This window comes from Janthinobacterium sp. GW821-FHT03A03, assembly GCF_059421435.1.
In genome coordinates, this window is record NZ_JBWKUZ010000015.1 from 1 (window position 1) to 114,322 (window position 114,322).

Annotated in this window: 97 protein-coding genes, 3 tRNA genes and 2 pseudogenes (1 of these 102 cut by a window edge); 45 read left to right on the top strand and 57 right to left on the bottom strand. The window is 63.6% G+C overall.

All coding sequences use genetic code 11. From position 1 onward, the window contains the following. From AC07VI_RS21705 to AC07VI_RS21715, 3 genes and pseudogenes are all read left to right on the top strand, one after another. Positions 1–272 (top strand): annotated as a pseudogene (locus AC07VI_RS21705) (hydrolase 1, exosortase A system-associated); the annotation flags it as partial. Beyond that, entirely contained in the window at positions 266–1,540 is a 1,275-nt protein-coding gene (locus AC07VI_RS21710; protein WP_086148480.1) for a glycosyltransferase, read from the top strand. The pseudogene AC07VI_RS21705 and the gene AC07VI_RS21710, both read left to right, overlap by 7 nt. Beyond that, complete coding sequence (locus AC07VI_RS21715; protein WP_492994034.1) at positions 1,537–2,244, top strand: ABC transporter permease; 708 nt, start codon at positions 1,537–1,539, stop codon at positions 2,242–2,244. The genes AC07VI_RS21710 and AC07VI_RS21715 overlap by 4 nt, the downstream gene beginning before the upstream one ends. Here the strand turns inward: AC07VI_RS21715 and AC07VI_RS21720 are convergent. The 11 genes from AC07VI_RS21720 to AC07VI_RS21770 all read right to left on the bottom strand — a co-directional run bounded on the left by AC07VI_RS21720 (position 2,231) and on the right by AC07VI_RS21770 (position 15,987). Continuing rightward, the gene (locus AC07VI_RS21720; protein WP_099420525.1) at positions 2,231–2,968 is read right to left on the bottom strand and encodes a hypothetical protein; all 738 of its coding nucleotides are present in this window, start codon (positions 2,966–2,968) and stop codon (positions 2,231–2,233) included. The genes AC07VI_RS21715 and AC07VI_RS21720 overlap by 14 nt on opposite strands. A gap of 16 nt (positions 2,969–2,984) precedes the next feature. Next, on the bottom strand, positions 2,985–3,434 hold the full coding sequence (locus AC07VI_RS21725; RefSeq protein WP_492994032.1) for a DUF6678 family protein: 450 nt from the start codon (positions 3,432–3,434) through the stop codon (positions 2,985–2,987). Then, positions 3,431–4,138: a DUF6058 family natural product biosynthesis protein gene (locus tag AC07VI_RS21730; RefSeq protein WP_492994030.1), complete on the bottom strand. Its 708-nt coding sequence runs from the start codon at positions 4,136–4,138 to the stop codon at positions 3,431–3,433. Before AC07VI_RS21730 ends, AC07VI_RS21725 begins: the two co-directional genes overlap by 4 nt. A 42-nt stretch (positions 4,139–4,180) precedes the next feature. Then, positions 4,181–5,416, bottom strand: coding sequence for a formate-dependent phosphoribosylglycinamide formyltransferase (gene purT, locus AC07VI_RS21735; RefSeq protein ID WP_086148475.1), 1,236 nt, complete (start codon positions 5,414–5,416; stop codon positions 4,181–4,183). Positions 5,417–5,528: 112 nt separating this feature from the next. Beyond that, the gene (locus AC07VI_RS21740) at positions 5,529–6,026 is read right to left on the bottom strand and encodes a VOC family protein (RefSeq protein ID WP_086148474.1); all 498 of its coding nucleotides are present in this window, start codon (positions 6,024–6,026) and stop codon (positions 5,529–5,531) included. 67 nt (positions 6,027–6,093) lie between these two features. Continuing rightward, positions 6,094–7,563: a TolC family protein gene (locus AC07VI_RS21745; protein WP_492994027.1), complete on the bottom strand. Its 1,470-nt coding sequence runs from the start codon at positions 7,561–7,563 to the stop codon at positions 6,094–6,096. Then, positions 7,553–8,896, bottom strand: coding sequence for an HlyD family type I secretion periplasmic adaptor subunit (locus AC07VI_RS21750; RefSeq protein WP_099374520.1), 1,344 nt, complete (start codon positions 8,894–8,896; stop codon positions 7,553–7,555). Before AC07VI_RS21750 ends, AC07VI_RS21745 begins: the two co-directional genes overlap by 11 nt. Next, positions 8,893–11,079 carry a type I secretion system permease/ATPase gene (locus tag AC07VI_RS21755; protein ID WP_492994025.1) on the bottom strand — a complete coding sequence of 729 codons (2,187 nt, stop codon included), beginning with the start codon at positions 11,077–11,079 and terminating at the stop codon, positions 8,893–8,895. Before AC07VI_RS21755 ends, AC07VI_RS21750 begins: the two co-directional genes overlap by 4 nt. Before the next feature lie 90 nt (positions 11,080–11,169). Continuing rightward, on the bottom strand, positions 11,170–14,211 hold the full coding sequence (locus AC07VI_RS21760) for a calcium-binding protein (protein ID WP_492994024.1): 3,042 nt from the start codon (positions 14,209–14,211) through the stop codon (positions 11,170–11,172). Between the two features lie 241 nt (positions 14,212–14,452). Continuing rightward, complete coding sequence (locus AC07VI_RS21765; protein WP_086148437.1) at positions 14,453–15,097, bottom strand: DUF6000 family protein; 645 nt, start codon at positions 15,095–15,097, stop codon at positions 14,453–14,455. Continuing rightward, on the bottom strand, positions 15,094–15,987 hold the full coding sequence (locus AC07VI_RS21770) for a LysR family transcriptional regulator (RefSeq protein ID WP_086148436.1): 894 nt from the start codon (positions 15,985–15,987) through the stop codon (positions 15,094–15,096). Before AC07VI_RS21770 ends, AC07VI_RS21765 begins: the two co-directional genes overlap by 4 nt. 130 nt (positions 15,988–16,117) lie before the next feature. On the opposite strand from AC07VI_RS21770, the gene AC07VI_RS21775 reads away from it, so the two are divergent. Then, entirely contained in the window at positions 16,118–17,596 is a 1,479-nt protein-coding gene (locus AC07VI_RS21775; protein WP_226935633.1) for an MFS transporter, read from the top strand. A gap of 113 nt (positions 17,597–17,709) precedes the next feature. Here the strand turns inward: AC07VI_RS21775 and AC07VI_RS21780 are convergent, their stop codons facing one another. From AC07VI_RS21780 to AC07VI_RS21790, 3 genes are all read right to left on the bottom strand, one after another. Next, a complete protein-coding gene (locus AC07VI_RS21780; protein WP_086147913.1) occupies positions 17,710–18,249 on the bottom strand; it encodes a CPBP family intramembrane metalloprotease in 540 nt (179 codons plus the stop codon). A 114-nt stretch (positions 18,250–18,363) separates the two neighbouring features. Then, complete coding sequence (locus AC07VI_RS21785) at positions 18,364–19,944, bottom strand: methyl-accepting chemotaxis protein (RefSeq protein WP_492994021.1); 1,581 nt, start codon at positions 19,942–19,944, stop codon at positions 18,364–18,366. A gap of 276 nt (positions 19,945–20,220) precedes the next feature. Beyond that, complete coding sequence (locus tag AC07VI_RS21790; protein WP_086147915.1) at positions 20,221–20,670, bottom strand: hotdog fold thioesterase; 450 nt, start codon at positions 20,668–20,670, stop codon at positions 20,221–20,223. A gap of 144 nt (positions 20,671–20,814) precedes the next feature. Between AC07VI_RS21790 and lpxO the strand changes: the two genes are divergently transcribed. The 4 genes from lpxO to fdx all read left to right on the top strand — a co-directional run bounded on the left by lpxO (position 20,815) and on the right by fdx (position 23,292). After that, positions 20,815–21,714, top strand: a complete 900-nt coding sequence (gene lpxO / locus AC07VI_RS21795; RefSeq protein WP_086147916.1) for a lipid A hydroxylase LpxO — start codon at positions 20,815–20,817, stop codon at positions 21,712–21,714. A gap of 82 nt (positions 21,715–21,796) precedes the next feature. Beyond that, on the top strand, positions 21,797–22,207 hold the full coding sequence (locus AC07VI_RS21800) for a DUF6331 family protein (RefSeq protein ID WP_086147917.1): 411 nt from the start codon (positions 21,797–21,799) through the stop codon (positions 22,205–22,207). 30 nt (positions 22,208–22,237) lie between these two features. After that, positions 22,238–22,870: a carbonic anhydrase gene (locus tag AC07VI_RS21805; protein WP_086147918.1), complete on the top strand. Its 633-nt coding sequence runs from the start codon at positions 22,238–22,240 to the stop codon at positions 22,868–22,870. An 89-nt stretch (positions 22,871–22,959) separates the two neighbouring features. Further along, positions 22,960–23,292 carry an ISC system 2Fe-2S type ferredoxin gene (gene fdx, locus AC07VI_RS21810; RefSeq protein WP_086147919.1) on the top strand — a complete coding sequence of 111 codons (333 nt, stop codon included), beginning with the start codon at positions 22,960–22,962 and terminating at the stop codon, positions 23,290–23,292. 44 nt (positions 23,293–23,336) lie between these two features. Here the strand turns inward: fdx and AC07VI_RS21815 are convergent, their stop codons facing one another. Continuing rightward, positions 23,337–25,385 carry a M13 family metallopeptidase gene (locus tag AC07VI_RS21815; RefSeq protein WP_492994017.1) on the bottom strand — a complete coding sequence of 683 codons (2,049 nt, stop codon included), beginning with the start codon at positions 25,383–25,385 and terminating at the stop codon, positions 23,337–23,339. Between the two features lie 118 nt (positions 25,386–25,503). Continuing rightward, on the bottom strand, positions 25,504–26,271 hold the full coding sequence (locus AC07VI_RS21820; RefSeq protein WP_492994015.1) for a hypothetical protein: 768 nt from the start codon (positions 26,269–26,271) through the stop codon (positions 25,504–25,506). Positions 26,272–26,438: 167 nt separating this feature from the next. On the opposite strand from AC07VI_RS21820, the gene AC07VI_RS21825 reads away from it, so the two are divergent. Then, entirely contained in the window at positions 26,439–26,675 is a 237-nt protein-coding gene (locus AC07VI_RS21825) for a DUF7661 family protein (RefSeq protein WP_086147922.1), read from the top strand. A gap of 1 nt (position 26,676) precedes the next feature. On the opposite strand, the gene AC07VI_RS21830 is transcribed toward AC07VI_RS21825, so the two are convergent. The 6 genes from AC07VI_RS21830 to AC07VI_RS21855 all read right to left on the bottom strand — a co-directional run bounded on the left by AC07VI_RS21830 (position 26,677) and on the right by AC07VI_RS21855 (position 33,766). Further along, a complete protein-coding gene (locus AC07VI_RS21830; RefSeq protein WP_086147923.1) occupies positions 26,677–27,246 on the bottom strand; it encodes a DUF1439 domain-containing protein in 570 nt (189 codons plus the stop codon). 207 nt (positions 27,247–27,453) lie between these two features. Then, the gene (locus AC07VI_RS21835) at positions 27,454–28,374 is read right to left on the bottom strand and encodes a hypothetical protein (protein WP_086147924.1); all 921 of its coding nucleotides are present in this window, start codon (positions 28,372–28,374) and stop codon (positions 27,454–27,456) included. 35 nt (positions 28,375–28,409) lie between these two features. Next, the gene (locus AC07VI_RS21840; RefSeq protein WP_086147925.1) at positions 28,410–28,853 is read right to left on the bottom strand and encodes a hemerythrin domain-containing protein; all 444 of its coding nucleotides are present in this window, start codon (positions 28,851–28,853) and stop codon (positions 28,410–28,412) included. A gap of 105 nt (positions 28,854–28,958) precedes the next feature. Beyond that, positions 28,959–30,314, bottom strand: coding sequence for a PEP-CTERM-box response regulator transcription factor (gene prsR / locus AC07VI_RS21845; protein WP_099374528.1), 1,356 nt, complete (start codon positions 30,312–30,314; stop codon positions 28,959–28,961). Between the two features lie 15 nt (positions 30,315–30,329). Continuing rightward, positions 30,330–32,381: an XrtA/PEP-CTERM system histidine kinase PrsK gene (gene prsK, locus AC07VI_RS21850; RefSeq protein WP_099374529.1), complete on the bottom strand. Its 2,052-nt coding sequence runs from the start codon at positions 32,379–32,381 to the stop codon at positions 30,330–30,332. Beyond that, a complete protein-coding gene (locus AC07VI_RS21855; RefSeq protein WP_086147928.1) occupies positions 32,378–33,766 on the bottom strand; it encodes a TIGR03013 family XrtA/PEP-CTERM system glycosyltransferase in 1,389 nt (462 codons plus the stop codon). Before AC07VI_RS21855 ends, prsK begins: the two co-directional genes overlap by 4 nt. Before the next feature lie 214 nt (positions 33,767–33,980). Here AC07VI_RS21855 and nadB point away from each other — a divergent pair, with 214 nt between their 5' ends. From nadB to AC07VI_RS21875, 4 genes are all read left to right on the top strand, one after another. Continuing rightward, positions 33,981–35,594, top strand: coding sequence for an L-aspartate oxidase (nadB, locus tag AC07VI_RS21860; protein WP_086147929.1), 1,614 nt, complete (start codon positions 33,981–33,983; stop codon positions 35,592–35,594). Positions 35,595–35,699: 105 nt separating this feature from the next. Next, the gene (locus tag AC07VI_RS21865) at positions 35,700–36,107 is read left to right on the top strand and encodes a hypothetical protein (RefSeq protein ID WP_139842622.1); all 408 of its coding nucleotides are present in this window, start codon (positions 35,700–35,702) and stop codon (positions 36,105–36,107) included. 230 nt (positions 36,108–36,337) lie between these two features. Further along, the gene (locus tag AC07VI_RS21870) at positions 36,338–36,778 is read left to right on the top strand and encodes a hypothetical protein (protein ID WP_492994010.1); all 441 of its coding nucleotides are present in this window, start codon (positions 36,338–36,340) and stop codon (positions 36,776–36,778) included. A gap of 84 nt (positions 36,779–36,862) precedes the next feature. Further along, positions 36,863–37,225: a hypothetical protein gene (locus AC07VI_RS21875; RefSeq protein ID WP_086147932.1), complete on the top strand. Its 363-nt coding sequence runs from the start codon at positions 36,863–36,865 to the stop codon at positions 37,223–37,225. 102 nt (positions 37,226–37,327) lie between these two features. Here the strand turns inward: AC07VI_RS21875 and AC07VI_RS21880 are convergent, their stop codons facing one another. The 5 genes from AC07VI_RS21880 to AC07VI_RS21900 all read right to left on the bottom strand — a co-directional run bounded on the left by AC07VI_RS21880 (position 37,328) and on the right by AC07VI_RS21900 (position 43,801). Next, positions 37,328–38,692 carry a toxin-antitoxin system YwqK family antitoxin gene (locus AC07VI_RS21880; protein ID WP_492994008.1) on the bottom strand — a complete coding sequence of 455 codons (1,365 nt, stop codon included), beginning with the start codon at positions 38,690–38,692 and terminating at the stop codon, positions 37,328–37,330. Then, positions 38,677–40,023 carry a toxin-antitoxin system YwqK family antitoxin gene (locus AC07VI_RS21885; RefSeq protein WP_492994006.1) on the bottom strand — a complete coding sequence of 449 codons (1,347 nt, stop codon included), beginning with the start codon at positions 40,021–40,023 and terminating at the stop codon, positions 38,677–38,679. Before AC07VI_RS21885 ends, AC07VI_RS21880 begins: the two co-directional genes overlap by 16 nt. Before the next feature lie 9 nt (positions 40,024–40,032). Further along, complete coding sequence (locus AC07VI_RS21890; RefSeq protein WP_492994004.1) at positions 40,033–42,270, bottom strand: hypothetical protein; 2,238 nt, start codon at positions 42,268–42,270, stop codon at positions 40,033–40,035. Between the two features lie 74 nt (positions 42,271–42,344). Further along, a complete protein-coding gene (locus tag AC07VI_RS21895; protein WP_086147936.1) occupies positions 42,345–43,103 on the bottom strand; it encodes a PP2C family serine/threonine-protein phosphatase in 759 nt (252 codons plus the stop codon). Positions 43,104–43,117: 14 nt separating this feature from the next. Next, positions 43,118–43,801 carry a vWA domain-containing protein gene (locus AC07VI_RS21900; protein WP_086147937.1) on the bottom strand — a complete coding sequence of 228 codons (684 nt, stop codon included), beginning with the start codon at positions 43,799–43,801 and terminating at the stop codon, positions 43,118–43,120. A 259-nt stretch (positions 43,802–44,060) separates the two neighbouring features. Between AC07VI_RS21900 and AC07VI_RS21905 the strand changes: the two genes are divergently transcribed. Continuing rightward, complete coding sequence (locus tag AC07VI_RS21905) at positions 44,061–44,828, top strand: penicillin-binding transpeptidase domain-containing protein (RefSeq protein WP_086147943.1); 768 nt, start codon at positions 44,061–44,063, stop codon at positions 44,826–44,828. 43 nt (positions 44,829–44,871) lie between these two features. After that, positions 44,872–45,348, top strand: a complete 477-nt coding sequence (locus tag AC07VI_RS21910) for a hypothetical protein (protein WP_492994001.1) — start codon at positions 44,872–44,874, stop codon at positions 45,346–45,348. An 11-nt stretch (positions 45,349–45,359) separates the two neighbouring features. Here the strand turns inward: AC07VI_RS21910 and AC07VI_RS21915 are convergent. The 3 genes and pseudogenes from AC07VI_RS21915 to AC07VI_RS21925 form a co-directional block, all read right to left on the bottom strand. Next, a pseudogene (locus AC07VI_RS21915) lies at positions 45,360–45,719 on the bottom strand (DUF3304 domain-containing protein); the annotation flags it as partial. A 40-nt stretch (positions 45,720–45,759) separates the two neighbouring features. Further along, entirely contained in the window at positions 45,760–46,263 is a 504-nt protein-coding gene (locus AC07VI_RS21920) for a DUF3304 domain-containing protein (RefSeq protein ID WP_492993999.1), read from the bottom strand. A gap of 59 nt (positions 46,264–46,322) precedes the next feature. Then, entirely contained in the window at positions 46,323–46,850 is a 528-nt protein-coding gene (locus AC07VI_RS21925) for a hypothetical protein (protein ID WP_492993997.1), read from the bottom strand. 302 nt (positions 46,851–47,152) lie between these two features. Between AC07VI_RS21925 and AC07VI_RS21930 the strand changes: the two genes are divergently transcribed. The 4 genes from AC07VI_RS21930 to AC07VI_RS21945 all read left to right on the top strand — a co-directional run bounded on the left by AC07VI_RS21930 (position 47,153) and on the right by AC07VI_RS21945 (position 49,760). After that, positions 47,153–48,079 (top strand): helix-turn-helix transcriptional regulator, encoded by a 927-nt coding sequence (locus AC07VI_RS21930; RefSeq protein ID WP_099374540.1) that lies wholly within the window; start codon positions 47,153–47,155, stop codon positions 48,077–48,079. Between the two features lie 186 nt (positions 48,080–48,265). Continuing rightward, positions 48,266–48,715 carry a hypothetical protein gene (locus AC07VI_RS21935; RefSeq protein ID WP_086145509.1) on the top strand — a complete coding sequence of 150 codons (450 nt, stop codon included), beginning with the start codon at positions 48,266–48,268 and terminating at the stop codon, positions 48,713–48,715. Positions 48,716–48,797: 82 nt separating this feature from the next. Then, positions 48,798–49,172: a hypothetical protein gene (locus AC07VI_RS21940; protein WP_099374541.1), complete on the top strand. Its 375-nt coding sequence runs from the start codon at positions 48,798–48,800 to the stop codon at positions 49,170–49,172. Between the two features lie 63 nt (positions 49,173–49,235). Next, on the top strand, positions 49,236–49,760 hold the full coding sequence (locus AC07VI_RS21945) for a hypothetical protein (protein WP_492993994.1): 525 nt from the start codon (positions 49,236–49,238) through the stop codon (positions 49,758–49,760). 27 nt (positions 49,761–49,787) lie between these two features. Here AC07VI_RS21945 and AC07VI_RS21950 read toward each other — a convergent pair whose 3' ends face one another. The 3 genes from AC07VI_RS21950 to purL form a co-directional block, all read right to left on the bottom strand. Beyond that, complete coding sequence (locus tag AC07VI_RS21950) at positions 49,788–50,243, bottom strand: tellurite resistance TerB family protein (RefSeq protein WP_492993992.1); 456 nt, start codon at positions 50,241–50,243, stop codon at positions 49,788–49,790. A gap of 213 nt (positions 50,244–50,456) precedes the next feature. Next, a complete protein-coding gene (locus tag AC07VI_RS21955; RefSeq protein ID WP_494808819.1) occupies positions 50,457–52,049 on the bottom strand; it encodes an ATP-binding protein in 1,593 nt (530 codons plus the stop codon). 286 nt (positions 52,050–52,335) lie between these two features. After that, on the bottom strand, positions 52,336–56,373 hold the full coding sequence (gene purL / locus AC07VI_RS21960) for a phosphoribosylformylglycinamidine synthase (RefSeq protein WP_099374545.1): 4,038 nt from the start codon (positions 56,371–56,373) through the stop codon (positions 52,336–52,338). A 643-nt stretch (positions 56,374–57,016) separates the two neighbouring features. On the opposite strand from purL, the gene AC07VI_RS21965 reads away from it, so the two are divergent. From AC07VI_RS21965 to AC07VI_RS21985, 5 genes are all read left to right on the top strand, one after another. Beyond that, positions 57,017–58,642 carry a response regulator gene (locus AC07VI_RS21965; protein ID WP_492993989.1) on the top strand — a complete coding sequence of 542 codons (1,626 nt, stop codon included), beginning with the start codon at positions 57,017–57,019 and terminating at the stop codon, positions 58,640–58,642. A gap of 314 nt (positions 58,643–58,956) precedes the next feature. Further along, positions 58,957–59,154, top strand: coding sequence for a hypothetical protein (locus tag AC07VI_RS21970; RefSeq protein ID WP_139842466.1), 198 nt, complete (start codon positions 58,957–58,959; stop codon positions 59,152–59,154). A 158-nt stretch (positions 59,155–59,312) separates the two neighbouring features. After that, positions 59,313–59,798 carry a hypothetical protein gene (locus AC07VI_RS21975; RefSeq protein ID WP_086145503.1) on the top strand — a complete coding sequence of 162 codons (486 nt, stop codon included), beginning with the start codon at positions 59,313–59,315 and terminating at the stop codon, positions 59,796–59,798. Between the two features lie 348 nt (positions 59,799–60,146). Continuing rightward, a complete protein-coding gene (locus tag AC07VI_RS21980) occupies positions 60,147–60,461 on the top strand; it encodes a hypothetical protein (RefSeq protein ID WP_139842465.1) in 315 nt (104 codons plus the stop codon). A gap of 83 nt (positions 60,462–60,544) precedes the next feature. Beyond that, complete coding sequence (locus AC07VI_RS21985; RefSeq protein WP_086145501.1) at positions 60,545–60,973, top strand: DUF4279 domain-containing protein; 429 nt, start codon at positions 60,545–60,547, stop codon at positions 60,971–60,973. A 292-nt stretch (positions 60,974–61,265) separates the two neighbouring features. Here AC07VI_RS21985 and AC07VI_RS21990 read toward each other — a convergent pair whose 3' ends face one another. Beyond that, positions 61,266–62,276: a S41 family peptidase gene (locus tag AC07VI_RS21990; protein ID WP_492993986.1), complete on the bottom strand. Its 1,011-nt coding sequence runs from the start codon at positions 62,274–62,276 to the stop codon at positions 61,266–61,268. Positions 62,277–62,645: 369 nt separating this feature from the next. On the opposite strand from AC07VI_RS21990, the gene AC07VI_RS21995 reads away from it, so the two are divergent. Next, on the top strand, positions 62,646–63,050 hold the full coding sequence (locus tag AC07VI_RS21995) for a VOC family protein (RefSeq protein ID WP_492993984.1): 405 nt from the start codon (positions 62,646–62,648) through the stop codon (positions 63,048–63,050). Positions 63,051–63,263: 213 nt separating this feature from the next. Here the strand turns inward: AC07VI_RS21995 and AC07VI_RS22000 are convergent, their stop codons facing one another. Further along, on the bottom strand, positions 63,264–64,316 hold the full coding sequence (locus tag AC07VI_RS22000) for an NAD(P)-dependent alcohol dehydrogenase (protein WP_086145498.1): 1,053 nt from the start codon (positions 64,314–64,316) through the stop codon (positions 63,264–63,266). A gap of 175 nt (positions 64,317–64,491) precedes the next feature. On the opposite strand from AC07VI_RS22000, the gene AC07VI_RS22005 reads away from it, so the two are divergent. Continuing rightward, a complete protein-coding gene (locus tag AC07VI_RS22005; RefSeq protein ID WP_086145497.1) occupies positions 64,492–65,451 on the top strand; it encodes an AraC family transcriptional regulator in 960 nt (319 codons plus the stop codon). Here AC07VI_RS22005 and AC07VI_RS22010 read toward each other — a convergent pair. Then, positions 65,433–69,029, bottom strand: a complete 3,597-nt coding sequence (locus AC07VI_RS22010; RefSeq protein WP_492993981.1) for a hydantoinase B/oxoprolinase family protein — start codon at positions 69,027–69,029, stop codon at positions 65,433–65,435. The two genes, AC07VI_RS22005 and AC07VI_RS22010, sit on opposite strands and share 19 nt — an antisense overlap. A 131-nt stretch (positions 69,030–69,160) precedes the next feature. Here AC07VI_RS22010 and AC07VI_RS22015 point away from each other — a divergent pair, with 131 nt between their 5' ends. After that, on the top strand, positions 69,161–70,705 hold the full coding sequence (locus AC07VI_RS22015) for an NAD(P)H-hydrate dehydratase (RefSeq protein WP_099374593.1): 1,545 nt from the start codon (positions 69,161–69,163) through the stop codon (positions 70,703–70,705). An 8-nt stretch (positions 70,706–70,713) separates the two neighbouring features. On the opposite strand, the gene AC07VI_RS22020 is transcribed toward AC07VI_RS22015, so the two are convergent. Beyond that, entirely contained in the window at positions 70,714–71,361 is a 648-nt protein-coding gene (locus tag AC07VI_RS22020) for an ABC transporter ATP-binding protein (protein WP_216356343.1), read from the bottom strand. A gap of 124 nt (positions 71,362–71,485) precedes the next feature. Between AC07VI_RS22020 and AC07VI_RS22025 the strand changes: the two genes are divergently transcribed. Continuing rightward, positions 71,486–72,175 (top strand): arylesterase, encoded by a 690-nt coding sequence (locus AC07VI_RS22025; protein ID WP_086145495.1) that lies wholly within the window; start codon positions 71,486–71,488, stop codon positions 72,173–72,175. 206 nt (positions 72,176–72,381) lie between these two features. On the opposite strand, the gene AC07VI_RS22030 is transcribed toward AC07VI_RS22025, so the two are convergent. The 8 genes from AC07VI_RS22030 to tig form a co-directional block, all read right to left on the bottom strand. After that, positions 72,382–74,307: a SurA N-terminal domain-containing protein gene (locus AC07VI_RS22030; RefSeq protein WP_172404726.1), complete on the bottom strand. Its 1,926-nt coding sequence runs from the start codon at positions 74,305–74,307 to the stop codon at positions 72,382–72,384. Between the two features lie 442 nt (positions 74,308–74,749). Beyond that, a tRNA-Asp gene (locus tag AC07VI_RS22035) sits at positions 74,750–74,826 on the bottom strand. 18 nt (positions 74,827–74,844) lie between these two features. Beyond that, positions 74,845–74,921: transfer RNA gene (locus tag AC07VI_RS22040), tRNA-Asp, on the bottom strand. 125 nt (positions 74,922–75,046) lie between these two features. Beyond that, complete coding sequence (locus tag AC07VI_RS22045) at positions 75,047–75,319, bottom strand: HU family DNA-binding protein (RefSeq protein WP_010398442.1); 273 nt, start codon at positions 75,317–75,319, stop codon at positions 75,047–75,049. A gap of 204 nt (positions 75,320–75,523) precedes the next feature. Beyond that, entirely contained in the window at positions 75,524–77,935 is a 2,412-nt protein-coding gene (gene lon / locus AC07VI_RS22050; protein ID WP_071323759.1) for an endopeptidase La, read from the bottom strand. A gap of 273 nt (positions 77,936–78,208) precedes the next feature. Beyond that, a complete protein-coding gene (gene clpX, locus AC07VI_RS22055) occupies positions 78,209–79,477 on the bottom strand; it encodes an ATP-dependent Clp protease ATP-binding subunit ClpX (protein ID WP_010398446.1) in 1,269 nt (422 codons plus the stop codon). A 199-nt stretch (positions 79,478–79,676) separates the two neighbouring features. Further along, complete coding sequence (gene clpP / locus AC07VI_RS22060) at positions 79,677–80,294, bottom strand: ATP-dependent Clp endopeptidase proteolytic subunit ClpP (RefSeq protein ID WP_374106865.1); 618 nt, start codon at positions 80,292–80,294, stop codon at positions 79,677–79,679. A gap of 85 nt (positions 80,295–80,379) precedes the next feature. Then, positions 80,380–81,720, bottom strand: a complete 1,341-nt coding sequence (tig, locus tag AC07VI_RS22065) for a trigger factor (protein WP_086145519.1) — start codon at positions 81,718–81,720, stop codon at positions 80,380–80,382. Positions 81,721–82,321: 601 nt separating this feature from the next. Between tig and AC07VI_RS22070 the strand changes: the two genes are divergently transcribed. Both AC07VI_RS22070 and AC07VI_RS22075 read left to right on the top strand, forming a co-directional pair. Further along, positions 82,322–82,504, top strand: a complete 183-nt coding sequence (locus tag AC07VI_RS22070; protein WP_086145493.1) for a hypothetical protein — start codon at positions 82,322–82,324, stop codon at positions 82,502–82,504. Positions 82,505–82,518: 14 nt separating this feature from the next. Then, a complete protein-coding gene (locus AC07VI_RS22075; protein WP_492993977.1) occupies positions 82,519–84,060 on the top strand; it encodes a hypothetical protein in 1,542 nt (513 codons plus the stop codon). A gap of 68 nt (positions 84,061–84,128) precedes the next feature. On the opposite strand, the gene AC07VI_RS22080 is transcribed toward AC07VI_RS22075, so the two are convergent. The 3 genes from AC07VI_RS22080 to AC07VI_RS22090 all read right to left on the bottom strand — a co-directional run bounded on the left by AC07VI_RS22080 (position 84,129) and on the right by AC07VI_RS22090 (position 88,795). After that, positions 84,129–84,211 (bottom strand) — tRNA-Leu (locus AC07VI_RS22080). Positions 84,212–84,524: 313 nt separating this feature from the next. After that, positions 84,525–87,635, bottom strand: coding sequence for an efflux RND transporter permease subunit (locus AC07VI_RS22085; RefSeq protein WP_086145491.1), 3,111 nt, complete (start codon positions 87,633–87,635; stop codon positions 84,525–84,527). Next, positions 87,632–88,795: an efflux RND transporter periplasmic adaptor subunit gene (locus AC07VI_RS22090; protein WP_086145490.1), complete on the bottom strand. Its 1,164-nt coding sequence runs from the start codon at positions 88,793–88,795 to the stop codon at positions 87,632–87,634. Before AC07VI_RS22090 ends, AC07VI_RS22085 begins: the two co-directional genes overlap by 4 nt. A 253-nt stretch (positions 88,796–89,048) precedes the next feature. Between AC07VI_RS22090 and hpnC the strand changes: the two genes are divergently transcribed. The 6 genes from hpnC to AC07VI_RS22120 all read left to right on the top strand — a co-directional run bounded on the left by hpnC (position 89,049) and on the right by AC07VI_RS22120 (position 94,073). After that, positions 89,049–89,930, top strand: coding sequence for a squalene synthase HpnC (gene hpnC, locus AC07VI_RS22095; protein WP_086145489.1), 882 nt, complete (start codon positions 89,049–89,051; stop codon positions 89,928–89,930). Positions 89,931–89,976: 46 nt separating this feature from the next. Continuing rightward, positions 89,977–90,810, top strand: coding sequence for a presqualene diphosphate synthase HpnD (gene hpnD / locus AC07VI_RS22100; protein WP_086145488.1), 834 nt, complete (start codon positions 89,977–89,979; stop codon positions 90,808–90,810). Continuing rightward, positions 90,803–92,176: a hydroxysqualene dehydroxylase HpnE gene (gene hpnE / locus AC07VI_RS22105; protein WP_492993974.1), complete on the top strand. Its 1,374-nt coding sequence runs from the start codon at positions 90,803–90,805 to the stop codon at positions 92,174–92,176. Before hpnD ends, hpnE begins: the two co-directional genes overlap by 8 nt. A gap of 124 nt (positions 92,177–92,300) precedes the next feature. Beyond that, the gene (locus tag AC07VI_RS22110; RefSeq protein WP_157792394.1) at positions 92,301–92,456 is read left to right on the top strand and encodes a hypothetical protein; all 156 of its coding nucleotides are present in this window, start codon (positions 92,301–92,303) and stop codon (positions 92,454–92,456) included. Between the two features lie 29 nt (positions 92,457–92,485). Further along, on the top strand, positions 92,486–93,256 hold the full coding sequence (locus AC07VI_RS22115) for a DUF1700 domain-containing protein (protein ID WP_086145518.1): 771 nt from the start codon (positions 92,486–92,488) through the stop codon (positions 93,254–93,256). Positions 93,257–93,266: 10 nt separating this feature from the next. Further along, positions 93,267–94,073, top strand: coding sequence for a head GIN domain-containing protein (locus AC07VI_RS22120; RefSeq protein WP_086145486.1), 807 nt, complete (start codon positions 93,267–93,269; stop codon positions 94,071–94,073). Between the two features lie 168 nt (positions 94,074–94,241). Here AC07VI_RS22120 and AC07VI_RS22125 read toward each other — a convergent pair whose 3' ends face one another. Beyond that, positions 94,242–95,483, bottom strand: a complete 1,242-nt coding sequence (locus AC07VI_RS22125; protein ID WP_492993971.1) for a TIGR03862 family flavoprotein — start codon at positions 95,481–95,483, stop codon at positions 94,242–94,244. Positions 95,484–95,648: 165 nt separating this feature from the next. Between AC07VI_RS22125 and AC07VI_RS22130 the strand changes: the two genes are divergently transcribed. Then, on the top strand, positions 95,649–95,882 hold the full coding sequence (locus tag AC07VI_RS22130) for a hypothetical protein (protein WP_492993969.1): 234 nt from the start codon (positions 95,649–95,651) through the stop codon (positions 95,880–95,882). 47 nt (positions 95,883–95,929) lie between these two features. On the opposite strand, the gene moaD is transcribed toward AC07VI_RS22130, so the two are convergent. From moaD to thrC, 3 genes are read right to left on the bottom strand one after another with little or no spacing between them, the layout of a single operon-like run. Beyond that, entirely contained in the window at positions 95,930–96,184 is a 255-nt protein-coding gene (moaD, locus tag AC07VI_RS22135) for a molybdopterin converting factor subunit 1 (RefSeq protein WP_086145483.1), read from the bottom strand. A 10-nt stretch (positions 96,185–96,194) separates the two neighbouring features. After that, entirely contained in the window at positions 96,195–97,421 is a 1,227-nt protein-coding gene (locus tag AC07VI_RS22140; protein WP_492993967.1) for a molybdopterin molybdotransferase MoeA, read from the bottom strand. After that, entirely contained in the window at positions 97,421–98,902 is a 1,482-nt protein-coding gene (thrC, locus tag AC07VI_RS22145) for a threonine synthase (RefSeq protein WP_099420720.1), read from the bottom strand. Before thrC ends, AC07VI_RS22140 begins: the two co-directional genes overlap by 1 nt. A 298-nt stretch (positions 98,903–99,200) precedes the next feature. Between thrC and AC07VI_RS22150 the strand changes: the two genes are divergently transcribed. Further along, positions 99,201–99,941 (top strand): AAA family ATPase, encoded by a 741-nt coding sequence (locus AC07VI_RS22150; RefSeq protein WP_172404725.1) that lies wholly within the window; start codon positions 99,201–99,203, stop codon positions 99,939–99,941. Between the two features lie 226 nt (positions 99,942–100,167). Here the strand turns inward: AC07VI_RS22150 and AC07VI_RS22155 are convergent, their stop codons facing one another. Genes AC07VI_RS22155 through kbl form a run of 3 tightly spaced genes read right to left on the bottom strand, consistent with a single transcriptional unit; the run spans position 100,168 to position 103,860 of the window. Then, positions 100,168–101,580 carry an L-serine ammonia-lyase gene (locus AC07VI_RS22155; protein WP_086145480.1) on the bottom strand — a complete coding sequence of 471 codons (1,413 nt, stop codon included), beginning with the start codon at positions 101,578–101,580 and terminating at the stop codon, positions 100,168–100,170. A gap of 47 nt (positions 101,581–101,627) precedes the next feature. Beyond that, a complete protein-coding gene (locus tag AC07VI_RS22160; protein ID WP_086145479.1) occupies positions 101,628–102,593 on the bottom strand; it encodes an NAD-dependent epimerase/dehydratase family protein in 966 nt (321 codons plus the stop codon). A gap of 40 nt (positions 102,594–102,633) precedes the next feature. Then, positions 102,634–103,860, bottom strand: a complete 1,227-nt coding sequence (gene kbl / locus AC07VI_RS22165) for a glycine C-acetyltransferase (protein ID WP_492993964.1) — start codon at positions 103,858–103,860, stop codon at positions 102,634–102,636. A gap of 222 nt (positions 103,861–104,082) precedes the next feature. On the opposite strand from kbl, the gene AC07VI_RS22170 reads away from it, so the two are divergent. The 6 genes from AC07VI_RS22170 (at position 104,083) to AC07VI_RS22195 (ending at position 109,948) form a co-directional block, all read left to right on the top strand. Beyond that, entirely contained in the window at positions 104,083–104,658 is a 576-nt protein-coding gene (locus tag AC07VI_RS22170) for a helix-turn-helix domain-containing protein (RefSeq protein ID WP_076568821.1), read from the top strand. Between the two features lie 169 nt (positions 104,659–104,827). Further along, positions 104,828–105,754, top strand: a complete 927-nt coding sequence (locus AC07VI_RS22175; RefSeq protein WP_086145477.1) for an STM4015 family protein — start codon at positions 104,828–104,830, stop codon at positions 105,752–105,754. 13 nt (positions 105,755–105,767) lie between these two features. Further along, positions 105,768–106,856, top strand: coding sequence for an STM4014 family protein (locus AC07VI_RS22180; protein WP_492993961.1), 1,089 nt, complete (start codon positions 105,768–105,770; stop codon positions 106,854–106,856). Continuing rightward, positions 106,849–107,706: an STM4013/SEN3800 family hydrolase gene (locus AC07VI_RS22185; protein WP_086145475.1), complete on the top strand. Its 858-nt coding sequence runs from the start codon at positions 106,849–106,851 to the stop codon at positions 107,704–107,706. Before AC07VI_RS22180 ends, AC07VI_RS22185 begins: the two co-directional genes overlap by 8 nt. Then, on the top strand, positions 107,703–109,082 hold the full coding sequence (locus tag AC07VI_RS22190; RefSeq protein ID WP_216356341.1) for an STM4012 family radical SAM protein: 1,380 nt from the start codon (positions 107,703–107,705) through the stop codon (positions 109,080–109,082). The genes AC07VI_RS22185 and AC07VI_RS22190 overlap by 4 nt, the downstream gene beginning before the upstream one ends. Next, entirely contained in the window at positions 109,076–109,948 is an 873-nt protein-coding gene (locus tag AC07VI_RS22195) for an STM4011 family radical SAM protein (protein WP_086145474.1), read from the top strand. The genes AC07VI_RS22190 and AC07VI_RS22195 overlap by 7 nt, the downstream gene beginning before the upstream one ends. A 54-nt stretch (positions 109,949–110,002) precedes the next feature. Here the strand turns inward: AC07VI_RS22195 and AC07VI_RS22200 are convergent, their stop codons facing one another. Together AC07VI_RS22200 and AC07VI_RS22205 are read right to left on the bottom strand one after the other, a co-directional pair. After that, a complete protein-coding gene (locus AC07VI_RS22200; protein WP_086145515.1) occupies positions 110,003–111,007 on the bottom strand; it encodes a protein NO VEIN domain-containing protein in 1,005 nt (334 codons plus the stop codon). Between the two features lie 172 nt (positions 111,008–111,179). After that, complete coding sequence (locus AC07VI_RS22205; protein WP_216356340.1) at positions 111,180–113,363, bottom strand: prolyl oligopeptidase family serine peptidase; 2,184 nt, start codon at positions 113,361–113,363, stop codon at positions 111,180–111,182. A 336-nt stretch (positions 113,364–113,699) separates the two neighbouring features. On the opposite strand from AC07VI_RS22205, the gene AC07VI_RS22210 reads away from it, so the two are divergent. Beyond that, on the top strand, positions 113,700–114,322 hold the beginning of the coding sequence (locus AC07VI_RS22210; protein WP_226935626.1) for a GGDEF domain-containing protein. 1,231 nt of this gene lie beyond the right edge of the window; the window shows 623 of its 1,854 coding nt (coding positions 1–623); it begins with the start codon at positions 113,700–113,702; its stop codon lies beyond the right edge, outside the window.

Genomic DNA, 114,322 nt, shown 5'->3' on the forward strand with positions numbered 1-114,322 from the left:
GCCCCGCGCCGCAGCCGCCCGACGCGCCCGCGCCGGCCCTGCTGCGGGCGCTGGCGCAGTTCCAGGGCCAGGTGCTGCTGATCCTCAGCGGCGGCGACCTGGGCGCGCGCGAGTGGCAAGCCCTGCTCGACGGCGATCCTGCCTGGCGCGCCGTGGCCGCGCGCGCGCAATGGACGCAGGCGCAGGTGGCCGGCGCCAACCACACCTTCGCCAGCGCCGCCTGGCGCGGCGAAGTCGAGCGGCTGTGCGCGCACTGGATCGCCGCATGGTGACCGGTCCGCGCCGCGTGCTGATGGTGGCCTACCATTTCCCGCCGCTGGCCGGCGGCAGCGGCATCCTGCGCACCCTGGCCTTTGCGCGCCACCTGCCCGAATGCGGCTGGCAGCCGCTCGTGCTCAGCCCCCGTCCGTTCGCGTATGCGCAGCAGGACGACGCGCAGCTGGCGCAGCTCGGCGCGCAGGCCACCGTGCGGCGCACCCTGGCGCTCGACGCGGGGCGCCACCTGGCCATCGCCGGGCGCTATCCGCGCTGCCTGGCCCTGCCCGACCGCTGGAGTTCCTGGTGGCTGAGCGCCGTGCCGGCCGGCCTGCGGATGATACGCGCCTACCGGCCCGACGCCATCTGGTCGACGTATCCGATCGCCACGGCGCACCTGATCGCGCTGACCCTGCAAAAACTCAGCGGCCTGCCGTGGATCGCCGACCAGCGCGACCCGATGCTGGACGACAGCGATCCGCTGGCGCCGTATCCGCCCGAAGCGCGCCTGCACCGCATGCACGCATGGATCGAGCAGCGCATCGCGGCGCGCAGCGCGGCCATCGTCTGCACCACGCCGGGCGCCATCGAAGCGCACCGGCGGCGCCTGGCCCACCTGGCCGGCGAGCGCCTTGCGCTGATCGAAAACGGCTACGACGAAGACGGTTTCGGCGCGGCGGGCCTGGACGGGCCAAGCGGCCGCCGCCGGCGCTTCCTGCTGCTGCACAGCGGCGTGGTCTATCCGTCCGAGCGCGATCCGCAGCCGCTGTTCGAGGCGCTGGCCCGCCTGCGCCGCGACGGCGAGCTGTCCGCCGCCACGTTCCAGCTGGTGCTGCGCGCCACCGGCCACGATGCATGGCTGGCCGGCCTGCTGGCCAAATACGGCGTCGCCGACCTGGTCACCCTGGCGCCCCTGCAGCCGCACCACGCGGCGCTGCAGGAAATGCTGGCGGCCGACGGCCTGCTGCTGCTGCAGGCGGCCAACTGCAACGCGCAGATTCCCGCCAAGCTGTATGAATACCTGCGCTGCCGCCGCCCCGTGCTGGCCCTGACCGACCTGGCGGGCGACAGCGCGGCCAAGCTGCGCCACTGCGGCATCGACACCATCGGCCAGCTGGCGTCCAGCAGCGACTGCGCGCGCGCGCTGCTGCGCTTTCTGGAGCTGGCGCGCCAGGGCCGCGCGCCGCTGGCCAGCCAGGCTGCCATCGCCCTGCAATCGCGGCAAGCCCGCAGCAACGCCCTGGCCGACTTGCTGGACCAGGTCAGCCACAGGAGAACAGCATGAAACGCCTGATACTTGCCTGCACCCTTGCCGCCGGCTGCGGCAGCGCCGCGGCGGCGGCCGGCTGCCCGCCCTACGTCAAGCGCACGCCGGGCGGCGACTATACGAGCGCGGAAGACCGCGAGGGCCTGTCCGTGGTCGAGCAATTCCACTTTTCGCGGGCCGTGGAAACGCTCACGCAAGGCATGACGGGCAGCCTGGGCGCGGACATCAGCTACACGCTGGAACACTTCCCGAACCACCACCGGGCCCTGGCGTCGATGGCGAAACTGGGCTTGCGCCTGAAAAGCGCGCAGCCGCCCGGCGCCCGCTACACGGTCAGCTGCTTTTTCGAGCGCGCCATCGCCTTCGCGCCGCAGGACGTGACGGCGCGCATGGTGTTTGGCAACTACCTGCTGGCCACGGGCCAGGACGCGCCGGCGCTGGAACAGCTGGACGCGGCCAGCCGCATGGCGCCGGAGCAGGCCACCATCCAGTACAACCTGGGCCTGATGTACGTGAAAAAGAAGGAATACGAGAAGGCCAGCGCGCACGCGCAAAAAGCCTATGCGCTGGGCTTTCCCCTGCCGGGGCTGAAGAACAAGCTGAAGGCGGCGGGCAAGTGGCGCGAACCGCCGCCTTCGCCCGCGCCCGCTGCCGTTGACGCGGCGGCCGCCGAACCGGCAGCACCGGCCGTGCCGCCGGCCGAAAAACCTAGCGGGGAATGACGGCCGGCCGCCTGGCCACGCTCCAGTGCCCCGTCGGCGAGGCGGCCAGCGCGGCGGCCAGGTCGCGCCGCGACTGCGCCTTGTCGGCGGCCGCGCTGATGAACGCCAGTTCGGCCGGCTGCAGCACCGTCACCGTCAGCAGCATCACTGCGCCATATGGCGTATCGAACGATGGCGCAATGGTGCTTGCGCCCTGGGCCAGCAGCACGCCCACCTGTTCCTCCCCGTCTTCGAGGCCTGCCGGCGCATCGCGCACGTCCAGCACCATCGACACGCTGCCGTGGCGCTGCAGCAGCAAATCGATGGAGCCGTGGTCGGCCACGTTCTGGCTGACCTGGTAGATCACGTCAAACAGCCACGATGCCTGCACTGGCTGGCCGTCGAAGGCGGCCAGCGGCGCCTCGATGCACACTTCCAGCAGGTGGCCGCGCGGCACGAACACGTCGTCGTCATCCTCGAACGGATCGCTCAGGCCGTCGCTGGCGATGATGATGGTATCGGCGCGGCGGATCACGCGCCAGGCCTGGCGCAGCGATGGCCAGCGGGGGCCGCCCATGAAGGCCGGGTTGACCAGCGGCGCCAGCACGTCGGTGTCTACCGCGCCCAGGGTGGCATAAAAGGCGTCGCGCGCGGCGCAGGCCGCGGCCAGCATCTGCGCGCCCGCTTCCTTGCCGACGACGGCGTCGTCCGGCTGCGGTACTTGGGCAATGTCGTTATCAGGCATGAGATTGGTCGTTGAATTAGTCGGCGGGAGGAAAATCGTGATAATTGCGGGGCAGATAGCCCCAGAGGCGCGCCACCCGGTCCCGCACCTCGAAATCGAAGCCGATGCGTTCGAGTTCCGGCACGATCCACACGCCATGGTCGATGATTTTTTTGGGCAGCAGCATGGCCACGTGTTCTTCCGAATACAGGCTGATGTCGAACCATTCCACGCCCATGAACGGGAACGGCGGGTGGTAGTCCCATTCCGTGTCCCAGCGCGACACGTAGCCGGACACGGAGCCGTAGCGGTACGACGGCACCCAGTCGGTCCGCCCGCGCATGAAGGCCAGCAGCTCGTTCCACTTGCAGTCGTTGGCGGCGCCGGCCAGGTTGCGCCGCGCGATATGGCCGCGCAGCTTGCGCTTGTTCTCGTCGCCGCCCGCACCGGCAAGCGGCAGGCTGTGCTGCGTCGCTGCGGCAGTCATGCGGGGTCCGTTTCGGCCACGCGTATGTTGGCCCGCAAGTCCTCGACCAGGCGCTTGCGGCTGCTCAAGGCATATTCGACGGGCGAAAAAGGCATGGCCGCCGCGGCATAGGCATCGATCAGGGCAAGCATTTCCTGCGCCTGCCGCTGCGGCAGCAGCGTCTTGCTGCCGTTGCCGCTTTGCTGCGCGAGCTTTTCCTGCAGCACTTCTTTCCAGGCGATGTGGGCTTCCGACATGGGGTAGGCCACGCACAGGGAAAACGTGCCGTTCAAAAAATATGTCCAGGCGCTGTCGGTACGGGCCAGTAAACCGTCGGCGACCGGCGCACCGCTGTCGTCGAAACTGTCGCGCAGGCGCCAGGTCGTCAGGTTCAGGGTCGCCAGCGCGGCCGCATAGCGCGACGTAAATTGCGCCTTCAGGCGCGCTTGCGCCGTTTCCGCCCCTTCGGCGAGGGCGTGGCGCGCAATGGCGATCCACCCCAGCTGGGACGGCGGAAAATAGCGGCCGGCCCTGGACCCGGGCGCCGCCATGGCGCCAAAGACGAAGGAACACAGATTGCCGCCGCCATCGACCACGTATGCAGGCGCGGGTACCAGGCCAGCCCGGATCAGGGCATCGATTTCGTCCATGTCCAGGGCGGCGGCTGCCGCCAGCTGCGTCTCGTCCAGATAGTACTGCGCGAGATAAGTATCGAGTTCCGTCATGCGCCGGCTTCCATGTCGATGATGCTGTATCGGCAAACAGGCTTACTGCGCCACGGGTTTCACTTTGGAGGCGGCCAGCACGGCGCGCGCGCGGGCCGTGTCGATATCGTCGGCCGTGGCCAGCGCCACGCCCATGCGGCGGCGGGCGAACGATTCGGGCTTGCCGAACAGGCGCAAGTCGGCGCCCGGCACGCTCAGGGCGTTGGCCACGCCTTCGAAGGCGATGCCTGGCGCCTCCAGCTGGCCGTAGATGACGGCCGAGGCGCCGGGCGAGCGCAGCGCCACATTGACGGGCAAGCCCAGGATGGCTTTCGCGTGCAGCTCGAATTCGCTCTGCACCTGGCTGGCCATGGTGACCATGCCCGTGTCGTGCGGACGGGGGCTCACTTCCGAGAACCACACCATGTCGCCCTTGACGAACAGCTCCACGCCGAACAGGCCCAGGCCGCCCAGGTTGTCCGTCACCTTGCGCGCGATGTCGCGCGCGCGCTCAAGGGCCAGCGGCGCCATGCGCGCCGGCTGCCACGATTCGACGTAGTCGCCGTGCACCTGCAAGTGGCCGATCGGCTCGCAGAACTGCGTTTCGATCTGCCCCGAGGCGCCCACGGCACGCACCGTCAGCAAGGTGATTTCGTAATCGAAGTCGATGAAACCTTCGACGATGACCCTCCCCGTATCGACCCGGCCGCCGCTGGCCGCATACGCCCACGCCGTTTCCACGTCTGCGGCGCCATCCAGTTTGGACTGGCCCTTGCCCGACGACGACATCACGGGTTTCACGACGCAGGGAAAGCCGATTTCCTGGCAAGCAACTTGCAGCTCCTGCAGGCTGCTGGCGAAGCGGTACGGCGACGTGGCCACGCCCAGGGTCTCGGCCGCCAGGGTGCGGATGCCTTCGCGGTTCATCGTCAGCACGGCCGCGCGCGCGTTCGGGATGCAGGTAATCTGCCCCGCAGCCTCCAGCGCGGCCAGGGTGTCGGTGGCGATGGCCTCGATTTCCGGCACGATCAGGTCCGGCTTTTCCAGCGCGATCAGGGCGGCCAGGGCCACGCCGTCGCTCATGTCGATCACGTGCGAGCGGTGCGCCACCGGGTGGCCAGGCGCGTTCGGGTAGCGGTCGACGGCGATCACTTCCACGCCCAGGCGCTGCAGCGCGATGATGACTTCCTTGCCCAGCTCGCCCGAGCCGAGCAGCATGACCTTGATGGCGGTGGAAGACAGGGGCGTGCCGAAGGTGCGGGGCGCGATGGTGCCGGTAGTGCTGGTGCGGATAGTCATGGGCAGGGTCAGTCTGGCAATGGAAAGATGGCCGGAACTATAGCAAATGCCGGCCATCTTGGACAGGGCGCGCCGCTGCCGTGCGCCCCGCTCTCCCGCCCCGCGGCCCGGCCTAGCCCGCGTACGCCCGCTTGATCTCGGCGATGTCGATCTTCTTCATGCCCATCATGGCTTTCATCACGCGCTGCGCCTTGACGGGGTCGGGGTCGCCCAGCAGCTTGACCATGATGGTGGGCACGATTTGCCAGGACACGCCGAACTGGTCCTTGAGCCAGCTGCACTGCTGGGCTTCCGGCGGCCCGCCCCGGGACAGCAGGTTCCAGTAATGGTCCACCTCATCCTGGGTTTCGCAATTGACCTGGAACGAGATGGCTTCGGAAAAGCGGAATTGCGGCCCGCCGTTCAGGCCCGTGAACGTCTGGCCGTCCAGCTCGAACGCCACCGTCAGCACGCTGCCCGGCTCCTGGCCGTGGATTTCCTTGCCCTCTTCGCCGTAGCGCAGGATTTGTCCCACCCTGGAATTGGGGAAAACTTCCGTATAAAACCGGGCCGCCGCCTCGGCGTTGCCGTTGAACCATAAACATGGGGTAATCTTTTGGATGCTGTGCATGATGTCTCCCTTGGTCGACGTAGAAACACCTTCCCTGTGCGGGAAGGCCAGTGCTCCATCATAGTCACTATCGCATCGGCGGGGCGCCCGATTTGCCGCCGCTTGCGCCACCCTCTTGCGCCAAATCCCCGCGTCCCAGGATGCCGGCGCTGGCCAGCAGCAGCAGCCGGGCCGAACGCCATTCCGCCAGGCAACGGATGCGCTCCTGCCGCGCCTCGAGCAGCGCCGACTGCGTGTTCAGCATTTCCAGGATATCGGCCGCACCCAGGCCGAACTTGCGCTGCACGCTGGCTTGCGCCTCCTGCGCGGCGGCCAGCCAGTCCTGCGACGCGGCCAGGTTGCCCAGCGCCATCGACGCTTCCGCGTGCGTCCTGACGAGGTCAAGCAAGGTTTGCTGTTGCGTTTCCTGCGCCTCGGCTTCCTTCTGCCCGGCCTGCGCCAGCGCGCCGCGCACCTTGTAGCCGCGGGCAAAACCGTCGAACAGGGGGATGTTCAGCGAGATGCCGACCAGGGTTTCACGCGTGGACGCGGGCGACAAGCCCTGGTTCGGGCGGCCATTCTGGTAGATGTTCGCCGTCAGGTCGACGCTGGGGCGGCCCTCCGAGCGGGCCACGGCCACCCGCTCGCGCGCGGCGGCCAGCTGCGCCCGCGCCGCCAGGATGGCCGGATGCCGTTCCTGCGCCATGGCCAGCCAGGACCGCAAGTCCTCGCGCAGGTCGCCGTCCGCCTCGCCCGCGTCCTCTTCCAGGGTCACGTCCGTGCCGGCCGGCAAGCCCAAGGTGTAAATGAGCACCGCGCGCGCCTTGCGGTAGTCGCCGGCGGCGCGGCTGGCGCCCAGCGCCGCCTTGGCCAGGGCGCTTTGCGCCTGCAGGGTGTCGCTGTGCGCGCCGAGTCCGCGCCCGGCGCGGCGCTGCGTGGCCGCCACCGTTTCCTGCGCCAGCGCCTGGTGCTGTTCGCGCATGCGCAGGCTGGCCAGCGCCGTGTGCGCCTCGAAATACGCGCTGACCGTCGCCGCCAGGGTCGCTTGCAGCACGGCGTCGCGGTGTGCCAGCGCCGCGTCAAGCAGCGCCGTGGCCGAGCGCCGCCCCGCGTCGCGGCCGCCGAAATCGAACAGGCGCCAGGACAGGCTCAGCGAGCCAGTATTGCTGCCCAGGCTGCTGGAAGCCGTGGCGGCGCCGGGATAGGCGGTGCGGTCATGCACGCGGCTCAGGCCGGCATTCAAGGTCGGCAGGTAGGCGGCGCGGGCCTCGCCCAGGCCGGCCGCCTGCAGCTTGATGCCGGCCCAGGCGCCATGCACCTGCGCGTTATGGCACAGGGCCAGGTCGACGGCCGCCGGCAGGCTCAAGGGCACGGCCCCATCATGGGCGGGCGGGCACGGCGCGGCGCGGCTGTCGCCCGGCAGCAACCGCCCGGCGTCGGGCAAGCCGGCCTGCGTGGCCAGCGGGTCGTCCAGGCGCGGGAACACATCGCCGGCCTGCGCGGGCAGCGCGGCCAGCAGGCCGGCGGCCAAGGCCATGGCGCGGAGGCTAGCGTTCATGCAGGGCCTCCTTCTGGTGCTGCACCAGCGGCGAGAGCACGTATTCGATCACCCTGCGCGTTCCCGTGCGGATTTCCGCCCGCACGGCCATGCCGGCCGACAGCGGCACCAGTCTGCCGTCGATGACGATGGCCGGCTGCTGCACCGTGATTTTCACGGCATACACGAGTCCCTTCTTCTCGTCCTCGATGGCGTCGCGCGAGACGCTGCTGACGACGGCGGGCACGGTGCCGTATTTCGTGTAATCAAACGCGTCGATCTTGACGGCCACGGCCTGCCCCGCCTGCACGAAGCCGACGTCGCGGTTTTCCAGCATGGCGTCGATTTCCAGCCGGCCCTGGCGCGGCACGATCTGCATCAGCGCCTGCGCGGCCGGCACCACGCCGCCCACCGTGTGCAGTTTCAACTGCTGCACCGTGCCGTCGACGGGCGCCGTCAGGCGCAGCAGGCTGCCGCGGGCCAGCGCGCGGCGCGCATCCTGGCCGCTGGCCGCCGCCACTCTGGCCCCTTCCGCCAGCGCGTCATACGCGTCTTTCCTCGTCTGCGCCACCAGGGCCGCCCGTTCGCTGCGGGCCGACGCCAGCTGGCCGGCCAGGTCGATGCGCGCCTGCTCCTTTTCCAGCCACGCGTGTTCGGCCACGTCGCGCGTGTCCGCCAGCGCCCGGTAGTCGCCGGCGCGCTGCGCGGCCAGCGGCAGCGCCTGCGCATAGCGGGCGATTTCGCCGTCGAGATGCGCCAGCCGGGCGCGAAAGCTCGCGTACTGGCCGTCCACATGCGCCTGCGCGGCTGCGCGCTCGGCCACGGAAGCGTGCTCCGGCGCGGCCAGCTGCGGCGCCGCGAGCGTATCGACGGCGGCAATCAGCGCGCGCGCGCGGGCCGCCTGCAGCGCGGCCGCCACGGCGTCGCCGGCCGCCTTGTCGCGCTCGGCGTCCGGCCCCCGGCTGTCGAGCTCCACCAGCAGCTGGCCCGCCTGCACGGCCTGCCCCTCGCGCACGTGCACGGCGCGCACGGCGGCCACGTCGACGGAGGCGATGGTCTTGGTGTTGCCGGACGGAATGATCTTGCCGGCCGCATTGACGATGATGTCGACCTTGCCGAACACGGCCCACAGCACGACGCAGGCGACGAGCAGCATCAGCACACGCGCAGTGAGGCGCAGCGACGGCGACACGGGCCGCTCCTGCAGCGCCAGCGCGGCAGGCAGGAAGGCCGCCTCGTCTTCGCTGAGCACGGGGCCGCCCAGGCTGGCGCGGTTGCGCCAGCTGTGCCGCAGTACCTGGCCATAGCGTTGCAACAATTCGCCATACGCGGCGAGACGGTGGCCGGCGCTCATGTTGCGTCCCCTGTTGCGCTCCCGGCGCCGCCCTGCTGCAGGCTGTACAGGTGGGCGTAGATGCCGCCCGGCCGCTTCAGCAGCGCGTTGTGGCTGCCCAGTTCCGCCACTTGCCCCCGCTCCATGACGACGATGCGGTTCGCTTCGCGCACGGCCGACAGGCGGTGGGCGATAATCAGCACCGTGCGCCCCGCGCAGATGCCGCGCATATTGTCCTGGATAATCTTTTCCGATTCGTAATCGAGCGCGCTCGTCGCCTCGTCGAAGATCAGGATGCGCGGATTGCCGATCAGGGCGCGGGCGATGGCGATGCGCTGGCGCTGGCCGCCCGACAGGCCCGTGCCGTGTTCGCCCACCATGGTGTCGTATCCTTCTGGCAACTCGCAGATAAAATCATGGGCGCCCGCCAGTTTCGCCACGGCAATGACCGCATCGATGGGCAGCGCCGGGTCGCTCAGGGCGATATTGTCGCGCACGGAGCGGTTGAACAGGATGTTTTCCTGCAGCACTACGCCGATCTGGCGCCGCAGCGAAGCCGTGTCGATGACGGCGATGTCCTGCCCGTCGATCAGCACCCTGCCCCGCTCGGGAATGTAGAGGCGCTGCGCCAGCCGCGTCAGCGTGCTCTTGCCGGAGCCGGAACGCCCGACGATGCCGATCACCTCGCCGGGCGCGATGGCAATCGACACATCGCGCAAGACTTCGGCCGCGTCCGGGCGGTAGCGGAAACCCACCTGCTGGAAGTCGATGGCGCCGGCGATGCGCGGCAGGCGCGCCTTCTGGCTGCCCGCCTCGGCCCGCGCGTTGAGGATGTCGCCCAGGCGGCTCATGGAGATGCCCACCTGCTGGAAATCGTTCCACAGCTGCGCCAGGCGCAGGATGGGCGTGGCCACCTGCCCCGCCAGCATATTGAAGGCCACCAGTTCGCCCACCGTCATTTTCCCGTCGATGACGAGGGTGGCGCCCCACCACATGATGGCCGCCGTCACCAGTTTGCTTACCAATGTCACGCCGCCGCTGGCCAGCATGCCGATGTTGTTCGCCGACAAACCCGCCGACACATAGCCGGCCAGCTGCTTTTCCCACTGCTGCTGCCAGCGCGGCTCGACGGCCATGGACTTGAGCGTGTCGACCCCGCTGATAGTTTCAACCAAGAAAGACTGATTTTCCGCGCTGCGGTTGAATTTGTCGTTCAAGCGCCCCCGCAGCACGGGCGTGAGCAGCATCGACAGGGCCGCGTAGACGGGAATCGACGCGAGCACGACGACGCTGAGGGCGGCGCTGTACCACAGCATGGCGGCGATGAAGATGAAGGAAAACAGCACATCGAGCACCAGGGTCATGGCATTGCCGGTGAGAAAGGAGCGGATATTTTCCAGTTCATGGATGCGCGCCACGGAATCGCCCACGCGGCGCGCCTGGAAGTACGCCACCGGCAGGGCCAGCAGGTGGCGGAACAGGCGCGCGCCCAGCTCCACGTCGATCTTGCTGCTGGTGCGCGCAAAAACATAGGTGCGTATCATGCCCAGCACGGCTTCGAAGACGATGGCGCAGATCAGGCCGATGGCCACCACGTTCAAGGTCTGCATGGCGTGGTTGACCAGCACCTTGTCCATCACCACCTGGAAAAACAGGGGCGTGGCCAGGCCGATCAGCTGCAGCACGAAGGAAATGAGCAGCACCTCGCCCAGCAGCCTGCGGTATTTGACGATGGCGGGGATGAACCAGCTGAAGTCGAAGCGGGCCGTCTCGCCCGCGTAGCTGGCCTTGCTGGTGAAAAAGAGCAGTTCTCCCGTCCAGGCGGCGAGGAAATCGTCGCGGCCGAGGATTTGCGGCGGCTGTCCCGGATGCTGGACCAGCACCTTGCCCACGTTGCCGTCGCTGCTGTCGACCTTGCCCAGGATAAAGAAGCGCCCATCGTGGCCGATGGCGATGGCGGGCAGCGGCGCTTGCGCCAGCCGTTGCGGCGCCTGGCGCACCAGCCTGGCCGTCAAGCCCAGGTCTTTGGCTGCCAGCAGTATGGTCTGCCGCGTGAACACGGCCTGGCCGAACGCGTGCCTGAGCCGGGCGCCGTCGGCGGCGACGCCGTGCAGGCTGGCCATCAGCAGCAGCGACAGCAGGCCCGTGTCGGGCGATGTGGGTTCAAGGGGCGGCGGATCGTTGCGGTATGAGAAAGCTGTCATCGGGCGATATCAAGAAGTCAATGGCGCAGCCAGGCCGGGACATGCAGGGCCGGCCCGGCCGCGCGGGGGTGGAACTACGTGCTCAAGCGATTAATGCGCCGCCGCCAGCTGGATCTGCGTCGACGGGCTGCCGTGGCCGGACCACGGCGCCGATGCGGCTGCCGGCACGGCGAAACCGGCCATGGCCTGCACCAGCTGGCCCGGATCGGCTTGCCAAGCGCCGGAACCGTCCTGCATGGCCACGCCGAATTGCTGCGCAGCACGCCAGTTCTGCGCCAGCGCGGGCGCCAGGACGGCGGCCGTGCCGGCAGGCAAGGTCAGCTGGCCGGCCGGCGGCGGCGTCAGGCCCGCCATCGCCTGCACCAGGTTTTGCACGTTGCTACCCAACAAGACGCGGCCATCGGCCATGCGGAATTCCTCGATGCGCCGCGGCGCGCTTTCGTACCAGCCCGTGACCATGACCTTGTCACCGGTGCCGATGGTGCTCACTTCCAGGGCCGTGCCCACCTGGCGGAACCACAGCTGCTCGGCGCTGACGCCGGCCAGGAAGGACACCACGTCGCGGCTGCCCGCCTCGTCGGCCTCGGTAATGACGTCGACGCCGTCGCCGCGGGCAAAGATATAAGTATCGTTGCCCAGCGCGCCAGCCAGCGCGTCGTCGCCCTTGCCCCCTTGCAAGGTATCGTTGCCGAGGCCGCCAACGAGGGTATTCTTGGTCTCATTGCCGGTCAGCACGTCATCGAAGGTGCTGCCGATGACAATGCTGAAATTGGCCAGCACGTCGACGCCGGGACGCCCAATCACGGGGCCACCGACGGGCGCAAAGGCGGCCGTCACGCCCGCGCTGGCGCCGGTGTAATTGAGCATATTGCCGGCACCACCGCCGTCAAGCACGTTGCCGCCGGGCGTATCGACATAAAAGATGTTGCTGGTATAAGCGCTGCCCGTCACGGTCAGGCCGGCACCGTTCAGGCGGACGATTTCTACGTTGTCGGGCACCGTATAGTTGACCTTGGTGTACACCGTATCGTTGCCGCCGTTGCCCTCCTCGACGATGAAGTCGCCCGCGTGGTTGACAGAATAGGTGTCGTCGCCGCCCAGGCCCTGCATCAGGTCGGCGCCGGCCGTACCGTTGATGACGTCGGCGTTTGCCGTGCCGGTGAAGGTTGCTCCCGTCGGTTGCGTGGGGCCGTTGAAGTGCCAGGCCTGGGCCAGCACGGGCGCCAGGGCGCTGGCCGTGGCGGCAGGCAGGGTCAGCTGGCCCAGCGGCGGCGGCGCCAGGTTCGCCATCGCCTGCACCAGCAGCTGCACCTCGGCGCCGCGCAGCACGTGGCCGCTGGCCGTGCGGAATTGCTCGATGTTCGGCGTGGCCGCCGACCAGGCCCGGATGGTGATCTTGTCCGTCGTGCCGATGGTGCTCACCTCCAGGTCCGCGCCCGCCTGGCGGAACCACAGCTGGTCGATATTGACGCCGGCCAGGAAGGTGATGGCATCGTAATTGGCATCCGCCGAGGACTCGGCGATGATGTCGGCGCCATCGCCGCGGGCGAAGACATAGGTGTCGTCGCCCAGGCCGCCGACGAGAAGATCGTCGCCCTTGCCGCCTTGCAGGGTGTCGTTGCCCAGGCCGCCGGACAGGGTGTTGGCCAGTTCGTTGCCGGACAGCACGTCGTAATAGGCGCTGCCTGTCACGCTGGAAATATTGACCAGCACATCGCTGCCCGGGCGGGCCGTGGCAGCATCGTTGATGGAAATCATGGTGGCCGTCACGCCAGCCCTGGAGGCGGCATAGGTGGCCGAGGTGTTTGTCCCGATGCCGCGCAGCACATTGTCGCCGGCAGCATCGACGTGGAAGACGTTAGCGTTGCCGTTGCCCGTCACCGCCAAGCCGGCGGCGCTGACATGCACCTCTTCAACATTGGCGTCCAGCGTGTAATCGACCGTGGTGTAGACGGTGTCGCGTCCGCCGCCAGCCGGCTCGATCACCATATCGTAGCCATGGTTGACGTAATAGATATCGTCGCCTCCCAGACCCGCCATCACGTCGGCGCCGGCCGTGCCCTTGATGATGTCCGGGTTCGCCGTGCCGGCAAAAACGCCGTTGGTCGGCTGCTTCGGGCCTTCCGTGCGCCAGTTCTGCGCCAGCACGGGAGCGAGGACGGTGGCTTCGTAGATAGGCAAAGTCAGCTGGCCAGCCGGCGGCGGCTGCAGCGTGGCCATCGCCTGCACCAGTTTATCCACATCGCTGCCCAGCAGCACGCGGCCGTCGGCCGTGCGGAATTCATGGATGCGCGGCGCCGTGCCAACAAACCAGGCATTGATGGTGATCTTGTCGCCGGTACCGATGGTACTCACTTCCAGGGCCGAGCCCACCCGGCGGAACCACAGCTGGTCGGCGCTGACGCCGGCCAGGAAGGACACGACGTTGCGGCTGCCCGCCTCCTCCGTTTCCACGAGGGTATCGGCGCCGTCGCCCCGGGCAAAAATATAGGTATCGTCACCCTGCAAGCCGATCAGCAGGTCGTCCCCCTTGCCGCCGCGCAAGGTATCGTTGCCGAAACCGCCGGAGAGGGCATTCTTGAGCTCGTTACCGGTCAGGACATCGTCGAATTTGCTGCCGGCGATGCTCATCAGGTTAACCAGCACATCGCTGCCCGCTGGCGCCGTCTGAAGGTCATTCGGGCCCAGCAGCGTCGCCGTCACGCCCACGCTGGAATCGAAATAAACGACCGAGTTGCCCGCACTGCCGCCATCTATCCTGTTGCCACCGGCCCTGTCGACGTGAAACACATTATTGGTGTTGGCGCTGCCCGTCACGGTCAGCCCGGCGGCGGTCAGGTACACGTTCTCGACATGCTCGGCCACCGTGTAATTGACGCTGGTATACACCTTGTCGCTGCCGCCATTGGCCAGCTCGACGATCACGTCGCCGCTGTGGTTGACGTAATACGTGTCGTCGCCGGCCAGGCCTTCGAGCACGTCGGCGCCCGTGGTGCCGCTAAGCACATCGGCGCCGGCCGTGCCGATGAAGCGCTGCGGGGCCGCAAGGCTGTTCAGGCAGGCGTCGATGGCGGACACGCCGGCCGCTTCGGCCGACGGCGCGAAGGCGGCGGATTCAAATTTTTCAGTCATGTTGCAGTTTCCTGTCGTTAAACTTAAAAATCACGAGTGGACATGTCGGCGCAAGCCGGCATGGAGGGCAAAGTCGTGCCGCATCGAAAAGCAGGTTCAGCGTGCACCCTGCAGTGACAGCCCGGGCGGGGAAGCACTGCCATTTGTCACGCAAATGTCATGAAAGCGGGATGTGGGGAGGGAACGGCCGCGTGGGGCCGGGGGATGGCGCGGCGCCGTGTAGCCGCCGGCCAGAGCGATGCTAGCCGGCGCGCGCCAGGGCTTGCAGGGCGCGCAAGCGGTCCATGTCGGCCGCGAACGCCGCCAGCGACGCGTCGAGGGTCAGGCCCGGGCGGCTGGCGAGGAAGGCGCGCCAGGCCGGGGCGTGACGGGCCGCCTCGTCCCTGCCGTTCCTGCCGTCAAGCCAGGCGATGGCGGCCATGGCTTGCGCCTGCTCAAAGTGCAGCTTGGGCTGGCGCAAATAGTAGGCCAGATAGCGGTGCAGATAATCGCGGCTGTCCGGCGTGTCGAAGGCGGCCAGCGCCAGGCAGTATGCGCTGCCCGCATAGCACACTTCGCTGGCCAGCAGCAGGCCGCCCAGCTGCGCCGTAAAGTGGGGGCGCTGCATCCATGCGGCCAGGCTGGCGCCCGCCTTGCGGCTGCGCCAGTCGAATTGTCCCAGCAGGCGCGCGATGACGGCGTCGTCCGCCTGTGCCAGCCGCGCCACGCATGCGGCCGCCTGGGGCAGGTGCAAGCCCATGTACAGGGGCCGGACCCAGGCGTCGCGCAAGTCCGGCGTCAGCGGCTCCTGCGGCGGCTGCGGCGGCACGGGAAACGGATGGTCGTGGCTGACGGTGGCGCCCGCCACGTGGCGCTGCAACGCTGTCAGGGAAGAATCTGCCGTCATGGCGGTGCTCCATAAGTCTGGTCTTGCAGCTGTTGCAGCAGGAAATCAATGAAGGCGCGCAGGCGCGGCGGCAGGTGGCGGCTGGCCGGCCACAGCAGCCAGAACGCCGTGTGCGCCTGCGTGTGCTCGTCCAGCAGCGACACCAGCTGCCCCGCCGCCAGTTCGCGCTGCACGGCAAACGCGGGCAGGTAGGCGATGCCCTGCCCCTGCACGGCCAGGAAGACGCGCATTTCCACGCTGTTGCACACCATGCCGGGCGGCGGCTGGGCAGCCTCGTCCACCAGCGGCCACGGCTCCAGGCGGCCCGTGGCGGGAAAACGGTAGTGCAGGCGCTGGTGCCGCAGCAGTTCGGCGCCGTCGGCGGGCCGGCCATGGCGCGCCACGTAGGCGGGCGACGCCACCAGCAGGCGGCGGAACGTGCACAGTTTGCGCCGCATCAAGCCCGAGTCGGCCAGTTCGCCCGTGCGCACGGCCGCGTCATAGCCGTCGCTGACGAGATTGACCATGGCGTCGGAAAAATCGAGGTCGAGCCCGATGGCGGGATACGCCAGCATGAAGGCGGCGATGGCCGGCTCGAACAAGCCGCTGTAGCGCGGCAGGCTGATGCGCAGGCGTCCGCTGGGGCCGCTGCTCGACTCGCTCAATTCCCGCTCGGCCGCTTCCACCTCGGCCAGGATGCGCTTGCAGCGCTGCAAGAATTTTTCGCCCTCGTCCGTCAGCGCCAGGTGCCGCGTGCTGCGCTGGAACAAACGCGCGCCGAGGCGCGCCTCCATGCGCGCCACGCTCTTGCCCACGGCCGACGATGACAGGCCCAGCAGCCGCCCCGTGGCCGAAAAACTGCCGCTGTCGGCCACCTGCACGAACATGGCGATGCCGCCCAGGCTATCCATATGAACCCCATTGAAGACGTTTTTGTCCGATATGTTCGTCAGTTTAGCCCATTTTTCTTCAATGCCGGCCGCGCCATACTCGCCGCTCCTTCTTTCTGCTCCCCTACCCATGCCCTCCTCTTCACATTTCATGCTGACACTGCAAGTGCTGGCCGCCTGCCTGACGGGCTTGCTCATTCCCCTGTGCTTCACGGGTCCGGCCGTCGTGCTGCCCGCCCTGGCCGCCGAACTGCGCGGCAGCGCCACGGCCCTGAACTGGGTCATCAATGCGTATATCCTCAGCTATGGCAGCGCCATGATGGTGGCCGGCAGCCTGACGGACGTGCTGGGACGGCGCCGCGTCTGGCTGGCCGGGCTGGCGCTGTTTTGCGCGGCCACCCTGGCCATCGCCGTCGCGCCGTCCGTGGCGTGGATCGCCGCGCTGCGCCTGCTGCAAGGCCTGGGCGGCGCGGCCGCGTTTGCCGCCGCCATGTCCTCGCTGGCGCCCCTGTTCCGCGGCGCCGCCCGCAACCGCGTGATGAGCGTGCTGGGCACGACCTTCGGCCTGGGCCTGGCCTTCGGCCCGCTGGCGGCCGGCGCCATGCTGGAGCTGGCGCGCTGGCCGGCCGTCTTTTACGCCACGGCCGCGCTGGGCGGCGGCGGCATGCTGCTGGTATGGACCAGCGTGCCGGCCGATGCGCCGTGCGGCAAGGGCCGGCCGGACTGGCCTGGCGCCATCAGCTTCAGCGTCGCGCTGGCCCTGCTGACCCTGGCCATGCTGCTGGCGCCCGAACACGGCTGGCGCAGCGGGGGCGTGCTGCTGTCCATCACCGCGTCCGTGCTGCTGTTTTTCATTTTTATCAGGATCGAACGCAGGACGGCGCAGCCCATGCTGGACTTGACCCTGTTCCGCCAGCGCCGCTTTGTCGCCGTGCAAGTGCTGGCCGCCTCGCCCGCCTTCCTGTTCATCGTGCTCATCGTCATGCTGCCGGGGCGCTTCATCGGCATCGACCATATGTCCGCGCTGGCGGCGGGCCGGCTGATGACGGCGCTGGCCGCGCCGCTGCTGCTCGTGCCCATGCTGGCGGCGCTGCTGTTGCGCTGGTTCGAGCCCGCCACCCTGTGCGCGGCGGGCTTGCTGCTGGCCGCGGCGGGCCTGGCCTGGCTGGCGCAGGTGCCGGGCCATGGCGGCACCGCGGCGCTGGCCGGCCCCCTGCTGCTGGTCGGCGCCGGCATCGGCTTGCCGTGGGGCTTGATGGATGGCATGGCCTTGAGCGTGGTGGACACGGACCGGGCCGGCATGGCGACGGGCATCTTCAATACCGTGCGCATCAGCGCCGACGGCGTGGCGCTGGCCTTGGCGGGCGCCACGCTGGCCGGCTTGATCGGGGCGGCGCTGGCGCGGCAACTGCCCAGCGACTTGCCCCTGCTGGCCGCCGCCAGCCGCGCCGCGCTCGGTGATATGCAACAGGCAACACAGCTGCTGGGCGGCCAGGAAGCGCTGCTGCGCGCCAGCTACGACGCCGCCTTCCGCCAGTTGCTGCACGGCCTGGCGGGGCTGGCCGTGGCGCTGGCCGCGCTGGTGCCGTACCTGCTCAGGAAGAAAGAAAGGCGCCTAACAAAAGCGTAGCGAGCGGAAGGTAGAGGTGGTCGATAAGCGCAACCGTACTCGAGTACGGGGGCGCCGGGCTGGCGAGCGTCGCAGGCCGCCTGTACCGACGCGCAGCAGGTTTTGGAGGGTGTCTAGGTGTCGAGGCCGTAGAACACGGCAACCAGGACGGCGATATTGTTGCAGGCGCGGGAAAAGGTCGTTGTCGCATAGGCAGCAGCCACGCCCGGCTCGCGGTAGCGCAGGTAGACAAAGCTGAACATGGCGCCCGACCCCAGCGCGACGATGGCGTGCAGCAAGCCGCCGCTGATGAAGTGCACGATGCCCCACAGGACGGCGCCGATAAAGACGCTCAGCTGGCGCCTGGCGCCCAGGCGCTTGAGGATTTCCAGCGGCAGCAGCTGGCCGAGGAAGGTTTCCAGGATGGGGGAGTAGATGACGACCCAGAACACCAGCAGGGGCAGCGACATTTCGCGCTTGAACTTGGCCAGGCCCGTGTGCGCGCCCCAGTATTCGGGCGGCAGCAGCCATTTGGTGACGATGAGGATGGCAAAGCACAGCATGCAGGTGAGCAAGCCCCAGCCGAGGCCGGCCAAGGCCTGGTGCAGCACGGGCGGCGCCGGCTTGTCGGCGTCTTCCGGGTTGGAAACATCGTTGCTGCTATGCACTTGCATGAGATGTCCTGGCGGTGATCCAGCTCCCATTGTAGCGCGGAATACGACTATTGGCGCATGGCTGTTGGCGCGCGGCGCGGCGCGTGGCACGCCGCGCCATTCCATGGCGCCGCGTCAGGCTGCCAGGCGCAAGGGGCCGCTGGCCGGCTTGCCCAGCTTGAAAATGCCCACTTCCTGCTCCAGCTGGGCGGCCTGCTGCTGCAATTCCTGCGCGGCGGCCGCCGCCTGCTCGACCAGGGCCGCATTTTGCTGGGTCACGCGGTCCATGTCGACGATGGCGCGGTTGACTTGCTCGATGCCGGCGCCCTGCTCCTGCGTGGCGTGGCTGATCTCGGCCATGATGCCCGTCACCCGGCCGATGCCGGCCACCACCTCGTGCATGGTGGCGCCCGCCTGTTCGACGAGCACCGTGCCCGTGCCCACCTTGCTGACGGAATCGTCGATCAGGGCCTTGATTTCGCGCGCGGCGGCGCTCGAGCGCTGCGCCAGGTTGCGCACTTCCGTCGCCACCACGGCAAAGCCGCGCCCCTGCTCGCCCGCGCGGGCCGCTTCCACGGCCGCGTTCAGGGCCAGGATATTCGTCTGGAAGGCGATGCTGTCGATCACGCCGATGATGTCGACGATCTTGTTCGACGAGGCATTGATCAGGCTCATGGTATGCACCACTTCGGCCACGGCCTTGCCGCCCTGCTCCGACACGGTCGACGCTTCGCGCGCCAGGCGGTTGGCCCGCTGCGCGTTATCGGCATTCTGGCGCACGGTGGAAATGAGCTCTTCCATCGACGAGGCCACTTCTTCCAGCGAGCCGGCTTGCTGCTCCGTGCGCTGCGACAGGTCGCGGTTGCCGGAAGCGATCTCGGTCGAGGCCGTGGCAATGCTTTCCGTGCCGTGGCGCACCTTGCCGACGATGGCGGCCAGGTTGTCGCGCATGGTCTTGATGGCAAACAGCAGGCTGCTGTCGTCGCCCTGGCGCGTGTGCACGTCGATGGCCAGCTCGCCCTGGGCGATGCGCCCCGCGATGGAGGCCGCATACGCCGGTTCGCCGCCCAGCTGGCGCAGCAGTCCGCGCGTGATGACGACGGCGACGGCGATGCAGACGAGTACGCTCAGCGCGGCCAGCGCGCCTATCCAGCGCAGCGACTGGCCGTAGATGGCTTGCGCGCCGGCACTGGCCTGGTCCGATTCCTGCTGCACGGTTTTCAGCACGGCATCGATGTCGGCGACGATCTGGCGCCGCAGGGGGCTGCATTCCTCGACGAGGAAGGTGCCGTACTGCTCCATCTGCCCGCTCGCGCGGAACTGGCGCGGACGCTGCAGCTCCTGCGCCATGGTTTTCAGGCCCGTGCTGACTTTCTCGAACTGGGCATCGCCGGCGAACTTCGGCGCCAGCCTGGCCAGCGCTTCCAGGTACAGCGCCTTCTGGCTGTCGAGGATGGCCAGCTCTTTCTCGGCGGCGGCCTGGTCATGAAAAATATAGGCGTTGCGGGCGGCCAGGCCCGTCTGGTCGAGCGCTTCGCGCGCCACGTACAGCGGTTCGAGTTTTTCCTGCTGTACCCTGTCCTGCGCGCCCATGGCGTCGGCGATGGCGCCCATGCGCAGCAGCGCGAACGCGGCCAGCACCAGCATGAGGATGACCAGCGCGGCAAAGCCTGCGCTCAGACGCGCGCCTATCGTCAAACGATTGAATGACATCATTGTTGTTATTGCCCTGTATAAAGTTGATTGTTGCCGGTTCCGCCAGACAAGTCCCGCCAGGGCTTGCCGGACACCGGCGATCTGCTCACCGTCGTGTTGCCTTTCCTGCAAGGCGCAGGATGGGTCTCTAACTGGCGTTTTTTGGGCAGTCAGCTTCTATTCCGGGCAATGTGGACGCGCGCGGACCACACCCGCACGGCACAAGAGCACACTGAATTATAAGCGAACAGCGTTATGGATGATTCCACGCGCCCACTTTTAATGCCTTGATGCAAATCAAGAAGCGCCGTGTCCAGCCGCGCCTGGGGCGTCGATGACGGCCATGGTGATGCGCGAGATGCAGCACAGCTTGCCGCCGTCGTCGACGATGCGGATTTCCCATACCTGGCTGCTGCGGCCCCGGTGGATGGGCGTGGCGCGCCCCGTCACCTGGCCGCCGCGCACGCCGCGCACGTGGTTGGCGTTGATTTCCTGGCCCACGCTCACGTGCCGGCGGCTGTCCAGGCAGGCATTCGCGGCCATGCTGCCCAGGGTTTCGGCCAGCAGCACGGAAGCGCCGCCATGCAGCAGCTTAAAAGGCTGCATGGTGCGGTGGTCGACGGGCATGGTCGCCTCGATCCAGTCGGGGCCGAAGGCCGTGAAGGCAATGCCCAGGTGGCGCATGGCCGTGCCCTCGCTGGCGGCGTTGAGGGCGGCCAGGTCGAGCGGTGCGTGCCAGATTTCCATGATGACCCTTGCTAGGTGTTGAAATAAAGCCATTGTAGGCCAGCCGCGCCGCGCGCGCCGCTTCATCTTTCCTTCACCCTGGCACGGGGTGGCGCTGGCATTAACTGGTTATAATTGCCCCATTCTTTCAAAACGAGGTTGTGTATGAAGTGGGCCTTGCTGGGCATTTTTGTGTTTTCTGTTTTACATATTCATTTTCGGGGCAAGGTGCGCCTGCCGTTTCGCCGCCAGATCTTCGATCACTCCTCGTTCATGGCGCCGCTGAATCTGTTCATGCACACCTTTTCCAGGGTGCCGGCCACGCCTTATCTGTCCGTCGAGCAATTCCCGGAACTGGCGCCGCTGCAGCAGAACTGGCAAATCATCCGCGATGAAGCGCTGCGCATGCAGGAAATGAAAAAGATCAAGGCGGCGGAAAAGAACAATGACGTGGGCTTCAATTCCTTCTTCAAGTATGGCTGGAAGCGTTTCTACCTGAAATGGTATGACGCCAACCACCCGTCGGCGCAACAGATGTGCCCGCAGACCTATGCGCTGCTGCAGTCGATACCCTCGATCAAGGCCGCCATGTTCGCGGAACTGCCGCAAGGCGGCAAGCTCAACCCGCACCGCGACCCGTTCGCCGGTTCCCTGCGCTACCACCTGGGCCTGCAGACGCCGAACGACGACCGCTGCTTCATCGACGTCGATGGCGAGCGCCACAGCTGGCGCGACGGCCAGGCCGTGATGTTCGATGAAACGTATATCCACTGGGCCCGCAACGACGCCGACAGCGACCGCATCATCCTGTTCTGCGACATCGAGCGGCCGATGCGCTACCGTTGGGCGCAGGCGCTGAACCGCTGGCTGGGCCGCACCCTGATGACGGCCGCCGCCTCGCCCAACGAGCTGGGCGACCAGGTGGGCGGCGTGAGCAAGCTGTTCCAGATTTCCTGGACCATGGGCCAGTACCGCCGCCGCTTCAAGGCGTGGAACAAGACGGCCTACCAGGTCACGCGCGTGGCCCTCGTCGCGGCCGTGATCGCGCTGATCTACTTTATCTAGACACCGGCATTGCCGGTTTGACAAAAACCGCCTTCGGGCGGTTTTTTTATCATGCGATGCCATTGAGCAGGAGAAGGTGAAAATGACCGAACGCGACCGCCAGTACGATATCCAGATCGGCGACGACGCCTGGATCGAATACATCGATCTTGACGCACGCTATGACCAGGCCGTCGACATCGATGCCTTGCTGGGGGAACTGTGGCCGCTGATCTGCCGCCTGGAAACCCATTGCGTGGCCGGCTGTTGCGGCATCGACGCCTTCGACTTCACGCGTGAAGCCATCGCCGCGGCGCTGCTTGAGCTTGACCGCGCGCAACTGCATGCCGCCTGCGCGCAGGCCCGCAGCGCCTTGGCAGCGGCCGCCGGCGACGTTTTCGTGAGCAACACGATGAATCACATGGCCGATAAGCGCGTGTTTCTGCAATTGCTCGCGCATATAGACCGCTGCCTTGGCGGGCCGCAAGCAGGAGCGGCGCCAAATCGGCGATAATACCGGCTTCCACCACTCTCCTCTTTATTTATGCGCGACATCATTGCCGGATTTCTACGTTTCCAGAAGGAAGTCTTTCCTGAACGCCGAGAACTGTTCAAGACGCTGGCCACGGGCCAGACGCCGAAGGCCTTGTTCATCTCGTGTTCCGACAGCCGCATGGTGCCGGAACTGGTGACGCAACGGGAACCTGGCGAACTGTTCGTGATCCGCAACGCGGGCAACATCGTGCCCTCGTTCGGCCCGGAACCGGGCGGCGTGAGCGCCTCCGTCGAATTTGCCGTGGCGGCCCTGCAGGTGACGGACATCGTCATTTGCGGCCATTCCGACTGCGGCGCCATGAAAGCCATCGCCACCTGCACCTGCCTCGAGCACATGCCTGCCGTCAAGAGCTGGCTGCGCCACGCGGATGCGGCGCGCATGATCAACGAATCCGTCGAGCACGCCACGGAACAGGAGCGCATCGACGGCATGGTGCGGGCCAATGTCGTGGCCCAGCTCAACAACATCCGCACCCACCCTTCCGTGGCCCTGGCCATCACGCAAAAGCGGCTGACCCTGCATGGCTGGGTGTACGACATCGAAAACGGCTCGCTCGACGCGCTGGACGAATCGACCGGCCAATTTGTTCCGCTGGCGGAGCATCCGGCCTCGAAGCTGTAGCCGCGGCAAGTCCCTGGTCAGGCGCAAAATGCGCTTGACCTTCTCCAGGCGGGAAGGTTCAAGGTAGCGATATTCAAGGAGATTATCGTATGCCAACCATCACTGTATTACCCCATCCCGAGCTGGCCCCCGACGGCGCCGTCATCGACGCGCCGGAAAGCATGAGCATTTGCGACGCCTTGCTGCTCAACAAGATCGACATCGAACACGCGTGCGGCCAGGTGGGCGCCTGTTCCACCTGCCACGTCGTCGTGGTGCGCGGTTTCGACTCGCTCAACGCACTGGGCGACAATGAAGAAGACATGCTCGACCAGGCCTGGGGCTTGCAGCCCCACTCGCGCCTGTCGTGCCAGGCCCGCATCAGCCAGGAAGACCTGACGGTGGAACTGCCCCGCTACACGCTCAACCACGCCAAGGAATAGTCCCCGGCGCGGTGCGCGACTGCACTACGGGTTTAGCACCTGATTTACCACATGATGACGCGCTGCTCGGGCGGCAGATACATGGGGTCGCCCGGCTTGATGTCGAAGGCCTCATAGAAGCCGGGCTGGTTTTTGACCGTGCCCTTGGCGCGGAATTCGCCCGGCGAATGGGGGTCGCTCTTGATCTGCGCGATGGCCGCTTCCGGACGCAGTTTGGCGCGCCATTTCTGCGCAAAGCCGATGTACAGGCGCTGTTCGCCCGTCAAGCCATCGATGACGGGCGACGGCTTGCCGCCCAGCGAACGCTGATACGCCTTGTAGGTGATCGACAGGCCGGAATTGTCGCCGATGTTTTCGCCCAGGGTCAGTTCGCCATTGATGTGGTAGCCCGGCACGGGGCTGTAGGCGCCGTATTGCTTGACGAGGCCGGCGGCCAGCGCCTTGAAGGCGGCGCGGTCCTGCGCCGTCCACCAGTTGCGCAGACGCCCCTTGGCGTCGTACTGGCTGCCGGAATCGTCGAAGGCATGGCTGATCTCATGGCCGAAGGTGATGCCCAGCAAGCCGTAATTGACGGCGTCTTCCGCTTTCACGTTGAAAAACGGCGGCTGCAGGATGGCGGCCGGGATCGTGATGGCGTTCAGGGCCGGGCTGTAGCTGGCGTTGACGGTTTGCGGCGTCATCGACCATTCTTCGCGGTCCACCGGTTTGCCCAGCTTCTCCAGGTTTTGCTGGCGGCTCCACGCGCGCGCGGCGCGCACGTTGGCGATCAGGTCGTTCGGCCGCGTCTGCATGCTGCTGTAGTCGCGCCAGGTGTCCGGATAGGCGATCTTCGGCTTCAGGGCGGCCAGCTTGAGCTGGGCTTCCTTCTTGGTTTCCGGGCCCATCCAGTCCAGCTGTTCGATGCCGTCCTTGAACGAGGCGACGAAATTGTCGAACATGGCCATCACGCGCGGCTTGGTTTCCGGCGGCAGATACATGGCCACGTAGCGCTTGCCGACGGCGTCGCTGATGGCGTTATCCGTGAAGCGCAGCGCCAGCTGCCACTGCGGTTCGCTTTGCGGCACGCCGCGCAGCACCGTGCCTTCGAAGGCGAAGCGCTCCTTGACGGTCGCGCTATCGAGGTAGGAAGCATAGCTTTCGATGATGCGCCAGCTGGCATAGCTCTTCCACGATGCCAGCGGAATCGCCGCCACGGTCTCGGCAAAACCGCCAAGGAAGCTGGGCTGGCGCACCACGGCCGAGGTTTCCTTGACGGCCAGGCCGGCAGCGGCAAAGTAGGCTTTCCAGTCGAAGGCCGGCGCCAGTGCGGCGAACTGGTCGAAATCGACGCGGTTGTACGATTTGACGGGGTCGCGCATCTGCACGCGCGTCCATTGCGCTGCCGCAAGGCGCGTCTCGATATCGAGGACCTGCGCCGCATGGGCCGCCGCGGCCTTGTCGCCGCTCAAAGCCAGCATGGTCTCGATATGCTTGAGGTATTGCTCGCGCACGGCCTTGAGCTTGGCGTCGTCGTCCTTCAGGTAGTAATCACGGTCGGGCAAGCCCAGGCCGGACTGGCTGATGTTGACGGTGTAGCGCTCGGGATCTTGCGCATCGGGCGCCACATAGGCGGAAAACGGCGTCTGGATGCCGTTGCTTTGCATAAAGGCAAACAACGCCGGCAAGTCCTTCTTGTCCTTCACGCTGGCCACGCGGGCCAGCTCGGCCTTCAAGGGCTTGAAGCCGGCCGCATTGCGCGCCTTGTCGTTCATGAAGCTCGTGTACAAGTCGGCGATCTTGTGCGCCTCGCTGCCGGGCTTGCCGGGGTTCTTCACGGTCGCCTCGATCAGGCCGCGCAGCTGGCCCTGCGCGATTTCGCGCAATTCGATATACGTGCCCCAGACGGATTTGTCGGCCGGGATTTGCGTATTGCGGGTCCATACGCCGTTGACGTAGCCATAGAAATCATCCTTGGGGCTGACGGCCGGGTCCAGGGTTTTCAGGTCGATGCCGGAGACTGGCGCAGCAGCGTGTGCGCCTTGCTGGGCGTACAGCGAGGGCGAGGATAAGGCGAGCAAGGCGCAGCAGGCGGCGCTGATGAGTGAACGTTTCACGAAGAGTCCCTTAATTGTTTTAATTGCATGCTGGAGCACATGCTGCGTCCAGCCATGAGAGGCCGGATTATAGTCGGCCTGCCTGCGGGCAACAATGACAGTTGAACAATTCCGGAGATCAGCGGATCAGCAGATCAAACAGATCCAGGCCTTTTTTATCCTGATTTTTCAGCATGTCCGCAAGCGAACCCGGCGTTGGCCCGCCATTGCCGGCCGCATGATTGAAATAATTAAAATCGAGCTTGATCTTGTCTTCCAGGTCGCTCGCATAATTGGCCGGATATTGCGACTGTTCCAGCTGGGGCAATGCATGGTAATGCGCCAGCACGGATTTGAAGAAATTGGTCGTCTTGCCGGTAGTATTGTATTCATGCATCGCTTGCGCCACGACTTGCGTGCGCCAGGCCTCTTCTTCCTGATACGCCTGCATAAAGGCGGCGCGCCGCTCGTTGATGGTAAAGGTCCCGCTGTCATCGTTCGAAATGGCGGACAATTGCTCGCGCGAAAGCCCGGCAAACGGATTGGGGCCCTTTCTCTCGACATAAGCGGTGGCGGCGGCGGTCGACTTTGCCGCTGCCGCATCGTTCGGTTGCGGCACCTGCTTTGCGGCGGCTGCCATGTGTTCGGCGTCCAGCGGATACAGGATGTCGGCGGTATTGTCATTCACCCACGCACCCAGCGTCGCGTGGTCGTAGCCCCGGATGGTGGCGCTGGTGGCTTTCTCGGCCGCCGACAAGCGCCCGGCCAGGGTCGAGATCACGACATCGTCCGCCACGGCGGCCGTGGCGGCAGGCGCCTGCGTGGCCGGCGCCTTGTCCGATGGTGTTTTATTGCCTTCTGCGCCAGACAGCGCCCCGGACCGGATTCCTGCCGTGCTGATATGCATCGTCGCCCACCCAAAGATAAGTAAATGTTACTATAGTACAATAAATATGCTAGCCAGGCCGGGGAAATTCACGGCTTTCTCCCCGTCCGGCGATGCCGTTCGAGCGCATGCGGCGGCGGTTCCGGCCTGCCGTCTCTATTTAGCCATTCTCAGACTGGAGCAGCCAGATGCAGGAATTGCGGTTCAATATTTTCGGCACGCTGATCGCCGTCCGGGGAAATCCGGGGGCATGGCGCGCCTTCTACCTGGGCGCGGAAGGCAAGCGCCGCCCCGCCGATTTCATTATTCCGGACGATATTCAAGCAGATGCCCTGTGCGAATACCTGGCGGACCTGTTCCATGAAGAGGCCACGCCGCGCAACAACACGGCCACGCCAATCGCCGCGCCCGCATGCCAGCCCTAAGCTACTTCACCGGCTCGAACGTCACCGTCAAGCCATTGCCCGTGGTCCGGATCTGCGTCGGCACGAATTGCACGCCCGCATAGCGCAATTCGTCGGGCTTGAAGGTGTAGATGGGCGTTTCATGCATGAGCTGATCGGCCACCAGGCTGGCCACCTTGGCGAACTGGCGCTGCTGCGACTCGTCCATTCCGTCGATGCTCACCTTGTCCACGCTCGCCTCGCTCAGGTACACGGCATTGCGCTGCGCGTCGAGCACGAGGCGGCCCGACATGGCCAGGCTGCCGCGCCAGGTCTGGCGGATGAACGGCGGCATGACGCTGGCGTCCACGCTCAGGGCCACCCGTTCGCGCTCGGGCTGCAGCGACAGCTGCGGATGCGTCAGCCTGACGTCCAGCACGGACAGCACGCGCTTGTCGATGGGAAAACGGCGCTCCAGGCCTTGCTGCATCTTGCTCAGCGACACATTCACGTCGCGCGGACCGATCAGGGTGGAGCACGAAGCCAGCATCGAGCAGGCGATGGCGGCGATAGCGGCGGTTTTCAGCAAGGGACGCAGGACGGTCACGTTCATGGATAGTCTCGGTGGAAAGATGGCGCCATCTTACACACGCGGCCGCTTTCATGCAAAAACCGGCGCCCGCCTTGCAGCGGGCGCCGGTTCCTGTGTTTTACCTTGTCAACGCACGAACAGGGCGATCAGTATGACGATGGGCAATGGTATGCCCAGCAGCAGCAAGAGGATGGAACGCATGGCAGACTCCTTAACGATAGTGGGGGTTCAGATGGTGACGTGGCGCAGCACGCGCTCATGGTCGCGCTGGCGGCCGCCGAACGTGGCGGCCAGGCTGGCAACGAAAGCCCCCAGCAGCAAGGCAACGAACATCCACAAGGCCGTGTGGGCGCCGGCCTTGCGCGCCGTTTCCGCCGCTTGTTGGGCCGCAGCCTTCGCATCGGCGGCGGCCTTGGCGGCGCGCCCGTAGACGGCGTCGACGCGCGCTTCCGCGTCGGCCTGGCTCAAGCCCGTGCGGCTGGCCACGACCTGGCCCAGGTAGGCGCGGTCATCGGCGGCCAGGCTGCCCGTGGACAGGCTGCTTGCGAAGATCTTGCCGATTTCCATGCGCTGCTCGGCCAGCGTGACGCCCGGCTCCGTGGCAGCCGGGGCTGGCGCGGCGCGCAGCAGCATGTCCGAGAAATAATCGAGCGGATTGGCGCCGCCGCCCTCGCCTTGCTTGGCGCTGGCTGCACCTGCAGCACCTGCGCCCGCCCCTACGGCCGGGCCAACGGCAGCGGCCACGCCGCTGCCCGCATCGATGGCGCCGCTGAGGACGGCGCGCGTGCCGCCGGCCAGCAGGCCTACGGTGAGCAGGGTCGCCACGGCCCAGGCCAGCAAGCCGTGCGCCGTGTCGCGGAAATGCACCTCATCCGTATGCACGGCGCTCCATTTCACGCGCAGCCGGCCCGCCATGTAGCCGCCGATGCCGGACGCGGCCAGCTGCATGAAGGCCAGCCAGGCGATGGTCGACACGCCGATGGCCGTGGCGTTGAACGACCATGGCGACACGGACGACAGGCCCAGTCCCACGCCGAGGATCAGCAGGATGAAGGACAGGGCGGCGGCGGCCGCCGCGCCCGCCAGCACGGCGCCCCAGGACACGCCCGGGTGATTCAGGTCCGACTCGGACAATTGCGTAGCTTGCATGGAATACTCCCTTGATTGATGATTTTATTGGCGCTTCAGGCGGCGACGCCCGTCAGCTGTTCCTTGCGCGCGGCCATTTCCCGGCCCAGCGCCTCGAGGTCGACGCCAGCCTGTCGCACCTTGGGAAACATGTCCCCCTCTTCTTCGCCCACGTGGTGCTCGATCTGCTCGGACAGGACCTTGACCTTGGCGTCGTACAGGTCGTCGGCAGGGTCCATCGCTTCGATTTGCGCGATCAGTTCCTTGGCGCTCGCGTGTTCGACGAGGGCCTCATCCATCAGGTCGGCGTCGCGGATGGGACGGCGCACGGCCGGATAGAAGATTTCCTCCTCCAGCTGCGTGTGCACGGTCAGTTCCTGGCAGATCTGGTCGGCCAGCTTTTTCTTCGTTGCCAAGGAGCGGTCGCTCAGGTTCTCGTATTGCGCAAACAGGGCCTTGACGGCCTTGTGGTCCTTCAGCAGTAAATTGATCGCATTCATGACGCCTCCTCGTTGTTGATGAGGCTAGGATGCACCGGAGCGGCGCCAGCGTATGTGCGACGCCTTACACAATCTTGATATTTGATACACATCAGTGCACGGACGCTATTTGATGCCGTGGTGTCCCATCAGGTCGTACAGGGTGGGCCGGCTCACGCCCAGCAGTTCGGCCGCGCGGGCGATATTGCCGTCGGCGCGCGCCAGCGCCCGCACCATGACCTTGTATTCGGCCGCTTCGCGGGCCTGGCGCAGGTTGATGGATGCGTCCACGGGCGCCGCCTGTGCGCTGGCGGGCAAGCCCAGGTCGTCGGCGGCGATCTGCGGCCCGTCGCACATGATGACGGCCCGCTTGATGCAGTTTTCCACTTCGCGCACGTTGCCGGGCCAGTCATGGCTTTCGATCAGCTGCAGCGCGCCGGCGCTGAAATGCAGGCTGCCCCGCCCTTCGCTGGCGCAGAACTTGTTCTTGAAATGGTGGGCCAGCAAGGCCGCGTCGCCGGCCCGCTCGCGCAGCGGCGGGATGCGCAGCACGATTTCGCTGAGGCGGTAATACAGGTCTTCGCGGAAACGCCCCTGCCCGGCCAGCACCTTCAAATCCTGGTGCGTGGCGCAGACGATGCGCACGTCGACGGCGATCTCGCCCCGCCCGCCGACGCGCTCGATGACCCTTTCCTGCAGAAAGCGCAGCAATTTCGCCTGCAGCGCCAGCGGCATGTCGCCGATTTCATCGAGAAAGAAGGTGCCGCCGTGGGCCAGCTCGATCTTGCCCAGGGTCTGCCGCGCCGCGCCCGTAAACGCGCCCCGTTCATAGCCGAAGAGTTCGCTCTCCAGCAGGTTTTCGGGGATGGCCGCGCAATTGATGGCGACGAAACGCTGGGCGTGGCGGCTCGACAGCGCATGCAGGCCCCGCGCGATCAGCTCCTTGCCGCTGCCCGAGTCGCCCAGCAGCATCACGCTGGCCGACGAAGGCGCCACTTTTTCCACGCTGCGGCACAGTTTCAGCATGCCGGGGTCGCGGCTGACGATGCCGGCCAGCGGCGAATCGGCCTGCGTCTGCAGCATGCGGCGGTTTTCCTGCTGCATGGCGTGCAGGTAGAAGGCGCGGGCGATGACCAGGCCCAGCATGTCGGCGTCGAACGGTTTCTGGTGGAAATCGTAGGCGCCCAGCGCGATGGCTTTCAAGGCATGCGCGCGCTCCTGGTTGCCCGACAGGATGATGACTTTCGTGTCCGGCGCCAACGCGAGGATCTGCTGCAGGGTGGCCAGCCCCTCCGTGGCGCCGTCCGGGTCCGGCGGCAAGCCCAGGTCCATCGTCACGACGGCCGGCTGGTGGCGCCGCACCAGCGCCAGCGCCGCCTCGCGCTCGCCCGCCAGCAGCACCTCGTAGCCGTCAAAACTCCAGTGCAGCTGCTTTTGCAGGCCGGGATCGTCTTCGATGACCAGCAGTTTTTGCTTGCCCATGCTCTTCCTTTCTGTTCATGCGGCATGCAGCGGCAAGACCACGCGGAACGTCGTGCCGACGCGCGGTGCGCTGCGCACTTCCAGACTGCCGCCCACTTCGCGGATGTATTCGCGGCTTTCAAACACGCCGATGCCCATGCCGGCCGTCTTCGTCGTATCGAACGGCTTGAACAGGCGCTCGCGGATGAACTGCTCGCTCATGCCCTGCCCCGTATCGTCGAGTTCGACGACGGCCGTGCGATGCTCGCGCCGCAGCCGCACGTCCACCGTGCCGTCGCTGGCCGTCGCCTCGATGGCGTTCTGGATCAGATGGCCGAGCACGCGTTCGAGGCGCGCGCGGTGGGCCAGCACCGTCAGGCCGGCATCGACGATTTCCAGCCGCGGCGCCGGCGCCAGGCTGGCCTTGGCCGCCACGGCCTGGCGCAGCAAGCCGTCCAGGCGCAGCGGCGCGGGCGCCTCGGCCGCCTCGCCGTGGGCCAGCTTTTGCAGCAGGGTCTTCATTTTCTGCACGGAATGATCGAGGGTACGCAGCATGTCTTCCTGGAAAGCGGGATTGGCGCGGTGCTTTTCCGCATTGCTCAGTAATAGAGATAATTGAAACACCAGGTTTTTCAGGTCGTGCACGATGAAAGTGGACATGCGGTTGAACGATTCGAACTGGCGCGACACCATCAGGGAGTCGAGCGACTCGCGGTGCGCCAGGTAGCCGGCGGCCTGGCTGCCGGCAATTTTCAGCACGTCGCGGATTTCCCAGTTCAGGCCGATGGGCGTGCGGGGCCGCGCCAGCGCGACAAAGGCGAACAGCTGGCCGTGCAGCATCAGCGGCACCAGCAGCCACGCCTGGGGCAAGGCCAGCAGCGCGGGCGGCAGGACCAGGCCGCCGTACCGGCGCGGATTCTGCCGGCAGTCGGGCACGTCGATCACCCACTGCCGTGCTTCCAGGAACCGGCACAGGGGACCGGACGCCGGCTCGCTCCAGGCGGACGGCGGCCAGTTCCAGCTGGCGGCAGCCGCGAACTGGCCCCCTTCGCGCAAAATCCACAGGGCGCCGGCCGGGCTTTCCACCAGTTGCGCCATGGCCTGTATCGTGCGCTCGCCCAGCGCCGGGCCGTCTTCCGACAGCGCGCGCGTAAAGCGCAGCCATTCCTCGCGGTAATCGAAGATGGCGTTATAGAAATGCTTGTTGATGCTGACCTTGAGCTTGGCGCGCAGGCTGCCGGAAAACAGCACGCCGGCCAGCAGCAGGGCCGCGCCGCCCAGGTAGGCCATCTGCATCAGCGCGCCCCAGGTGCCGCCGAAATAGCGCAGATAATAGGCGCTGGCCGCCATGGCCAGCAGATAGATGGCCGAGCCGAGCAAGGCGGCCGAGCGGTACATCACCTGGCGCGAGACGGACAGGCCCAGCGCCCAGGCCGGGTTGCGGGCGGCCGAGATGGCCAGCAGCGGCGCGCACAAGGCGTCGACGATGCCGCGCGCGGCCCAGATGTCGTCATTGATGGCGCGAAACAACAAGGCGTCGCTGTACAGGTAAAAATCATAGGCAAACAGGCCGCCCACGCCCAGGCAGGCAAACTTGACGCCCCAGCGCTGCAAGGGCGGCGTGTTGCGGTACCACTGTTCCACCAGCAGCATGCCCAGCACGGCCAGCAGCAAACGGCTGACGCTGGCGATGATGCGCGCCGGCAAAGGCAACGCCAGCCACGCCGAGGCCAGCGCGGACAGGCCGGGCGCCAGCGCCGTGAGGACGATGCCGGCCAGCACGAGACGCAAGCGGGGCCGCGACGGCGCGATCAGCAGCAGCAGGAACACCAGCCAGGCGCCCGTGCGCAGCATTTCCAGCGCGTCGCCGGCCAGCGAAATGCGCCGCCCCAGCAGCACCAGCACCACCGTGCCCGTCGCCCATGCGCCCGTCGCCAGGCAGGCGGCCAGCAGCGCCCGCGCGTTCTGCCGCGCGCGCCAGTTGCTGATGAGCAGCAGCGCCAGCACGAAGAAGGCCAGCGACGCCAGCCCGTGGCTGAGCGCCGCCGCGTCGGCCGCCGCCAGCCAGGCCGGCTGCGCCCGCATCATCGGCTGCCCTTGCCAAACAGCACCACCTGTACCGTGTCGAGCAGGATCAGCAAGTCGAGGAACAGGCTGTTGTTTTTCACATAATACAAATCGTATTGCAGCTTCTTCACGGCGTCATCGACGGAAGCGCCATACTGATAGCGCACCTGGGCCAGGCCAGTGATGCCGGGCTTGATGCTGTGGCGGATGTTGTAGTACGGCACCTGTTCCTTCAGCTGCTCGACAAAGTAGGCGCGCTCGGGACGGGGGCCGACGAAACTCATCTCGCCGCGAAACACATTGAGCACCTGCGGCAGCTCGTCGATGCGCAGCTTGCGGATGAGGCGGCCCACCCGCGTGATGCGCGCATCGTCGGCCTGCGCCCACACGGGCGTGCCCTCGCGCTCGGCGTCGCAGCGCATGCTGCGAAATTTCAGCACGCGGAAGGGCAAGCCGTCGCGCCCCACCCGTTCCTGCTGGTAAAACACGGGACCGCCGTCTTCCAGGCGGATGCACACGGCTGTCGCCAGCATCACGGGCAGCGCCGCCAGGCAGATGATGCCGCTGGCGGCCAGGTCGAACAGGCGCTTCGAGGCGGCGCGGAAAAAGCTCTGATCGAAGCCGCCGCCGTAGATCAGATAGCTCGGCTGCAAGGAGTCGATGCGGATCTGGCACGCTTCGCGCTCGAAGAACGTGGCCGCGTCGATCACTTTCACGCCGCCCAGCGCGCATTCCAATAGTTGCTTGACTGGAAACGCGCCATTGCGCCGGTCGCTGACGGACACGACGATCTCGTGCGCATCGTGGCGCTGGGCCATGGCCAGCAGCGACGGTTCCGTCGGCAACATTGCCGAGGCCGGCACGCAGCATTGCTCGCCGGCCACGGCGATGCAACCGACCACGGTGAACTGGTGGAAGCCGATCTTGCTGGCCGCCAAGTCCATGCATTCACGCGCCAGCGCCCCGCCGCCCACCAGGATCAGCCGCCCTTCCATCAGCGCCGACTGCGAAGACTTGAACACGACGAGACGGGCCAGCAGCACGCCGATGGCCCCCAGCCCGAAGACGAGCACGCTGCCGCGGCCGAACTGCAGCGCGGGTATGAAGCGTATCAGCACGCTGAGCACGGCAAAGCCCAGGGCGAACGACGGCAGGATGCGCAGCAAGGTGTTGCGGATGTCGTCGCGCGAGCGGTGCTGGTACATGCCCAGGGTGCTCATGCTCAGGACGATGACGAGCGCGAAGATCGTGGACGACAGATAGACCTCGCCCGCGCGCACGAGGCGGCTGCCGTCCGCCAGCCACAACAGCGATGTCAATGTGGCCGACAGCAGCAGGATCAGGATTTCCAGCAACAGCAGGATAAACGCTGTTTTCGAGACGTAATGGCTGAAGATGCGGATCATGGTTCCCCCTGCGGCAAGAAGCGGCCGGCGCCTGCCGCGCCGACGCACGGCGGCATGGTTCCGGTCCAGCCATCATGGCGGACTGTTCCGCGCAGGCATTGATACGCAACAAGCTACGGGCCCGGCTATCTTTCGCCGGTAGAATTTATCTCAACACATTACCGAATCAGGGGAAATGGAATATAGTATGCATCCCCTAAAAGAGATAAATGTCATGAAATTTGATGTAGCGATTGTCGGCAGTGGCCTGGCGGGTTTATCGGTTGCACTGCATTTAGCTGAGACGCGCACCGTCGCGATCATTTCCAAACGCGCGCTGCTCGACGGCGCCAGCAACTGGGCGCAGGGGGGCATCGCGGCCGTGCTGGACTCGGGCGACAGCCACCAGCAGCACATCGAAGACACCCTGGTGGCCGGGGGCGGCCTGTGCGACGAGAGCGCCACGCGCTACATCGTCGAGCACGGCCGCGAAGCCATCGAATGGCTGATCGAGCAAGGCGTGCCGTTTACGCGCGACGCCACGGCCGAGCTGGGTTTCCACCTGACCCGCGAAGGCGGCCACAGCCAGCGCCGCATCATCCACGCGGCCGACGCCACGGGCCACGCCGTGCAGGTGACGCTGGAAGAAAAGGTGCGCTCGCACCCGAACATCAGCCTGTTTGAACACCATTGCGCCATCGACCTGATCACGTCCGACAAGCTGGGCATGAAACCGGCCCAGCGCAACGCCCAGCCCCATTGCCACGGCCTGTATGTACAGGATGAGCAAACGGGCAAGGTGCTGACCTTTGCCGCCGAGCACACCGTGCTGGCCACGGGCGGCGCCGGCAAAGTGTATTTATATACAACCAATCCCGACACGGCCAGCGGCGACGGCATCGCCATGGCCTGGCGCGCCGGCTGCCGCGTGTCGAACATGGAATTCATCCAGTTCCACCCCACCTGCCTGTACCACCCGTACGCGAAGTCGTTCCTGATCACGGAAGCCATCCGTGGCGAAGGCGGCTTGCTGAAACTGCCGCCCGAAGCGGGCGCGGCCGCCGGCACGCGCTTCATGCTGGCCCACGACGAGCGGGCCGAGCTGGCGCCGCGCGACGTGGTGGCGCGCGCCATCGACTTCGAGATCAAGAAGCGCGGCCTCGACTACGTGCACCTGGACATCAGCCACAAGCCGGCCGACTTCCTCATCGAACACTTCCCCACGATTTACGCGCGCTGCCTGGAACTGGGCATCGACATCACCAAGCAGCCGATTCCCATCGTGCCGGCCGCCCACTACACCTGCGGCGGCGTCGTGACGGACCTGGCCGGCCGCGCCGACCTGCCCGGCCTGTACGCCGTGGGCGAGACGGCGTGCACGGGCCTGCATGGCGCGAATCGCCTGGCGAGCAATTCCTTGCTCGAATGCATAGTCATCGGCCGCGCCTGCGCGCAGGATATCGAAAGCAAGGAAAAGCTGGGCACGCCGTATTTGCCCGACTGGGATGAAAGCCGCGTCACCGATGCCGACGAAGAGGTGGTGATTTCCCACAACTGGGACGAACTGCGCCGCTTCATGTGGAATTACGTGGGCATCGTGCGCACGACCAAGCGCCTGGAGCGGGCCCAGCACCGCATCGCCCTGCTGAAGGAAGAAATCGACGAGTACTACCGCAACTTCCGTATCACGCACGATTTACTGGAATTGCGCAACCTCGTCGACGTAGCCTCGATGATCGTCAACAGCGCCCTGTCGCGCCGCGAAAGCCGCGGCCTGCACTTCAGCCGAGACTATCCGGAAACCTTGCCGAAGGCCATCGCCAGCGTGCTGACGCCGCCGCACCGCTAAGCCACCAGGCCCTTCCATCCTGGAAACCATGCAAGGTCTGGGGGCACGCCATTTGCCACAGGCGGCCCTGCTGCAGGCATCGCGCAGTCACCGAAACTAATGCACATGTTGAATAAGAAACTTTTTGATGCCATTGCATCTGCGGTGGACCTGGATGATCCTGCAGAACAAACTTCAGCTCAGCGCTTCATGATTGACGCTATCGGCAGAGTGACTGAGCAATTGCCTGCGCTTGCCAGGTCAGCGGCAGCGGTGGCGTATCGATACATGACCGGTGCGGCGACGGCTGAGGAAGTCATCGCTGAGCGTGTACGTCTCTGGCGAGCAATTGAAGGGCGTGACCAATCGGACGCGCCGGACGTCTTGAAAATCAGAACGGCCATATGCGTCTTGCATCCGATGGATAGTGGCGCTACTGCCGAAACATTGGAGTATTTTTTTGAATTCTGGCGGCAAGCAGGCTTGCCGCAGGCTGCGCTTGAGGCCGCTGCCCGGAACAGCTATGGAATTTGAGGTGGCTTCAAGCGGTCACAAGCGGACGTTGAACAGGCATGCGCTGCTTCTTGCCTGCCTTTACGGGCAAGAACACAATCGTCTGCAACGATTCTGAACTCAAGTCGATTTTGCGTCGAATTTTCCCGGGCTACTTTCAGCGAGGCTAACTGCTGCAAAAGCAGCCGCTCGATAGAATCGAGCTTGTTTAATTCAGGGCATGCAGTCGCCCATGCCTACATATGGAATCAATGACAGTGATGGCAACAAAGTGGAAGAACCAGGAGGTGCGAAGCCACAATGGCCTCCTGTGCGGCAATGATGATATCTACGACGTGCAAGAAACCAGAATGGCCAGAGTACGTGAAAAACAGGAACTTGGCGGTTGGCTCAATGTCGCGATTCTGGCGCAAGAAGAGCTGTATGGCGGACAATACATCGTCAAGTGCGGCGAGGCTGCGGAACACGGCTCAATCGGCGTAGTCGTTTTGGAATCGCTGCAAAATCATGAACCTGTTTGGACGTTTGTTTCGGATCAATCCAATCCATTTGATCAAATAGTAACCAAGGGCGGCTTGGTGTTGGTGCTGTCAACGTCTGGCGCCGTGTTTCGGTTTGCTGCGCCCTTGAGGGAAGCAAGGCTTCTGCTTCCGGGTACGTCGATCCATGGTTCTAACGACGGACGCTTGTAAATGTAGGCAGCCTCCGGCCAGAAGCTGCCATTCGAAGCCTTTGCCCGTTGCCACATAGAACCTCAAATTTTTCCTTATGAGCTTATGGACCTATATCAAAAGGGAAGCAATTTCACCGGATGCTTAAGCATCCGCCCTACGCTATCATTCGAAGCGACCGTTGCCGTGTTGGGCGAGGCACTCGGAATCAGCTTTTGCCATGATCAAGGCGGAAAATACGAGGAATATCCGGCCTACCTTGCCTTTGCACTCGGACTCGAACTTGCCTTGTTGGCGCCGCCCCTTCCAGAGTTCGATACGAGGGACGTCCCCGACGATTGTTTTCAACTGATAATCGGTTCGCTTGCACATGTTAAAGATGTGGGCGTGAACGTTGATTTGAGTGCTCTTATTAAGGCGCAACTGGCCGCGTGCACGGATTTAGTAATTGAACAGATCGATTCTTGACGCGACGGCCGACTGCTTTGGGGCGTCATTTCCGATACCTGTACATGCCTGGCAAAAAGGCTGGCCACGCATCACTGATCGAACGGCAATGACTTGCCCCGTTCACGATTCCGGCGTCAGCGGCTCGATGCCATCCTCCGTATAGGAAAACTTGGCAGACGCACCCGTACACTCCCCCTGCGGCTCGTCCGCCACATAGCGGCACTCGCTTTCCAGGCTGCCATCTTCGTTCCAATGCCGCGTCCAGCCCTGGCGTTCGCCATCGACATATTCGATCAGCTGCCTCGGCTTGCCATCGGCGTACCACGAGCGCAATGCGCCCTCCTCGCGCCCGCCCGCGTTCCAGCGTTTGTCCACGAGCAATACGCCGGCCCGGCTGAAGCGCTGTTCGCTGCGCAATACGTAGTGGCCGCTGTGCGTGCGCTTGCTGGCGACCTTGCCGTCCGGATAATATTCGACGCTGTCGCCGGCGGGCTTGCCGTCCACATAGCTTGCCGTGCTGCGTACCTTGCCATCCGGGAAATAGCCGGTGCTGGGGCCCGTCATGATGCCATTCACATGCTGGCTGCGGCTTTCCACGGTGCCGTCGGGATAGAACAGCAGCAGCTCGCCGTCCGTCTCGCCCTTGACCCGCGTCATGCGCGTGCGCAGCTTGCCGTTTTCATCGAACGTTTCCACCACACCGTCGGCGCGGGCGCCGTTGCGGTAGGTGCGTGACTCGATCAGCTTGCCACTCTGGTGATAAGTCTGCTCCTCGCCCTCCTGCACGCCATTGCGCCACGTGCCGCGCATGGAAATCTGGCCGTCCGGATAATAGCGGGTCTGCATGCCCTCCTGTACGCCGCGCCCGTCCTGCTCCACCTGCATTTCCAGCTGTCCATGCGGGTAATACATGCTGTAATTGCCCACCAGCTTGCCGCGCAGGTTATCGGGGGCGTCGACATGGCCCGTCAGCCGCTTCGGCTCGCCTTCGCGCACGTGATAGATCTCGACTTGCCAGGTGCCGGGCAGCTTGCCGGGCGGCAACGGCAGGATCAGCGCATAGCGTGCCTCTTCCATCACTTCGCCGCGCGACAGGTTGTGGTTCAGGTAGAGCCGCGCCTTGCCATCGGCACACGCTTGCGGCTCGCAGCCGCCCAGCTTGCTGACTTCGGGCATGGCGAGCGCTGCGCCGGGTGCCGGACACGATCTGATGCGCATCAGCAAGGGCGTCGCCTCGCGTATCAACGGCGCCAGCTGCTGCTTCATGGCCGCGTATTGCGCCGCATCCAGCCCGACCGAGCGGGCATCCATGCGCACCTGGCGCCCGCCGCAGCCGCTGTCGCCGGCCAGGGTCAGCACGTCGCCGCCGCCCTTGCCGGGCTCGGCCTGGATCGCGCTGACCACTTGCCGCTGCACGATCTCAGCCTGGGCCAGCACCGGCAACAGCAGCATGGCGCCAAGCACGTGCTTCACAAGGCGCGCCATGCCTGCTCCTTGCGCTGCAGTTCCGGCGCTGGCGGCGCCTCGCCGCACCCGCCCTGGGCCTTGCCGGCCACATACTGGCATTCGCTTTTCAGGCTGCCATCCTCGTGCCAGCTGCGGCTCCAGCCGTCGCGCCGGTCGTTCACGTACTCGATCGATTGCTCGGGCTTGCCGCTTTCGTACCACGAGCGCGACGTGCCCTGCTCGCGCCATTGCGCATCCCAGCGTCGTTCCAGCACCAGCACGCCCTGCGGACTGTAGCGCTGCAGGCTCAGCAAGCCGCCATCGTCGGCATACTGCTGGCGGCTTTGCACCTTACCGTCCGGATAGAATTCCAGCGCCTCGCCCGTGGGCAAGTCATTGCGCAAGGTCATTGTGCCGCGCACGGCGCCATCAGGGTGATAGTTTGTCGTCAAACCATTGTATTTCCCCTCCTTCATTGCGGAGCGGCTGGAAATACTTCCATCAGGGAAATACGTGAGCATCTCGCCTTCGATCTTGCCGCCGCGCAGTACATAACTCGTGCTCGGCTTGCCATTTTCAGCCGAGATCTGCTTGGGGCCGTCCAGCTGCTTGCCATCGCGGTAGCTGCTCGTTTCGCGCAGCTTGCCCGTGGCGTGATACAACTGGTGTTCGCCTTCAGGCAAGCCGTGGCGCCAGTTGCCGCGCTTTTCCAGGGTGCCATCCGCAAAATACTGGCTGGTAACACCGTCCTGACGCCCCTGCCCATCCTGCGCCACCTGTTTCTCGATCTTGCCATTCGGGTAATACGTGACATAGCCGCCCACCAGCTCGCCGGAGGCATAATCGGCGCGGTTGACCTGGCCCGACAGGCGCAGCTTGTGGCCGGCGACGCTGACAATCTCGACCTTCCACGTGCCTGGCAGCTTGCCTTTCGGCAAGGGCAGCAACAGCACATTCGGTGCGTTTTCCTGTTCGATGGGGTAGAAACCTTCGTGCAGGTACAGCCGCGCCCGGCCATCGGCGCAGGCGGCTGGCGTGCAGGCGGCGATCTGGCGCACGATGGGCACGCTCGCATCCTCGGGGCAGTTTTTCACGGTGACGAGCATGGGCGTCTTGCTGCGGATGTGGCGGGCCAGTTCGGCCTTCAGCGCCTCGTACGGCGCCTCGTCCAGGTTCACTGAACGCGCATCCATGCGGATCTGCTTGCCGCCGCAGGCCGTCGTGCCCGCGATAGTGAACACATCGCCGCCTTCATAGTCGGGTTCGCCGGCCATGCTGGCCAGCACCTGGCGCTGCACGATGTCCGCCTGCGCCATACCCGAGTACAACAGGGAAGCGCCAAGCAGCACGCATAGGGTCTTGATTTTCATGCTCTTCCTTTAATTTTCCGTCGTGGCGGGCGCGTCGGCAGGCACGAAACTGGCACGGCCATTGCGGTAGCGCACCAGCACGTCAACCTTGCCGTCCTGGAATTGTCCATTTTTCACGGACGGGTTGAAAGTCCAGCTCTTCAGGCTATCCAGGATGACCTTGTTGAGCATGGGCTCCATGAACTGCTCGGCCCGCGCAGCGGTCAGGCTGCCATCGGCAGCGATGGACAAGGTCAGGCGGCTTTCGCCGCTGGCCTGCGCCTCACTCAACACGCGGTAGGCGACGGTGGCCATGCTGTCGCGCTGCACGCTGGCGCCCTGGTCTGGCGGCGCCGGCAAGGCTGCGAGCTTCTTTGCCAGCACGGCACCGTCGGCCAGCGCCTTGTCCCAGCGTTTCGGATAGGCACCCGGCTGGGCCAGGCGCAGCATGTTGGCCGCGCGCTCCATGCGGCCGGCCGTGCGCTCGGCGCCGTTGTCGGCGGCTTCGCCTTCTGCGGCCGGCATGGCATTCTGCGCCGCATGGCGCTGCGCCGTCACTTGCGCCAGCGCCACCAGGTTGGCGGCATCCTGCTCGCCGCCACCGCCGCGCAGCAGCGCCGTGGCTGCGATGCCGAGCCAGGCCACGCCATCGGTCGGACGGGCCCACACGGCTTGCTCGAAGTATTGGCGCGCCGCTTGCGGCTCGTTCAGGCTCAGGTGCGTGCGCGCCAGCGCCGCCGCAGCCAGGTGGTCGCGCGGATCGGCTTGCAGCAAGTCGAGATAGGTATCGGACAAGCTGGACTGATAGCCGGGCAGCCAGCCCATGCTTTCCATCATCGAGGTGCGCAAGCGCGTGCGCGCCAGGTCACCGCTGTAGCCCGACGATTTTTCCCGCTCACTGCGGTACAACAGTTGCAAGCCCCGCGCGACGGCGGCATCGTCGCCCTTGCCCATGGCTTGCGACAGGCTGCGCACGGCACGCCGCACGTCCGACTGCTGCAATGCACCGGCCTTGCGCGCATGCCATTCCAGCTGTTCCAGCCCGGCTATGGGTACCGTCGTGGCTTGCTGCTCAGTTTTCTTTTCCGCATCGTCCGGTACGGCGGTCCAGATCGCAAAGCCGATCACGAAGAACACGATCAGGATGATGATGACCACCCAGGCCGTATCCGACACGGCGGACTGCCCTTGCGGGGCCGGGGCCGGCTTGCCAGGCAAGGCGCGCGAACGCTGCGGCGCCGCCTGCCTTGCCTGCGCCGCAGCCTGAGCCGAGGCTTGCGCGGCCGCGCCGATGACCTTGTCGCGCGCGCAGGCCGCGCAGCCCTGGCCCGCAAAATGCTGGTGTTCCGGATTGACGGCGCAAATTGTCAGCTTGCCGCCGCTGCGCTGCGCATAGCCGCGCAGCAACTGCGCCCAGTCGGCCGCCGAGGGCCGCTGGGCGTTTGGCGACTGGGAAAATGCGCGGTCGAACATGGCGCGCAGTTCGGGCGGCATCAGCGCGTGGCCGCTGGTGGCGTTCGGCGCCAGCAGCTTGTGGCGCTTCACGCCATACGCATAATAACCGTCGCGGATGCGGCCGGGAATATCGGTGGCCACCTGCGCATTGCCGGGACGCCCGCTGTACGGGTGGATGCCGAAGTTCAGCAACTGGAAGATGACGACGGCCAGGGCAAAGCGGTCTTGCGCCATTTCCGTGCCCGCCGGCATGCCCTTGCGCTGGAATTCCGGCGCCAGGTAGTCGGCCGTGAATTGCTCGGCAGGAAAACGCTCCGCATGGCCCTGGATGCTGAAACCGTCGCAATCGAGCATGGCGATGTACAGCGAATCGCGGTAAAAGCGCAGGTTCACGGGTTTTAAGTCGACCACGTAATGCTGCTGCTGGTGCAGCGCGTCGAGGACGGCGGCCAGGTTGGCGGCCAGGGTCAGCTTGGGACCGAGTCCCGTGGGCAAGCCCGCCGCGCGCGCTTGCCGCTCCTGCATGATCTGTTCCAGCTCGGCCGTTTGCGCCATGTCAAGCAGGGGCATGACGAAACCGGCAAAACCGCCCTGGCCGTCGAACACGGCCGCTTGCGGCCAGGCGATCTGCACGTAGCGCTTGCCGTTTTCGAGCTGGTCGGGCAATTCGGGCGACAATTCCAGCATCGCTTCGAGCTTGCGCCGGTTGGCGGCCCGGTCCAGGTGCGGGTGGTACAGCTTGACCACCTGCGCGGGCGCGCCGGGCAGCAGATACACGCTGCCCGCGCCGCCGCTCTTGATCAGTTTGCCCAAGATCAAACTGCGGACCTTATCCAGCCATATCTTGCCGCCCGGACTCAGACCGGGCGCGACTCCCTGCTTCCGGCTCATGCGCGCAAGGCCAGCAGCAAGGTCTTGTCATCGCCCGTGATCTGGTGCGTGCGCGGGTCGGCCAGGGTGGACGCCAGCGCCGTATTGCCCAGTTCCACGCTGTCGACCGCGCGCAGATAGCCTTGCACGGCATCCATGAACGGCGCGTACAGCGCTGCATTGTTCTTGCTCATGGCAAAGGGCATGCAGCCGTCCGACATCAGCACGACGCCGCGCACGGCTTGCGGAATCGCAAGCAGGCGCAGCTGTTCGCGCCAGCGCGCGCCGCTGATGAAATATGTTTCGTTGGCGTATTCACCGTTGGCGGGCAGCGAGATCAGCTCGCCGCCGTCCAGCAGCTGCGCCACGCCCAGGCCGTCGCCCAGGTGGAAGAAGAAGCCTGTATCTTGCCCCATGACCACGCCGACGACCGTGCAGGCGTAGTCATCGAGGGTGGCGTTGGCGGCGCGGGCGATGTCGTCCAGCGCGGCGCGTATCTGCGCCAGGGTGCCCGCCAGCGCGCCGTCATGCAGATCCCGCACGGTGGCGCCCTGCTCCAGCCGTCCGGCCAGCGCCTGCACGGTTTGCTCTGCAACAAACTGCGCGCCCTGCTCGCTGAGGCGGGCCGAACCGGCGCCGTCGCAGACGATGGCCACCAAAACGTCGTTCACGACGGCGTGCGCATGCGCATCCTGGCAAGCGATGTCCTTATCCAGGTGCGCCTTGCCCGTGACGGAGGCGCCGAACACGCGCCAGGTATTGTGTACCGCAGTCATGGATCAGCGGGCCTTCACGTATTCACGACAGACCAGCCGTCCGTCGAGGCCAGCTGCGCCTGCGCGCCGGGACGCGACTGCGACACCACCTGCATGCTGGCGCTCAGCCACAGGAACAGTTCGCGGAACTGCAAGCCTTTCAGCTGCTTCACGCCCCGCTCGCCCCGGCTGGAAAACTGCCCCAGGGTATCGGTATTCGCGTTGTCGCCCACGGCAATGGGGAAGATCGCCACCTTGTTGGCCTGCTCGGCCGCGCGCGCCTGCTCGGCGCCGCGCAGCCAGGGATCGGTGGGTTCGCCGTCGGACATCAAAAACAGCCACGGCCGCGTGTACGCCACGCCTGCCTGGCGGAAACGCTGCTTTTCCTGCTCGATTTCCGCCAGCGCCAGCTCCACGGCCGCACCCGTCGGCGTGGTGCCGTTCGCTTCCAGACGGGGCGCCGTGAAGTCCATGGCGTCGCACCAGTTGCTGGCCACCACGGCTTCATCGTGCGCGCCGTACTGAATCACGAGGATGCGCACGCGCTTGGCGGCGATCACATCGGACTTGAGTTCCTGTTCCAGCAAGGCCAGACCTTCGTTCAGCAAGGAGACGGGTTCGCCCGCCATGCTGCCGGAGCAGTCCAGCACCAGCACCAGCGGCGTGCGTTGTTCGGTATTGTCGACCAGGGCGACGTCAGGGATCATTATGGAAGTCATGTATTTTTGATAGAGTTGCGAAATAGCCTAGGCCCGAAGCTTACCCTATGGATATGTTTTCCATGCGTCCGATTGCTGCGGATAGCGCCATGCGCTATCAAAGTGCCAATTTTTCGGGATTTTTTCGTCCCTCGCCCATCGCGCGCCCGGCGAACTTGCAATGAAAGCAACAATCTCTTACACTGCGCCATTCAAGTCGCACGGTAACGGCCAACTGCAGACCATCGATTGTTTAACTTGGGGAGGCTAAATGGGTGTCATGAAAAATCGCATCGCTTTTATCGGTCTGTTTTCCCTGTTCTCAATGGCGCATGCCGCGGAAATATGCATGGCAATAGCGGACGCCGGCAGCGGTGCAGTTGTGCTCCAGCGTGGCGATTGCCGGAATCAGGTGACGCCTGCATCAACCTTTAAAATCGCCATCAGCCTGATGGGCTATGACGCGGGATTTCTGAAAGACGAGTACACGCCGGAACGCCCGTATCAGCCTGGATACGTCGATTGGCTCCCATCGTGGAAACATCCAACGAATCCGCAAAAGTGGATGAAGGATTCCGTGGTCTGGTATTCGCAACACCTCACCCGGTCCTTGGGCAAAGAGCGTTTTGCCGCGTACACGAGAAAATTTGAATATGGAAACGCCAACGTTGCCGGCGATGCCGAACACGATGGACTGACGATGGCCTGGATTTCGTCGTCGCTGCGCATTTCGCCGCTGGAACAGCTGATTTTTCTCAGGAAAGTGGTGAATCGCCAGCTTGACGTGACGCAACATGCTTATGCCATGACCGAGGCGCTGACGAAGCAGGACAAACCGCTTGCTGGCTGGGAACTACATGGCAAGACGGGGGCGGCGTCCGGTTTTGGCTGGTATGTCGGGTGGGCATCCAAAAAAGGCAAGACCTACACATACGCCCGCCTGATGCGGCGCGACGCGTCGGACCCGCAGGACGTTTCTGCCGGCGTACTGGCGCGCGACGGCTTCATGGCGCAATTCCCGGCGCTGATCGGCAGTATTGCGCCATGATGCGGGGACCGCCCCTGGCCTGTCTTTGCAATAAGCAAACTTGATGATGATACCTATCGCCAACCTGGACGAACTGGAAGAATTCCTTGGAGAAAAGCTGCAGCAGTTCGAAGCAGGCCCGCCCATCGCGCATCCGGGGCTTCGCCTGTCGCAGCTGTGCAGGCAGGTGGCGCTGGAAAGCCGCAACGACAACGCCACTGCCGTGCGCATCGCCGTCCTGATACTGACAAAAGACCCTGCCATGCCCTTCGGGAAACGCATCAAGAGCGGTTTCGCCAGGGCGTTAAAGCAAGGTGTCGAGTTACTTTCTGAAGTGCAACGGCGTGGCTTGACAGCGAAAACCGTTGCGTTGCTGGAACTCGAATTCTGTCCGCGAGAAACAGAGGATTATTGCAAGTTAATTAAGCAATTTGACCCGGCCGAGCTGCCCGCCCGGATCGACGAGGTGCGCGCCACGGATGCGAAATCGCGCATGCTCCTGCAAGGCCTGATAGCCGACGGCGCGCGACGTGCATCGTGAAGATAGCAGCGCTATTGCCAGATGATTTCCAAGGGCACGCCCGGCTCCAGCTCCGCCTCCTTGCCGGACAGCGGATATTTCCGATGCCCCAGCGGGTATTTGCTCACGAAGACCTTGCAGCTGCCATCGTGAAGAAAATGCACGACGAACCGGCCGGCATCGGCGCGAGCATACGGGGGAACCGCCACGCTTTGCTCGACGCGGACATCCTTGCCGTCCTTTACCGTATGCATGACGACGGCCGCCCGCATCCCCGGCTTCCATGCCGCCGGTATCGAAAGGCAGCAAGTGTCTCCACCGCCGCCCTCGCCGGGACCAAGATACCCGGCCCCCGCCGACGAGCCATCGGCCAGTGTCACGCTGTAACTGCCGACGCCATGCTCGCCATGTCACTTCTGCGCCGCAAGATCTTTACTCCCAGATAATTTTAACTGGAACGCCCGGCTCCAATTGCGCCTCTTTCCCTGACAGCGGGTATTTTCGATGACCGAGCAGGTATCGGCTGACAAACACCTTGTATTTGCCATTGCGCAGAAAATGCACGATGAACATTCCCGCATCGCCAGCCGCATACTTCGGCACTGGCACGGTTTGTTCCACGCGGATCTCCTTGCCTTTCTTGATGGTATGCATGACGATATTTGCCGTCATTCCAGCTTGCCACAGGCGGGGAAGGGAAAGACAACAGGTATGCCCGCCGCCGCCCTGGCCCGCATCCAGATAGCCCGCCCCCGCACTGGCGCCATTCTGCAAGGTCACCTCATAACTGCCTATCCCGTGATCGGTATGGTTGTAGCCGCTTAGATTGACCGTCAACTCCTGGCTTTCCTTGCCCGTTGCGGCATACGAAGCCGCCATGAAAAGACACAGGAAACCGATCAAAAGCCGTTTCATCGAAAAAATACTGCTTGCCATATGGTTCCCTCAATCATCGCGCATGGATGCCGTCCATGCAGCATCTGTCAATCCATGTGCTATTTCGCCGCCTGCGCATCCCACAACAGCGGTCCGGCCTCCCAGACGGCAGTCGGCAAGGCGTGCAAGGCGTCGTAAAAGGCGTCCAGCGAGGCGGGCGGATTTTTCATCATGGCAATGAACTGTGGCTGTTCCATCGCTTTTCCCGACGTGTACAGGGCCAGCAGCACATATTGCGTCTGCCGGTCGAGGTCGTCGATGCCCGCATCGAGCGCGCGCTGCTGGTATGTGGCGACGAAGGCATTGAGGATGCGCGGCGGCGTGTCATTCGTTTCATCGGTGATCACGCGGCGCAGATGGCTGACCAGCTTGGCCGTGTCGGCGGGCTTGACCTTGACCTGCCGCGCCGCGCCGGCCGCTTGCGGCGGCTTGTCGGCAGCCTGCGCAATGGTGTTGCCGCCGGTACACGCCAGCGCCGCGCACAGGGCCAGGGCCAGCGCAGGGAGCGTCTGCGGCGTCAGTCGCAAGCGGCCATTGCGGCGCCGCGGCCGCGCATGCTTCGTCGGATACTGCTGGCATGGCTGCATACATACTTTCGACAAATGAATGACATGCGACTCCCGTCCCATAGCGGGTTTATATTTTTAACAATATTTTTATTATATCTGGGAATTTTTAAAGGGGGAGCGCGATTGCATCGGCAGCGCCATGCCGCCAGCGCCGCATTGCGGTGGCACGGTGTTTGTACTATCTTGATAGTTGCCCAGGCCAGATGGCAGCGGCAGGTCCGGCCCACACAAAGGCGGCCGGCCCCCGTTGCGCCGCAGTCCTTACCCAGTCACGCACCGGCACGCCAGGCGATACTGTGCAACCAGAGTATGGGAACGACATGACGGCGCCAGGCCAGGCCCAGCGTGTTTGGGGCGAACTGATCGGAAAGCTGCTCGACGCGGCCGGCGATGACTCTTGCTGGCCGGCTGTGTGCTGCGACATCGCCCGCGTCTTCGGCGCCGCCGGCGCCACTCTCACCCTCTACGGCGACGAGCCGGCCGGCCAGGTGCTGGGCGGCGCGGCGGCGCCGCCGTGTGCCGGCCAGCCGCTGGCCGCCATGATTCCCGTCAGCGCGCACAGCATGGCCGTGCTGGCCATTTGCCGCCAGCCCGCGCCGCCGTGCGGCGAGCGGCGCGCCAGGCGGCAGCTGCAGGACCTGGTGCCCCAGCTGCAGCGCGCCCTGCGCCTGCGCCAGCGCCTGCAGGAGGAACGCCTGGCGGGCCGCTGCGGCTTGGCCGCGCTGGACGCCATGGGTGCCGCCGCGCTGCTGCTCGACGAACACCTGCGCGTGCTGTTCGCCAGCGCCGCCGGCCACGCCTTGCTCGACGCGCCCCTGCGGCTGGGGCCGCCGCCCGCCCTGATGCGCGCCGTGCGCCTGGTCATTGCCAGCATGCACGGCGCGCCGCAATGCCAGTCGCTGCGCCTGCCGCGCGGCCAGGCCCCGGCGCTGGTGCTGACGGTAGCGCCCTTCCCCGCCTGGCGCACGCCGTGCGCCCTCGTCATCGCGCGCGATCCGGCCCTGTCGAACATGTCGATACCCGCGCTGCGCCAGCTGTTTGACTTGACGCAAGCCGAAGCGCAAGTGGGCCAGGCCCTGGCGCAAGGGGCCACCATCGAGGAAATCTCGGCCCGCTGCGGCATCAGCGTCAACACCGTCAAGACGCACCTGCACCACGCCTACCTGAAGACGGATACGCGGCGCCAGGGCGAACTGATCGCCCTGTTCCACGGCACGACGGCGCACCTGGCCGCCTTCAACGCCTGAGGCTGTGTCATCCGATCGGATGATGCGCGCCGCATCTTGCCTGCCTACACTTACAAGACCGGATGGCCGCGCCTTGCCAATGTGACAGCAGCGCACGCGGGCAAGCCGGTTCGATTTCCCTGGCACCCACATCAACATCGCCGCGCCGTCAGCGCACGGCGCCAAATTTCAAGGATGGGCTGGAAAATGAAAACATGGATCCTGGCCGGCACCCTGGGCGCATGCGCCCTGCTGGCAAATGCACAATCGCTCCCCGACAGCCAGACCGTCGTCATTCCGGGCGGACGCCTGCAGACGATAGAACTGCCGGCACACAGATACTTCATGAGTGCGGAAACGTTTTCCCCGTTCCGCGGCGGCTATGAGCTGTCCAACGGCCAGGTGCTCCACCTGCGCAATATGAGCAGCATCGGCGCCCTCATGTACGCGCGCATCGACAACCAGGAAGAACACCGCATCGTCGCCACCGGCAGCAACAGCTTCGTGGCGCTCGACCAGCAGCTGGCCATGCGCATCGACCTGCGCGACGATGGCAGCGTGGGCGGCGAAGTGCTGATGATGGTACCGGCCGAAAACCTGGCCAGCGGCGAGGTCGTGCCGGCCCATGTGCAAAACATGAGCCTGGCGTCGCGCTAAGCGGCAGGCGCCGGGCCGGTGCAGGCAGCACCAGCCCGCAGCGCATTCCGCATGGGTGGCAGCCATGAGCAGACAGTATTCTGTGCAACAGCAAAACGCGCTGACCCTCGCTGCCATCCGACAGACGGCGGCCTGGTGGCGCGCGCGGCCCCTGCCGGACGCCTTGCGCCAGTGCGCGGCCAGCCATGGCGTGGCGCTGGACAAGGCCCTCATGCTCGACCTGCAACTGGCCTGGCCCGGCATGCCCGCCGTGTACGGCAAGCTGCTGAGCGCCGACGGCCGCTTCATTCATTTCGAGATGGACCTCGACGACAAGCTGCGCCCCCTGCCCGGCAGCGTGGCGTGGGACGACATCAGCCCCGGCTACGACCTGGCCGCGCACAAGCGCGGCACGGGCGTGGGCTATGGGATGTTGTGCAAGAAAGTACTGCAGGAATTGAATCGCGGCGCGTCCTAGCGGAACCGCCGCCTTCGCATGCTATGATCGGCGCCCCGATCATGAGACAAATGGCAACGCCCCATGCAGCATCCATCCGGCAGTCAATCCCGATCCCTGCTGCGCCGCGGCCTGCGCCTGCTGGCCTGGCCCCTGCTGGCCCTGGTCAGCGCCGCCTGCACCAGCACCACGCGCCATCCTGCCAGCGAGCCCACGCAAGTCATCCTGCGCTTTACCTATGACGACGGCAAGCCGATGCGGCATGACGATTACCTGGCCAATGCGCGCCAGGAAACGTACATCAAGCGCTGCAGCAAGATAGGCAGCACCAGTGTCTGCGACGTCGGCTCGGATCCACTCTTCACGGGCGGCGACGCCCCGCTGGACGCCAACGGCGAAGTGCGCGTCACCCTGCACTCGACCGGCCCCATCGGCAACAATCCGACCAGTCTTTGCATCAAGGGCAAAGGCTACGTCTTTGATTCCGGCGACTGGAAACGCGGTCCCTTCAGCCCTGGCCAGGTGATCGAGATCCGCTACAGGATCAGCGAAGTGGACATGACGTGCCCCTGGTCGTCAAGCACGCCGCCGTGGTGGGACAAGAGTTAAGCCAGCCGGAGCCGGCTGGCCCGGCTGTTACTGCAGCTCGAACTCCGCCGGGGTCAAGCCCAGCTCGCGCGCGATCTTGCCGGCCACGCGCTGCTCGTTGGCGTCGAAATTACCGTCCGACGAAGCGACGGCGATAATCATGCGCACCAGCAGGCGCGACGCCTCGACATTCGACTTCATCTTGCCCAGCGCCTGATAGGCCTTGGCTTCACCGATATCCTTGTCGAACTCCAGCTGGCCGACATACTCCTGGAAAGCCTTGATGACATCGCTGGTGGTAAACACGGATAGCGCGTCATTGCTTTCAATAAACTTCACCATCTTCTGCTTCTCTTCCGCACTGACGCTGCCGTCGGCCATGGCGATCAGGGCCGAGCCCGCCATCGCGGCGTTGAGGAAATCCTTGTTCTTGTACTTCAAGGCCTCGGTTTTCAGTTCGCTTGCCTTGGACTTCAGCTTGGACAGAAAGGAATCGAAACTCATGGCGGTTCTCCTGGTTAGTTCGAATGAGGTAGCGCTACAGGCTACCACTGCCTTCAAGCTGGGGGCGCTGGGGTGGAATGCAAGCAAATAACTATAGTTAAAGAAACTAGCAAGATTTGCTACGCGATAATTCCCATGTGTCCCATCCCCGTCTTACGCTCATTCAGTGCTCAACATCCACAGCCCTAACGGAGAATACTAGGTGAGAAAATATTACTCACCATCATAAATAAATGATGCCTTCCTCATTGCCTCGCTAGTTTCTTTCTCACTTAAATCAAGCATTTGAAATTTTTGCACTTTACGAGCAGCCGTATATTGACTCAAATCAAGCATGTAAGCTTCAAATAACTCTCCTTTCGCCCCGGTTTTCAAAGTCACTCGTGACTTAACTGGATGAATAAGGCGCAGATCAATTAGCTGATCAACAGAATCTCTCACTGAACCTTTAAGTTTTTGCGAAACCAGAAAAATATTACACTTTGACTTTTCCGTACAAAATGTGACTAATTTTTGAAAAGCAACCTCAAGAATTTCTCTATCCGAATCCGTGTCAAGCTTGAACTCTTCGCGCTTCATTGGATCATAGTCACCAGAGGCCAAATTAACATCTTCGGCACCAATTTTAGGGCCTCGATAATCACCAGCTCGCCTGTTCTTTGCCTGAGAAATTGCTCCAGAAAATATACCAATAAAATCTCTAGTCACGCCACCCGAAGCAACTATCAAGCGATCAATAGCGGTTTTATTCATCAATTCTTTAATACTTAAAGGAGGGACCTCGGCCATAAGATTAGCCAAAATTTTTCTCAAAAACTCTCTCAAAGTCTCAAATTTTTCTAACGAAATATCTAAATTTATCTCTTTTGCATCATCGCCCAATTTCATACCAATTGGAGGATCCGAATGTTGATACCACTGACTCCTATGCTTAATCGTGCCAACTTTCAACCACATACCATTTCCCTTCGCTATTCTATGAAAATAGTCGACCACCTTTGGTTGATCGCTTTTTCTTATATGATATAGATCGTCAATAATTAAAAACGAAGGGCCATCTGAGAGTTTTGACAATTCCTGAAAAAAATTCTGAAAGCTTAAGATGTGTTGATGCAAATATTCAATTTTATGAGAAATATAAGTCGACTGCTCTTCGCTAGCGTTTCCAGACTTATTTCCCGCACTTAATTTACTTTTTACGGAACTTCCTTCAACTCCAAAATCAATATCTACATCCAGACCTGAATTTTTTTCACCAGAAACAGTTTTTCTTGTCACTTTTTCTGTTGATTCAGGAGCTCGCAACTGCTCCTCCAAATTACCAATTAACTTTTCCAACTCTGCCGTTAAGGATGCTGTATTTTGCTTATTGAAAGGTGGTCGTAACGGTTTAGTACCGAACAACTTGCTCCAAAAAGACGTCTTTGTTGCCGGTGTCGTGGCGACATCGGTGAGCCATCGCTTAAATTCATAAAGGCTTTTAATTAAGACACTTATTAAAACATCAGGATAAGAGTGGCCTTTAAAAGTCTCCATATCAACGAATGCAATTGGTCGACGATCCACAGTAAGATCTGCAGCCATTTTCCTGAGCAAACTAGACTTTCCCGACCCGCGCCTACCAAAAATAATATTATGTTGCTTAGATTTTGCTCTGGATAGCACCCCTGGTGCTGGCTCAATAAACCGTTTTGCCCCCTCAGGAGTCGCTCTCATTACCTCTTCACAGAGAACAAGAAGTTGGTCAACTTCTACAGAGTTTAACTGCGGAACTTGCTGCTCACCAGTCGCCATATCCAGAACCATTCTTATGTTGTATGAATTATTTCAACAATATAGCACAGCACTAGCCTCAGCCGACAGTTCCTGAAATAAAGATATATGCTTTTTTATAAATAATAATACATTATTATCATTATTGCAATTTAATGAAAAAAACCAGAAAAATTACAGCATGAAATCACATTTTGAAGTTTCTGGTTTTAATTGTAAAAATAAATGTAAAAAAGCCGCTGTCTCCCGACAGCGGCTTTCTCATTCCTACCCCAGCAGCAGCGCCTCGAACCGAGACGCTGCCCTGCAAGCAAACTAATTACCCCACAAACTTCCGTGCATTCCTGAACATGCGCATCCACGGCGAATCCTCGCCCCATGCTTCAGGGTGGTAGGACTGCTGGACGCTGCGGAACACGCGCTCCGCGTGCGGCATTAACACTGTAAAGCGGCCGTCCGGCGTGGTGACGGAGGTGATGCCTTCCGGCGAGCCGTTCGGGTTGTACGGGTACGCTTCGGTGGCGGCGCCCTTGTTGTCGACGAAGCGCATGGCTTTGGTGACCTGGGTGATGTCGCCCGTTTGCGAGAAGTCGGCGTAGCCTTCGCCGTGGGCGATGGCGATGCCGGCTTGCGTGCCGGCCATGCCGTTGAAGAAGATCGATGGGGAATCCATCACTTCGACCATGGCAAAGCGGCCTTCGAATTTCTCCGACTTGTTGCGCGTGAACTTCGGCCAGGCGTGGGCGCCGGGGATGATCGACTTCAAATTGCTCATCATCTGGCAGCCGTTGCAGATGCCGAGGCCGAAGCTGTCCGTGCGGTTGAAGAAGCGCGCGAACTGTTCCGCCAGGCTGGCGTTGAAGAGGATCGTCTTTGCCCAGCCTTCGCCCGCGCCCAGCACGTCGCCGTACGAAAAGCCGCCCACGGCGATGACGCCCTGGAAGTCGTCCAGTTTCACTCTGCCCGCGATCAGGTCGCTCATGTGCACGTCGACAGCCGTAAAACCTGCCTGGTGCATCACGTAAGCCGTCTCGATATGCGAGTTGACGCCCTGCTCGCGCAGGATGGCGACACGGGGACGCACGCCGGTGGCGATGAATGGCGCGGCGATGTTGTCGTTCTGGTCAAACGTGACGATAGGCGACATGCCCGGATCCTGCACGTCCAGCAGGCGGTCGTATTCGGCGTCCGCGCAGGCCGGGTTGTCGCGCAGGCGGGCGATGCGCCAGCTCGTTTCGCTCCACAGGCGGTGCAGGTCCGCGCGCGGCTGGGTGTAAATGAGCTTGGCGTCGCGCGTGAATTCGATCACGTCGCGGTCATTCAGTTTGCCGATGATATGGCTGCAGGCGCCCAGGTTGAAGGTGCGCAGCACGTCCATGACGAGCGACTTTTCTTCCGCGCGCACCTGGATGACGGCGCCCAGCTCTTCGCTGAACAGGGCGCGCAGGGTCAGTTCGTTGCGGCGTTCCGCCACCTGGCCGGCCCAGTTCTTGGCGTCGCCCCAGTCGCTGGCATGCTCGCCTTCCATGGTCAGCATGTCGAGGTTGACGGACATGCCCGTGTGGCCGGCGAAGGCCATTTCCGTCAGGGTGGCGTACAGGCCGCCGTCCGAACGGTCATGGTAGGCCAGCAGCTTGTCGTCGCTGTTGAGCTTCTGGATGGCGGCGAAGAAGCCTTTCAGGTCTTCCGCGCTGTCCACGTCCGGCGTTTCATTACCCAACTGCTGCAACACTTGCGCCAGCGCCGAGGCGCCCAGGCGGTTCTTGCCGCGACCGAGGTCGATCAGGATCAATGACGTGTCGCCCTGGTCCGTTTTCAGCTGCGGCGTGAGCGACTTGCGCACGTCCGTTACCGGCGCGAACGAGGAGACGATCAGGGAGACCGGCGACGTGACGGATTTCGCCGCGCCCGTGTTCTCGTCTTTCCACGTCGTGCGCATCGACAGCGAATCCTTGCCGACGGGGATGCTGATGCCCAGCGCCGGGCACAGGTCCATGCCGACGGCCTTGACCGTGTCGTACAGGGCCGCGTCCTGGCCAGGCTGGCCGCAGGCGGCCATCCAGTTGGCGGACAGCTTGATGTCGGAAATATCGGCAATCGCGGCGGCGGCGATGTTGGTGACGGCTTCGCCCACGGCCATGCGGCCCGAAGCTGCCGCGTCGATGACGGCCAGCGGCGTGCGTTCGCCCATGGCCATCGCTTCGCCCAGGTAGCCCTCGAAGCTCATGGTGGTGACGGCGCAATCGGCCACCGGCACCTGCCACGGTCCCACCATCTGGTCGCGCACGGTCATGCCGCCCACGCTGCGGTCGCCGATGGTGATCAGGAACGATTTGTCGGCCACGGTCGGCAGCAGCAGCACTTTTTGCGCTACATCAACCAGGTCCATGCCCGTCAGGTCAATCGCCGGGAAGTCGTTGGCCACGTGGACCACGTCGCGCTGCATCTTCGGCGGCTTGCCCAGCAAGACATCCATCGGCATGTCGACCGGTTCATTGCCCAGTTCCGGGTCGATCAGCTTCAATTGACGCTCTTCGGTGGCCACGCCCACGGCGGCGAACAGGCAGCGTTCGCGTTCGCACATGGCTTTAAATAATGGCAGACTTTCCGGCGCAATGGCGAGGACGTAGCGTTCCTGCGATTCATTGCTCCAGATTTCCTTCGGCGCCATGCCCGATTCTTCCAGCGGGATCTTGCGCAGGTCGAAAATCGCGCCGCGCTTGGCGTCGTTGGTGATTTCCGGGAAAGCGTTCGACAAGCCGCCCGCACCCACGTCGTGGATGGAGATGATCGGGTTGTCCGCGCCCATTTGCCAGCAGGCGTTGATGACTTCCTGGGCGCGGCGTTCCATTTCCGGATTGCCGCGCTGGACGGAGTCGAAGTCCAGGTCGGCCGTGTTGCTGCCGGTTGTCATCGACGAGGCGGCGCTGCCGCCCATGCCGATGCGCATGCCCGGGCCACCCAGCTGCACCAGCAGGCTGCCGACGGGGATGTCGTTCTTGTGCGTGTGCTGCGCCGAGATATTGCCGATGCCGCCCGCGATCATGATGGGCTTGTGGTAGCCGAACACGGCATCTTTGTCTGCGCCGACGTTCTGTTCATAGGTGCGGAAGTAGCCGCCCAGGACAGGACGGCCGAATTCGTTCGAGAACGCGGCGCCGCCCAGCGGGCCTTCGATCATGATCTGCAGGGGCGAAGCGATGCGTTCCGGCTTGCCGTATTGATCCGCCTCAGTACGCGCGGCCAATGGCGCCGTCACGGAAGCGGCCGTTTCCCAGCTGCGCACGGCGTCCGGCAGCGACAGGTTCGATACCGTAAAACCCGTCAAACCGGCCTTCGGCTTGGCGCCGCGGCCCGTCGCGCCTTCGTCGCGGATCTCGCCGCCCGCGCCCGTGGAGGCGCCAGGGAAAGGAGAGATGGCCGTCGGGTGGTTATGCGTTTCCACCTTCATCAGCGTGTGCGTCAGTTCCGTGGAAGCCGCGTATTCGTGGCTGGCGCCGCGCGGGTAGAAGCGCGAGACCGTGGCGCCTTCCATGATGGACGAGTTGTCGCTGTAGGCGACGACGGTGCCCTTCGGCTGCAGTTCGTGCGTGTTCTTGATCATGCCGAACAGCGACTTAGGCTGCGCCACGCCGTCGATGGTCCAGTCGGCGTTGAAGATCTTGTGGCGGCAATGCTCGCTGTTCGCCTGCGCAAACATCATCAGTTCCACGTCCGTCGGGTTGCGGCCGGCCTTGGTGAAGGCGGCGTCCAGGTAGTCGATTTCGTCTTCCGACATCGCCAGGCCCAGCTCGACGTTCGCCGTTTCCAGCGCGGCCTTGCCCTGCCCCAGCAAGTCGATCGATTCGAGCGGACGCGCTTCCAGCGTGCGGAACAGGTCCCTGGCGTCGTCGGCGCTGCGCAGCACGGATTCCGTCATGCGGTCGTGCAGCAGGTCGGCCACGGCCTGTACCTGCTCGTCCGTCAGTTTGCCGGCGCCGATGGCGCTGCCCAGGATGCCCGATTTCAGGTTGATGCGGAAGGCGATGCCCCGTTCGACGCGCTTGATGTGCGCCATGCCGCAGTTGTGCGCGATGTCGGTGGCTTTCGAGGCCCACGGCGAAATCGTGCCGAAACGGGGGATGACGAAGAATTCTTCGGCAGCGCCTTCCGTATTGTCAGCGTGGGCCGGCTCGCCGTATGTCAGCAAGGCGCCAAGGCGCGTGCTGTCGTCGGCCGTGAGGGGCGCGCTGGCATCGATGAAATGGACATAGCGTGCTTGTACGGCAACGATCGCAGGCGAGACGGCTTGCAGTTGGCTTAACAGACGGTGGCTACGGAAATGGGACAGGGCATTGGAACCCGGCAGTATCAACATGGTTGGAAGGTGGTTGATGCAGCGTGGCTGCGGGTTAAAGGTAGGTATGACAATATCTTTCGTACGGCAAATTTCCTTTGCGCGCATTATACCCGTTTTACCCCTGCTTTATTACCGGAACTTATGGCTTTGCGGCCATTTTGCCCCTGAAACCGGCAGTTTTTGCCAACTTGCAACATCCCCGCTCCGGTTCGGCCACGCCCTTGCCGATCGACACCAATACAGGCGTGCTGCCGTGCGCTGTCGCCGCCAGGCGCGAGGGGCATGGCGGCGGCGCTGGCGCAAAGATCAGCAACGCGCATGACGGGTATCAACACCGGAAACAGATAAGCCGCCCGCTACGGCCTTGCGCATCCTGGCCGCGGCATGGCGCGGCAGCCAACGATAGTTGCTTTTAGAATACTATCACGCTAGTCAACTGCGCGCCGAACGAGAGGCGCAGCGCCCTTGCGACAGCTGCCCATGTCGTGAAATACAACGCCGGACGCCGCCGGGCACGCCTGCCCCCGCGCCCGATGCCCGATTGCATGCATTTTGCTGGCAAGGCCGGGCGGCTTTGCAGTATGCTGACAAAAAACAATTCTGCCAGGCACATACAAGAATGGCGCCGCGGATGACCACACAGATGAACGAGAGCTGAACAATGCCAGAACATAGCGACTTATCTGTCCTGATCGTCGACCCGAACCCCAGCATGCGGGGCAATCTGCACAATATGCTGAACCAGGCGGCCATCACCAAGGTGGAATACGCGATCAATTCCGGCACGGCCATCCGCCTGCTGACGAAGAAGCCGTTCGACATCATCCTGTGCGAATACGACCTGGGCAGCGGCACGGACGGCCAGGATGGCCAGCAATTGCTGGAAGACTTGCGCCATCACAAACTGATCGGCCTGTGGACGATCTTCATCATGCTCACGTCGGAAGCCATCCACAGCAAGGTGATCAGCGCGGCCGAGCTGACCCCGTCCGACTATATATTGAAGCCGTTTACCGTCGATGTGCTGAGCGGGCGCATCGCGCGCGCCATCGAACGACGCGCCCTCTTCCTGCCCACCTACCAGCTGATCGAGAAGGGCGATTTGCGCGAAGCCGTGAAGAGCTGCCGCGCGGCCGAATTGCAGCACCCGCGCCTGGCGGCCGATTTCGCCCGCCTGCGCGCCGAGCTGCATTTGTCGCTCGGCGAATGGACGGAAGCGGAACAGATCTACGCCGACATGCTGGCCTCGCGCCCCATGGCCTGGGCCCACCTGGGACTGGCGCGCACCCTGTTCGAACAGCAGCGCCACGAAGAGGCGCAGGACGCGCTGCTGGAACTGGTGGAAGTCAATCCCCGCTACATGGCCGCCTACGACTTGCTGGCGAAAAACCACGAAGCCATGGGCCAGCAGATACAGGCGAAGAAAATCCTTGAGGACGCGGTGGCCATTTCGCCGCACATGGTGCGCCGCCTGCGCCACCTGGGCGGCATCGCCTTCGACACGGGCGACATAGGCGCGGCCGAGCGGGCCTACAAGCAGGTGGTCACCAAAGCCAAGTATTCGGAGTTCCGCGACCCGGAAGACCACGTCAACCTGGTGAAAACGCTGGTCAAGAAGGGCGACGCGCCACAGGCCAGCGGCGTGCTGCGCGACATGGAGCGCTCGCTGCGCGGCGACGCCAACGTGGAAGCGTGCCGCGCCATCTCGGCCGCCATGCTGCATGAATTGTCGGGCAACGACATCGCCGCCGCCAACGAACTGCAGCTGGCCGCCGCCGCCCTCGACGGCGCGCACGGCCTGTCGACCCAGCTGAAGGTGGGCCTCGTGCAGAGCTGCCTGAAGAACAACCTGGAGCAGGCGGCGTCCGAGGTCATGATGAAACTCGTCAATGAAGCGGACAGCGACGTGACGATGGAAGCGGCCGTGGACGTGTTTGAGAAAGCGGGCCGGCATGACCTGGCGCAAGGCATGGGCCAGCAAATCACGCACCAGGTGCAGGAACTGATGCAGGATGCGGCCAGCAAGGCGGAAAGCGGAGAGCTCAAGGGCGCCGTCTTCGTGCTGCGCCAGGCCCTGCGCAAGACGCCTGGCAACCTGCCCGTGCTGTTCGCTTCCGTCGACGCCATCTTGCGCCAGCTCAATATGCTGGGCTGGGAAGCGCCGCTGGCCGAACAGGCGCAGCACCAGATGCAGATGATCCGCAAGATCGACCCCAGGCATCCGCAGTTGGAGTCGCTCCGGCAGCAGTATGCGGCCACGCAGCACAAGTACGGTATTGCGACCTGACTGGCGCCTGCTCGCTGGCCTGTTTATCTTCCGGGGGGCGGCCCTGGAGGTCAGCCCCCACCCCCTGCTTTCGGGTTGAGCGCGCCTGACAACACCTTTTCATTACTCGAAAAGCAACAATCGCATGCGCCGGCCTGTGCCGAGCCTGGGCTGGCGCCCATGCGCACCCATGTGACAATGTGTGAATTTTTCCTCTTGGCAATTTGTTACCCTGCTGCTCGCAACCACGAGCCGCCCGGGCATGACGCGACGCTGTCGCAGTGCGTCTGGCTGTTTATGAAAATTAGCAATGAACAATCAATCGAAGGCTCTGCATGTATATTGTCACTCCCTTATTCTTTGTCGCAGGTGCTGCCCTGCTCATTTTCGGCTTCAGGAAAAACGATCGAAAACTGCTTGCCTTCGCAGCTTGTCTGTGGCTGGTCTGCGGCGCATGGGATGAATTTTCTGAAGGCTTTATCGATGGCGTGAACGCCAGCGCCCCGGCAGTGTCATCTTCGCCTGCGCCTTAGCAGGCACCACTTTTTAGCCAGGCTGGGCATGTAGCTTGCTTGGAGCCCGTTTGCGGCCAATAACAGACATAGCCGCATTGCGGACCAATGTCATAATCATTATTTTATAGTCCATATTCATGAGAATAATTTCCGCTGCGCTACTGCTATCGACCTCCTTGCTGAATACTCAAGCTCAAGCGGGACATAACGAGGACTGTGATCGCCCCGAATTCGCACAGCAGTATGCTGCAGGCTTTAAGGGCGAATTGAATGGCGCGCTAGAAAAATTCAAAAACCAGGATAAGTACTACCGCGCCAAGCTGAATGGGATGAAAGCTGTGCTGATTAAAGCAGGTACATGGACAGAGGTGGAGGCTTCAGTCTTTATGGTCAAGGCCAGCATTACCGATGACGACGCCAGAGCGCTGGAGGCCGAACGCAAGAAAGCTGCCAGCGATTTCAAGGTACAACTATTGTCATTGGACGGTATTCCTTTCATGGCTGGTGGCAACAAATCTGCTGAAATACGTGCCAACTGTTTGCTTGGACCAACTACCATCAGTAAAGCCGATGTTTTATATGCTGCGTTAGAACGAGCGTGGAAACTGCTCGAATCCAAGATCGCAACAGAGGCGCAAGCGAAAAATGTCACCTTGCCATAAGTTATATTGGTTCGGATATATCACTAGCGGAGGTTCGGTGGGCGAACTATACAAGTGACGAGCTTCCGTCAGTCGTGGCACGCGTGGTCAATGCCCTTATTCATTCCGGCTGCAAGGTCGGATTCGGTGATCCGGACGATAAAGAGTGGCAATCCGACATAGCCGTACTGAACGTAGAAAATCCCGGCGCCGAAATCGCAGCAAGGTGGCTTGCGGAACCAGAAAATGTTGAGTTTCTGATGTTTTCATGTCAACGTGGCAAGCGAGCATAGACATATTCAGTACCTGCCGCTTTGGGGCATATAGTCGCTAGCGACCGAAGTCGGCCAGAAGCGGCCAGAAGCGCCATTGGACCGCAATCAGAGCAAAGAATGGAAAGAATTGATGGTTCGACTTGACTGTTCTGGTATCACCTTCGCCTCGCAACTTGACGAACGACATTTGTTCGAGTGGGGCATGCAAATTTCGGGCACGCTTCGCTGGGAGCAGGATGCTCTTGTGATGAAATCTTCGAACCTCAGTCAAGCGTCCTTGCGGGACTTGCTAGCGCTTTTTGCCCGGTATCAAATACCCATGAAACAGCTGGCTCAGTTTAGAAATGCCAGGAATGAAAGTTGGTTTGCTGCTCCGAAAATGTATTGGTATATACAGGTTTTCGGCTAGGCGGTAATCGGCCAAAAACGGACTTTGAAGCATCAACCGAAACCGACCTTTTAACTCGGTATAACGAACGATCACACTAAATTATGGGACTACTCCGTCAATCAGCAGCAAGCCTAAGAATTTTTGGTGACAAACTCCAGCCGGCGGAAATCTCGCGCATGTTGAAATGCGAACCAACCCAAGCAAGAGTAAAGGGAGAAGTGATCAAGTATCCTTCTGGAAGGGAGCGAACAATGACCTGCAGGAGTTGCTTTCTTACGGCTGATAGGACGGAGCCGGAAGACCTTGATGGTCAGATCAAATGGTTGATGGCCAAAATGACTGACGATCTCATGGTCTGGCAGGCCCTGACCTCTTCCTGTGACGTAGACATGTTTTGTGGCGCGTTCATGCAGAGCACGAACGACGGCCTCTCCCTCAGTCCGGAAACCATGCTTGCGCTTGGTTCACGCGGAATCAAGTTCGATCTCGACATCTATGGTCCTCATGACGTTAGCGATGGCGACGATTAGCTGAACAACGACTTTGAACTTGAGAAGTCGATCTGTAAACGTCCGCTTTGGGGTCCAAACCGCCGTACATGACGGCCTTCGAGGACGATAAAGCCGGCGCTGACGTCACGTGCTGCACGCACGCCGTGAGCACCCAGCGGGCCTTGTATCTGGCCATGTGCGCATTCCAGGTCGCCTGACCGGGCGCAGTGCCCAGCGTATCGGCGCCGCGCCGGCTTGGCCGTGGGTGTGCGCCGGTCACCGTCGTACCCGGCGCGCAGGGCAGGCACTTCCCGCCCGCGCAGCGGTTAGATCAACGCTCGCCCCTGAGCGTGTAGACAGGCTTGTCGGACTCCCCCTTCTCTGCCATCGCCAGCACGCGCTGCAGTTCCTTGCGCTCGTCGCCGTCCTTTTCGGACGACACCAAGTTGCGCAGGATGGCGACATGCGCCGTCTGCAGCGCCTGCGCCGCGGGCACGGCGATGTCCGGTTTGACGCCGACGTGCTCCCAATTGGTCTTGGTGACGAAATTGGTCGTGCGCGAGGTGGGAATCACGACCACGATGCCCTGCCCCACGCTGAACCGGCCCACGGGATTGGAGCCGCCGCCCGTGGTTTCCCCGACCACCGTGCCGCGCTTCTGCGCCTGGAAGCTATAGGCGCAGTCTTCCCCGCCCGAAAACGTGCGGGCCGACGTCAGCACGTACACGGGCTTGTCGTAACGCTGGGCGACCGTCGCCACGGTAAAGATCTGCCGTGTCGTATCGCTCGGGCGATTGTATATGTCGATCAGGTGACGCTCGTCGCCGAGCGGGAAGAAATGGCTGATCAGGTAAGCCACGCTGGACGGGCTGCCGCCGCCGTTGCGGCGCAGGTCGAGGATCAGCGCCTCCGTTCCCGCCATCAGCGACATGGCCGCCGAGTAGGCCGGGCCGACGAATTCCGTGCGCCCGAAGCCGCGCAGCTCGATGTAGCCGACGTTGCCGGGAAGGCGTTCGACCTTCTCGATGCCATAGCCCCAACGCCCGGCCTGCTCGCGCGCTTCGTCCATCCTGGCGCGCGTGGGCACCTCGGCGGCGTTGCCGCGCTCGCGGAAACCTTGGTCAAGCATGGCGCCGAAATGCAGGTCGCCGCTCAATGCGCGCAAGTCCTGCGCCAAGGCCGCACTGAACGCCTGCGCGCTGGCGGCGCTCGCATAGCCCCCTTCGGCATTTTTCCTGGCGATCGCGCTGCCGACCCGTTCGGCCACGGCGGGATCGATGTAATTCGCGTTCATTTTCTCCGCCAGCGCCTGCACGACCGCGGCGCGATCGGCTGCTTTCAAGGCGGCGTCCTGCGCCGCGAAGGCGGGCAACGACAACAGGGCACCCAATACGACGCCTGCGACAAACTTCCTTTTGCCTGACATATCTTTCCTCCAAGTTGGACTACGAATCGTCTTATCGTTGTGTGAAAAAGTGCGCACGACGATGGTGTGCACAGTCACGATTGCATGCAGCCATGGTAGCATGATTTACATAAGCACTTATATATAATGTTGATTAATTGAACATGCTGCGGCCACTCAGAATTGAACTGACTGCCGCTGCGCTGTCAAATGAGGTACAGTCGTGACGGACCGTAGCCGCAGGAATGAGGCGCCGCCTGCCCATTCCCCCTGGTCCGCCCTATTCCACCCTGGCAAGGAGGCACCATGAACAAACAGATCATCCTCAACCTGCCCGTGAAGGACCTGGACAAATCCCGGGCCTTCTTTTCCGCTCTCGGCTTTGCCTTCAATCCCCGCTTCAGCGCAGAGAACGCGGCGTTCATGCACATCGTCGGCGATACCATCCAGGCCATGCTGACGACCGAACCCTTCTTCCAGTCCCTGATCGACAAGCCGGTGGCGAATGCAAGGCAAGCCAATGAAGTCGTCATTTGCCTCAGTTGCGAAAGCCGGGAAGAGGTGGACAGCCTGATCGCCAGGGCCGCTGCCGCCGGCGGCCGCATACCGCATCCGCCCGAGGACCATGGCTTCATGTATGACCAGGGCTTCGAGGATATCGATGGCCACCTGTGGAACCTGGTCTGGACGGCGCCGGAAGCGGCACGCTGAGCAAGTTGCGGGCATTGCCTTGATCAGCGGCCGCGCTGCCGCCCGGGGCGCGATGCCGCGCCAGCAGGCGCAGATCAGTGCATGCCACAGTTGATCCGCATGGCGGGCGCTGCTGACGACGGCCAATTGACGCGGGAACCTGATTTTTGGCGGGGATGAAGCGATGGCGGGGACCAAGGGAGACAGGCCCGGCGGGCCTGCCCCCTTGTCAAATTACTCAGCCAACGACGCCATGTCGATGACGAAACGATATCTGACGTCGCTTTTGACGACGCGCTCGAACGCCTCATTGATATCCTGGATGCGGATGATCTCGATGTCCGAGACAATATTGTGCTTGCCGCAGAAATCCAGCATTTCCTGGGTTTCCTTGATCGAACCGATCATGGAGCCGGACAGGCTGCGGCGCGCGCCCACCAGGCCGAAGGCGCTGATCGGCGGCACGGCGCCGTCGGGGATGCCGACGATGACCATGTTGCCGTCCACTTTCAGCAGGTTGATGTACTGGTTCCAGTCGATGGCCGCGCCCACGGTGCAGATGATCAAATCAAACGTGCCGGCCAGCTTGCTGAACGTTTGCGCGTCGTTGGTGGCGTAGTAGTGGTCGGCGCCCAGGCGCAGGCCGTCTTCGCGCTTCGACAGGGTCTGGCTCAGCACCGTCACTTCGGCGCCCATGGCGTGGGCGATTTTCACGCCCATGTGGCCCAGGCCGCCCATGCCCAGGATGGCCACCTGCTTGCCAGGGCCGGCCTTCCAGTGGTTCAGCGGCGAGTACAGGGTGATGCCGGCGCACAGCAGGGGCGCGGCCGCGTCCAATGGCAGGTTGTCGGGAATCGACAGCACATAGCCTTCCTTGACGACGATGCTGTCCGAATAGCCGCCCTGCGTGGCCGTCTTGCCGTCCGCTTCGACGCCGTTGTAGGTCTGGATCAGGCCCGGCATGTACTGTTCCAGGTCCACGTTGCGCGTCTTGCAGGTGGTGCAGGAATCGACGAAGCAGCCCACGCCCACGTGGTCGCCCACCTTGAACTTGCTCACATTGGCGCCGACAGCCGTGACGACGCCGGCGATTTCATGGCCGGGCACCATGGGAAAGGCGGAACCGCCCCATTCGTCGCGCGCCTGGTGGATGTCGGAATGGCACACGCCGCAATATTTGATCGAGATGGCCACGTCGTCTTCGCGCGGGGCGCGGCGCTCGAACGTGAACGGTTGCAGTGCGGAGGCGGGGCCCAGTGCGGCGTAGCCTTTGGCGATGGTGCTCATGAAAACTCCTGTATCTGTAATGTGTGACGAGGGGAACGCGTGCCATGCATGCGATTGCACAAGTGTGCCCGAGATGCCGGTCCGCCGTTACCGCGATCCTGCAAGACCTTTGCACGATCCTCCAAATCTGCGTAAGATCAAGCCCCGCCCTCCCCGCCTGACGCATACTGCCCCCATGTCCGCACAGATCCTCCCGCAAGATGAAATCGCCGCCCTGATCAGCCGCCATGCGCCGCGCAACGGCGACTACGCGACGGCCATCGCCAACCTGACGTTCCACCGCCAGTCCTCGGTCACGGAGTCGCTGTTCCACGCGGCGCGCCCCAGCGTGGCCATCATCGCGCAGGGCGCGAAGGACGTCACCCTGGGCAGCGACACCTTCCACTACAGCCGCATGCAGTATCTGCTGACGTCCGTCGACCTGCCCGTGCAGGTGCGCGTGGCGCAGGCAAGCGAGGAACAGCCGCATCTGTGCGTGGTGCTGGGCATCGACATCGCCGACGTGGCGGCCCTGCTCGACAGCGAAAGCGCCGGCGGCGCGGTTGGCAGCGCGCAGCAGAAGATCCTGCCCGCCACGCGCGGCATTTCCGTCAGCGACGTCTCGCCCGAGCTGCTCGACGCCATGCTGCGCCTCGTGCGCCTGCTCGACAAACCGGGCGAAATCGCCGCCCTGGCGCCCTTGATCCGCCGTGAACTGACCTACCGCCTGCTCAACGGCCCCGTGGGCGCGCGTTTGCGCCACATGGCGCTGGCCAGCAGCCAGTCGCACCAGGTGGCGCAAGCCATCGACTGGATCAAACACCATTACGCGCAGCCGCTGCGCATCGAGCACCTGGCCGGCATGGCGAACATGAGCATGTCCTCGCTGCACCACCACTTCAAGGCGATTACGGCCATGACGCCGATGCAGTACCAGAAGCTGCTGCGCCTGCAGGAGGCGCGGCGCCTCATGCTGGTCGAGCAGATCGACGCCGGCACGGCCGGCTACCGCGTCGGCTACGCCAGCGAATCGCAGTTCAGCCGCGAATACAGCCGCCAGTTCGGCCGCGCGCCCATGCGCGACGTGGGCCTGGTGCGCGCGCAGCTGAGCGGGGCCAACGCCGGCGCCGGTACCGCCTATTCCGGCTTGCCGTAGCCGCCGCCGCCCGGCGTCTCGATGACGAACACGTCGCCGGGGTGCATGGCGGTCTTGCCGATATGCGCCAGCTGCTCCACCGTGCCGTCCACGCGCTCGACGTAGTTGCGCCCCAGCGCGCCCGGCGCGCCGCCGTCCATGCCGAACGGCGCAATAATCCGGTTGTTCGACAGGATGGCGGCCGTCATCGGTTCCAGAAAGCGCACCCGGCGCACGCCGCCGTTGCCGCCCTGCCAGCGCCCCGCCCCGCCCGAACCGGCGCGGATGCTGTAGCTGTCGAGGCGCACGGGGAAGCGCCATTCCAGGATTTCCGGGTCCGTCAGGCGCGAATTGGTCATGTTAGTCTGCACCACGTCCGTGCCGTCGAAGCCGGGGCCGGCGCCCGAGCCGCCCGATATCGTCTCGTAATACTGATATTTCTCGCTGCCGAACGTGAAATTGTTCATCGTGCCCTGCGAGGCGGCCATGGCCCCCAGCGCGCCGTACAGGGCGTTGGTGATGCAGGTCGAGGTTTCCACGTTGCCCGAGACGACGGAGGCCGGGTACTGCGGATTGAGCATGGAGCCGGGCGGGATGATGACGGTCAAGGGCTTCAGGCAGCCCGCGTTCAAGGGAATGTCGTCGTCGACGAGGGTGCGGAACACGTACAGCACGGCCGCCATGCAGACGGCGGACGGCGCATTGAAGTTGTTCGGCAGCTGGGCGGAGGTGCCCGTGAAGTCGATGACGGCGCTGCGCCGGGCCGCGTCGACCGTGATCGCCACCTTGATCTGCGCGCCGTTGTCCAGCGCCAAAGCATAGCTGCCGTCCTTAAGGGTGGTGATGACCCGGCGCACGGCTTCCTCCGCATTGTCCTGCACGTGGCCCATATAGGCTTGCACGACTGGCAAGCCGAAATGCGCGACCATGCCATGCAGCTCCTCGGCTCCCTTCTGGTTGGCCGCCACCTGGGCGCGCAGGTCGGCCAGGTTTTGCCGGGGATTGCGGGCCGGCCAGCTGGCGCCCGCCAGCAGGGCCAGGGTTTCCGCTTCGCGCATCGCCCCCGTGGCGCCGTCGACCAGCTTGAAATTGTCGATCAACACGCCCTCTTGCTCGATGCGCGTGGAGTCGGGCGGCATGGAGCCTGGCGTGGTGCCGCCGATGTCCGCATGGTGGCCGCGCGAGCCGACATAGAACAGGATGGCCTCGCCGTTTTCATCGAACACGGGGGAAATCACCGTCACGTCGGGCAGGTGCGTGCCGCCGTGGTACGGGTCGTTCAGCATGAAGACGTCGCCGGGCCGCATGGCGCCCGCATTGCGCGTCATCACGGTGCGGATGCTCTCGCCCATGGAACCGAGGTGCACGGGCATGTGCGGCGCGTTGGCGATCAGCTGGCCTTGGGCGTCGAAGATGGCGCAGCTGAAGTCCAGGCGCTCCTTGATGTTGACGGAATGGGCCGTATTTTGCAGGCGCAGTCCCATCTGCTCGGCGATCGACATGAACAGGTTGTTGAAGATTTCCAGCATGACGGGATCGGCATTCGTCCCGATGGCGACACGCTCCGGCAAGGCCTCCACTCTGCGCAGGATCAAATGGCCGTGCGCCGTCACCTCGGCGCGCCAGCCCGGCTCGATCACGGTGGTGGCGTTGGCGTCGCTGACGATGGCCGGACCGTCGATGGCGTCGCCGGGACGCAGGCTGTCCGCCGCATACAGGCCGCTGTCGCGCCAGGCGCCGGCGCAGTACATGGCCACCGTTTCCATGGGCGCCAGCGCGCCTGCGCGGGGCGCATGGGCCGGCGCGGCCATTGGCGGCGCATCGGACGCGCCGATGGCTTCCACGGAAATGGCTTCGACGACCAGCGCGCGCGCCGGCATGAGGAAGGAAAAGCGCTTTTTGTACGCCGCTTCGAACTGCGCCTGCATGCCAGGCACCGTATCGAACGGCACGACGAGGGCCGTATCCGTGCCTTCGTAGCGCAGGTGCACGCGCGGCACGAGCGCGATGCGGTCAAGCGCCACGCCCTGGCGCAGCAAATCGCCGCGCGCCAGTTCACCCAGGGCCGCGACATCGCGCGCCAGGGCCGGATATGCGCCCAATGCCGCTTCGACGGCCTGTTCGCGCATGGCGCTCTGGTCGGCCAGGCCCATGCCGTAGGCCGACATCACCCCCGCCAGGCTGTGGATGAAGACGGTGCGCATGCCCAGCGCATCGGCCACCAGGCAGGCGTGCTGGCCGCCCGCGCCGCCAAAGCTGGTCAAGGTATATTCGGTGACGTCGTGGCCGCGCTGCACGGAAATCTGCTTGATGGCGTTGGCCATATTGCCCACGGCGATGGCGATATAGCCTTCGGCCACCTGTTCCGCGGTGGTCGCCGCGCCGCCGCTGGCGCTCGCCGCGCGCGCCAGCGCTTCGAACTGGGCGCGCACGGTGGCCGCATCCAGCGCTTCGTCGGCATCGGGGCCGAAAACGCGGGGGAAGAAGGCCGGCTGCAGCTTGCCCAGCATGACGTTGCAGTCGGTGACGGCCAGCGGGCCGCCGCGCCGGTAGCTGGCCGGGCCGGGATTGGCGCCCGCGCTGTCCGGCCCCACCTTGTAGCGGGCGCCGTCGAAATGCAGGATGGAGCCGCCGCCCGCCGCCACCGTGTGGATGCTCATCATCGGTGCGCGCATGCGCACGCCGGCGATCTGCGTCTCGAACACGCGTTCGAACTCGCCCGCGTAATGCGACACGTCGGTGGACGTGCCGCCCATGTCGAAGCCGATGACCTTGTCGAAGCCGGCCAGCGCGCTGGCGCGCACCATGCCGACGATGCCGCCGGCGGGGCCGGACAGGATGCTGTCCTTGCCCTGGAAGGCGCGCGCATCCGTCAAGCCGCCGTTCGACTGCATGAATTGCAGGTGCACGCCGGGCAGCTCCATCGCCAGCTGATCGACGTAGCGGCGCAGGATGGGCGACAGATAGGCGTCGACGACGGTGGTGTCGCCGCGCGCCACCAGTTTCATCATGGGGCTGACCTCGTGCGACACGGACACCTGCGTAAAGCCCGCCTCGCGCGCCAGCTGCGCCAGGCGCGCCTCGTGCGCGTGGTAGCGGTAGCCGTGCATCAGCACGATGGCGATGGCGCGCGCGCCGCGCGCATGCGCGCGCCGCAGCGCCGCGCTGGCCGCATCCTCGTCGAGCGGCATGACGACGTCGCCGTGGGCGCCCATGCGTTCATTGATCTCGATCACTGCGCCGTACAGCAGTTCGGGCAAGATGATCTGGCGCGCAAACAGCTGCGGGCGGTTCTGGTAGGCGATGCGCAGCGCGTCGCGGAACCCCCGCGTGATGGCCAGCACGGTCGGCTCGCCCTTGCGTTCGAGCAGCGCATTGGTCGCCACGGTCGTGCCCATCTTGATGGCACCCAGCCGCTCCACGGGCAGCGGCGCGCCCGGCGCAAGGCCCATCAGCTGGCGCATGCCGGCCAGCGCCGCGTCGCGGTACTGGCCAGGGTTTTCCGACAGCAGCTTGCAGGTGGCCAGGCTGCCGTCAGGACGGCGCGCCACGATGTCCGTAAAGGTGCCGCCCCGGTCGATCCAGAATTGCCAGTCCATCGTCCTGCCTCCCGCGCTATGTGAGATGGCTATTGTAGCCGCACAATTTGCGGCACGCGGCAGGCGTGCGCGCCTTGCCTTCCGCGCCGATCAGCCTTATGTTGAAGGAATACTGACTAATGGAAGACGCCATGACCCTGATCGACTCCGCCACCCCGCTGTACACCATCGCCGACATCCGCGCCATCGAACAGGCGGCAGCGCAGGCCTTGCCGCAGGGCGCCCTGATGCAGCGCGCCGGGCAGGCCGCCGCCAGCACCGCCCTGAAGCTGCTGCACGGGCAGGAAGACCGCGCCAGCGCGGGCCACATGCGCGCGCTCGTGCTGGCCGGCCCCGGCGACAACGGCGGCGACGCGCTCGAAGCTGCCGCCCACCTGGCCGGCAGCGGCATCGAAGTGCTCGTCTGGCTGGCGCCCGCGGCGCACGCCACCTCGCCCGAACGCGAAGTGGCGCTGAGCCGCGCCCGCAACAGCGCCGCGCGCTGCATGGAGGCGGCCACCAGCACGGCTGCGGCCGCCGTGGCCGCGGCGCCATGGAACCTCGTCATCGACGGCCTGTTCGGCATCGGCGCTACGCGCCCCCTGGACGGCGAATGCCGCGACATGGCGCAACTGGTCAACAAGCTCGATTGCCCCGTGCTGGCGCTCGACGTGCCCAGCGGCCTGCACGCGGACACGGGCGCCGTCGACGGCGTGGCCATCCGCGCCACGCACACGCTGACCTTCATCGGCGACAAGCCGGGCCTGCACACGGCGCATGGCCGCGACCATGCGGGCGAAGTGGAAGTGGCGGCGCTGGCGATCGATCCCGCCCTGCTGCCGGAAGCCAGGGCGCAGCTGGGCGGCCTGCACCTGTTTGCGCGCCATTTGCTGCCACGGCGCCAGAACACCCACAAGGGCAGCTACGGCAGCGTGGCCGTCATCGGCGGCGCGCAAGGCATGGCCGGCGCGCCCATCCTGGCGGCACGCGCGGCCCTGCATGCGGGCGCGGGAAGAGTGTACATCGCCTTTCCCGACGCACCGCCCGCGTTTGACAGCGGCCAGCCGGAACTGATGTGCCGCCGTGCGCAGGACGTGGATTTCTCGGGCCTGCACTTTGCCGCGCTGGTGGCCGGACCGGGCCTGGGCGACGACGCCGATACGGTGGAGCTGCTGCAGCGTGCCATTGACAGCGACAGCCCGCTGCTGCTGGACGCGGACGCGCTGAACCTGATGGCGGCCGAGCCGGAGCTGCAATCGGCGCTGGCCGTGCGCACGGGCGCGGGCGCGACGATATTGACGCCGCATCCGCTGGAGGCGGCGCGCCTGCTCGACCTGACGGTGGCCGAGGTGCAGGCCGACCGCCCGGGCGCGGCGCGCCAGCTGGCGGCGCAGCTGGGCGTGATCGTCGTCCTGAAAGGATCGGGCACGGTGATCGCCGCGCCCGATGGCGGCATCGTCATCAACAACACGGGCGGCCCCGCGCTGGCGACGGCCGGCACGGGCGACGTGCTGTCCGGCCTGTGCGGCAGCCTGCTGGCGCAGGGCTGGCCGGAATGGGAAGCGGCGCTTGGCGCCGTGTGGCTGCATGGCGCGGCCGCCGATGCGCTGGTGGCGGCGGGCAACGGCCCCATCGGCCTGACGGCCGGGGAACTGATCCCGGCCATCCGCAAGCTGATCAATGCCTTGTCGGCATGATCACTGCGCTAGATCAAACGGCCTGCTGAGATCGTAATCGTCCGGCCGCAGCGGGCCGCAATCGAATTGTCATGCGTGACCAGCACCAGGGTCGAACCCCGTTCACGGTTCAGCTCGAACATCAGCTGGATCACGGCTTCGCCGGTGGCGGCGTCCAGGCTGCCCGTCGGCTCGTCGGCGAACAGCAGCGGCGGCTCCGTCACGAACGCGCGCGCCAGCGCCACGCGCTGCTGCTCGCCGCCGGACAGGTATTTCGGATAATGCTTCAGGCGGCTGCCCAGGTGCACTCTGCCCAGCATGGCTTGCGCCTTTTCCTTCGCATCGGGGTCGCCGCGCAATTCCAGCGGCAGCATGACGTTTTCCAGCGCCGTCAGGTGGGCCAGCAGCTGGAAGGACTGGAACACGAAACCGAGCTTGTCCTTGCGGAAACCGGCGCGGCCGTCTTCATCGAGGGCGAAGATATCGGTGCCGTCGAGCACCACCTTGCCTGCGCTGGGCGTGTCCAGCCCCGCCAGCAGGCCGAGCAAGGTCGACTTGCCGGAACCGGAGGCGCCGACGATGGCCAGCGTCTCGGCCGTTTGCACGGTAAAATCGACTTGATGCAGGATGGTCAGCTCGCCATCGGCATCGGGTACGCGCTTGGCCAGCTGGACCACTTCGATGGCCGGCCGGGCATTTTGGCCGTTTTGGCTGTTGCTTGCGGCGGGCTGCTGGGCGGCCCGCCGTGCTGCTGTCTCGGACGGGAGAAAACTGGTGGAAGTCGCTTTAGGGAATTCGGGCATGCTGATCTATCTTAAGAAATTTCGTGAACAAATAAGTGTCAAGGGCGGCAACCGCCTGCGGCGGCGCACCCTGTCCTTGCTTCCTGCGGCAGCCCTGCTCCTGGCGTCAGGCATGACGAACGCCTATTCTGCACCAAAAACGCTGCTGGTGCTCGGCGATAGTCTCTCGGCCGAGTACGGGCTGGCGCGGGGCACGGGCTGGGTGGCGCTGCTGGAACAGCGGCTGCAAGCGCAAAAGAACGACACGCGCATCGTCAACGCCAGCATCAGCGGCGAGACCACCAGCGGCGGCCGCGCGCGCCTGCCCGCCCTGCTGGCCAGGCACCGGCCGGACGTGGTGCTGATCGAGCTGGGCGCCAACGACGGCTTGCGCGGCTTGCCCGTGGCGGCCGCCGAAGCGAACCTGCGCGCCATGGGCGACGCGGCCAGGAAAACAGGCGCGCAGGTGGTGCTGGTGGGCATGCGCATGCCGCCCAACTACGGCCGCGCCTATGGCGAGCAATTTTATGGCGTGTACGGCAAGCTGGCAAAGGAATGGAAGGCGCCGCTCGTACCCTTCATGTTCGAAGGCATCGCCGACCAGCCGCAGCTGTTCCAGGCCGACCGCATGCACCCGAATGCCAAGGCGCATCCGGCGATCCTGAAAAATATCTGGCCACAACTGGCGCCGTTGCTGGGGGCGAAGTAAGCCGGTTCATAAGTTCACTCAATTTTCACCCCGAAGACCGAACTGCCGGGGTCGGACCCTGAGTGGCAAGACGCTCCAATGGAGCGTCTTGCAACCGCGAAGCGGCCGACCCCAGTCTTACGCCGGTGGCTTATATAAAGTTCCCGACTCGCAGACAAAAAAATAGCCGCTCAAGAGCGGCTATTTTTATGCGTGGAAACTAAATCTTACGGCGCTTCCGACGCTGGGGCGGCTGGTGCGGTGACCGGCTTGACGATCTTCACCTTGGCCTTGGCTTTCAGGTACTCAACGTAATCGAACATTTCCTGTTGCGCCAGGATGCCGCTGATCTGGTCTTTCTCTTGCTGGCGGCGCGCCGCATCGACTTGCGCCGGCTGCTGCACCTTGCCGATGCGGTAGATGCCGTAGCCCAGGGCTGGCAAGTCCACGCCCACGTAGGCTGGCAGCTTGCTCGTGTCGGCCTTCATTACTTGCGCGATGGCGGCGCGGTTGATGCCGTCAAGCTTGCTGCGCGACACCCATTGCGCCGCACCGAAACCGGTGGCGTCGCCCGACGCCTTCAGGGCCGCCAGTTTGGTTTCGCCGGCCTTCTTCGCCAGCTTTTCCGCTTCTTCCATGGTCACGCGCTGACGGATCATCGCTTCGACTTCGGCCAGCGGACGCTTCGTTGCCGGCTTGAACTCCACCACGCGGCCGGAAATGAGCACGTTCGGCGCCACGGTGACGGCTTCCGTGTTGCGCTTGTCCTTCAGCGAATCATTCGAGAAGATGGCGGCGAGGAACTTGGCGTTGTTGAACGGCGCCTTGCCCAGTGCCGGCGACGGCGTGCGCGACAGGTTGGCGACGCTTTCCACTTTCAGTTTCAGCTTGTCGGCCACCGGCTTGAGGCTGTCCGATTGCTCGTACACGGTATTGGTAAAGGTTTCCGCCATTTCCGAATATTTCTTGGCTGCAAATTGCTTGCGCAGGTCAGCCGTGATTTCGCCCCGTACTTCGTCCAGCGCCTTGACGTGCTGCGGCTTGAGCGAGGTGACGGTCAGGATGTGGTAGCCGAAATCGGAAGCGACGACGTCGCTGATCTCACCTTGCTTGAGCTGGTTGACAGCGCTCAGCAGCGGCGCCGGCAGGCCATCCTTGCCGATGACGCCCAGGTCGCCGCCCTGCTCGGCGGACGCCGGGTCTTCGGACTTGGCCCTGGCCACGGCGGCAAAGCTGGCAGGCGTCTTGCGCACGTCCGCGAGGATGGCTTCGGCCTTGGCCTTGGCGGCGGCCTTGTCGGCGGCCGATGCGTCTTTCTTGACTGCAACCAGGATATGGCTGGCCTGGCGCGCTTCCGGCGTCGTATAAGCTTTCTGGTTCTTCGTGTAGTAGCCGGTCACATCGGCGTCGGTGACGTCGACCTGCTCGCCGGCGGCACTGTCATCGAGCACCACGTATTCGATCTTTGCCTGTTCCGGGATGGCGAAGAACTTGCCGTTCTTTTCATAGAAATCCTTGACCATGGCGTCCGTGACCTTGACTTGCGGCACGTACTGGGCGAGCGGCAACAGCAGTTCCTGCACTTCACGCTCTTCCGAGGTGATGTCCGACAGGCGCTTGGCAACGGTGGCCGGCGCGAAGGCCGTGCCTTGCACGGCGCCGGCCAGCTGCTGCAGGGCCAGGTCGCTGCGGCGGCGCGCATCGTACATCTGCGGCGTCATGCCCTGGGCGGCCAGCATGGCCTTGTAGCGTTCCAGGTCGAATTTACCGTCCGGCAAGGTCAAGCCGGGGATTTCCAGCACTTCCTTCTGCAGCACGGCATCGCTGATGACGAGGCGGCTGCGGCCCACTTCGGCAGCCACGGCGCGCTCGGCGATCAGGTTGTCGAGGATGCTCTTGCGGGCTTCCGGCGTGTCAAACATTTTCTGGTCGAACTGCTCGCCCATCATCTGGCGGTAGCGGTCGATCTGCTGGCGTTGCGCTTCTTCATATTGCTGCTGCGTAACGACCTGGTCGCCGACCTTGGCGATGGTGTTCGCGCCGTCGCCGAAGCTTTGGTAGCCGCTGATACCGACCAGTGCAAAAGACGGGACGATGACCAGCATCAAAAGAAACTGCATCAAGCGTCGATGGGTACGAATAAATTCAAACATGGTCAGCCAATTCGGGATGAGTGGATCACTATAAAAAAAGGCGAACATGCGTTCGCCTTGATTTCTTCGGCGGAATGGACGGGACAGATGTCCACTTCCCCTTTAGATTCAACAACTTGGCGCTGGAACTAAAGCAGGATTCTGACGCCCAAGCCATTATCTCCTGATTCTACAATGCCCATAGCGCTATAGCAAGAGTAAATCAGGGCGCGCGCCCTGCCCCGGCGCCGCGTGCCGCGCCGCAAATCAGCGCACGCGCGCATGGCCGGCAAGACGGCAGCCTGGACATTAAACACGGCAAAGCTTAAAGCGGATTTAAATGCGCGCGCCCCCGATTCGAAAAAAGCGCGGCGGCGGAATTAAAAAGGGAAAGCGCAAAGATAATCGGGCGCATAAAAGAAAAACCCGCGCTGCTTATTCGGCAGCGCGGGTTTCTATATTCTGGCGGAGCGGACGGGACTCGAACCCGCGACCCCCGACGTGACAGGCCGGTATTCTAACCAACTGAACTACCACTCCTTGAGAGCGTATTTTTTTTGGCGGAGCGGACGGGACTCGAACCCGCGACCTCCGACGTGACAGGCCGGCATTCTAACCAACTGAACTACCACTCCGAAAAATACACAGTACTACTTGCATTTGCATCCAGGATCGTCATTCAAGGAACTCCGATCCTGAAATCGCGGCACCCGGAGGCGCCGCCAAATGTTTCCGGTGATTGTCACCTCACCGAAGTCCGTTAGTTTACAGCATCCTTCAAAGCTTTACCAGCTTTAAATTTCGGGACTTTTGCAGCTTCGATCGTGATCGCTTCTTTGGTACGCGGATTGCGGCCGGTACGCTCAGCACGTTCGCTCACCGAGAAGGTACCAAAACCAACCAGGGTCACGCTGTCGTTGTTTTTCAAAGTTTCCGTCACGCCGCCGATAACAGCGTCGAGTGCGCGCGCAGCGGCGGCTTTGGAAATGTCAGCTTTTTCAGCAATGTGGTCGATCAATTCAGTCTTGTTCACTAGCATCCCCAATTACAAAGGTATAAAACGTTTACCGTATCGTTGCGGCACTTTTGGCACCACAGCTGTCCGGCGAAAAAAATGTGCAGGCGTATTAAACAAGCCACACTGTATATGTGTCAAGCGCTTTGGGGGCGCAATTCACGTTTCAATATAAAACAAGCGCTCTAAAAGCGCTTGTTTGGGGAAAACAGGGGTAAAACGTTAGTGTTTTACTACCTCGCCGGCCGCGTCAGGCTTGGCCGCGGCGGCCGTGACAGCCTCCACCGCAGCGACTTCCGTCAACGCTTCAGGCATGCGCTCGAGGGCGATTTCCAGCACTTTGTCGATCCAGCGCACGGGGACGATCTCCAGCTTGTTCTTGACGTTGTCCGGAATTTCGGCCAGGTCCTTCACATTCTGCTCCGGAATCAGCACCGTCTTGATGCCGCCGCGATGGGCCGCCAGCAGCTTTTCTTTCAGGCCGCCGATCGGCAACACTTCGCCGCGCAAGGTGATCTCGCCCGTCATCGCCACGTCGGCGCGCACGGGAATGCCCGTAAAGACCGACACCATGGCCACCGTCATGGCCGCGCCAGCCGAAGGACCATCCTTCGGTGTCGCCCCTTCCGGCACGTGGATGTGGATGTCGCTCTTCTCGAACACGTCCGGCTTGATGCCCAGGCGCGCGGAACGGCTGCGCACGACGGTGCGGGCCGCCTCGATCGATTCCTTCATCACGTCGCCCAGCGTGCCCGTGCGGATGACATTGCCCTTGCCCGGCATCGACACGGCTTCGATGGTCAGCAGATCGCCGCCCACTTCCGTCCATGCCAGACCGACCACCTGGCCCACCTGGTTTTCTTTCTCCGCGACGCCGAAATCATAGCGGCGCACGCCGAGGAATTTATCCAGGTTCTTCGAGTTGACGATGACTTTCTTGTCGGATTTCTTCAGCAGCAGCATCTTGACCACCTTGCGGCAGATCTTCGACACTTCCCGCTCGAGCGAACGCACGCCGGCTTCCCGCGTGTAGTAGCGGATGATGTCGCGCAAGGCCGACTCGGCCACCGAAATTTCGTCTTCCTTCAGGCCATTGTTCTTGATCTGCTTCGGCAGCAGGTAGCGCTGCGCGATGCTGGTCTTTTCATCTTCCGTGTAACCGGACAGACGGATCACTTCCATGCGGTCAAGCAAGGCCGGCGGAATGTTGTACGAGTTCGACGTGGCCACGAACATCACGTCGGAGAGGTCGAAATCGACTTCGATGTAATGGTCGGAGAACGTGTGGTTCTGTTCCGGGTCTAACACTTCCAGCAGGGCCGACGAGGGATCGCCACGGAAATCGGCGCCCATCTTGTCGACTTCATCGAGCAGGAACAAGGGGTTGCGCACGCCGACTTTCGACAGCGATTGCAAAATCTTGCCCGGCATCGAGCCGATGTAGGTACGGCGGTGGCCGCGGATCTCGGCTTCGTCGCGCACGCCGCCCAGGGCCATGCGCACGAACTTGCGGTTCGTTGCGCGGGCGATGGACTGGCCCAGCGAGGTCTTGCCGACGCCCGGAGGGCCGACGAAGCACAGGATGGGGGCTTTGAGCTTGTCGACGCGCTGCTGCACCGCGAGGTACTCGAGGATGCGTTCCTTGACCTTGTCGAGGCCGTAGTGGTCGCCTTCGAGCACTTTTTCCGCATTCGACAGGTCGTTATTGACCTTGGATTTCTTTTTCCAAGGCAAGTTGACCAGGGTGTCGATGTAATTGCGCACGACGGTGGCTTCGGCCGACATCGGCGACATCAGCTTGAGCTTCTTCAGCTCGTTGGTGGCCTTGTCCAGCGCTTCCTTCGGCATCTTGGCCGAAGCGACTTTTTTCTCCAGCTCGTCGAGGTCGGCGCCGTCCTCGCCCTCGCCCAGTTCCTTCTGGATGGCCTTGACCTGTTCGTTCAGGTAGTACTCGCGCTGCGATTTTTCCATCTGGCGCTTGACGCGGCCGCGGATGCGCTTTTCCACCTGCAGGATGTCGAGTTCGCCTTCGAGCTGGCCCAGCAGGTGCTCGAGGCGCTTGGCCACGCTGAAAATTTCCAGGATGACTTGTTTTTGCTCAAGTTTCAACGGCAGGTGCGCGGCCACCGTGTCGGCCAGGCGGCCGGCGTCGTCGATGCCCGACAGCGAAGCGAGGATTTCCGGCGGGATCTTCTTGTTCAGTTTGACGTACTGGTCGAACTGCTGCACGATCGCGCGGCGCATGGCTTCGACTTCCGACTCGTCGCCCGGCTCGGACTCGAGCGGCGTCAGGTCGGCGATGAAGTGCGTCGGCGCATCGCTGATGTGGTTGATGCGGGCACGCTGCGCGCCTTCGACCAGCACCTTGACGGTGCCATCGGGCAGCTTCAGCATTTGCAGAATATTGGCGACGCAGCCAATTTCATAGATATCCGAAGGAGATGGCTCGTCCTTCGCGGCTGCTTTTTGAGCGGCAAGCATGATGCTCTTGCCCTGCTCCATCGCAGCTTCCAGCGCCTTGATCGACTTTGGACGGCCAACGAACAGCGGTATCACCATATGCGGGAAAACGACGACATCCCGCAACGGCAATAACGGCAGTTGAGTTTGCTCAGTTAATTTGGAAGTTGTCATGGCGTACCTTATAGAAAGCGTGTTTACGATGTTGGCGCTCGCTGCCAAAACACAAGACCGGCGAGAATAAATAATTCTGTGAAACAAACATAAAGTCTATTTCGCAAAACACACCCGCATGACGGTAACAAATGCAGTTATCACAGTAAAAAAGCCACGCGCAGCTAAGCGCCGCGAGTGGCTTTCCGATTGAAGCCTGCACTCATTGATTTAAATTGTACTGCCATGCCTTAAGGAATCAAAACCCTTTTTAAGCATTTGTCTCAGCAGTAATCAATTTTCTCCGGAGGCTTTGGCAGTCTCTTGATAAATCAACAAAGGTTTGGCGCCGCTGGTAATGGTATTTTCGTCGATGACGACCTTCACCACATTTTGTTCGCTCGGCAGTTCGTACATGACGTCCAGCAAAGCATGTTCCAGGATGGAACGCAGGCCACGGGCGCCGGTCTTGCGCGCCAGCGCCTTCTTGGCGATCGCGTGCAGGGCGGCCGGACGAATCTCCAGTTCCGCGCCTTCCATCTCGAGCAGCTTCGAATACTGCTTGATCAGCGCATTCTTCGGCTCGACGAGGATCTGGATCAGCGCCTCTTCCGTCAATTCCGCCAGGGTGGCGATGACGGGCAGACGACCGACCAGTTCCGGGATCAGGCCGAACTTGACCAGGTCTTCCGGCTCCGCCTGCAACATCAGTTCGCTGGCCGAGCTTTGCGACTTGCTGCGCACGGTGGCCGAGAAGCCGATGCCGCTCTTCTCGGAGCGGTTGGCGATCACTTTCGACAGGCCGTCGAAGGCGCCGCCGCAGATGAACATGATGTTGGTCGTGTCGATCTGCACGAAATCCTGGTTCGGATGCTTGCGCCCGCCTTGTGGCGGCACGGAAGCCATCGTGCCTTCGATGAGTTTCAACAAGGCTTGCTGCACGCCCTCGCCCGACACGTCGCGCGTGATGGACGGATTGTCGGACTTGCGCGAAATCTTGTCGATTTCATCGATGTAGACGATGCCGCGCTGGGCTTTCTCGACATCGTAGTTGCAGCTTTGCAGCAGCTTCTGGATGATGTTTTCCACGTCCTCGCCCACGTAACCGGCTTCGGTCAGGGTGGTGGCGTCGGCGATCACGAACGGCACGTTGAGCATGCGCGCCAGGGTCTGCGCCAGCAGGGTCTTGCCCGAACCGGTAGGACCGACCAGCAGGATGTTGCTCTTGGCCAGTTCGATGTCGTCTTTCTTGCCCAGGTGCTTGAGGCGCTTGTAATGGTTGTACACCGCCACCGACAGGATGCGCTTGGCAGTCTGCTGGCCGATCACGTACTGATCGAGCAAGGCGGCGATTTCTTGCGGCGTCGGCAGGTCGGATTTGGTACCGGTCACCGTCTCGATGCTCGACGTTTCATCACGGATGATGTCGTTGCACAGGTCGATGCACTCGTCGCAAATGAACACGGACGGCCCGGCGATGAGTTTCTTCACCTCGTGCTGGCTTTTGCCGCAGAACGAGCAATACAGTAATTTTTCGCCGCTAGAGGATTTTTTGTCTGACATAAGGCATTTTGGTTGGAACTGCATTAACAATATTGCAAAATCGCAAGCCGGATGGCGGTAGTTGCCCAAAAGGCCGCTACCCATGGCGCAAGTCAACAACGTGCACAAGCTCCATGCTACCCGAAATAAAAGCGAAACGCCCGAACGTTTGATCGCCCGGGCGCTTAATTACTTATCTAGCAATATCGGTAGGGGCTCATCAAGCGCGGCTGGTCAACACTTTGTCGATCAAACCATACTCAACGGCCTCGTCGGCGGACATGAAACGGTCACGGTCGGTGTCCTTGGCGATCTGTTCGATCGACTGGCCCGTGCGCTCGGCCATGATGCCGTTCAAGCGTGTACGCAGGTAAAGGATTTCCTTTGCCTGGATCTCGATGTCCGACGCCATGCCTTGCGAACCACCGGACGGCTGGTGAATCATGATGCGCGAGTTCGGCAGCGAGAAACGCTTGCCCTTGGCGCCGGCGGCCAGCAGGAAGGCGCCCATCGAGGCGGCCATCCCGGTACACAGGGTCGAGACGTCCGGCTTGATGAACTGCATGGTGTCGTAGATGGCCATGCCGGCCGAAACCGAGCCACCTGGCGAGTTGATGTAGAGCGAGATTTCCTTTTCCGGATTTTCGCTTTCCAGGAACAGCAGCTGGGCGACAACCAGGTTGGCCATCTGGTCATTGACCGGGCCGACCATGAAAATCAAGCGTTCCTTCAGCAGGCGCGAGTAAATATCATACGAGCGCTCGCCGCGGCCGCTTTGTTCCACCACCATCGGCACCAGGCCGAGCATCTCTGTGTCCAGCGCCGGATTACGGTTCATACCTGTCATTTCATTTCCTTGTGAAGCAGTTAGAGGGCGCCGCCCCGGCCCTACGGCCGGGAGCGGCATCCGGATACCAACTGGTTTACGCTTGTGCGTTGCTTCCCATCAGTTCGTCGAAAGCAACTGCTTTCGTCGTGACTTTCGACAGGCCCAACACGTAAGTGACGACGTTTTCTTCCAAAACAAGGGCTTCGATCTCACCCAGGCGGCGACGGTCGCTGTAGTAGTACTTCAGCACTTCGCGCGGATCTTCGTAGCTTTGGGCGAAATCTTCGATCTGCGCCTTGACTTGCTCAGGCGTAGCCTGCAGCTTGTTGTCGCCCACCAGCTGCGACAGGATCAGGCCCAGGCGTACGCGACGCTCGGCTTTTTCCGCGAACAGTTCTGCCGGGAAAGGCACGTCCTTGACGTTCATGCCGCGCTGCGCCATGTCCTGGCGGGTCATTTCGGCCAGGCGCTCGGAATCCTGGGCGATCAGCGTTTTTGGCACTTCCAGCTCAGCAACTTTGATCAGCGCGTCCATGACGGCTTCCTTGTTGCGTGCTTTCACGCGGCCAGCGACTTCGCGCTGCAGGTTGACTTTGATGTCTTCGCGCATTTTGGCCAGGTCGCCATCGGCAACGCCCAGGGACTTGGCGAATTCGGCGTCAACTTCCGGCAGGTGCGCCCATTCCAGCTTTTGCAGCGTGATGGTGAACGAGGCGGTTTTGCCGGCCACGTCCTTGCCATGGTAGTCCTCAGGGAACGACAACGGGAAAGTCTTCGATTCGCCCACTTTCAGGCCCAGGGTCGCTGCTTCGAATTCCGGCAGCATGCGGCCTTCGCCCAGCACGAAAGCGTAGCCTTCAGCTTTGCCGCCTGGGAATTCAACGCCGTCGATCGAGCCGACGAAGTCGACGGTCACGCGGTCGCCGTTGGCAGCGATAGCCTCGCCGCCGTCGCCGTGTTCGCCAGCTTCGCCCTTGGTGTGGAAGTGCACGCGCTGCTTGCGCAGGATGTCGATGGTCTTGTCGATTTCGGCTTCCGACACATCGGCTTGCACGGTTTCGATTTCAACGGCCGTCAGGTCGCCGATGGCGACTTCCGGATACACTTCAAACGTGGCGTCAAAAGCCAGCTGGCCTTCGGCCGCTTCTTCTTTCGGCACGATGTTCGGGAAACCGGCCACGCGCAGGTTGTTTTCGTTGGCGGCGTCGTTGAAAGCGCGGCCGACTTTGTCGTTCAGCACTTCGGATTCGATCTGGTAGCCGTATTGTGCTGCGACCATTTTCAACGGCACTTTGCCCGGACGGAAGCCCGGTGCCTTAGCCGTACGGGCTTGCACTTTCAGGCGCTTCTCAACTTCCGTGCGGACGTCCGTCAGCGGGAAGGAGATCGTGATACGACGTTCGAGTTTGCCCAAGGTTTCGACTGCAGTTGCCATGTAAAAAATCGTCCAAAAAATAAACACTGTTGGTACGAGAGAAGAAGACCCGACCCCTTGCGCCATCACTGGCGGCAAGACCTGGGTCCAGCTTCACTCGCTCGCATATTCATCTGTAAAAGCATTGCAAGCAGGACGATGGACCTGGTCTACCCGGCTGAGGGAAAACCCGCACCAGGCACCAAACAATCCGCCGCTTGCAATGCTGCGACAGGGCTCCGAGCGTCCAGCCATGCTTCTCATTAAATCGCAGGGCCGGCCATCATTCGGTAAAGCGTGGCATTATAACAAAGGACTTCGGAGAAGTGGCTGGCTTTGCGGCCCGGCCACAGAGGATGCCAGCGGTGACGAACGAATCGCCACAGCCTGGGTCTGCCCTGTCTTTACTCTTGCCCCGGCATTCATTATTTCGCCAGAGACAGGCTTTCCAGCCTGCTTCGTTCATTAGTATATGCGAACTGGCGCTCCGTCCGAAACAAAGAAATGCGCTCACGGCGAAGATTTCGGGCAAAAAACCTTTGATTTGCCTCAATTTGGCCATTTTTCAGGCAAACCTAAGTCCCGGCCCTCCCCTCCAAGTGAATTTAAAGGAGAAAACATCATGAGCGACAGCACACCCGGCAGCGCCAGCAACGCCAAAGCCAAACTGCACATGGTCCTCGGCCGCCTGCTCGACGGCGTAACGGACGACGATCTGCAAAAAATCCAGACGGAAGTCGATGAAATGGAGTTGCGCATGAAGGGCGACGGCCACCACGACCACGACCACCCGACGGCCGCCTGACGCGGCGCCCGCCCGTGCACTCGCTGCGCGCCGCCCTGCCCGGCCCCGACGTGCTCGACGCCGTCGAAACGGCGCTGGTGCGGCACCGCGCCTTCGGCGACAGCGTCTATATCCGCGACCAGCTGGCCGTGGCCTACCGGCGACGGCTGCACAAGGTGGGTGCCAGCATGCCCGCGGCGCGGCAGCTGGCGCGGCGGCTCGACGGGGCGACGCCCGCGCGCCAGCGCCAGCTGACCGGCGACACCGTGCTGCGCTGCGCCGTGCAGCACGCCATGCGCCAGCTGCACCTGGGCGACGACTACGGCTTGCCGCTGCCGCAATGCGCGGCCCTGTTCCAGGCGGCCAGCGCGCACCTGGACGCGGGCCTGCCCGGCGGCCCGCTGACGGCCCATCTGCCGCCCATGGCGCGCCTGCACCAAGAGCGGAAGCGGCGCGCCATGGGCGACAAAGACGCCGACGCGGGCAGCGAAGCAGACACGCACATATGGCATGCCTGGCAGGATGGCACGCCTTATGCTTCCGCTTTCCTTGCTGTGATGGAAGTCAATTACGGCGCGCCGCTGGCCACGCCCACGCCGCATGAACGGGCGCTGCTGCGCCGCGGCTTGTGCCTGCTGGAAACCCTGCTGCCCCGGCTGACGTCCAGCGCACTTTCTCACGTTCAACTGATCGCCCTGTTTCCCAAGCTGGGCGTCTGGCGCGGCAAGGCGTCCAGTTCGCAATTTCGCGTCAATGGCAGCCTCTTCCTGAACCAGGAACTGATCGGCAATCCCTGGTGGCTGGCCGAGCACTTGCTGCACGAAGCGCTGCACCAGAAACTGTACGACTTCCGCCACGGCCACAGCCTGCTGGCGCCCGGCTACGCGCGCGCGGACGGCGCCAGGGTCTGCTCGCTGTGGAATGCGCCCGATGATGACGGCAATCAATACTGGGATGCGCACCGCACACTGGCCGCCTTTCACGTCTACGTCCATTTAGCGCTGCTGTGTTTGCTTGCAGAACGGCATGAAACGGCGCTGGCGCCCCTGTACGGCCCCATCGGCCAGCACATGAGCGGCAGCCGGCGCGCCATCGACCGCGCCCGCTACCTGGGCGAGCAATTGCACAGCACTAGCTGGCCGGAACTGGGGCTGGCCGGGCGGCACATGACGGACTGGCTGCTGGCCGTGCTCGACGCACTCGACACGCAACCGTGGCCCGCCGGCGCCACCGTGCATTTGCTGCTCGACCTGTATGAGCGGCAAAGCCGCAAGCTCGACACCTATCTGGCGCGCCAGCCGCCGCCGCGCGGCGACCTGCCCGTATTGCCGGCGCAACAGGAACTGGCGCAGGCGCGGGCGGCCCTGCACCTGCTGGACAGGGACATGCCGCCCGGCACCCTTGACGCGGCGCAAGGCTGGCCGCGGGCGCGGCAACAGGTGCTGCAGGCGCTCATGCCGCTGGCATACGATGTCACGATGATGGACAGAGCCGGCTACCCGCAGGCGCAGGCGCTGATCATGCAGATGGTGCAACAGTCGAGCCGACAACTGGCCGCGCTGGGCGCGCTGGGCTGAGGAATGGGCTGAGGAACACTAAGGAAAAACTTGATGGCGCTGCACGTCCGGGCTGGAACAACCCGGATTGGTGCGGATGGGGAGACTCGAACTCCCAAGCCGAAGCACTGGCTTCTAAGACCAGCGTGTCTACCAATTCCACCACATCCGCATCTTTTGTATGCAGCTTGTACATACCACTTTGCTGCCACCCCTGATTTTAACAACTCGGGAGCGATCTGGCTACCGCGGACTCATTGAGCAAGCCCGGAGCAAGCGCTCGGTAAAGCAAAGGCGGCATTCTACTGGATTTCCCAGAGGAATGCCGCCTTTTTTTTGCTGCGCCTGGGAGCGGCGCCACCGGCCAGTCGGCGGCATTTTCACCCCAAAAGCAAGCACCGGGGTCGCACCCTCAGGGTACGACCCCGGCATTTTCGCCGGCCGGGGGAACCGGCGCATGCGCCATGCGGCCACCCGCCAGGGCACTACACAGCTGGCGTACTCACTTCCCTTGCCGCCGCCTCCGGCTTCCTGACCCGGAACCAGGCCGCATACAGGGCCGGCAGGAACAGCAACGTCAATGCCGTCGCCAGGATCAGGCCGCCCATGATGGCGACGGCCATCGGCCCCCAGAAGACCGAACGCGACAGCGGGATCATGGCCAGCGCGGCGGCGGCGGCCGTCAGCACGATGGGACGGCAGCGGCGCACGGCCGAGTCAATGATGGCGTCCCACGGCGTGGAGCCGTCCTTGATGTCTTGCTCGATCTGGTCGACGAGGATCACGGAATTGCGGATGATCATGCCGAACAGCGCGATGACGCCCAGATTGGCCACGAAGCCCAGCGGACGGTGCAGCAGCAGCAAGGCAAACGCGGCCCCCGCCACGCCCAGCGGCCCCGTAAGGAACACCAGCAGCGAACGCGAGAAACTGTGCAGCTGCAGCATCAGCAAGGTAAAGATAATGAAGATGGCCAGCGGCAGATTCGCCGCGATCGACGCTTCCGCCTCGCCGCTGTCGGCCGCCACGCCTTTCACCGTGATGCGGTAGCCGTCCGGCATGGTGGCGCGCAAGGCGTCGAGCTGCGGCGCCAGCTGCGTCGACACGGTCGCGCCCTGGATGCCGTCGACCACGTCCGACTGCACGGTAATGGCCCATTCGCGCTTGTCGCGCCAGACGACACCCGGCTCCCACACGAAATGCACGCGGGCCAGCTGCGAGATGGGCACGGACTTGCCCTTTGCCGTCGGGATATTCGTGTCGTTCAGCACGGAAATCGTCGCCCGCTCCTCCAGCGGCTGGCGCACCTGGATATCGATCAGCTTGTTGTCTTCGCGGAACTGGCCGATGACGGTGCCCGACAGTATCGTATTGGCCGCCTGCATCACGGTTTTCGAGGTGACGCCCAGCGCGCGCATCTTGTCCTGGTCCAGGTCCAGGCGCAGCACCTTCACCGATTCATTCCAGTTATCATTGACGCCCAGGGTGTTCGGATTGGCGCGCATGAGGTCCTTGACCTGGTCGGCAATGGCGCGCACGCCGGCCACTTCCGGGCCCGTGACGCGAAATTGCACGGGATACGGCACCGGCGGTCCGTTCGGCAACAGTTTTACCCTGCCCCGCACTTCCGGAAAATCCTTCTTGAAGACGTCGATGATCTTCTGGCGCAGCTGCTCGCGGTCCGCCAGGCTCTTCGGCAGGATCACCACTTGCGACACGTTGGTCTGCGGGAAGATCTGGTCCAGCGGCAGGTAGAAACGGGGACTGCCCGTGCCCACGTAGCTGGTGACGCTTTCCACGCCGTCGAGCTTGCCCACAAAAGCTTCGAATTTCTTCACCTGCTTTTCATTCGCGGCAAACGTCGTGCCCTCGGGCGACCACAGTTCCACCATCAGTTCCGGACGGCTGGAATCGGGGAAGAATTGCTTTTCAATAAAGTTAAAGCCATAGATACCGAGCGCGAAGATGGCCAGGGTGGCGGCGATCGTCGTCTTGCGCCATTCCACGCACCAGGCCACGGTGCGGCGGAAGCGGCGGAAGTTGGGGGTATCGAACAATTCATGGTCGTTATGCGCGTGCGGCTTGACTTTCAGCAAGACGTAGCCGATGTAAGGCGTGAAGACGACGGCCACCACCCACGAGATGATCAGGGCCAGCGCATTGACGGAGAACAGGGAGAACGTATATTCGCCGGCAGCCGACTTGGCCAGGCCGATGGGCAGGAAGCCCGCCACCGTGATCAGGGTGCCCGTCAGCATGGGCATGGCCGTCGACGTGTAGGCGAAGGTGGCCGCGTCGAAGCGCGAGTAGCCTTCTTCCATCTTGCGCACCATCATTTCGACGGCAATGATGGCGTCGTCGACCAGCAAGCCCAGCGCGATGATCAGGGCGCCCAGCGAGATCTTGTGCAAGTCGATGTCGAGCAGGCGCATGCACAGGAAGGTGACGGCCAGCACCAGCGGGATGGTCAGCGCCACCACCAGGCCGGGCCGCACGTCGATGCGCAACGGTTTCGTGTGCAAGCCCAGCGCGACAAAGCTGACGGCCAGCACGATCAGGATGGCTTCGATCAGGGTATGCACGAACTCGCCCACGGACGCGGACACGGCTTCCGGCTGGTTCGACACGCGCTGCAATTCTATGCCGACCGGCAATTCGCCCTTCATGCGCGTCACCGTCGCCTGCAAGGCCTTGCCCATGTCGATGATATTGCCGCCCTTTTCCATCGACACGCCCAGGCCGATCACTTCCTTGCCGTTGAAGCGCATCTTGTCCTTGGGCGGATCGACGAATTCACGTTTCACGGTGGCAAAGTCGCCGAGGCGGAAAGTGGTGCCGTTGGCGCGCAGTTCCAGGTTTTCCAGGTCCTTGACGGTGACCATGGCGCCCGTCACGCGCACTTGCAGATTGTCCGTCGGCGTCACCAGCACGCCCGTGGCGTTGATGCTGTTTTGCTCGGACAGTTGCTGCACGATGGCGTCAAAAGGAATGCCCAGCTGGGCAAACTTCTTGTGCGAAAAGATAACATTGATCTTTTCATCCTGCACGCCGAACAGTTCCACTTTCGACACCTGGCCCACGGCCAGCAGCTCCTGGCGCACCTTGTCCGCGTAATCCTTCATTTCCGCATACGTGAAACCGTCGCCGGACAGGGCGAAGATGGAACCGTAGGTGTCGCCGAACTCGTCATTGAAGAACGGGCCCACGACGCCGGCCGGCAAGGTGCCCTTGATGTCGCCGATCTTCTTGCGCACCTGGTACCAGGCGGCAGCCGTTTCCTTGGGCGGCGCCGATTCGCGCAGCTCCAGCAGGATCAGGGTTTCGCCCGGCTTCGAATAGCTGGTGATTTCATTGATGTACGGCGTTTCCTGCAGCTTCTTTTCCAGCTTGTCCGTCACCTGCTCGGCCATCTGCAGGGCCGTGGCGCCGGGCCAGTAGGCTTGCAGCACCATGGCGCGGAAAGTAAACGGCGGATCTTCGTCCTGGCCCAGGCTGGCGTAGCTGAGCATGCCGCCGATCAGCAGCACGGCCATCAGGTAGCGCGTCAGCGGAATGTGTTCGAGCGCCCAGCGCGACAGATTGAAACCGCCCTTCATTTGGCGGCACCCACGCTGACGGCGGCAGCGGCGACAGCGGGCTTGGCGGCCAGTTCGGCGCCGAGGATGGTCACTTTCTGGCCCGGCTTGAGCAGATTGACGCCGGCCGTGACCACGGTCTGGCCGGGTTTCACGCCCGAGGTCAGCAGCAATTCATTGCCGGCCACGCCGCCCACCATCACCGGCACCAGTTTCACGGCGCCGTTTTCCACCACCCACACGGAACTTTGCGATTTCTCATTGAACAGGGCCGTCAAGGGCACCTTGATCTGCGGCGTGGCCGATTGCGAGGCGAACTGCACCACGGCCGTCATGCCCAGGCGCGCCTGCGGCGCATCGGGGATGCTGACCTTGGCCACATAGGTGCGCGTGGCGGGGTCGGCCACGGGCGACACTTCGCGTATCTTGCCCGGCAAGCCCTGCTGCGGGTCGGCCCACAGGCGCACGGTGACGTCCTTGACCTTGCGCAAGGTCTCGACCTTGTCTTCCGGAATGCCGATCACGACTTCCTTCTCGCCGCTCCTGGCCACCACGACAACGGGCGTGCCGGGCGCCACCACCTGCCCCACTTCGGCCTCGATGCGCGTGACGACGCCGTCCGCATCGGCCAGCAGGCTGGCGTAGCCGGACTGGTTGGCCTGGCCCCGGTACAGGGCCTGCGCCGCTTCCACGTTCGCCTGCGCCGCCTTGTAGGTGGCGTCCTTGCCGTCAAGCACGGCCTGGCTGACGAAATTTTTCTCGCGCAAGTCCTGGTAGCGCTTCAATTCCGCGCGCGCCAGGTCGCGGCTCGTTTCCGCGCTGACCAGCGACGCCCTGGCCTGGGCCTGCGACAGCTGCAAGTCGACGGGGTCAAGCTGCATCAGCACCTGCCCCTTGGTCACGACGGCGCCCACGTCCACCTTGCGCGCGACGATCTTGCCGCCCACGCGGAAACCCAGTTGCGACGCCACGCGGGGCACGACCTCGCCCGCCAGTTCCGCATTCACATCGACATTACTACTAGACAACACAATCGCGCGCACGGGGCGCACGTCCTCGACTTTGACGGCCGGCTTGGAACAGGCCGCCAGGGTCATGGCAAGGGCGGCGGCAGCCATCAGGCGCAGGGCGGGAAGCGTGGGCGCGCCGGTCTCGCGGCGCAGGGTTTTCAGGGCAAACAAGGTATTTTCCTTTACTATGCGGGCTGTTGGATTTTTGCGTGAAGAAACTTTTTGCCTGCCAAATGCTGCTGGCCCAACTTTTTTACACGCGATATCCTTAAATTTGTGACAATATCAGTGGCGTCATCGGAGGCACTCCCGGCCCCTTACTGACTTTCTGGTTATTAATTATAATCGCGAGTAAAAGTTTTTAGTGACTTTTGCGTCATTAATCTCGAGATTAAAAAACTGCAACACTAAAGAAGCGTGTTCAATGCCTGTAGATCATTACGAAAATTTTCCTGTAGCATCATTTTTACTGCCGCGCCGCCTGGTGCCCGCCGTCGAAGCCATCTATGCCTTCGCCCGCAGCGCCGACGACCTGGCCGATGAAGGCGACGCCGCGCCGGCCGAACGCCTGGCCGCCCTGCACGCCTACGAGGCGGCCCTGGCACGCATCGCCCGCGGCGAAGGCCATGCGGGAGAGAACGCCGCCATGTTCGAGCGCCTGGCGGGCGTCATCGCCAGATTCCAGCTGCCGCTCAAGCCCTTCCACGATCTGTTGTCCGCTTTCAAGCAGGATGTGCAGACGACGCGCTACGCCAGCTTCGAGGAGCTGCTCGACTACTGCGCCCGCTCCGCCAACCCCGTGGGGCTGCTGATGCTGCACCTGTACGGCGCGGCCGATGAAGAGAATGTACGCGATTCCGATGCGATATGTTCAGCTTTGCAATTAATTAATTTCTTGCAAGACGTTGCCATCGACCAGCAAAAGGAACGCATCTACCTGCCGATGGAGGACCTGAGCCGCTTCGCCGTCTCGCCCGCCGCCTTCGAGCGGCCCGAGGCGCATGGCAAGTGGAGCGCGCTGATGCGCTTCGAGGTGGCGCGCACGCGGGCCCTGATGCTGTCCGGCGCGCCGCTGGCCCTGCGCTTGCGCGGGCGCATCGGCTGGGAGCTGCGCCTGGTGGTGCAAGGGGGCTTGCGCATCCTCGAATGCATCGAGGCCGTCAATTACGACGTGTTCCGCCGCCGCCCGAAGCTGGAAAAGCGCGACTGGCTGATCATATTCTGGCGCGCCCTGCGCATGTCGCGCAAAAGCCTGCGTCAAGAGACGCAAGTAAAAACGGCTTTTCCCCCGTCGGCCACTCTGTAAGACGATAGAATAGCGGCTTCGATCTGCAACCCTTGCTCTTTTGACTATGTCTCCCGACGAATACTGCCAACAAAAGGCCGCCCAGAGCGGCTCCAGCTTCTACTACAGCTTCCTGTTCCTGCCGGCCGAGCGCCGCAAGGCCATCACGGCCCTGTACGCCTTCTGCCGCGAAGTCGATGACACGGTCGACGAATGCACGGACGAAGCCGTGGCACGCACCAAGCTGGTCTGGTGGCGCAAGGAAGTCAAGGCCATGTACGAGGGCATCCCCACGCATCCCGTGATGCGCGCGCTGGAGCCGCACCTGGCCGTGTATCAACTGGAAGAAAAGCATATGCAGGCCATCATCGACGGCATGGAAATGGACTTGAACCAGACCCGCTACCTCGATTATCAGGCCATGAGCCGCTATTGCTGGCACGTGGCCAGCGTGGTCGGTATCTTGTCGGCCAGCATCTTCGGCGCGACCCGTCCGGAAACCCTGCTGTACGCGGAAAAGCTGGGCCACGCCTTCCAGCTGACCAACATCATCCGCGACGTCGGCGAGGATGCGCGCAAGGGGCGCATCTATCTGCCGATCAGCGAATTGCAACAGTTCAATGTGACGGCGGCCGACCTGCTCAATGCGCGCCACAGCGAGAACTTTGAAAACCTCATGCGCTTCCAGGTGGCGCGCGCGCAGACAGCCTATGACGAGGCGTTCGCCCTGCTGCCGGCGGAAGACCGCCGCGCCCAGCGCCCTGGCCTGATCATGGCCGCCATCTACCGCACCTTGCTCAATGAAGTCGAGCGCGACGGCTACCACGTGCTGAAACAGCGCATCTCGCTCACGCCGATCCGCAAACTGTGGCTGGCGTGGAAGACCTGGGTTCGTGGCTGAGCGTAGCGTGAAGCAGCGCTGCGCCGTCATCGGCGCCGGCTGGGCCGGCTGCGCGGCGGCCATGGAACTGGCGCGCGCCGGCCATGCCGTCACCGTCTACGAGGCGGCGCGCACCCTGGGCGGACGGGCGCGCCGGGTCGACCGCGAAGGCAGCGTACTCGACAACGGCCAGCACATCCTGCTGGGCGCCTACACGGAAACCTTGCGCCTGATCAAGCTCGCAGGGCAAGACCCGGCCGAACTGATCCTGTCGCTGCCCCTGCAGATGCGCTATCCGGCCGGTTCCAACGGCATGGATTTCATCGCGCCGCGCCTGCCCGCGCCGCTGCACCTGGCCTGGGCCCTGCTGCGCGCCCAGGGCTTGCAAGGCGCCGACAAGCTGTCGCTGATGCGCTTTTCCACGGCCATGCGATGGATGGGCTGGCAGTTGTACCACGATTGCACGGTCAGCGAACTGCTGCAGCGCTTCGACCAGACGGAGACCTTGAACCGCCTGATGTGGCACCCGCTGTGCCTGGCCGCGCTCAACACGCCGCCCGCACGGGCCTCGGCCCGCGTCTTCATCAACGTGCTGCGCGACAGCCTGGGCGCGAGCCGCCGCCGCGCGTCCGACATGCTGATCCCGAAAACGGACCTGTCCGCCCTGCTGCCCGAGGCGGCCGCCCGCTACGTGGAACAGCATGGCGGCGCAGTGCGCACGGGCGCCAAGATCGGCGCCGTGCACGCCTTGCCCGATGACCGCTGGCGGCTCGATGACGGGGACGGCTTTGACGCCGTCATCGTCGCCACCTCGTCCGTGCAGGCGGCCGCGCTGCTGCAAGGCGTGCGCGACTCCCGCCTCGACGACGCCATTACCCGCATGCAAGCGTTCACGCCGGAAGCCATCAGCACCTGCTACCTGCAGTACGACGCCAGCGTGCGCCTGGACTTGCCGTTTTACGCGCTCGTCGATGCGCCGCAGCACCAGCACTGGGGCCAGTTCGTCTTCGACCGGGGCCAGCTCGACGCGCACCAGGCGGGCTTGCTGGCCGTCGTCATCAGCGCATCCGGCCCCGCCGCCGAGCAAGGCCACGGGCCGCTGGCGCAGGCGATCGCGGCCCAGCTGGCGCAGGTCTTGCGGCGCCCGAAGCTGGCGCGGCCCGCCTGGACCCAGCTGATCACGGAAAAGCGCGCCACCTTTGCCTGCACGCCCGATCTGCTGCGTCCCGGCAATGCCAGCGGCATGCCGGGCCTGCTGCTGGCCGGCGACTACACGGCCAATGACGACCGCACGCAAGATTACCCTGCCACCATCGAGGCGGCCGTGCGCAGCGGCGTGGCCGCGGCCAGGGCCGTCACCAAGGGCAAGGCGGCCAAACAGACTTGACGGTGCATCGTGCCCGGTTGCCGCTGGGCCCCAGCAAAGTGCATTCTGTCGCACCGTGCTGGTGCGGCGGCCGCCACCTGGGTACAGTTTGATCATCGACAAACCAATTGCCACGAGGAACGCCATGCACACCATCCCCCACCTGAAAACCGGCTTGATCACCGTTGCGCTGCTGGCCGGCGTGGCGCTGGCCGTGTTCATCGTGGCCGATGGCCAGCAAGGGCGGCAGGCGCCGATGCTGCTGAGCCAGGCGGGCATGCTGCTGCCGGCAGTCGGCTGACGCGGCGCCAGCGACCGGATACCATGACCATGCATAAACAAGACTATCTCGACGCGCTGCGGCGCGCGCTGGCGGGCTTGCCACCGGACCTGGTGGCCAAGACGCTCGATTACTACGAACAGACCTTCATCGAAGGCGCGGCGGCGGGCCGCAGCGAGCAGGAGATTGCCCAGGAGCTGGGCGACCCGAAAAAGATCGCCCTGACCTTGCGCAGCAACACCCACCGCCAGGCCTTCGAGCAGAAGAAAACCCCCGTCAACCTGCTGCGCCTGCTCGTCTCGCTGGTGGGCCTGGCCATCTTCAACCTCTTCATGGTGGTGCCGGCCGCCGTCTACGCGGCCCTGCTGGCCACCCTGTACGCCGTCGGCCTGAGCTTTTACCTGGCCGGCATCGCCATCACGGCCAGCGGCCTGTCCGGCGCCAACGAACTGGTGCTCGACGGCCCCCTGCGCCATATGCTGGTCCACGACGACGAGGGGGGCGAGCGGCGCGAAACGCGCATCACCATCGGCGACGCGGGCATCGAAGTGAATCATGTGCCCCTGCCCACCAGGGGCGACGCCGACGCGCCGGGCGCCTCATCGCGCGTGATGGAGCGGGCCGAAGCGCTGGCCGGCGGCGGCATCCGCATCTCGACGGACATGGACCGCGATGCGCGCACGACGCAAACCGTGTTCGGCATGGGCATGCTGCTGGGCGGCATCGCCATCTTCCTGCTCAGCCTGGTGGTCACGCGATACACCTTGATCGGCATCAAGCGCTACATCGCCATGAATATCTCCCTGCTCAAGGGTCACTAGAAAGGCTGCCATGAAACGCTTATTCAAAGTAGGCTTGTCCATGTTCCTGCTGGCCCTGGTGCTGATCGCCATGTCATATGCGGCGCTGCGCGCCAAGGGCATCAGCAGCCCCAGCAGCGCGGCGGGGCGCGCCGTGCGCAGCGATACCCGGCCCGTTTCCGCCAGCATCACCAGCATCGACCTGGCCGGCCCCATCGACCTGGTGCTGCGGCGCGGCGCCACGCCGTCGCTGAAAGTGAGCGGCGAGCAACGCCTGCTGTCGAACGTCGATACGACGCAGGACGGCACGACCCTGCATATCGGCCCGAAAGGCATGCTGTTCCACCACCGCCAGCCGCTGCAGGTGGAACTGGTGCTGCCGGCCCTCGTCCGCGTGGACGTACACGGCAATGGCGACAGCAAGATCACGGGTTTTTCCGGCGATAGTTTTATTTTGGAATTAATGGGTTCAGGCAACGTCAGCTTCACCGGACGCTACAAGCAGGTTGCCGCCACCGTCAACGGCAGTGGCGACCTCGACATCAATGCCGGCAACAGCGACAGCGTGGTGCTGGAAATGGTGGGTTCCGGCCGCCTGGCCGCCAGCGGCAACACGAAATTCCTGCGCGCCGACCTGAGCGGTTCGGGCGATATCGACGCCGAGCATCTGGCGGCCGACAAGGCCAGCGTCAGCCTGCAAGGCTCGGGCCAGAGCACCGTCTTCGTGCGCGACGCCGCCAACCTGACCCTGCGCGGCAGCGGCGACATCCACGTCCACGGCAACCCGCGCCAGCGCGATGCGCAAAAGAGCGGTTCAGGCGACATCATCTGGCATTGATGATGACGCAGCTCACAATCTACTGCGCGGCGTGACGTGCGGCTGGCGATGCTCGCTGCCTCGGCGGCCCCGTATTCAGTACAGCTGCGCTTCTCAGCCACAACTCGGGGCCGCTCGCTACGATTGTGAACAGCGTCGTGGCGCTAACGATCAAATGCTGTTGTAATTTCAAAAATTCCCGTCCAGCCAACTGACCGCCTGCTCGCCGGCCGCCTTGCCTTGCGCCAGGCAGGCCGTCAGCAGGTAGCCGCCCGTGGGCGCTTCCCAGTCCAGCATTTCCCCGGCCACGAACACGCCCGGCATGGCGCGCAGCATGCTGCCTTTGACGCCGTCGAAATCCACGCCGCCGGCGCTGCTGATGGCTTCATCGATGGGGCGCGGGCGCTTGAGCGTGACGGGCAGCAGCTTGATGGCGGCCGCCAGCCTGGCCTCGTCGGCGAAGTCGGCCGCGCTCAGGCATTCGCGCAGCAGGCCCGATTTCACCCCTTTGATGCCCAGCCGGCTTTGCAAATGGCTGGACATGGAGCGGGCGCCGCGCGGGCGCGTCACTTCCTCGAATACGCGCTCATGGCTGTGGTCTGGCGCCAGGTCGAGCCAGATGGTGGCGTGGCCGTCGCGCGCAATCTGCTCGCGCAGGGCGGCCGACAAGGCATAAACCAGGCTGCCCTCGACGCCGCCCGCCGTGATGACGAACTGGCCCTGGCGCTTGATCATGCAGCCATCGATGTCGCGCGCCGAAATGGCCACCGTCGCCAGCGGCTCGCCCGCATGGCGGCTGCTGAAATGCGCGCTCCAGTCCACGTCGAAGCCGCAATTGGCCGGCGCCAGCGCCTGCACGGCCACGCCCTGCCCTCGCAGCAGCGGCACCCAGGCGCCGTCGGAACCGAGGCGCGCCCAGCTGCCCCCGCCCAGCGCCAGGATCACGGCGTCAAAACGGCACAGACGCTCGCCGTCCGGCGTGGCGAAGGCCAGCAGGCCGTCCTGCCAGCCCGTCCAGCGGTGGCGCATGTGAAATTGCACGCCCGCTTCGCGCAAACGGTGCAGCCAGGCGCGCAGCAGGGGCGCCGCCTTCATGTCGGTCGGGAAGACGCGGTTCGACGAGCCGACGAAGGTATCGACGCCCAGGCCGTGCACCCAGTCGCGCACCTTTTGCGGGCCGAACTGGTCCAGCGCCGGCTTCACGCGGTGCGCCTGCCGGCCATAACGCGAGACGAAGGCCTGGTAGCCTTCCGCGTGCGTGATGTTCATGCCGCCGCGCCCCGCCAGCAGGAATTTGCGGCCGACGGACGGCATGGCGTCGAACAGTTCCACCCTCGCCCCCTGCTCGCTGGCCGCCTGGGCGGCCATCAGGCCGGCGGGGCCGCCGCCGATGACGGCGATGTGAAACGGAGGGGAACTGGAGTTGGTCATGGCAGGCTGGGAAGACGGTGAAAACCCCGGCATTTTAGTCGAGATTGGGCCGGACATGGCCCGCCGATGGCGATCTCGCCCAAAAATGAGGCATACTGCGCGGACGTGCCGCAGCGATCAGCGCTGCAACTTCACGCGACAACGCGACGACAAAAGGAGAAACACATGGGCGCAGGATTCTGGATTTCCCGCTATTTGCTGGCCAGCTCGATCTTATTCATCATCCTGACGGTGGTCGAATACAGCAAGGGCACGACCAGCCAGGCCGACATCCTCAGCGCTCTGGCCTGGTCGCTGGTGGCGTCGGCCATCTTCATCGGTTCGAAATACTGGCGCTACCGCAAGGCTGTCGCCTGTGCCGCCTGCGACGGGGACAAGCCGAAAACCAGGTCGCGATGAAAAAACGGCCACTTCGATGAAGTGGCCGTCTTGTTTGAAAAGCGGGATCAGCCGCCCGTCACGGGCGGGAAGAACGCCACCTCGTCGCCTTCAGCGATCACGGCATCGGCATCGCACATCACCTGGTTATGCGCCATGCGCAGCGCGCGGCCCTGCGCCAGCGCATGTTCCCAGTTGCCGCCGCGGGCGATCAGCAGGGTTCGCACCTCGCCCACCGTCAGCGGCCCGGCCACTTCCAGCACTTCCTGGGCCGTGCCCACCAGCTCGCGCACGCTGGCAAAAAAACGCAGATTGATCTTCATCAAGACTTCCTTAGTACAGCAATTCGTTAAACGGGATAAAGCGCAGCATGTCGCCGCGCGCAATCGACAGTCCCGGCGGGCAGTCGATCAAGCCGTCGCCCCACACGGTGGACGTCAGCACGCCCGAACTCTGGTTGGCGAACAGTTCCAGCGCGCCGTCCTCATTGACCTTGGCGCGCAAAAACTCGTTGCGCTTGTCCGCCTTCAGGCGCTCGAACGCGGCCGGCAGCTGGTAGCTGCGCGGCGCCAGATTGCCCGCCACGCCCTGCAGGCGCAGAATGAACGGGCGCACGAACAGTAAAAAGGTGACAAAGCTGGAGACAGGATTGCCGGGCAAGCCGACAAAGAAGGCGTCCCGTACTTCGCCGAAGGCCAGGGGTTTGCCCGGCTTGACGGCGATCTGCCACATGTTCAGCCGCCCTTCCGCTTCCACGGCCGGCTTGATATGGTCTTCCTCGCCCACGGACACGCCGCCCGAGGTGATGATCAGATCATTGCCCTGCGCCGCCTGGCGCAGCACGGCGCGCGTCGCTTCCAGGCTGTCGGGCACGATGCCCAGGTCCGTGATCTCGCAGCCGAGGTTTTCCAGCAGTCCCCGCAAGGTAAAGCGGTTCGAGTTGTAGACGGCGCCCGGCGCCAAAGGTTCACCCGGCATGGCCAGCTCGTCGCCCGTGAAAAACACGGCCACGCGCAGCTTGCGCAGCACGGGCACTTGCGCCAGGCCCACGGATGCGGCCAGGCCCATTTCCTGGCTGCGCAGGCGCCGGCCCGCGCCGAGGATGACGCCGCCGGCGCGGATATCCTCGCCCTGGCGGCGCACCCATTCGCCCGCCTGCGGCACGTGGTTGACCGTCACCACGCCGTCAAGCACGCTGCACTGCTCCTGCATCACGACGCAATCGGCGCCTTCGGGGATCAGCGCGCCCGTGAAGATGCGCGCCACCGTCCCCGGCTGCAGGGGCTGGCCCACGTGGCCGGCCGCGATGCGCTGCGACACGGGCAGGCTGGCCGCGCCGCTGGCGCAATCCTGCGCGCGCACGGCATAGCCATCCATCTGCGTGTTGTCGCGCTCGGGCACGTTCAGGGTCGACGTCTGCGCGGCCGCCAGCACGCGGCCGTTGGCGCGCATGGTGTCGACCAGCTCCACCTCGGCCACGGGGCGCGCCGCGCCCAGCATGAAAGCTTGCGCCTCGGCCACCGACAGCATGGGTTTGCGTACTGTGCTGGCGTCCGTCATCACAATCCCGTGTTCGAGGCGATATACGCCTTCATTTTTTCCACGTCCGTGCCCATCACAACAAACTTCTGCGGCAAGTCCTCGATGTTTTCGAAGCCGTTTGGCCGTTCCGCGTCCACGCCCAGCGCTTCGAGGATGGTTTCGTTGAACTTGGCCGCCAGCGCCGTTTCCAGCACGATCATCGGCACGTTCGGCTCCAGGTGCTCGCGCGCCACCTTGATGCCGTCGGCCGTGTGCGTGTCGATGGTGATGCCGTAGTCGTCGGCCACGTCGCGGATGGTGTCGAGGCGGTCCTGGTGCGTGGACTTGCCCGACTTGAAGCCATATCTGGCCACCAGCTTGAACTCGTCGCCGTCGCTGCCCGGCTTGCCGGACAAGTCGAAGCCGCCGTGCGTTTCCACTTTCGTGAACAGGGCGCGCACGCGCTCGCTGTCGCGGCCCACCAGGTCGTAGACGAAGCGCTCGAAGTTCGACGCCTTCGAGATATCCATCGACGGGCTGCTCGTATGGTAGGTCTCGGCCGACTTGCGCACGCGGTAGACGCCCGTGCGGAAGAATTCGTCGAGCACGTCGTTTTCATTCGTCGCCGCCACCAGTTTCGAGATCGGCAAGCCCATCATGCGGGCGATATGGCCGGCGCAGATATTGCCGAAGTTGCCAGACGGCACCGTAAACGACACTTTCTGCTCATTGCTGGTGGTGGCCGCCAGGTAGCCGCGGAAGTAGTACACGACCTGCGCCACGACGCGCGCCCAGTTGATGGAATTGACGGTGCCGATCTTCTGCTGCGCCTTGAACGGCAGGTCGTTCGACACAGCCTTGACCATATCCTGGCAGTCGTCGAACACGCCCTCGACGGCGATGTTGTAGATGTTCGGGTCTTGCAGGCTGAACATCTGCGCCGTCTGGAAGGCGCTCATTTTCTTGTGCGGCGACAACATGAAGACACGGATGCCCTGCTTGCCGCGCATCGCGTATTCGGCCGCGCTGCCCGTGTCGCCCGAGGTGGCGCCGAAGATATTGAGTTCGGCGCCCGTCTTGGCCAGCGTGTATTCGAACAGGTTGCCCAGCAGCTGCATGGCCATGTCCTTGAAGGCCAGCGTCGGGCCGTTCGACAGCGCCTGCAGCATCAAAGTGGTCGATCCGCCCTTGACGAGGTTTTCTTCGAGCACGCGCAGCGGCGTGATGTCGGCCGCGTTTTCGCCGGCGCGGGCGTTCTTGTAGACTGCCTTGGTATAGGTTTTCGCCGTCAGCGCCTTCAGGTCCGCGGCCGGGATATCGGTGGCGAACTTCTTCAGGATTTCGTAGGCCAGGTCGGCATACGACAATGTGCGCCAGGCGTTGAGCTCGGCACCGCTGACTTGCGGGTAGTGTTCAGGGAGATACAGTCCGCCATCGGGGGCCAGGCCGCCCAGGAGGATGTCGGAGAATTGCTGCGGATTCGATGGCGCTTTGTCAGCGCGGGTAGACACGTAATGCATAAATTTGAAGAGTCCAGTTGAGCTGAGTGCGGTTGATCATGAATGGCAGCGGATATTATAGTGCGAGGCGGCGCCCAAGGCGAATCCGTCGCGTCTGCCGCGCGGCTGCGCGAGCGGCGGGATGTGCGGCTGTTGTCAAATGGCACAGCCTGTCAAGGGGAAACCATTTCCAAATGGAAATAACCGGCACCGAAATCAAGCCCGGCGGCAAAGACAGGCGCGCCTACTGGCGCCCCTGCCCGATTTGCGCCACACTGGTGCTTGTCGGCCCGCCTGCGGGTCATTCATGGAAGCGCTCATGTCGCTGAGTAAAAAACCGTATCTGCAAAGCGCCACGCTGCGCCCCGATGCTGTCGTTGATCTGGATCACTATCCGTTCACCATTCCCGCTATCCGCGACTTCGTGCACATGGATTTCCACCGCGACGTGACGTTTTTCGTGGGCGAAAACGGCAGCGGCAAGTCGACCATGCTCGAAGCGCTGGCCGTGGGGCTGGGCTTCGGCAAGGATGGCGGCACGCGCAACGTGCGCATCGCCCTGCCGTCGGACGAGGAATCGGGCCTGCACGCGCACTTGCGCCTGAGCAAGAGCTACAAGAAGCCCGACGACAGCTATTTCCTGCGCGCCGAGAGCTTTTTCAATGTCGCCACCTATATGGACGACATGCCCGAATACCTGGAAAGCTATGGCGGCAAGTCGCTGCACGCGCAGTCGCACGGCGAAGCGTTCATGGCGACCCTGATCAACAAGCTGCGGGGCAAGGGCTTGTATCTGCTGGACGAACCCGAGGCGGCCCTGTCGCCCAGCCGCCAGCTGGCGGCATTGTCCGTGATCCACCAGCTGGTGCAGGACGACTCGCAGCTGATCATCGCCACCCATTCGCCGATCTTACTCGCCTACCCGAACGCGAAAATCCTCATGTTTACGGGCGGCGGCATCCACGAGGTGGCCTATGAAGACACGGAACACTACGCCGTGACGCGCGATTTTTTGAATAACTACCCGCGCAGGCTGGAGCAGTTGTTCGAGGAGGAGTGAGGTGGTGGCTGTCGGTTTACTGCTTTGCTTATGTCGGCTTACGCCCTGCGGGCTAAGCCGATCTACGCCGACGACACGATTTTAATGAGTCGCACGGGACGTCGCGGCGGCGCGAGAAACCGTAGCGAGCAAGCCCAATGTCGCGTTGAGTAGCGCAGCTGTACCAGGGTACAGCGAGCAACGCCAACGCGAGAGTGGGCTGCGCAGCAGGTTTATCGCGTCGCCCTCAACAAGCGGCGTGGTTGACGGTAATCACGTGCACGGCGAGCCCGCCCAAGGACGTTTCCTTGTACTTGTCCTGCATGTCCGCGCCCGTCTGGCGCATGGTTTCGATGACTTCGTCGAGGCTGACGAAGTGCGTGCCGTCGCCCTTCAACGCCAGCGAGGCGGCCGTAATCGCTTTCACTGCACCCATGCCGTTGCGCTCGATACAGGGGATTTGCACCAGGCCGCCGATGGGGTCGCAGGTCATGCCCAGGTGGTGCTCGATGCCGATTTCGGCCGCGTTTTCGATCTGCTCGTTCGTGCCGCCCAGGGCCGCCACCAGGCCGGCCGCCGCCATGGCGCAGGCCACGCCCACTTCGCCCTGGCAACCCACTTCGGCGCCCGAGATCGAGGCATTGCGTTTGCACAACATGCCGATGGCGGCCGCCGTCAGCATGAAGCGGCGCACGCCGCCGACCGGGTCGCTGGGGCGGCAATCCTGCGCGTAGTAGCGCAGCACGGCCGGGATGATGCCGGCGGCGCCATTCGTCGGGGCAGTGACCACGCGCCCGCCGGCCGCGTTTTCCTCGTTGACGGCCATCGCGTACAGGCTGACCAGGTGCACGGCGTCGTGCGGCAAGTCGTTGGCGCGGTTGTCCGACGCCTTCGCTTCCTGCGCCAATCGCCACAGCTTGGCGGCGCGGCGCTTGACGTTCAGGCCACCCGGCAGGTTGCCCGTCGTTTCCAGGCCGTGCGCGATGCAGTCGCGCATGACGTGCCAGATGCGGTCCAGGCCTTCATCGAGTTCCGCCTCGCTGCGCTTGACGCACTCGTTGGCGCGCAGCATTTCAGGGATCGACAGACCGCTTTCCACGCCATGCGCCAGCAACTGCTCCATGGTGTCGAAGGGGAAGACGACCCGCGCGCTGGCCGCCGGTTCCACGTCCGCGCCCGCCTGCGCCGCAGTTTGAACTTCTTCCGCTTCGCGGATAAAACCGCCGCCGATCGAGTAATACACCTTGTCGACGCGGCTGCCATCAAGCAGTTTCAACGTAAAGCGCATGCCGTTCGGGTGCTCGGGCAAGGATGCGCTTTTATGCCAGATCAAGCCCGTGGCGGCCGTAAACGGCACCACGCGCGTGCCCAGCAGCGCGATCTCGCCGGCCGCCTCGATGGCGGCCAGCTTGCTGTCGACTTCGTCGGGCGCCACGTCCTGCGGCGTTTCGCCCATCAGGCCCAGAATGACGGCCTTGTCCGTGGCATGGCCCACGCCCGTCAGCGCCAGCGAGCCATACAGGGCCGCCTCGACGCCCACCACCTGGTCCAGCGGACCGTATTCGACCAGAAAACGCCGCGCCGCCACCATCGGCCCCACGGTGTGGGAACTCGACGGCCCGATGCCGATTTTAAACAGGTCGAATACGCTCATGTCCATATGGTGTCTCTTTATATTAGTATGTTTTTATCAATGTCCTGCGGACTTCAGGCCGCCTTGGCCGCCTGCCCCGCATCGACATGGGCCAGCATGTCGGTGACCATCTGCTCGACGCCGATCTGCGCCTTCCAGCCCCAGTCCGCGCTGGCCTTGCTGTCGTCCAGGCTTTGCGGCCAGCTGTCGGCGATGGCCTGGCGGCTGTCCGGCTTGTAGCTGATCTTGAAGTCCGGCACCATGCGCACGATGGCTTTCGCCAGCTGCTCGGGGTTGAACGACACGCCGGCCACATTGTAGGACGAACGGATCTTGATCGATGCCGCTGGCGCGTCCATCAGTTCGATGGTGGCGCGGATGGCGTCGGGCATGTAGATCATCGGCAACGTGGTGTTCGCATCGAGGAAGCAGTCATAGCGCTCGCCGCGCAAGGCCGCATGGAAGATGGCGATGGCGTAATCGGTGGTGCCGCCGCCCGGAGGCGATTTGTAGCTGATGATGCCCGGATAGCGGATGCTGCGCACGTCCACGCCATACTTGTTGAAGTAGTACTCGCACAGGCGCTCGCCGGCCAGCTTGCTGATGCCGTACATCGAGGTCGGGTCCATCACCGTCATTTGCGGGGTGTTCACTTGCGGCGTATTCGGGCCGAAGGCGGCGATCGACGATGGCCAGAAGATGCGCAGCGGCTTGCCCGCTTCGCCCCGCTCGCGCGCCAGTTCCAGGATATTGAGCAAGCCGTCCATGTTCAGGCTCCACGCCTTCAGCGGGGCCGCCTCGCCCGTGGCCGACAGCATGGCCGCCAGCTGGTACACCTGGGTGATGTTCTCGTCGGCGATGATCCGCGCCAGGCCGTCCTTGTCCAGCACGTTCAGCTGCGCGTAGCGCTTGGCCTGGTACAGATTGTTCGTGCCGATGTCGCTGGCGATGACGTTGTCCGCGCCGTGCTGCAGCGCCAGCGCGCCCACCAGTTCACTGCCGATTTGGCCGTTTGCGCCGATAACTAAAATGCGTTCCATAGTCTTGTCCTGATATCTTGTAAGTTATTGTTATTTATTATTAATTACTGGCAGTGATCGTCGGCAGCAGGCCCAGTTCCTTGCCCGCCTGCTCGAAGGCGGCCAGCACCTGCACCAGCTGTGCGCGGGTGTGCGCGGCCGACAGCTGCACGCGGACCCTGGCCTGGCCCATCGGCACGACCGGGTAGAAGAAACCCGTCACCAGCACGCCCAGTTCATACAGGCGGGCGGCGAATTTCTGCGCCACGGGGGCATCGAACAGCATCACGGGAACGACAGGATGGGTGCCCGGCTTGATGGTAAAGCCAATGCGCTCGATCTCGCTGCGGAAGAAGGCCGTGTTGTCATGCAGGCGGTCGCGCAGTTCCGTCGACCTGGCCAGGCGCTCCAGCACCGACAGCGAAGCGCCGGCGATCGATGGCGCCAGCGTGTTGGAGAACAGGTAAGGACGCGATTTCTGGCGCAGGGTGTCGATGACTTCCTTGCGCGCCGAGGTAAAGCCGCCCATGGCGCCGCCCAGGGCCTTGCCCAGGGTGCCCGTGATGATGTCGATGCGGCCCATCACATTGTGGTGCTCGTGCGTGCCGCGGCCCGTCGCGCCCATGAAGCCGGAAGCGTGGCATTCGTCGATCATCACCAGCGCGCCGTACTTGTCGGCCAGGTCGCAGATCTTGTCGAGTTGCGCAATCGTGCCGTCCATCGAGAACACGCCGTCCGTGACGATGACTTTATGGCGCTTGCCGGCGGCAATGGCCGCCTGCAGCTGCACTTCCAGGTCGGCCATGTCGTTGTGGGCATAGCGGTAGCGGCCGGCCTTGCACAGGCGGATGCCGTCGATGATGGAAGCGTGGTTCAGCGCGTCGGAGATGATGGCGTCGTTTTCATCGAACAGCGGTTCGAACACGCCGCCGTTGGCGTCGAAGGCGGCCGCGTACAAAATCGTGTCTTCGGTGCCCAGGAAGGCGGAAATCGCCTGTTCCAGTTCTTTATGCACGGTTTGCGTGCCGCAGATAAAGCGCACGGACGACAGGCCGTAGCCGTATTTTTGCGTGGCGGCAATAGATGCTTCCTGCGTCTGCAGGTCGCCGGACAGGCCCAGGTAGTTATTCGCACACATATTGATCAGGGTACGGCCATCGTCGCACACCACTTCAGCGCCCTGGCGCGAGGCGATCACGCGCTCGGGCTTGTACAAGCCCTGCTGGCGCAGTTGATCAAGATTCTGTTGCAGACCGCTGAAAAAGGTGTTCTTCGCTTGCTCGCTCATGATATTCCTTGTGTCCCTGATGTAGGCGTGTGGTGTGCGTGTGGTTTCAGCCGCCATAGGGAAAAAGCCGCCGCTTGACCGGTGCGCGCACAATGCTGTACCGTGAAGCGCTGTTTGAAGTCTACACGTTTCCGTGTTTTTCCTCAAAATCCACTATTTCGAACTGAAATTCAATATAGTGGATATTACCCAAGCCTTTTGAACTTTGCAAGCTACCTGCCGATGAAAACCAGCGTTTCGACCAATTCTCCCCCTGAAGTGGGTGCCACACTGCAACGGCTGCGCCTGGCGCGCGGCCTGACACTCGAGGATTTGTCGCGCATCGCGGGCGTGTCGAAGTCCATGCTGTCGCAGATCGAGCGCGAAAAAGCCAATCCCACCATCGCCATCACCTGGCGCCTGGCCAACGCCCTGGGCGTGCAGATCGGCGAATTGCTGTCGAGCGCCGAAAAAGCCGTGGAAACCATCCGCATCACGGACGCCCACGAAACCCCCACGCTGCCCGGCGACCACGCGGGCTACGTGCTGCGCATCCTGGGACCGATGGAGCTGGCCGGCAAGTACGAATGGTATGAAGTGACCCTGGCGCCCGGTGGCGAACTGGCGTCGCAGCCGCACGATCCGGGCACCACCGAGCATTTGACGGTCATCCATGGCAACCTGGAACTGGAAGTGGGCACGGCGAAGAAAAAGGTCAAGAATGGCGGCACGGCGCGCTATCCGGCCGATTTGCCGCATATCATCCGCAATCTTGGAAAAACCGAGGGCAAGGCCCTGCTGGTGGTGATCCATCGCTAAGGCACGCCAGCAGTGCGCAATATGTCCATATGGCTATGCTAAGATTTTAGTATAGACAAGATTTCCAGGCCTGGATGTCTTCGCAGAGCGTCGCGGCACATCCCGGCTCGTCCCTGCGCCGCACTGCGCGCGGCATCCAGGCTTCCACTGTTTTTATGGAGCCCACGCGATGACCATTTCCGACAGCACCACCACCTTCCACAACAAGACAGTCGTCCAGTACGACCCGGACCTGCCCTTCGACGCCTCGCCCGGCATCGTCTACCGCCTGTCGCTCGAATACGACGACGAGCGCAAGATGGATGAACTGATCGCCGGCTTCCTCGCCAAGGCCGACAAGGGCGCGCTCGAAGCGCTGATCATCGGCATGTGGGGCGACCCGTACGAATCGGGCGCCGACGAGGTGATGGCCGCGCTGATCGCCCATGCCGCCGAACTGCCGAAGCTGCGCGCCCTGTTCATCGGCGACATGACGTACGAGGAATGCGAAATCTCGTGGATCGTGCAAGGCAGCTACAAGCCCCTGCTGGACGCCTTCCCGCTGCTGGAGGAATTGCGCATCCGCGGCGGCAATGAACTCGTCATCGAACCGTTCGCGCACCAGCACCTGCGCCGCTTTACCATCGAAGCGGGCGGCCTCGATCAAAAGATCGCCGAAGCGCTGGCGCAATCGAGCATGCCGCAGCTGGAACACCTGGAACTGTGGCTGGGCACGGACGACTATGGCTTCTCGGGCGATGTGGACCTGTACCGCAAGGTGCTGGCGCAGCTGACCGTGCCGACCTTGAAATATCTGGGCTTACGCGACGCGGAAATCGCCGACGACCTGGCCGTCTGGCTGGCCGAGGAACCGCTGGTGGCGCAGCTCGACACGCTGGACCTGTCGCTGGGCACCATTGGCGACCTGGGCGCCGTGGCCGTGCTCAATCACACGCAGCTGGGCAAATTGCAGCGCCTGGACCTGTCGCACCACTACATTTCCGAGGAAAACCAGGCGAAACTGAAGGCGCTGCCCTTCGAAGTGGTGCTGGACGACCCGCAGGAAGCCGATGAAGACGACGGCGAAAGCTACCGCTACGTGGCCGTCGGAGAATAAGCGGATTCACCCTTTGCACACGCATCTCACCCTGCTGGCGACACAGGGCAGCAAGCGCGTGCGCCTGATGCAGGCGGCGCGCGCGCAACTGCGCCTGCCGCCGGCGCAGGTGCTCGAATGGCGCGACTGGCTGGCGCAGCCGGCGCTGCTGCATGAAGCCTTGCGCCAGCCTGGCCTGCTGAAGATCGAGCCGCCCGGCGACGATGCCGCCGCTCACCTGCTCTTGCTGCAGGCGGGCTGCCGGCTGCTGGGCCGCCCGCCCGCGCGCGCGCCCGAACACGGCGAACTGCTGGCCATGGATGCGTGGTTTGCCGGCTTTACTTCCGCCATGACTGCCCTGGCGGCGCAACTGCTTGAGCTGCCGCACACGCGCGTGCTCAATGCGCCGGCCGACATCAGCCGCATGACGGACAAGCTGGCCTGCCAGCGCCACCTGACTGCGCACGGCATCGCCATTCCCACCTTGCTCGGCCCCGTGCACGGCTACGAGCATCTGCAGGCGCTGCTGCACGAGCATGACCTGGACCGCGTCTATTTGAAACCGCGCTATGGCTCGTCCGCGTCCGGCGTCGTCGCCTACCGGCGCAACCGGGCCGGGCGCCAGCAAGCCACCACCTCGGCCGCCTTGCAGCATGGGGACGGCCAGACGCGCTTGTTCAATGTCAAGCGCATGGCGCGCTACGAAGCGCGGCACGACATCGCGGCCCTCGTCGACGCGCTGGCCGCGCAGGAGCTGTACGCGGAAGCGTGGCTGAACAAGCCCCGCTGCGGCGACAGCCATTACGACCTGCGCGTCGTGACCGTGGCGGGCCAGCCCGCGCACCGCGTGGCGCGCATCGGACAGCAGATGATGACGAATCTGCACCTCGACAACCGGCGCGGCGACGCCTCCGGCCTCTTGAACGCAGCCGACCTGGCCGCGCTGGAACAAACCGCCGCCCAGGCCGCGCGCGCCTTCCCTGCCAGCCATGTGACGGGCTACGACCTCGTCGTGCGCCACGGCCAGGCCCATGTGCTGGAGGCGAACGCCTTCGGCGACCTGCTGCCCGGCCTGCTCTGGCAAGGCATCGATACTTACACTGCGCAACTGGCCCATGCTTAAAGAAACACCGATCATCCCCGACATGCACGCCGTCGTCGGCAGCCACGACATCGTCTTCCTCACGCTCGACACCCTGCGCTATGACGTGGCGCAAGCGCTGTACGAGGCGGGCGAATTGCCCGTGCTGGGGCGCTTTTTAGCACCGGGCGGCTGGGAGCGCCGCCACTCGCCCGCCACGTTCACGTATGCGGCGCACCAGGCCTTCTTCGCGGGCTTCTTGCCCACGCCGGCCGCGCCGGGCCGCCATCCGCGCCTGTTCGCTTCAGCCTTCGCCGGCAGCGAGACGACGTCGCCGCACACCTACGCCTTCGAGCAGGCGGACCTGCCTGCCGCGCTGGCCGCGCGCGGCTACCGCACCATCTGCATTGGCGGCGTGGGCTTCTTTAACAAACAGACGGCGCTAGGCTCCGTGCTGCCGTCGCTGTTCCAGGAAAGCCACTGGAGCGCCGGCATGGGCGTGGCCGGCCGCCATTCGACGCAAAAACAGGTAGCGCTGGCCATAGCCCGCCTGGCGGACGGCGCGCAGCGCACCTTCCTGTTCATCAATGTCAGCGCGCTGCACACGCCGAACCGCGCCTACCTGCCCGGCTGCCGTGCCGACAACCTGGATAGCCATGCGGCCGCCCTGCGCTATGTGGACGGCGCACTGGCGCCCTTGTTTGCCGCCTGCGCCGCGCGCGCGCCCACGTTTGCCATCGTCTGCTCGGACCACGGCAGCGCCTACGGCGAAGACGGCTACCGGGGCCACCGGGTCGCCCACGACAGCGTGTGGAATATCCCGTATGCGCACTTTTTCATTCAACCAGATTCGACAGCCTCAAAACAGCCACCCCAGGAATCCCCACCGTGAACCCATCCGAACAACCGGGCACCCTGGCGCAGCGCATGCGCCACACGCCCTACCAGGCGTATTCCTATTCGTATCCGCACAAGGCGGCCTACCGCGCCCTGCCGCAGGCGGCGCCGCTGGCGCCCCTGTGGGCGCGGCAGGACCGCTCCGCCCTCTTCGCCTACATCCATATTCCGTTCTGCGAGATGCGCTGCGGCTTTTGCAATCTGTTCGCCATGGCACGCCCCGGCGCCGACATGGTCGAGCGCTACGTGCGGCAAGTGCTGGTGCAGATGCGCGCCCTTGATGGCGCGCTGGGCGAGCGGCGCTTCGCCCGCTTCGCGCTGGGCGGCGGCACGCCCACCTATCTGTCGCCGGCGCAGCTCGATGCTTTGCTGTGCGGCGCGCGCGACATCCTCGGCATTGACCTGCAACAAACGCCGGCCGGCATCGAGGCGTCGCCCGAGACCATCACGGCGGAACGCCTTGCCGTATGCCGCGCGCACGGCATCGACCGCGTCAGCCTGGGCATCCAGAGCTTTGCCGCCGGCGAGATGCGCGCGCTGGCCCGTCCGCAGCAGAACGCCACCGTCCAGCACGCCATCGGCCTGATACGCGCGGCCGGCTTTCCCACCCTGAACCTGGACCTGATCTACGGCATCGCGGGGCAAACCGTCGCCAGCCTGCTGGCCTCCATCGACAGCGCGCTGGCCTTCCGGCCCGAGGAAATCTATCTGTATCCGCTGTACGTGCGCGAGCAGACGGGTCTTGGAAAAGTGGCGCGCCGCCAGGGCGCGCAGTCGCTGTCCCCCATCATGCTGGCGCAGGACGGCGACAGCCGCCTGGCCCTGTACGCGGCCGCGCGCGACCATTTGCGCGCCCGGGGCTACGAGCAGGTGTCGATGCGCATGTTCCGCGCCCCCCATGCGCCGGAGCAGGACGGTCCGTCGTACTGCTGCCAGAATGACGGCATGGTGGGCCTGGGCGCAGGCGCCCGCTCGTACACGGCCAGCCTCCATTACTCCAGTGAGTACGCCGTGGCGCGCCTTGACACCATCAACATCATCGACAACTACCTGGCACTCGACGAGGCGCGCTTCGCCCAGGCCGAACACGGCTACGTGCTCGGTGGCGGAGAACAGCGCCGTCGCTACGTGATCCAGTCGCTGCTGACGCAGCCAGGCCTGGACCGCGACGCCTACGCGGCCCGCTTCGGCAGCCGCTGCGAAGCGGACTTGCCCCAGCTGGCCGAGCTGCACGCGCTGGAACTGGTGGAGGAAGACGGCCCGCTGCTGCGCCTGAATGACCGGGGCTACAGCTACGCCGACACCATCGGCCCGTGGCTGGCCTCCGAGACGGTGCGCGCGCTGATGGCCGAAGGCGGCCAGGCGTGCTGACGGCGCAAGCGCCAACGCTGTCGCTGCTGTACCGGGGCACGCTTTCGAGCTGCAACTACGCCTGCGGCTACTGCCCGTTCGCCAAGAAGCGCGACAGCCGCGCCGCGCTGGCCCGCGACGCGCGCGAGGTGGCGCGTTTTACCGGCTGGGTGGCGGCGCAAGCGCGCCCCATCGGCGTGCTGTTTACGCCCTGGGGCGAGGCGCTGGTGCGGCGCCACTACCGGAGCGCGATGCAGACACTGGCGGCGCTGCCCCACGTGCGCCAGGTGGCGCTGCAAACGAATCTGTCCGGCCCATTGAACTGGCTGGAGAGCATGGACGGCCTGGAAAAGGTCGGCCTGTGGTGCACCTACCACCCGGACCAGACGACCTTGGCCCGCTTTCTCGACCGCTGCGCGAAGCTCGATGCCATGGGCGTGCGCTATTCCGTCGGCGTGGTGGCCATGAACGAACACCTGGACGCCATCGGCGCCCTGCGCGCGGCCTTGCCGGCCCACGTCTACCTGTGGCTGAACGCCTACGACCGCCGCGGCCCCGGCTATTACAGTGGGGAAGATCTGGCCTGGCTCGACGCCGTCGACCCGTGGTTCGCGCAAAACCGCCGCCCTTCGCCCTCGCGCAACAAACCGTGCCTGGCGGGCGAAGCGTCGCTGTCCGTCGATGGCGATGGCGAACTGGCGCGCTGCCACTTCGTGCCCGAGCGGCTGGGGAATTTATATGCGGATGACCTGGCCGACATGCTGCAGGAACGCGCCTGCCCGCGCTTCAAGTGCGACTGCTATATCGGCTATGCGCAGCGCAAAGATTTGCCGTTCCAGACGGTGTTTGGGGAGGGGGTATTGGCGAGAATTGCGCCGTTGCCGTGACCTGGCCCGCCCCAAAATGGCCATCAACTCGACCTTTAAACTTTAAAATATCGCTCAATTGCTTGGAACGGGAATAAACGTTCCTATGTATACATAGGGCGCCAAGTCAAATACCTTTGCCAGTTCAGCTGCATCATATACATTAATACCCGGTGTAGCTGACAATGCAGATGTGACCATCGCAAGACGCCAAGATGAATTGGACTGCAGCCCCTTTCTATGCTCATTTCTGGTAAGAAAGAACTGGGGCGAAGGACCGGCTGTCCCTTTGACCTCCACATGCAGATTCAACTTCCCCTTTGTAAAAGCGAAATCGTAACCACAAGGCAAGTGCGTGACGCGTTTGCATGTAAATCCCCGTTTCGCATAATATTCGATAACGACACGCTCCGCCGCCATCTCAACTTTTTTCCGATGTTCAGCTGTACCAAAACCTTTCAAGGGATCAGCAGCATCAAGCTCGGGATTGGGCAACTTTTCATCGTCAGGATTTTTGACCGCAAACGGAGCCAACTCCTTTATTCTGCTTTCGAGGAGATGAAGAACACGTTTCTTGCTTTCATTCGTATCGACGTCTGGCCCCGCCAAAAAAGAATATTTCCCCTGCCTTACGGTAGGATCAGAGAATGGCCTAGTTCGGTATTCTGGCGGAACAATATGCACGTTCTTACTGCTTATGCAATATGACCAATCGTAGCCTGGGCTTCCGGATTCACCGCGCTGGCTCATGACACCGGCAGGCGGTGCCAGCCATTCCCCATGTAATGTAGCATTCTCATACCAACCGACGATATGGATACCCTTATGTTTCGGATTTTTCGCCAGACAAATAACGGTCCAACCATCTGGATCATTATTTGAGGGGGTATATAGCTTATTTTGTGGCGGAACATAGCAGTAAAATCTTCCGTCGGGACCAGGATTAAAATTAAAAGCTTCATGTCCCGGCCCTCTTATCTTGCTATTTTTTTTGCCTTTTAGCCAACTAAAATTTCCATCAACTGGCTCGCCTCGATAATAGTCGGACCAACCAAATTTCACCCACAAAACTTTTTTCATTATTAAAATCACCCGTTAATTTTAAATTACTCATAAATTAACTCAATCATACTTTATTTATTTTAGAAACATCATCTCAGCAAGGAAATTATTGAAAGTAGAATAAAAAAAACGCGGGCCAACTGCGCCCGCGCTCTTTACCTTACAGCAAGTACAGCATTACTGCACCGATTTACTGCGCCGCCACCTTGGCCGGCTCAGCCGCCGTCACCGGCGCCATCTTCAGCGAACGGCTGAGGAAGCCCCAGCGGTCGGCCACTTCTTCGATCTGCTTGGTCGTCGGCTTGCCGGCGCCGTGGCCGGCCTTGCTGTCGATGCGGATCAGCACGGGTGCCGCGCCGCCTTGCGCTGCCTGGGCGGCGGCGGCGAACTTGAAGCTGTGGGCAGGCACGACGCGGTCGTCATGGTCGGCCGTCGTGATCATGGTGGCCGGATAGCAGCCGCCCGCCTTCAGGTTGTGCAGCGGCGAGTATTTCACCAGCGCCTTGAACTGTTCGGCATCGTCCGACGAACCATAGTCAGGCACCCAGCCCCAGCCCACGGTGAACTTGTGGAAACGCAACATGTCGAGCACGCCCACCTGCGGGATGGCCGCGGCGAACAGGTCCGGACGCTGCGTCATGGCCGCACCGACCAGCAGGCCGCCGTTGCTGCCGCCGCCGATCGCCAGCTTCGATGGCGAGGTGACCTTGTTGTCTACCAGCCATTGCGCCGCGCCGATGAAATCGTCGAAGACGTTTTGCTTGTTCAGCTTGGTGCCAGCCTGATGCCAGGCTTCGCCGTATTCTCCGCCGCCGCGCAGGTTGGCCATCACGTAGACGCCGCCCATTTCTACCCAGGCAAGATTTGCCACGGAGAAGCTCGGCGTCAGCGACACGTTGAAGCCGCCATAGCCGTACAGATAGGTCGGGTTGGAGCCGTCGAGCTTCATGCCTTTTTTCGAGACGATGAACATCGGCACCTTGGTGCCGTCGCGGCTGGTGAAGAATTGCTGGCGCGTTTCAAAGGCATTCGGGTCGAAATCGACCTTCGGCTGGCGGTACACGCTGCTCTTGCCCGATTTCATGTCGTAGCGGTAGATGGTCGCCGGCGTCGTGAAGCTGGTGAACGAGTAAAACGTTTCCGTGTCGCCACGCTTGCCCGCGAAACCACCGGCCGAACCGATGCCCGGCAAGGCCACTTCGCGCACCAGCTTGCCATTCAGGTCGACGATCTTGATTTGCGTTTGCGCATCCTTCAAGTAATCGAGCACCAGCTGGTTGTTGATCAGGTTGACGGCAACCAGGGTTTCCGCCGCCTGCGGCACGATTTCCTTCCAGTCGGCGGGCGCAGGTTTGCGCGTATCGATGGCGATCACGCGCGATTTCGGCGCCTTGTTGTCCGTCTTGAAGAAGAACACGGGGCCGTCATTGTCGATGAACGAGTACGATGCGTCGAACGCTTCCAGCAAGCCGACGACCTTGGCGTTCTTCTGGCGCAAGTCCTTGTAGAAGATGCGGTTCTTGCGTTCCGTGCCCTGCGTGGCCGTGATGATCAGGTAATTGCCGTCATCGCTGACGGTGCTGCCGCCAAACGCCCATTCCTTCTGGTCGGGACGGTCGAAGACGAGCACGTCGTCGCTTTGCGGCGTGCCGATCTTGTGGAAATACAATTTCTGGAAGTAATTAATATCGGCCAGCTTGGTGGCTTCGTTCGGCGCGTCATAGCGGCTGTAGAAGAAACCGGTGTTGTCCTTGGTCCACGAGGCGCCCGAGAACTTGGCCCACTTGATGTGGTCCGTCAAATCCTTGCCCGATTCGATGTCGCGCACTTTCCACTCGTTCCAGTCGGAACCGGAGGCGGACGTGGCGTAGGCCAGGTATTTGCCGTTCGGGCTGATCGAGGTGCCGGCCAGCGCCACCGTGCCGTCGGTGGACAGGGTGTTCGGGTCCAGCAGCAAACGGGGCTCGTCCGTCAGCTTTTTCACCGTGTACAGCACGGCCTGGTTCTGCAAGCCGTCGTTACGGCTGTAGAAATAGCGGCCGCCCTGCTTCGTTGGCGTAGAGAAACGCTCATAGTTCCACAGCCGGGTCAGGCGCTGCTTGATCGCCGCGCGCTCGGGGATGGTGCCCAGGTACGATTGCGTCAGCTTGTTTTGCGCCGCCACCCACTCGCCCGTCTCGGCGCTGTTGGCGTCTTCCAGCCAGCGGTAAGGGTCGGCGATGGTGGTGCCGAAGTAGCTGTCTTGCTGGTCGACTTTTTTGCTCACAGGATAAGTCACGGGAGCGCCGTCGCCGGCCGGGCAGGATTGCGCCATGGCATTGCCACCGAAAGCGGCCAGCATGCTGAATATGAGGGTTGCACTACGTAATTGCATGGGTTGTTTGTCTCATTGTTGGATGTCGAGGAAAGCAGGCGGCTCTGCCAGACGCCGCGGCTGCCCATGTTGACTTTCGCCAAGAGAAATCATAGCGCGGATTGGCACTTTTAAAACACAGTTATCCGGCACAATTGCCATCTTTTATTTGGGTGATTCACGGACTAGACCGTGATAAATCGCGTTTTTGGCCGCTATCGGCAAACTGCGGACGATTGGCGGACAGGCAAGAAACATTGTCAAAAGCAAATACATTTCATCAAGCTGTCATATTTCATCTTTATTATCGGCAACATGTTCATGGCCCGTCCAGCGGCCATGCCCCCACGTCCTCCTATGCACACTCTCGCCCTCCCCACCGCCCCCGCCGCGCCGGCCGCCGCGCCGCCATCGAATGTGGCTTACCTGAAACCGCCCGCCGCCACGGGCATCGAGGGAACGGACGCGCTGCACGAGATCCTGGCCGAACGCAAGCTGAGCGCCCTGTTCCAGCCCATCATCCACATGCACAGCGGGGAAATCATCGGTTACGAAGGCTTGATACGGGGGCCGTCCGACAGTCCCCTGCATGCGCCGATGAATCTGTTCAAGGTGGCGCGCGCACACGACCTGACCCTGGAAGTGGAACACCTGTGCCGCCAGGTGGTGCTCGAGCGCTTTGCTGAACTGCAACTACCAGGAAAACTATTCCTCAACGTCAGCCCGGAATGTTTGTTGCTGCGCAATGCGCGCCATGGCGAAACCCTCGAATATATCGAGCACATCGGCATCAACCCGGACCGCGTCATCATCGAACTGACGGAAAACCAGCCCACGTATGACTACGAGCTGATGCGCGAAGCAGTGCTGCACTACCGCAACATGGGCTTCCAGATCGCCATCGACGACCTGGGCGAAGGCTTTTCCAGCCTGCGCCTGTGGTCGGAACTGCGGCCTGAGTACGTCAAGATCGACATGCA

What these genes read in the sequence shown, in the direction of transcription:
- AC07VI_RS21710 (WP_086148480.1), top strand. Translation starts at nt 266, where the DNA reads ATGGTGACCGGTCCGCGCCGCGTGCTGATGGTGGCCTACCATTTCCCG.
- AC07VI_RS21715 (WP_492994034.1), top strand. Translation starts at nt 1,537, where the DNA reads ATGAAACGCCTGATACTTGCCTGCACCCTTGCCGCCGGCTGCGGCAGC.
- AC07VI_RS21720 (WP_099420525.1), bottom strand. Translation starts at nt 2,968, where the DNA reads ATGCCTGATAACGACATTGCCCAAGTACCGCAGCCGGACGACGCCGTC.
- AC07VI_RS21725 (WP_492994032.1), bottom strand. Translation starts at nt 3,434, where the DNA reads ATGACTGCCGCAGCGACGCAGCACAGCCTGCCGCTTGCCGGTGCGGGC.
- AC07VI_RS21730 (WP_492994030.1), bottom strand. Translation starts at nt 4,138, where the DNA reads ATGACGGAACTCGATACTTATCTCGCGCAGTACTATCTGGACGAGACG.
- purT (WP_086148475.1), bottom strand. Translation starts at nt 5,416, where the DNA reads ATGACTATCCGCACCAGCACTACCGGCACCATCGCGCCCCGCACCTTC.
- AC07VI_RS21740 (WP_086148474.1), bottom strand. Translation starts at nt 6,026, where the DNA reads ATGCACAGCATCCAAAAGATTACCCCATGTTTATGGTTCAACGGCAAC.
- AC07VI_RS21745 (WP_492994027.1), bottom strand. Translation starts at nt 7,563, where the DNA reads ATGAACGCTAGCCTCCGCGCCATGGCCTTGGCCGCCGGCCTGCTGGCC.
- AC07VI_RS21750 (WP_099374520.1), bottom strand. Translation starts at nt 8,896, where the DNA reads ATGAGCGCCGGCCACCGTCTCGCCGCGTATGGCGAATTGTTGCAACGC.
- AC07VI_RS21755 (WP_492994025.1), bottom strand. Translation starts at nt 11,079, where the DNA reads ATGACAGCTTTCTCATACCGCAACGATCCGCCGCCCCTTGAACCCACA.
- AC07VI_RS21760 (WP_492994024.1), bottom strand. Translation starts at nt 14,211, where the DNA reads ATGACTGAAAAATTTGAATCCGCCGCCTTCGCGCCGTCGGCCGAAGCG.
- AC07VI_RS21765 (WP_086148437.1), bottom strand. Translation starts at nt 15,097, where the DNA reads ATGACGGCAGATTCTTCCCTGACAGCGTTGCAGCGCCACGTGGCGGGC.
- AC07VI_RS21770 (WP_086148436.1), bottom strand. Translation starts at nt 15,987, where the DNA reads ATGGATAGCCTGGGCGGCATCGCCATGTTCGTGCAGGTGGCCGACAGC.
- AC07VI_RS21775 (WP_226935633.1), top strand. Translation starts at nt 16,118, where the DNA reads ATGCTGACACTGCAAGTGCTGGCCGCCTGCCTGACGGGCTTGCTCATT.
- AC07VI_RS21780 (WP_086147913.1), bottom strand. Translation starts at nt 18,249, where the DNA reads ATGCAAGTGCATAGCAGCAACGATGTTTCCAACCCGGAAGACGCCGAC.
- AC07VI_RS21785 (WP_492994021.1), bottom strand. Translation starts at nt 19,944, where the DNA reads ATGATGTCATTCAATCGTTTGACGATAGGCGCGCGTCTGAGCGCAGGC.
- AC07VI_RS21790 (WP_086147915.1), bottom strand. Translation starts at nt 20,670, where the DNA reads ATGGAAATCTGGCACGCACCGCTCGACCTGGCCGCCCTCAACGCCGCC.
- lpxO (WP_086147916.1), top strand. Translation starts at nt 20,815, where the DNA reads ATGAAGTGGGCCTTGCTGGGCATTTTTGTGTTTTCTGTTTTACATATT.
- AC07VI_RS21800 (WP_086147917.1), top strand. Translation starts at nt 21,797, where the DNA reads ATGACCGAACGCGACCGCCAGTACGATATCCAGATCGGCGACGACGCC.
- AC07VI_RS21805 (WP_086147918.1), top strand. Translation starts at nt 22,238, where the DNA reads ATGCGCGACATCATTGCCGGATTTCTACGTTTCCAGAAGGAAGTCTTT.
- fdx (WP_086147919.1), top strand. Translation starts at nt 22,960, where the DNA reads ATGCCAACCATCACTGTATTACCCCATCCCGAGCTGGCCCCCGACGGC.
- AC07VI_RS21820 (WP_492994015.1), bottom strand. Translation starts at nt 26,271, where the DNA reads ATGCATATCAGCACGGCAGGAATCCGGTCCGGGGCGCTGTCTGGCGCA.
- AC07VI_RS21825 (WP_086147922.1), top strand. Translation starts at nt 26,439, where the DNA reads ATGCAGGAATTGCGGTTCAATATTTTCGGCACGCTGATCGCCGTCCGG.
- AC07VI_RS21830 (WP_086147923.1), bottom strand. Translation starts at nt 27,246, where the DNA reads ATGAACGTGACCGTCCTGCGTCCCTTGCTGAAAACCGCCGCTATCGCC.
- AC07VI_RS21835 (WP_086147924.1), bottom strand. Translation starts at nt 28,374, where the DNA reads ATGCAAGCTACGCAATTGTCCGAGTCGGACCTGAATCACCCGGGCGTG.
- AC07VI_RS21840 (WP_086147925.1), bottom strand. Translation starts at nt 28,853, where the DNA reads ATGAATGCGATCAATTTACTGCTGAAGGACCACAAGGCCGTCAAGGCC.
- prsR (WP_099374528.1), bottom strand. Translation starts at nt 30,314, where the DNA reads ATGGGCAAGCAAAAACTGCTGGTCATCGAAGACGATCCCGGCCTGCAA.
- prsK (WP_099374529.1), bottom strand. Translation starts at nt 32,381, where the DNA reads ATGATGCGGGCGCAGCCGGCCTGGCTGGCGGCGGCCGACGCGGCGGCG.
- AC07VI_RS21855 (WP_086147928.1), bottom strand. Translation starts at nt 33,766, where the DNA reads ATGATCCGCATCTTCAGCCATTACGTCTCGAAAACAGCGTTTATCCTG.
- nadB (WP_086147929.1), top strand. Translation starts at nt 33,981, where the DNA reads ATGAAATTTGATGTAGCGATTGTCGGCAGTGGCCTGGCGGGTTTATCG.
- AC07VI_RS21865 (WP_139842622.1), top strand. Translation starts at nt 35,700, where the DNA reads ATGTTGAATAAGAAACTTTTTGATGCCATTGCATCTGCGGTGGACCTG.
- AC07VI_RS21870 (WP_492994010.1), top strand. Translation starts at nt 36,338, where the DNA reads ATGACAGTGATGGCAACAAAGTGGAAGAACCAGGAGGTGCGAAGCCAC.
- AC07VI_RS21875 (WP_086147932.1), top strand. Translation starts at nt 36,863, where the DNA reads ATGGACCTATATCAAAAGGGAAGCAATTTCACCGGATGCTTAAGCATC.
- AC07VI_RS21880 (WP_492994008.1), bottom strand. Translation starts at nt 38,692, where the DNA reads ATGGCGCGCCTTGTGAAGCACGTGCTTGGCGCCATGCTGCTGTTGCCG.
- AC07VI_RS21885 (WP_492994006.1), bottom strand. Translation starts at nt 40,023, where the DNA reads ATGAAAATCAAGACCCTATGCGTGCTGCTTGGCGCTTCCCTGTTGTAC.
- AC07VI_RS21895 (WP_086147936.1), bottom strand. Translation starts at nt 43,103, where the DNA reads ATGACTGCGGTACACAATACCTGGCGCGTGTTCGGCGCCTCCGTCACG.
- AC07VI_RS21900 (WP_086147937.1), bottom strand. Translation starts at nt 43,801, where the DNA reads ATGACTTCCATAATGATCCCTGACGTCGCCCTGGTCGACAATACCGAA.
- AC07VI_RS21905 (WP_086147943.1), top strand. Translation starts at nt 44,061, where the DNA reads ATGAAAAATCGCATCGCTTTTATCGGTCTGTTTTCCCTGTTCTCAATG.
- AC07VI_RS21910 (WP_492994001.1), top strand. Translation starts at nt 44,872, where the DNA reads ATGATGATACCTATCGCCAACCTGGACGAACTGGAAGAATTCCTTGGA.
- AC07VI_RS21920 (WP_492993999.1), bottom strand. Translation starts at nt 46,263, where the DNA reads ATGGCAAGCAGTATTTTTTCGATGAAACGGCTTTTGATCGGTTTCCTG.
- AC07VI_RS21925 (WP_492993997.1), bottom strand. Translation starts at nt 46,850, where the DNA reads ATGCAGCCATGCCAGCAGTATCCGACGAAGCATGCGCGGCCGCGGCGC.
- AC07VI_RS21930 (WP_099374540.1), top strand. Translation starts at nt 47,153, where the DNA reads ATGACGGCGCCAGGCCAGGCCCAGCGTGTTTGGGGCGAACTGATCGGA.
- AC07VI_RS21935 (WP_086145509.1), top strand. Translation starts at nt 48,266, where the DNA reads ATGAAAACATGGATCCTGGCCGGCACCCTGGGCGCATGCGCCCTGCTG.
- AC07VI_RS21945 (WP_492993994.1), top strand. Translation starts at nt 49,236, where the DNA reads ATGCAGCATCCATCCGGCAGTCAATCCCGATCCCTGCTGCGCCGCGGC.
- AC07VI_RS21950 (WP_492993992.1), bottom strand. Translation starts at nt 50,243, where the DNA reads ATGAGTTTCGATTCCTTTCTGTCCAAGCTGAAGTCCAAGGCAAGCGAA.
- AC07VI_RS21955 (WP_494808819.1), bottom strand. Translation starts at nt 52,049, where the DNA reads ATGGTTCTGGATATGGCGACTGGTGAGCAGCAAGTTCCGCAGTTAAAC.
- purL (WP_099374545.1), bottom strand. Translation starts at nt 56,373, where the DNA reads ATGTTGATACTGCCGGGTTCCAATGCCCTGTCCCATTTCCGTAGCCAC.
- AC07VI_RS21965 (WP_492993989.1), top strand. Translation starts at nt 57,017, where the DNA reads ATGCCAGAACATAGCGACTTATCTGTCCTGATCGTCGACCCGAACCCC.
- AC07VI_RS21970 (WP_139842466.1), top strand. Translation starts at nt 58,957, where the DNA reads ATGTATATTGTCACTCCCTTATTCTTTGTCGCAGGTGCTGCCCTGCTC.
- AC07VI_RS21985 (WP_086145501.1), top strand. Translation starts at nt 60,545, where the DNA reads ATGGGACTACTCCGTCAATCAGCAGCAAGCCTAAGAATTTTTGGTGAC.
- AC07VI_RS21995 (WP_492993984.1), top strand. Translation starts at nt 62,646, where the DNA reads ATGAACAAACAGATCATCCTCAACCTGCCCGTGAAGGACCTGGACAAA.
- AC07VI_RS22000 (WP_086145498.1), bottom strand. Translation starts at nt 64,316, where the DNA reads ATGAGCACCATCGCCAAAGGCTACGCCGCACTGGGCCCCGCCTCCGCA.
- AC07VI_RS22005 (WP_086145497.1), top strand. Translation starts at nt 64,492, where the DNA reads ATGTCCGCACAGATCCTCCCGCAAGATGAAATCGCCGCCCTGATCAGC.
- AC07VI_RS22010 (WP_492993981.1), bottom strand. Translation starts at nt 69,029, where the DNA reads ATGGACTGGCAATTCTGGATCGACCGGGGCGGCACCTTTACGGACATC.
- AC07VI_RS22015 (WP_099374593.1), top strand. Translation starts at nt 69,161, where the DNA reads ATGACCCTGATCGACTCCGCCACCCCGCTGTACACCATCGCCGACATC.
- AC07VI_RS22025 (WP_086145495.1), top strand. Translation starts at nt 71,486, where the DNA reads ATGCTGATCTATCTTAAGAAATTTCGTGAACAAATAAGTGTCAAGGGC.
- AC07VI_RS22030 (WP_172404726.1), bottom strand. Translation starts at nt 74,307, where the DNA reads ATGTTTGAATTTATTCGTACCCATCGACGCTTGATGCAGTTTCTTTTG.
- lon (WP_071323759.1), bottom strand. Translation starts at nt 77,935, where the DNA reads ATGACAACTTCCAAATTAACTGAGCAAACTCAACTGCCGTTATTGCCG.
- clpX (WP_010398446.1), bottom strand. Translation starts at nt 79,477, where the DNA reads ATGTCAGACAAAAAATCCTCTAGCGGCGAAAAATTACTGTATTGCTCG.
- clpP (WP_374106865.1), bottom strand. Translation starts at nt 80,294, where the DNA reads ATGAACCGTAATCCGGCGCTGGACACAGAGATGCTCGGCCTGGTGCCG.
- tig (WP_086145519.1), bottom strand. Translation starts at nt 81,720, where the DNA reads ATGGCAACTGCAGTCGAAACCTTGGGCAAACTCGAACGTCGTATCACG.
- AC07VI_RS22070 (WP_086145493.1), top strand. Translation starts at nt 82,322, where the DNA reads ATGAGCGACAGCACACCCGGCAGCGCCAGCAACGCCAAAGCCAAACTG.
- AC07VI_RS22085 (WP_086145491.1), bottom strand. Translation starts at nt 87,635, where the DNA reads ATGAAGGGCGGTTTCAATCTGTCGCGCTGGGCGCTCGAACACATTCCG.
- hpnC (WP_086145489.1), top strand. Translation starts at nt 89,049, where the DNA reads ATGCCTGTAGATCATTACGAAAATTTTCCTGTAGCATCATTTTTACTG.
- hpnD (WP_086145488.1), top strand. Translation starts at nt 89,977, where the DNA reads ATGTCTCCCGACGAATACTGCCAACAAAAGGCCGCCCAGAGCGGCTCC.
- AC07VI_RS22110 (WP_157792394.1), top strand. Translation starts at nt 92,301, where the DNA reads ATGCACACCATCCCCCACCTGAAAACCGGCTTGATCACCGTTGCGCTG.
- AC07VI_RS22115 (WP_086145518.1), top strand. Translation starts at nt 92,486, where the DNA reads ATGCATAAACAAGACTATCTCGACGCGCTGCGGCGCGCGCTGGCGGGC.
- AC07VI_RS22120 (WP_086145486.1), top strand. Translation starts at nt 93,267, where the DNA reads ATGAAACGCTTATTCAAAGTAGGCTTGTCCATGTTCCTGCTGGCCCTG.
- AC07VI_RS22125 (WP_492993971.1), bottom strand. Translation starts at nt 95,483, where the DNA reads ATGACCAACTCCAGTTCCCCTCCGTTTCACATCGCCGTCATCGGCGGC.
- AC07VI_RS22130 (WP_492993969.1), top strand. Translation starts at nt 95,649, where the DNA reads ATGGGCGCAGGATTCTGGATTTCCCGCTATTTGCTGGCCAGCTCGATC.
- moaD (WP_086145483.1), bottom strand. Translation starts at nt 96,184, where the DNA reads ATGAAGATCAATCTGCGTTTTTTTGCCAGCGTGCGCGAGCTGGTGGGC.
- AC07VI_RS22140 (WP_492993967.1), bottom strand. Translation starts at nt 97,421, where the DNA reads ATGACGGACGCCAGCACAGTACGCAAACCCATGCTGTCGGTGGCCGAG.
- thrC (WP_099420720.1), bottom strand. Translation starts at nt 98,902, where the DNA reads ATGCATTACGTGTCTACCCGCGCTGACAAAGCGCCATCGAATCCGCAG.
- AC07VI_RS22150 (WP_172404725.1), top strand. Translation starts at nt 99,201, where the DNA reads ATGTCGCTGAGTAAAAAACCGTATCTGCAAAGCGCCACGCTGCGCCCC.
- AC07VI_RS22155 (WP_086145480.1), bottom strand. Translation starts at nt 101,580, where the DNA reads ATGGACATGAGCGTATTCGACCTGTTTAAAATCGGCATCGGGCCGTCG.
- AC07VI_RS22160 (WP_086145479.1), bottom strand. Translation starts at nt 102,593, where the DNA reads ATGGAACGCATTTTAGTTATCGGCGCAAACGGCCAAATCGGCAGTGAA.
- kbl (WP_492993964.1), bottom strand. Translation starts at nt 103,860, where the DNA reads ATGAGCGAGCAAGCGAAGAACACCTTTTTCAGCGGTCTGCAACAGAAT.
- AC07VI_RS22170 (WP_076568821.1), top strand. Translation starts at nt 104,083, where the DNA reads ATGAAAACCAGCGTTTCGACCAATTCTCCCCCTGAAGTGGGTGCCACA.
- AC07VI_RS22175 (WP_086145477.1), top strand. Translation starts at nt 104,828, where the DNA reads ATGACCATTTCCGACAGCACCACCACCTTCCACAACAAGACAGTCGTC.
- AC07VI_RS22185 (WP_086145475.1), top strand. Translation starts at nt 106,849, where the DNA reads ATGCTTAAAGAAACACCGATCATCCCCGACATGCACGCCGTCGTCGGC.
- AC07VI_RS22200 (WP_086145515.1), bottom strand. Translation starts at nt 111,007, where the DNA reads ATGAAAAAAGTTTTGTGGGTGAAATTTGGTTGGTCCGACTATTATCGA.
- AC07VI_RS22205 (WP_216356340.1), bottom strand. Translation starts at nt 113,363, where the DNA reads ATGCAATTACGTAGTGCAACCCTCATATTCAGCATGCTGGCCGCTTTC.